Raw genomic sequence first — 114,004 nt, forward strand, 5'->3', positions numbered from 1 at the left:
GGGTTGGCCCGCAGGTTGCCGGCCGCGTCACGCTGCGGGTCGAACCAGCAGTCGTCGACCACCACGTACCGGTAGCCGGCGTCCCGCATGCCGGACGACACCATCGCGTCGGCGGCCTGGCGGACCTGCGCCTCGGTGATCCCGCACCCGAAGCTGTTCCAGCTGTTCCAGCCCAGGGGCGGAGTGAGCGCGGGGCTGCCGGGAGCGGCCGTGGCGGTGGAGTGGGCAGAGGCCGTGACGGACGCGGCGACCGCCAGTGCGGTGGCTGCGACGACACGGAGCAGTCGTCTGCCGAGAGGGAGGGGCACCGTGGGGCTCCTTTCGGGGAGGGCGCCTTGGACTGCGCGGACGGCGCAGGCGAGCGGCTCGGCGCATGGGTGATGCGTCGGCGGGCCGTGGACAGACAGCGGATGACGTTTGCCCGGAGCCGGTCTGTGCCGTCGGTGCGGCACGAACCGGCAGTTCGAAATTTCGGTCCACTTTCGGATCGCGGCCTTCCACGGATGCTAGAGGGAGTCCTGAGCATGTCAACACCGCCCGGACCTGCGCCCCGCACCCCTCGAACCGCTCCGTCGCCGAAACATTTCGATGTGAAAAGCGAATCCTGCGAGGGGCATTGACGGGATGTGTGAGCCTCCTATCATCCTGGATGCTCGACACGTCAGTCAGTGTTCGCAGTCTCGAACGAGCAGGACCCCCACCCGCTGCCGCACAGAGAGACCGACACGTGGATATGTCATGGCCTCGACAACCGCTGGACCGCCGCCAGGCGCTGACCGCCGCCGGCGGCCTGGTCACCGGCATCTTCCTGGCTCTGACGGGCGCCGGCGCCGCTTCCGCCGCCGCCCGGGGGCCGGCCGCCGCCTCGTACACGAACCCGGTGATCTGGCAGGACTTCGCGGACATCGACGTCATCCGCGTCGGCGGCACCTACTACGCCTCCGCCTCGACCATGCACTACTCGCCGGGCGCGCCCGTGCTGCGCTCGTACGACCTGGTGAACTGGGAGATCGCCGGTCACTCGGTGCCCGTCCTGGACTTCGGCGCCAAGTACGACCTGAACGGGGGCCGGGGCTATGTCCGGGGGATCTGGGCGTCGTCGCTGGCCTACCGTCCGAGCAACAGGACGTTCTACTGGCTCGGCCAGATCGACTTCGCCCGGACGTACGTCTACACCGCCACCGCCGTCGAGGGGCCGTGGAGCAGGCTGACGACGATCGGCACGCCCTACTACGACGCCGGACTGCTGGTGGACAGCGACGACACCCTGTACGTGGCGTACGGGAACACCACCATCAGCGTGGCCCAGCTCTCGCCCGACGGGCGCAGCCAGGTCCGCACACAGCAGGTGTTCAGCACCCCGCCGAGTATCGGCACCCTCGAGGGCTCCCGCTTCTACAAGATCAACGGGAAGTACTACATCTTCCTGACCCGCCCCGCCAACGGCCAGTACATCCTGAAGTCGTCGGGCGGCCCCTTCGGTCCGTACACGCTGCGGCAGGTCCTGCTCGACCTGCGCGGGCCGATCCCCGGCGGCGGCGTCCCGCACCAGGGCGGACTGGTGCAGACGCAGGACGGCGCCTGGTACTACATGGCCTTCGTGGACGCGTATCCCGGCGGCCGGATGCCCGTCCTCGCGCCCGTCACCTGGACCTCGGACGGCTGGCCCGTCGTCCAGCTGGTGAACGGCGCCTGGGGCACCTCGTACCCCAGCCCGGCCGTGCCCCCTCCGCCCCGCCAGGTCACCCCCCTGATCGGCGTGGACACCTTCGCGGGCCCGGCCCTCAGCCCGCGGTGGGAGTGGAACCACAACCCGGACAACACCAGGTGGTCGGCGGGCAACGGCCTGACCCTGCGGACCGCGACCGTCACCAACGACCTGTACAACGCCCGCAACACCCTGACCCACCGCATCCAGGGACCCACCTCCACCGCCACGGCACAGTTCGACTTCTCGGCGATGCGGGACGGCGACCGGGCTGGACTCGCGCTGCTGCGCGACTCCTCCGCCTGGATCGGCGTCAAGCGCGACGGCGGTGCGACGCGGGTGGTGATGGTCAACGGGCTGACCATGGACGGCAACTGGAACACCACCGGCACCGGCACCGAGGCCGCGAGCGCGCCCGTCTCCGGCGGCCGGATCTGGCTGCGCGCGAGCGCGGACATCCGCCCCGGCGCGGCCCGTACCGCCACCTTCTCCTACAGCACCGACGGGACCACCTTCACCCGCCTCGGTCCCGTCTTCCCGCTGGGCAACGACTGGCGGTTCTTCATGGGCTACCGGTTCGCCCTCTTCAACCACGCCACGCAGGCGCTCGGCGGCGCGGTCCGCGTCCTGCGGTTCGAGCTGTCGACGCCCTGATCCCGTCCGACCGATCGCACAGCGCAACCCCCCACACCACCGTACGAGGAGAACCATGAACCCGCTGAAGCGGCTCGGCCGTCGCCGAGCCTCGGTGTTATCGCTGCTGGCGGCGACCGCCCTCGTGACACCCGTCGCGGCGACCGCCGCGAACGCCGCACCCGACGCCGTCCGCGCCTCCACGCTGGGTGCCCAGGCGGCCCAGTCCGGGCGGTACTTCGGGGCCGCCGTGGCCGCCGGACGGCTCGGCGACGGCACGTACACCTCGATCCTGGACCGGGAGTTCAACTCGGTCACGCCCGAGAACGAGATGAAGTGGGACGCGACCGAGCGGTCCCGCGGCTCGTTCACCTTCGGCGCCGGCGACCAGATCGCGAACCGGGCCGCGGCGCGCGGGCAGCGTCTGCGCGGCCACACCCTGGTCTGGCACCAGCAACTGCCCGACTGGGTCAAGTCCATCAGGGACGCCAACACGCTGCGCGGCGTGATGAACAACCACATCACCCAGGTGATGAACCACTACAAGGGCAAGGTCTTCGCCTGGGACGTGGTCAACGAGGCCTTCGCCGACGGCGGCAGCGGCCAGATGCGCGGCTCCGTCTTCCGGGACGTGCTGGGCACCGGCTTCGTCGAGCAGGCGTTCCGCACCGCGCGGTCGGCCGACCCGTCGGCCAAGCTCTGCTACAACGACTACAACATCGAGAACTGGAGCGACGCCAAGACCCAGGGCGTCTACCGCATGGTGCGCGACTTCAAGGCGCGCGGCGTGCCCATCGACTGCGTCGGCTTCCAGGCCCACTTCGGGGCGGGCGGACCACCGTCCAGCTTCCAGACGACGCTGTCGAACTTCGCCGCCCTCGGCGTGGACGTGCAGATCACCGAGCTGGACATCGCGCAGGCGCCGCCGACCGCGTACGCGAACACGGTACGGGCCTGTATGAACGTGGCGCGCTGCACCGGCATCACCGTCTGGGGCATCCGCGACAGCGACTCCTGGCGCAGCGGGGAGAACCCGCTGCTGTTCGACCGGGGCGGCAACAAGAAGCCCGCCTACCAGGCAGCGCTCACCGCGTTGGGCGGCAGGGCCGCGGCACAGCGCACGGACGCCCGCTCGGCCCGGTCCGCCGCCGCGCTCCCCTCCTCCTTCCGCTGGAGCTCCAGCGGGCCACTGATCTCCCCCAAGCCGGACGCGACCCACAGGATCGCCGGGATCAAGGACCCGTCGGTCGTCTACTACAACGGCAAGTACCACGTGTTCGCGAGCACCGCCAGCTCCTCCGGGTACAACCTGGTGTACCTGAGCTTCAGTGACTGGTCGCAGGCCGGGTCGGCCACCCACCACTACCTCGACCGCACCGCCATCGGGCAGGGGTACCGGGCCGCGCCGCAGGTGTTCTACTACGCGCCGCAGCGCCTGTGGTACCTCGTCTACCAGACCGGCAACGCGTCGTACTCCACCAACCCCGACATCAGCAACCCCAACGGGTGGAGCGCCCCGCGCAACTTCTACTCGTCGATGCCGGACATCATCCGGCGGAACATCGGCAACGGCTTCTGGGTCGACATGTGGGTGATCTGCGACAGCGCCAACTGCTACCTGTTCTCCTCCGACGACAACGGCCACCTGTACCGCTCCCAGACGACCGTCGGCCAGTTCCCCAACGGCTTCACCAACACGGTCATCGCGGCCCAGGACTCCAACAAGTACGCCCTGTTCGAAGCGAGCAACGTCTACAAGGTGCAGGGCAGCAACCAGTACCTGCTGCTCGTCGAGGCCATCGGCTCGGACGGCCGGCGCTATTTCCGCTCCTGGACGTCGAGCAGCCTGGCCGGCTCGTGGTCGCCGCTGGCCGCGTCCGAGAGCAATCCGTTCGCCAAGTCGAGCAACGTGACGTTCCCCTCCGGTACCTGGAGCCGGGACATCAGTCACGGCGAGATGATCCGCGCGGGCTACGACCAGACGCTCACCATCCCGGCCTGCCGGCTGCAGTACCTGTACCAGGGCAAGGACCCCAACGCCGGCGGTGACTACGACAGCCTGCCGTGGCGGCTGGGCCTGCTGACCCAGACCAACTCCACCTGCTGAACCGGTGGGCCCCGCCGCTCGGGCGGGGCCCACGCACGTCCTGTGCGACTTCGCCGGCAACCTTTGTGTCTCCTGCGGCAACTCAGGGGTGCACCATCGGCCCGATTCCGCGAACGGACAGGACATGAACACACCTAGGCAGGCCGCACGGCAGCGCAGGCACAGGCGCAGGCTTCTGCTGGGCGCCACGGCCCTGATCACCGCGGGCGTGCTCGCCTGCCTGGTCATGGCGTTGCTCCCCGGTCACCCCGCCGATCCACAGCCTGCCGCGGCGACGCCCCTCGCCACCCCCCACGCGCGAGCCACCGCCGCGAGCCGGACGAGCAGCCCGGCCGCGACCGCGAGCCCGACCGGCTCCCCCACCCCGACGAGCGCCGCGACCACCGCCGCGGCACGACCGTCCCCCACCGGCACCCCGCGGCCCCGGCCCGAGCCCGCCACGACCCCGCGGGCCGGGCGGCTCCAGCCGCACACCACCTACCAGGGCGTCGCCACCGCCTACGACGCCGGGGACGGAAACGGCGCCTGCCTGTTCGGCCCGAGCCCCGACCTCATGATCGCGGCCATGAACACCACCGACTACGAGACGTCCAGGGCGTGCGGCGCGTACGTGCTCGTCCGCGCGGCCAACGGCAAGTCCGTCACGGTGCGGATCACCAACGAGTGCCCGCTGCCCTGCGCACCGGGACAACTCGACCTCAGCCGGCAGGCGTTCGCCGAACTCGCCGACCTGAAGGTGGGCCGGATCCCCATCACCTGGAGCCTGGTGAGCCCCAGCACCTCCGACACGATCTCCATCCGGTACAAGACCGGCTCCAGCTCCCACTGGTGCGCCCTGCAGGCGATCGGCCACCGCAACCCGGTCGCCGAACTGGAGGTCCGTACCGCGGCCGGCTGGCGGCAGCTGCCCCGCACCTCCTACAACTACTTCGTCTCCGCCGACGGCAGCGGGTGCGGCAGCGCGATCAGACTCACCGACATCTACGGGGAGCGGCTGACGATCGACGGCATGGCGGTGCGGCCGGACGTCGTGCAGCCCACCCGGCTCCAGTTCGCCCGACACTGACGCCGCCGCGCAGTGGGGTTGGTGCGGCCGGGGCCGACGAGTCACCCGGTCTCCGCGGCGGAGGGGGGCGTGAGTCCGCGCTCCGCCGCTGCCTGCGTGCCGGCGACCGTCATCCGCAGCAGCGGCAGCGAGGCGACGAAGGTGCCCAGCGCCAGGGCCAGGCCGAGGATGTCCGCCCCGGCGGCGTCCAGGACGGCACCGACGGCCGGCGGTCCGGTGCCGGTGCCCAGGGCGGCCGCGCCGCTGAGGGAGGCGACCAGGCGTCCGGTCGGGTCGATGAGCGCCGCGGCGGCCAGCATCTGTACCAGGACGGCGAGTTGGCAGGTCTGCCAGAGCACGGCCGCGACGGTGAAGAACACGGGGTCGTGGGTGAGGACCAGGGCCGCCATCGCGAGGGCCTGCGCGGTGACGAAGACGGCCATCGACCGCATCCGCCCGAAGCGCCGCGCCGCCACGGGGCCCGCCACCGCTCCGGCGAGCGCCACGACGCTGGAGACCGCGAGGACGGCCGACACGGCTGACGGGGACATCCCGGTGTGCCGGCGTCCCAGGACCGAGGCGTACGACCACGCGCCCTGGGTGACGGCCCACAGGAGCGCGGCCCCCAGGAGCAGGACCACCGACGGCCTGGCCGCGGTCCTCTTCGTTCTGCCGGCGGGGCCCGCCTCCGGTGCCGAGGGGACGGCGGGGCCGTCGGGGAGCCGGCGTGTCAGCGGCCAGGCGAGGAGGCAGCACAGCGCCATGAGCAGGAAGCCGGTGCCCGGACCGAGGCCGTGGTCGGCTGCGGGCACCCCCATGATCAGCAGTGCCGTCACAGCGACCGTGCCGGTGATGGTGACGGCGGACGCCTTGTCGGCGTCGTCGGTGGCGGCGAGCGCCGCGGTGCCCGCCGCGTAGACCGCGCCGAGTCCCGCGCCGAGGACCAGGTTGGCCAGGACCAGGGTCACCGGGCTGCTCGCCGCTGTTGCTCCCAGGAATCCGGCTCCCGAGAGGGCCAGCCCGAAGCGGGTCATCCGCACCCGCCCCGGCCGTGCGGCCCGTTCGGCCAGCAGCAGCGTCACCACCGCCGTCGCCAGCAGCTGGCTCGCGGCCACCAGCCCGGCGCCGGATTCCGACAGCCCGAAGCGGGACGCGAAGTCGTCGACGAACACGGGCATCACGTTCGCCCCGCCGTTGCCGAGGGTGATGCCGGCGATGAGCGCCACGGCCACGCCGAAGGACCGGGCGGAGCCGCCGCGCACGGTCACCGGCCGCTCCTCGGCGAGGAGTTGGGGTCTACCGGACTGCCTGGACGGTGCGCCGAGCGTGCAACAAGCATGAGAGCCTCACGAGTCAGGGGGCATGAGCCGTGTTACGGGTAAGGGGCCACAGGTGTCGGACGCCGGCGGCCCGTCGATCGGGGATGTGCGGTGCGGTGGACGTCCGCCACCGCGACGGGGGGCGGTCAGCCGGCCCAGACGTCCTCGACGTAGTGACCCGACTCGATCAGCGCGGCCAGCCAGGCGGTGGCCTCCTCGTCGTCCGCGCCCGTGTGCCTGCGGTAGATCGCCATGAACGCCTCCCGCACCGCCGGAGCCATGCGACGGCCGTCCCCGCAGACGTAGACACGTCCGCCGGCCTCCAGCACCGCCCAGACCTCGTCGCTCTCCTTCGCGATGCGGTCCTGGACGAAGCGGGCCCCGTCCACGGGGGCGCGGGAGAAGGCGGGCCGCATGCTGACGGCTCCGGCCGCCTCGGCCGCCTCGAGTTCCGCTCGGTGGAGGTAGTCGACGTCGGGATGGTCGCAGCCGAAGTAGCACAGCAGCGTTCCGGTGGACCGGGTGTGGTGGCGGTCGAGGACCGCGCCGCGGAAGGGCGCCAGACCGGTGCCCGCGCTGACCAGGATCACCGGCACCGACGCGTCCCGCGGCAGGCGGAAGGCCTCACTGCAGGGCAGCACCCTGGCCTGGACGGTGTCGCCCGCGTGCACCGTCTGGAGGTAGTGCGAGGCGATGCCGCGGAAGAGGCCCTCGCCGCCACGGTGGGGCGCGGCGAGCAGCGACACCATCAGGTCCACCTCCCCGGGGGCAGCTTCTGCGGACGAGGAGATCGAGTAGTGGCGCGGGCGCAGGACGGGCAGCATCTCCAGGAAGCTCTCGAAGGGCAGCTCGCAGGCGCGGTAGCGCTCCAGCAGGTCCAGGACGCTGCGTCCGGCGGCGGTCACCTGCGCGTCGAAGGCCTCCGGGGCAGCCGCCGCGAGTGCGGTCAGGGGCCGCTTCTCGGGCGGGCAGGCGGTGTGCTCGGCGAGCACGGCGACCTGCTCCCGGGTGGCGGCGTCCTGCAGTTCCACGAAGTCGGTCAGCAGGCGGCGCAGGGTCAGCGGCCGGTCGACGGGCAGGGCGCCCCGGCTGCGGCGGCGGGTCCGCAGCCGGACCGTACGGTCCAGGTCGAGCCCGAAGCGGTCGGCCACCCGCTGCACGAGGCCGTCGGGATTGCGAGGGAGGACCGCCAGGTGGTCGCCGGTGCGGTAGGTGACGCCGTCGGGCAGCCGCAGCCGCAGGAATCGCTTGGAGCGGCCCAGCCCGTGGCGCATGTCGACCAGTTCGTACGCGTCGAGCACCTCCATCGGCTGCACGCCGTGCCGTGCGGCGAGCCCCCCGGTCACGGAGTCGGTCGCGTCCTCGAGTTCGTACAGTCCCCCCTCCTGCTCGGCGGGCGAGTCGGCTTCCCGTTCCTCTCCGACGGTTCCGTACCGCTCCAGCAGGGTGCTCCACAGGTCGCCGGTCCAGCGGTCGACGGTGCCGGCGAAGTCGCCGGAGGCGTCCGCTGCGCCGCGTTCGAGCAGTGACGTGGCGCCCGCGGCGGTGAGCTTGTCGTCGATGAGGGTGGGGACGCGCTGGTAGGTGGCGGCCCAGTTGCGGTCACCGACGCCGAGCACGGCGTACTTCAGGCCGTCGAGCGCGCCGGGCTCCAGGCCCTCCAGCCACGCGACGAAGTCCGCGGCGTCGTCGGTGGGCCTGCCGTTGTAGGAGGCGCACACGATGACCACCGGTCCGTCGCCCGCGGCGAGTTTGCCCACGGCGTCGTCGAGGGGAGCGACGGACGGGGCGAAGCCGCGCTCGTCGGCGTCCGCCGCCAGGTCGTGTGCGATGCCGGCGCAGGTGCCCAGGTTGGAGCCGTGCAGGAGGGTCAGCGTGGTGCCGGTGGCGCGGCGGACGGCGGGCCGGTCGCGGCCGGCGGGAGCGCTGCGCGCGGCGCCGGCCGCGGCGGTGGGCAGGCGGCGCTCCGCGCTGGTGCGCCGGGCCAGGTGCAGGGTGAACCCGTCGGGCTTGAGGGTGAGCGACTGCTTGATCTTCAGCTGGTAGTCGGTGTGGTCGATCAGGCGGTAGCGGTGGACCACCAGAGCGAGCACCAGCGTCGCCTCGTGCAGCGCGAACTGACGGCCGATACAGGCGCGTTCACCGTTGCCGAACGGCTTGAACAGGTGGACCGGGCGCTCCTCCTCCCGCTCGGGCAGGAACCGGTCGGGGTCGAACAGCTCGACGTTCTCGCCCCAGGCGGGGTCCCGGTGCAGCTGCGGGATGAGCACCTGGATCGACTCGCCCTTGCGCACGGCATACTTCCCGCCGATGACGGTGTCCTCCAGCGGCTCCACGGCATACGCGGGGGCCGTGGGCCACAGGCGCAGGCTCTCGTTGAGCACCTGGCGGATGTACGTCAGCCTGCCGATGTCCCCGTAGTCCGGCTCGGGGGCGTCCGTGTCGCCCCACAGGGCGTCGACCTCGGCCTGGGCGCGGGCGAGCACCTCCGGGTGCTTGGTCAGGTAGTACAGCGCGAACGACAGGGCGCCGCTGGTGGTCTCGTGGCCGGCGATGAGGAAGGTGATCGCCTGGTAGCGGATGTTGACGTCGTCCAGTGGCTCGCCCGTGACGGGGTCGGGGGTGTGCAGCATCCTCCCGAGCAGGTCACCGGTGCTCTGGTCCCCGCGGGCCCGGCGCTCCCGGATCACGTCGTCGACCAGGTCCTTCATCAGCTGGACGTCGGCGCGGAACCGCTCGGCCTGCCGCCATCTGAACAGCTCCGTGCCGGGGACGGCCTCCCCCTTGGCCTGGGCGAAGGCGAGCGCGCGCGACAGGGCGGTGACGAAGGGGTGCGGCTCCGCGCGGCTGAACGACTCGAAGTCGTAGCCGAAACCGCACAGGCCGATCGTGTCGAACGTCAGCCGTGTCATGTCGTCGGCGACGTCCACGGGCTCCGTGCCGGCGGCCCGGTCCCACTTGCCGAGCAGCGCGTGGGCGACCCTGAGCATCGTCGCGTGGTAGCCGCGCATCGCGCCGAGGGAGAACGCCGGCATCAGGACGTCGTGCGCCTTGCGCCAGTTGGGCTCGTCGTTGTACGCGGTGAAGAGCCCGTCGCCCCCGATCTCCCGGAGGATCACCAGGTCGGGGTGCACGTTCTTGCGGAACCGGCTCTCGTCCGCCAGCTCGGTGACCAGGTCGAGACCTGAGGCGAAGTTGATCTCGTTGCCGAAGACGCGGAGCTTGAACAGCGGCCCCAGCTCCCTGGCCTCCTTCATCACATAGAGCAGACCGTCGGCGCCGGCGGGGATGTCGAAGGCGTGTCCGACCAGGGGGAGGCCGGGACGCTGGGGGATCGGCTCGGTTCCGCGCAGGGTCTCGTGGGTCACGGGCTTGCCTTTCGTTCGGCGCAGGCTTTCCTGGCCAGAACCATACGGACGACTTTGTCACCCGACAATGTCGCCTGACTGTGTTGGTTGACACAGTCGAGTGACGGAACTATCCGGGGCCGGGAGACGTCCGGGGCGGGCGCCGGGGCACAGGAGAGCTCGGGGCGGCGCCCCTGCGTGAACGCGATCTGGTCGAGTGACCTGTTCACCAGACTGAGTCGCATAGGATGCCGCCATGGCTCACGTATCCGCGGCGGAGCGCCGCCCCCAACTGATCAAGGCGGCCATCGACCTGATGAGCCGGGAGGGCGTCGCCGCCGGCAGCACCCGCGCCATCGCCGCAGAGCTCGGGGTGGCGCAGGCGACCGTGCACTACACGTTCGGCACGAAGGAAGACCTCTACCGGGCCGTCATGGAGCAGCTCACCGAGGACCTGGTCGCCCAGGTGGAGCAGGCCGCGCCCACGGACGCGAGCTTCGAGGAGACCATCGTCACGCTCGCCGAGGCCCTGTGGCACACCGTTCTGGAGCAGCCCGCGTCGTACCAGCTCCTCACCGAGCTGACCATGTTCGCGCTGCGTACGCCCCGTCTGAGGGAGGCACTGCACAGCCACTACAGCGGCATCTCGGCGGTGACGGCGAAGCTGATCAGTGAGGCCGCCGCGCGCACCGGCCATCAATTGGCCCAGCCCGCCGAGACGATCGCGAGGTTCTTCCTCGCGGGCTTCGACGGACTGACGCTGCAACACCTCTCACTGCCGGACGAGGAGGCCGAGGCGGTCTGTCTGCGGGCGTTGATCTCGGCCGTCCTGGCCATGGCCTGAGGTCCGGGCAGATCATCCGGGCAGCGGCTGTTCCGCCCAGATCGTCTTGCCCGCGGAGGTCTGGCGGCTGCCCCAGCGCTCGGCGACCTGGGCGACGAGCAGCAGTCCGCGCCCGCCCTCGTCGTAGACCCGGGCCCGCCGCAGATGCGGGGCGGTGTTGCTGCCGTCGGAGACCTCGCAGATGAGGGCGTCGGCACGGATGAGCCGCAGTTGGATGGGGGGATCGCCGTAGCGGATGGCGTTGGTGACCAGTTCGCTGACGATCAGTTCGGTGGCGAAGTCGAGCTCGGCCAGCCCCCAGGCGGCCAGTTGTTCGACCGCCATCCGGCGGACCCCGGCGACGGCCGCGGGATCGACGGGCAGGTCCCAGGTGCGTACCCGGTCGGCGCCGAGGGTGGAGGTGCGGGCCAGGAGCAGGACGATGTCGTCGGCGGCGGGGTCGGGCCGTACCTTGCGCAGCACTTCGTCGCAGGTTTCCTCCAGGTCGGCGGCCGGGCGGCGCAGTGCTTCGGTCAGCAGGTCGAGTCCGACGTCGATGTCGCGTTCGAGGGCCGCGATCAGGCCGTCGGTGTAGAGGGCGAGCAGGCTGCCCTCGGCCACGTCGACGCGGGCGGCCTCGAAGGGCAGCCCGCCCAGGCCGAGTGGGGGTCCGGCCGGCAGGTCCAGGATCTGCGGGATGCCGTCGGGGGTGACCAGGACGGGCGGGGGATGCCCGGCCCGGGCGAGGTCGCATCGGCCGGCAACCGGGTCGTAGACGGCGTAGAGGCAGGTGGCCCCGACCTCGCCCGAGGCGCCCTCCGCCTGCCCTCGCGCCTCCGGGCCGTCCTCCCGGTCGAGACGGATGACCAGGTCGTCCAGCCGGGTGAGCAGTTCGTCCGGTGTGAAATCGGCGTCGGCGAGGGTCCGTACGGCGGTGCGCAGGCGGCCCATCGTGGCCGAGGCGTGCACGCCGTGGCCCACGACGTCACCCACCACCAGCGCGACCCGTCCCCCCGACAGGGCGATGACGTCGAACCAGTCTCCGCCGATCTCGTCCCCCGAACCGGCGGGGAGGTAGCGGTAGGCGAGGTCCACCGCCTCCGATTCCGGCAGCCGCGCGGGCAGCAGGCTGCGCTGGAGGGTGAGCGCGGTGCGGTGCTCGCGGGTGTAGCGGCGGGCGTTGTCGATGCTCACCGCCGCCCTGGCGGCGATCTCCTCGGCGAGCACCAGGTCGTCCTGGACGAAGGGATCCGCGGTGCGGTGCCGCAGCAGGTGCATCACGCCCAGCGTGACGCCCCGGGCGCGCAGCGGCACCATCATCACCGAGTGGATCTTGAATCGTCTGATGCTCTCGGCACGGGCCGGGGAGGCCGTCGCCCACGCGCGCAGCGGCGGGTCGCCCACCCGGTAGGAGGCGGCCCGGCCGGTGATCAGTGCCTGGGCCGGTGGGGAGCCGGGCGGGTAGACGTCGGTGCCGCCCGCCGGGACCACGGGTTCGGGGCACCCCGGGAGCACCGACCGTTGCGCGGTACGGCGGCAGACGACCGTGGTGTCTGGGGGCACCGGTTGCGGCTCGTGCCCCTGGACGACCGACTCCAGCAGATCGACGGTGACGAGGTCGGCGAACCCCGCCACCGCCACCTCGGCCAGTTCCTCGGCCGTCCGGGTCACGTCCAGGGTGCTGCCGAAGCGCACGCTCGCGTCGTTCAGCACCGCCAGGCGACGCCGGGCCCAGTACTGCTCGGTGATGTCGATCACCAGCGCGGACAGCCCCAGCACCGCGCCCGCCTGGTCCTTCAGCGGGGAGAGGAAGAGCGACCACGCGTGATCGCGCACCTCACCCGAGGCCCGGAAAGGCTGCTCCTCCCGGAAGATCATCTCGCCGGTGCGCACGACCTGGTGCTGGAGGCGGTCGATCTCGTCCAGGGGCGGGGCGGGGTAGATCTCCCACAGCGTCCGGCCCCTCATCTCCTCCGCCGTCAGCCCCATGGCCCGGCTCATCACCTGGTTGCAGGTCACGAACCGTGCCTCGCTGTCGTAGACCGCCACCGGCAACGGGAGCTGCGCGAGCGCGAGGTCCCACAGCTCCGCCGACGCGGCGTCGGTCGGCCCGGAGAGGTACGTCACCGCCGCCGGGGTGACGACCCAGTGGGCCCGGCCGTCGGCGACCGCCACAGGCGTGCCCCTCAGCTGCACGGTGACCCGGTCGCCGTGCCGGTTCCGCAGCGCCAGATCGCTCGTCCACGGCTCCCCGGCGGCCAGGTGGTGCCGCAGTGCGTAGGGCAGCCTCGCGGCGAGGAGGCCGGCGGCGGGACGGCCGACCACCTCCTGGGACTCGTACCCGAGCAGTCGCCCCGCTCCGGCGCTCCACGCCATCACGGTTCCGCCGGCGTCGATGACGACGGCGAAGTCCTCGGGCGCTTCCGCGCCCCTCGCTCCCGCGGCGGTGTCGGGTTCGTTGTCCATGGAGTGTGTCCCGACGTCGTTCCTGTCGCGCCGCGCACGGCGCTGCCTCCAGCATCCCGCCACGGCACACCCGGCTCAACCGACGGTCCGGCGTCGAACGCCGTCTCGCCGTCTCGGCCCCGGTCCACGCGACGGGGCCGGGGCGTGGGCGTCCGAGCGGCTTTGGTCACGGACGCCCGGGACCGGCCGCTCAGTGCCCGGAGCGCAGATGCTCCCTGAGCCACTGCTCGGTGGTGTTCACGTGCAGCAGCGCGGCGGCCTGGCTCAGGGCGGGGTCGCGGGTGGACAGGGCGTTGAAGATCGCCTCGTGCTCGGCGAGGGTGCGGCCCGCGGCCTTGTCGTCGACCAGGCCGCGCCAGATGCGGGCGCGCAGGGTGCGGCCGGAGATGCCTTCCAGGAGCGTGAGGAGGCTCTCGTTGCCGGTGGCCGAGACGACCGCGCGGTGGAAGGCCGCGTCGTGGGCGTTGAGCTGTTCCACGTCGTCGCGCGCCTCACGCATGGCGTCCAGGTGCCGCCTCACTTCGGCGAGTTGCTCGTCGGTCATCCGGGTGGCGGCCAGGGCCGTGGCGGCCGGTTCGAGGAGCCGCCGTACCTCCATCAGGTCCTGCAGCGCGACCGCGTCGCCCTGGAGCAGCTCCACCGCACCGCCGAGTCCCTCCAGGAGCAGGCTCGGCTGGAGGCTGGTCACGTAGGTGCCGTCGCCCCGCCGGACCTCCAGGACCCTGGCGACGGCCAGGGCCTTGACCGCTTCGCGCGCGAGGTTGCGGGACAGTCCCAGCTGGGCGGCCAGATCCGGCTCGGGTGGCAGCTTCGAGCCCGGAGGCAGCGCGCCCGTCCGGATCAGCTTACGGATCTGCTCGATGGCCTTGTCCGTCAGAGACACCGCGCTTTCCTCCCCACCCTGAGCCTCCCCACCCCGAGCCAGGGGATCGCCCCGCAGGCCGACCGGGACGCGCTGATCACAGGCGTTCCCCGTTTCCTCGGCCTGGTCCGCCCTCCGCGTGGGCGAGGGCGACGTCGATGATAGTTGACCAGCTGGGGGCGCAGGGCCGGAGCGTGCGGGCGAGGGGAACTCGCCGGGCGGCCGACGCCAGGACACCCGTCCGGTGCGGGACGCGGCGGCCGGGGCGCCGTGGCGCGGGAGCGGATCTAGTCTGGAAGCTGCCGCCGGGTATCCCCCTGACGGGCGCATCCACCGGGATGGAGGTGTCGCGTGTGGACATGGCCGGTAAGCGCGATGCCCCCATCGCCACCGCCGTGGTGGACCCGGACGGTGTGGTGAGCGGCTGGAGCGAAGGGGGCCGGCTGCTGCTGGGCTGGACGGCGGAGGAGACGGTCGGGCGCCCCGTGACCGATCTGCTGGCCGGTCCTGCGCCACCGGGCTTCCCGGACGGCGAGGGCGGCGCCCCGGACCACGCGGTCCCCGTGCGCCATCGCAACGGCTACACGGTGGACGCCGTGGTGACGAGTCAGCCGCTGTCCGGCCCGGACGGCCGGGCGCTGGGCCGCGTGGTGACCCTCCAGCGCTGGGGCCGCCGCCCGGTGATCGCCGACCGGGCCTTCGAGCAGTGCCCCTTCGCTCTCGGCGTCTACGACCCTGACCTGCGGTTCCTGTGGGTCAACGCCGCCGCGTGCCGGGTGATGGCGCACTCGGAGGAGCAGGTGCTCGGTGAGAAGTACCGCGAGATGTTCCCCGATCTGGACGACAAGACGTACACCGACAAGCTCTCCGAGGTGGCGAGGACGGGTGAGCCCGCGCGTCTGATCACCGTCTTCCGCCCGCTCGGCAGCGACTACGCCAACGCCTGGGCCACCAGCGTGTGGCCCGTCCGGGACGCCCAGGGCACGGTCCGCGCGGTCGCCAACTGGGGCTTCGACATGAGCGCCGAGTACTGGGCCCGGCAGCGCCTGCTCATCCTGAACGAGGCCGGCGGCGGCATCGGCCGGACCCTCGACGTGATCGGCACGGCCCGGGAACTGGCCCGGACCCCGGTGCCGGCGTTCGCCGACCTCGTCACCGTGGACCTCTTCGACGAGGTGCTGCGCGGAGAGGAACCGCCCTTGCCACCGGCGTTCCGTCCTGGCGAGACCATCGTGCTCAGCCGGGCCGCCCAGCACCGTGCGCAGGACGACCCCGACGGTGCTCCCGGGCACCCCGTGCCGGTCGGTCACGCTCCCGGTACCGTCGCCGCCCGCTGTATGACCACGGGCCGGTCCACGGTTCAGCTCGCCGCCGAACCCGGCCCCGGCGGCGAATGGGCCTTCGGGCCCGGGCTCGCCGCCGACCCGGCGCACTGGCCGCCGGGCAACCCGGTGATCGACGCGTCCATCGCCGCGCAGGGGCTGAGCTGCCGGATCACCGTGCCGCTCCGGGCGCGCGGCGCGCTGCTGGGTGTCGTCGCGTTCTCCCGCAGGGAGCGGCCCGAGGCCTTCACCGCGGACGACCTGATCCTCGCCGAGGAACTGACCGCCAAGGCGGCCATCGCGATCGACAACGCCCGGCGGTACTCGCGTGAACGCGCGACCGCGCTGACCCTGCAGCGCAGCCTCCTGCCGCAGCAGCTGGCCAGCCCGGAGGCGCTCGAGGTGGCCTCGCGCTACCTGCCGGCCGGGACCGGTGCGGAGGTGGGGGGCGACTGGTTCGACGTCATCCCGCTGTCCGGCACCCGGGTCGCCCTGGTCGTCGGCGATGTCGTCGGTCACGGCCTGCACGCCTCGGCCAGCATGGGCCGGCTGCGTACGGCGGTCCGCACCCTGGCCGATGTGGACCTGCCGCCGGACGAGCTGCTGACCCACCTGGACGACCTGGTCATCCACCTGTCCAGCGACCTGCGGCCCACCAGCGGCTTCCAGCCCACGGGCGAGTTCGGGGCGACCTGTCTGTACACCGTCTACGACCCGGTCTCCCGCCGCTTCGCGCTGGCGAGCGCGGGCCATCCGCTGCCCCTGGTCATCTCCCCGGACGGGACCAGGACCCCGGTGTCCGTGCAGCCGGGGCCGCCGCTCGGCATCGGTGGGCTGCCCTTCGAGGCCACCGAGCTCGACCTGCCCGAGGGCAGCCTGCTCGCCCTCTACACCGACGGACTGGTCGAGAACCGCGAGCGCGACGTCGACCAGGGGGCCGCCGACCTGCAGCAGGTCCTGAACCGTTCGGCCACCTCCCTGGAGGCGCTCTGCGACACGGTGATGGACACCATGCTGGTGGAACACCGCACCGACGACGCCGCCCTGCTGCTGGCTCGCACCCACGCGCTGGATCCCCAGCACGTCGCCGACTGGGACGTCGAGCCCGACCCCGCGCAGGTGCCGCGCGCCAGGAAGTTCGCCCTCGACCAGCTGGACGCCTGGGGCCTGGAGGAGGCCTCGTTCGTCACCGAACTGGTCGTCAGTGAACTGGTCACCAACGCGATCAGATACGGCGAGGCCCCGATCCGGCTGCGGTTGATCCGCGACACCTCCCTGATCTGCGAGGTCTCCGACGCCAGCAGCACCGCCCCGCATCTGCGCCGGGCGCGCGCCTTCGACGAGGGCGGCCGTGGCCTGCTGCTGGTCGCCCAGCTCACCGAGGGGTGGGGCACCCGGCACAGCACCGAGGGCAAGACGATCTGGTGCGCCCAGCCCCTCGCCCCGCCCGAGCCCCGATGAGACCGGGTCCGCCCGGCCTCCGGTCAGCACCACCGACATAGGGGCGCCGCGTATACCTCACCCTTGAACTATGTAGTCCCACCACATGTGCCGCTGACGTGCGCGTTCCTACCGTGTGCGAACACATACCCGTCCCCACCGCACACGAGGAAGTGGCGCACATGGCCTCCGGAACCACCGCTCCCCCACCCCCCGCGAACCTCAGGCGCATCGTCGCCGCCAGCCTCATCGGCACCACCATCGAGTGGTACGACTTCTTCCTGTACGGCTCCGCGGCCGCCCTCGTGTTCAACAAGCTGTTCTTCCCGGACTCCGACCCCCTGGTCGGCACCCTGCTGTCGTTCCTGACGTACGCCGTGGGTTTCGCGGCCCGGCCGCTGGGGGCCCTGGTCTTCGGGCACTACGGTGACCGGCTCGGGCGCAAGAAGCTGCTGGTGCTGAGTCTGCTGCTGATGGGCGGGGCGACCTTCGCCATCGGGCTGCTGCCCACGCACGCCACCATCGGGACCGCCGCGCCGGTGCTGCTGACCGTGCTGCGGCTGGTCCAGGGGTTCGCGCTCGGCGGCGAGTGGGGCGGCGCGGTGCTGCTGGTGTCCGAGCACGGGGACGCCCGGCGGCGCGGGTTCTGGGCGTCCTGGCCGCAGACCGGCGCCCCGGCGGGGCAGTTGCTGGCGACCGGCGTGCTGTCGCTGCTGACCGCCGTGCTGTCGGACGACGCCTTCGGCGCCTGGGGGTGGCGCGTTCCGTTCCTGCTGTCCGGGGTGCTGGTGATCGTGGGTCTGTGGATCCGGCTGTCCGTCGACGAGTCACCGGTGTTCAAGGAGGCGCTGGCACGGGCGGAGGCCCGCAGGGCGGCCCGGACCGCGGAGGTGGAGCGGCTGCCGCTGGTGTCCGTGCTGCGCCACCACTGGCGGGACGTGCTCGTCGCGATGGGCGCGCGCATGGCGGAGAACATCAGCTACTACGTGATCACCGCGTTCATCCTGGTCTACGCCACCACGTCGGCCGGTGTCTCCAAGCAGACCGCGCTCAACGCGGTGCTGATCGCCTCGGCCGTGCACTTCGCGGTGATTCCCGCGTGGGGCGCGCTGTCCGACCGGATCGGCCGGCGTCCCGTGTACCTGCTGGGCGCGGCCGGGGTGGGGCTGTGGATGTTCCCGTTCTTCTCGCTCATCGACACCGGCGGCTTCGGCGCTCTGCTCCTCGCGGTGACCGTGGGTCTGGTGCTGCACGGCGCGATGTACGCGCCGCAGGCGGCCTTCTTCTCCGAGATGTTCGCGACGCGGATGCGCTACTCCGGTGCCTCCATCGGCGCCCAGTTCGCCTCGGTGGCGGCCGGCGCGCCCGCGCCGCTGATCGCCACCGCCCTGCTGTCCGACTACGGCAGCGCCACGCCGATCGCGCTGTACGTCATCGCGGCGGCCCTGGTGACGATCGTCGCTGTGGCGGCGGCCAAGGAGACCCGGCACCGGGATCTCGCGGAGGTCACCCCGGGCGACGACGCTCAGCCGGCGACCAACCGGGCGGCGGACGCCCACTCGGTCTGAGCGCCCCCCGGCCCCCGCACGCCGGCGCGCGTGCGGGGGTCAGCGCTGTGCCGATCCCGACAACCGGTGCAGACGCAGCGCCAGTTGGATCTCCAGGGCACGGGACGGGCTCTGCCAGTCGTCACCGAGAAGCCGGCCGACGCGTTCCAGGCGCTGGGCGACCGTGTTGACGTGCACGTGCAGCCGGTCCTTGGTGCGGGCGGGGCTCATACCGCAGGCGAAGTACGCGTCGAGGGTGCGCAGCAGTTCGGTGCCGCGCCGTGCGTCGTAGGCGACGACCGGGCCGATCGTACGGTCGACGAAGCCCGTGATGTCCCGGTCCCCGGCGAGCAGCAGGCCCAGGAAGCCGAAGTCCTCGGCGGCCGCGCCGTCCCCGCAGCGGCCCAGCAGGCGCAGGGCGTCGAGGCAGCGGCGGGCCTCCGCGTACGCCGTGGCCACCGGCTCGGGTCGGTGGGCGAGGTGCTCCACGGGGGCGGAGGCGCCGACGGTGACCGGCTCGTGGACGGCCGTGCCCAGCTGCCGGGCGGTGCGGCGGGCCACGTCGGTGGCGGTGTCGCCCGGGGGGAGCGGCAGCAGCAGGACGGTGCCGCCGTCACGTGCGGCGGCGAGCCCGTGCCGGGTGGCCGCGAGGTGCGAGGCCGCCGCCCACAGGCGTCTGCGGGCGTCCGCCTCCTGGTCGGCGTCGGCGGCGGCGCCCTCCAGGCGGGCGGCGAGGACGACATGGGTGGCGTCGAGGTCGGCGTGCAGCCGCGCGGCGCGGTCGCGCAGCAGGCGGGGGTCGCGGTCGCGGGCGTCGAGGAGGTCGTCCAGCAGCTCGCCGCGGACGCGCTGTTCGGCCTCGGCTGCGGAGCGGCGGGCGAGCAGCAGCAGCGAGGTGACCATGGCGGCGCGTTCGAGGGTGCGCTGGTCGACGGGGTCGAGCCCGGGGTGCCCGCGCAGCACGAGCGCGCCGAGCAGTTCGCCGCCGGCGGTGACGGCGGCGATCCAGTCGTCCTGGTGGCGTACGGCGTGGCCCTCCGCGCGGGAGGCCTCCAGGGCGTCCGGGGGCGCGGCGGGCGCCTCGGTGAACTCGACGGCACCGCCGAGCACATGGGAGACCGCGGCGGCCACGTCGTGCACTCCGCCGCCGCGCAGGACGAGTTCGGCGAGCCGGTCGTGGACGTCGGAGGCGCGTTCGATGACCGCGCTGCGGTCGCGGATGATCTCGTTGGCCCGCTCCAGGCCGGCCAGCGCGGAGCGGGTCTCGGTGAGCAGGTTCGCGGTGTCGATGGCGGCCGCGGCGAGGGCGGCGAAGGAACCGAGCAGGGCGATCTGTTCGCGTTCGAAGACGCGGGCGCGCCGGTCGGCCGCGAACAGCACGCCGATGACGTGGTGCCCGAGCATCAGGGGCACGCCGAGGATCGCCACCAGGCCCTCGTCCCGCACGCCGGCGTCGATGGCGAGGGTGTGCTGGAAGCGGTCGTCGCGGAAGTAGTCCTCGGTGACGTAGGGGCGGGCGGTCTGGGCGACCAGGCCGCCGAGCCCCTCCCCCATGCCGAGCCGCAGCTGCTGGAAGCGGGCCGACACGGACCCCTCCGTGACCCGCATGTAGGTGTCGCCCCTCACCGGGTCGTTCAGGCTGAGGTAGGCGACGTCCGTGCCGAGCAGCGAGCGGGCCCGCTGCACGATGGCCCGCAGCACGGCGTCCAGGTCACGCAGTCCGGCCAGGTCGTGGGCGGTTTCGAACAGCGCGGACAGCTCGGCCTCGCGGCGGCGCCGTCCCTCCAGCTCGGCGCGGACGCGCAGGGCGAGCAGCTTGGCCCGTTCCAGCGCGGCGATCCGCTCGGCCGGCTGCCCTTCGGCACGGGCGAGCAACACCGGCTGCTCGTAGGCGTCGACGGACGCGCCCCGGGCCAGCAGCTCCAGGAACGGCGTCTCGGCGCCCGGCCCGGCACCGGTCGCGGAACGCTCGGCGGACTGCACGTGATCGCTGGACATGGTCACAGGATTCCGCATGGCACGGCCGTCCCGTCAGGCCTGTGGACAACTCCACCGTTGGCGAACAGGTGCACGATCAGTGTGCGGTCCAGCCGCCGTCGAGGACGAGCGAGGTCCCGGTGAGGAAGGACGCCTGCGGGCCGCACAGGTACGCCACGGCCTCGGCGACCTCCTCCGGCTCGATGAGCCGCTTCACGGCGCTGTCCTTCAGCAGGACCTCGGACAGCACTTCCTCCTCGGGAATGCCGTGCGCCCGGGCCTGGTCGGCGATCTGCTTCTCGACCAGGGGGGTGCGCACATAGGCGGGGTTCACACAGTTCGAGGTGACTCCGTGGGGTGCGCCTTCCAGGGCGGCGGTCTTGGACAGTCCCTCCAGCCCGTGTTTGGCGGCCACATAGGCCGACTTGTACGCCGAGGCGCGCAGACCGTGGACGGACGACACATTGACGATGCGGCCCCACCCCTGCCCGTACATGTGGGGCAGCGCGCCGCGGATGAGCCGGAACGGGGCCTCCAGCATCACGGTGAGCACCGTGTGGAAGACGTCGGGCGGGAAATCCTCCAGGGGCCGCACCAGTTGCAGCCCGGCGTTGTTGACCAGGACGTCGGTCCCGGCGGCGGCCAGTTCGGCGGCGTCCAGGTCGGTGAGGTCGAGCCGGTGCGGTTCCACGGTGCCGGGCAGGTCCCGGGCCTGTCCGGCGAGTGCCTCCAGGCCCTCGGCGTCCCGGTCGACCGCTCTGACCTTGGCCCCGGCCGCGGCGAGCCGCAGCACGCAGGCGCGACCGATGCCGCCGGCGGCGCCGGTGACGAGTGCGGTACGGCCCTGGAGATCGAGCCGGGAGGTGTGAGGGGCCGGAAGGGCGGGGGGCGCGGTCATGCCTCGACCCTAGGCAGGACCCCTCCCCCGCCCCATGTGGTCACGCACCATAGTTCAGTCGGCACCCGTGGGGTCGAACCATGTGGGGGCGTCCGACAGCGCCTGCTTGATCCGCAGGAGTCCGAACTCGTGCATCGGAGGCAGGGCGTCCACGGCGAACCAGCCGACCTCCAGCGACTCGTCGTCGTTGACCCGGGCCTCGCCGCCGACGGCCCGGCAGCGGAAGGTGATGTCCATGTACTGGCAGGTGTCGCCGTTGGCGTACGTCACTGGGTCCAGCGCCTGGACGAGGACGACGCGTTCGGCGACGCACCGTACCCCCGTCTCCTCCTCGACCTCCCGCACGGCGCACGCGGCGGGCTGTTCCCCCCGGTCCGGGATACCGCCGATCACCGACCACCTGCCGGTGTCCGACCGGCGGTTCAGCAGCACTCTGTCCTCGTCGTCGAAGACGAGGGCGGTGACCCCGGGGAGCCACAGCAGCTGATGACCGGCGGACGCGCGGAGGGTGCGGATGAAGTCGGGAGTGGCCATGGCGTAGACCCTAACGGGCCCCTCCGGCCGCCCCGGTGCGGTTCGGCCGATGTGCGACCGGCGTACGGTTACGCGTCACCCGCCCGCCGCGCGCGCAGCCCGGCTCCGACCGCCCAGCCCAGTCCGCCGGCGGCCACCAGCACCAAGGCGATCTCCGGGAGGATGCCCAGCTGCGTGGCGGGCGTCCGGGAGGAGCGCAGCGGCACCTTCTGCACCAGCGAGTCCGCCACGAACATGCCGGTCTTCTGGGTGATCCTGCCGTCCGGCATGATGATCGCGCTGACGCCGCTGGTCACCGGCACGGTCACGGTCCGGCTGTGCTCGACGGCGCGGACCCGGGACATGGCGAGCTGCTGGTAGGTCATCTCGCTGCGGTCGAAGGTCGCGTTGTTGCTCGGTACGGAGATCAGCTGTGCGCCGTCCTGCACCTCGGAGCGCACGGTCCAGTCGAACGCGGCCTCGTAGCAGGTGACGAGGCCGACCTTGGCACCGTCCATGGTGAACACACCTGGCTCGGTGCCCCGGCTGAAGTCCTGCCGGACCATGCTCGTCCAGTTGCTGTTGATCGCCCCGATCAGCGAGCGCAGCGGCAGGTACTCGCCGAAGGGCTGGATCTGCCGCTTGTCGTAGGTGTCGACGGGGCCCTTGACGGGGTCCCACAGGATCTGCTCGTTGAACAGCTTGCCGTCGCGTTCGACGACCCCGCCGACCGAGATGGGGGCGCCGATCGCCTTGGCGGCCGTGTCGATGACGGCGCGCGCGTCGGGGTTGGCGAAGGGATCGATGTCGGAGGAGTTCTCCGGCCACAGCACGAAGTCGGGTTTGGCGACCTTGCCGGCCTTGACCTCGGCGGCCAGGCGCTCCGTCTCACGCGCGTGGTAATCGAGCACGGCCCGCCGCTGGGAGTTGAAGTCGAGGCCCAGGCGGGGCACGTTGCCCTGGATGACCGCGACGGTCGCGGTGCCGTCCTCCGCCTTGTCGCTGACCAGCGGGCGCGCGGCCACGGCGCCCACGACCGGGACGGCGACGCCGAGCAGGCCGACGGCCGCCGCGGCCCGTCGTACGGTGCCGGTGCGCCGCCTGTCCACGGCCAGCCGCACGATCTCGTACAGCCCGAAGCCGCACAGGACGACCGCGAAGCCGAGGACCGGGGTGCCGCCCACCGCGGCGAGCGGCAGGAACACGCCGTCCGCCTGGCCGAACGCGATCTTGCCCCAGGGGAAGCCGTGGAAGGGCACACGCGCGCGTGCCGCCTCGCCGGCGATCCACACGGCCGCCGCCCACACCGGCCAGCCCGGCAGCCTGGAGACGGCGGCGACGCCCGCGCCGACCAGTGCCACGAAGAGCGCCTCGATCGCGACGAGGGCGAGCCACGGTCCGGGGCCGACCTCGACGCCCGTCCACACCAGCAGCGGCAGCAGGAATCCCAGACCGAAGAGGTAACCGAGACCGAGGCCCGCCTTCCAGCCGCGTCCGCGCAGCACCCAGCCGAAGCCGGCGAAGGCGGGCAGTGCCAGCCACCACAGGGTGCGCGGCGGGAAACTCACGTAGAGGAGCAGCCCGGACAGCCCGGCTGCGGCGGCCGGAACGAGGCGCAGCAGCCTCCGGCCCCGGGCCGCGGGCGCGGCCTGCGGCGGAAGCTGGCCCTGCGCGCCGGCGGATGTTGCGGTGACGGTCACGCAGGGAGTGTACGGCCCGTGACCTTGACGCGGACAGCGTGGTCCACAGGGCGGGACCCGGGCCACCCACACGAGCCGTACCGTTTCTGCACAGCTGGTTCACGACACATCCCCAAACCGCCCACCAGCCGTTACGGTGTCCCGGTGCCTGTGTCGTGCGGCCGGTGACCGGCCCGGGACGGGGCCCGTCACTGGTCGGGGGCGACGGGATGCGGGGGGGCGGGGTGGGTCTCATCGGAATGGTGTCCGCGGCCGGTGCGCAGGCCGAGGACGACAGACGCGACGGTGTCGGCGCGGCGGGCGTCGTGGTGCTCGGGGCCTGTGCGGGCTGGTCGCTGATCACCGCGGCTGTGCGGGACGGCCGGCCCGAGGGCATGCTGCTCGCGGTACTGGCCGTGACCGCCGGTTATGCCGCCGGGCGGATCGCAGGGGCGCTGCTGCCGGTCGCCGCGCCCTCGGCCGGGGCGCTGGCCGGCATCGGCCTGACCGTGGCGGTTCCTCAGCCGGCTCCGGGGCCGCGGATCGACGCGCCCCTGGGCCACGCCGGAGCCACGGCGGCCGTGCTCACGCTGGCGGCCGGTGCCGCGTGCTGCGCGGCCTGGGCCAGCGGTGTCCCGGCCGTGCGGATCGTGCTGCGCCTGTCGGCCGCCGCGACGGCGGTCACGGCGGCCGCGCTCGGCTCGGTCACGACAACCGCCGCCTGCGCGGCGGTGCTGCTGTGCTCCCTGGCCGCCGGCCGGGTCCGCCGCCGCGGCCCGGCCCTCGTCGCACTGGCCGCCGTGACCGCCGTGGTGACCGGCCTGACCTGGGCGATGGCCGCGCGGGCGGTCCCGGACGGACTCGCGGCGTCGCTGGAGGGTCGGCTCACCCCCCACCGTGTCGGGCTGTGGGGCGACGCCCTGCGCATGGTGCGCCAGAACGCCGGTCTGGGCGTGGGACCGGGGCGGTTCGGGGAGCTGAGTGCGACGGCGGCCCAGTCGCCGCTGTCCGACGGCAAGGCCCACTCGGCGCCCCTGCAGCAGGCGGCCGAGCAGGGCGTCGTGGGCGTGGTGCTGCTGGCGGCGGTCTTCGGCTGGGTGGTGTACGCGCTGTGGCGCTCCCCGCGGCCCACCCCTGTGGTGCTCACCGCGGGCGCGGCCCTGACGGCACTCGCCGTCGTCGCCTCGGTCGGCAACGCGCTGAGCTTCACGGCGGTGTCGGTGGGCGCGGGCGTACTGGCGGGAATCGCCACGGCCCGCCCCCTCGCCGCCGCCCCGGAACCGGATGCTGCGGTCACGCCCGCAGCGTGGTGACCGGCGGCACCGGTGACCCGAATCCGGGCCCGTCTTGTGCTGCGCCCACGGCGCGGCGACGCCTCAGTGCGCGGCGGCGCCCGGCGCCGGAGGCCGCAGCCGCTCCTTGATGACCCGTACGGCCGCCTCCGCGTTGTCCACGGTGATCGTGAAGGTGTGCCCGTCCCACAGCCGCAGGACGACGCCCTCACCGCGCCGGACGACGACGGCGGTGCCCTTCTCGGGCCGCCAGCGATATCCCCAGCCGCCCCAGTGCCGCGGGGTGACGTGGGAGGCGTACTCGGCGCCCGCGACCTGGGAGAGCGGGATGCGGCGGCGCGGCACGCCGATGTGGCCGCAGCGCACCTCCAGCCACTCCTTGTCGACCCGCAGGGCGACGTGCACGAACGCCAGCGTGCCGAAGAGGACCAGCAGCCCGGCGGCGATGCATCCGACGACGGCCATGACCAGCGGGGCGGTGCCGGACGTCCAGGGGGATTCGACGGCCAGCTGGATGCCGAGCGCCATGCACGCGGCTCCGGCGAGCGCCAGCACCCACTGGAACCGGTTGGTGGCGTGGCCGGTCCAGACGTCGGGGTGCGGGGCGTGTTCGCCGTGGCGGTGGTCCCTCATGGCTACGAGGTTACTCAGGTTTCGCTGCGCGGGTACCCCGTCGCGCAGCGTGACCGTGCCGGCCGGGCGTACGGCTCGTCGGTCACCGGGCGGGGGCCGCCGTCGTCAGCAGGCGGCCTTCCTCGTAGGCGAGGGCGGCGGCGGGCAGCGTGCCCTCGCGTCCGCTCAGCAGCACGGTCAGCGTGCCCTCGGCCGGGGCCTGCGGGGCCGGCTGGGCGCCGAGGCGGCGCAACGCCTGGGCGGCCACGGCCCCCGCCGAGCCGTGCAGGACGAGCGGCGGGCGGTCGGGCCGCTGTACGGCGGCCCGGATGCGCTCGGCGACGAGTTCGTAGTGCGTGCAGCCCAGGACGACGGTCGTCACGTCCTCGGGGGTGAGCGCGGCCGCGGCGGCGACGGCCGCGTCGATCGCGGCCTCGTCCGCCCGCTCCACGGCTTCGGCCAGGCCCCAGCAGGGCACTTCCGTCACGGGCACGCCGTCGGCGAAGTCGCGGATCAGGTTGCGCTGATACGGGCTGCCGGTGGTGGCCGGGGTCGCCCAGATGGCGAGGGGCCCGCCACCGGCCGCGGCCGGTTTGATCGCCGGGACGGTGCCGATGACCGGCAGCCCGGGTTCGTGGCGGGCCCGCAGGGCGGTGAGCGCGTGCACGGTGGCGGTGTTGCAGCCGACGATCAGGGCGTCGGGCCGGTGCCGGGCCGCCGCGTCCGCCACGGCCAGGGCCCGCTCGGTCAGGTCCTCGGGGGTCCTCGGTCCCCACGGCATGCCGTCGGGGTCGAGGGAGAGGATGAGATCGGCGTCGGGGCGGAGACGCCGTACCGCGGCGGTGGCCGCGAGCAGACCGATTCCGGAGTCCATGAGCGCGATCTTCACCCGGCCACGATAGACGATGAGCGTCTCGCGGCCTCGCCCGTGGGGCAGACTGCGCGCGTGAGCGCCGTTTCGTGGATCGCCGCCCTGTCCCTCGCCGCCTGGCTGTGGCTGCTGCTCGGCCAGGGCTTCTTCTGGCGGACGGACGTCCGGCTGCCGCCCCGCGAGCTGCCAGGGGCGTGGCCGGACGTGTGCGTCGTCGTACCGGCCCGGGACGAGGCGGCGGTGCTGCCCGCGAGTCTGCCGTCCCTGCTCGCCCAGGACTACCCGGGGCGGGCCGAGGTGTTCCTCGTCGACGACGGCAGCAGCGACGGCACCGGGGACCTGGCGCGCGCGCTGGCGCGCCGGCACGGCGGGCTGCCGCTGACGGTGTCCTCGCCGGGTGAGCCGCCCGCGGGCTGGACGGGCAAGCTGTGGGCGGTGCGGCACGGCGTCGGCCTGGCACGCGCGCGTGCGCCGGAGTACCTGCTGCTCACCGACGCCGACATCGCGCACGCGCCGGACAGTCTGCGGCAGCTGGTCGCGGCGGCGCACACCGGCGGCTTGGACGTCGTCTCCCAGATGGCCCGGCTCCGGGTGGCAAGCGCGTGGGAGCGGCTGGTGGTGCCGGCCTTCGTCTACTTCTTCGCGCAGCTCTACCCCTTCCGGTGGATCGGGCGGAGCGGGACGCGGACGGCGGCCGCCGCGGGCGGCTGTGTGCTGCTGCGCACCGAGGCCGCCGAGCGGGCGCGGATCCCGGACGCCATCCGGCACGCCGTCATCGACGACGTGGCCCTGGCCCGGGCGGTCAAGCGGGGCGGGGGCCGCGTGTGGCTGGGGCTGGCGGACCGGGTGGACAGCGTGCGCCCGTATCCGCGGCTGCACGACCTGTGGCGGATGGTCGCGCGCAGCGCGTACGCGCAGCTGCGGCACAACCCGCTGGTGCTGGCCGGTACGGTCGCCGGGCTGACGCTGGTGTACCTGGTGCCGCCACTGGCGGTCGTCGTGGGCCCGGCCGCGGGGAGCCCGGCGGCAGCCGGCTTCGGCGCGGCGGCGTGGCTCATGATGGCGGGGACGTACGTTCCGATGCTGCGGTACTACCGGCAGCCCCTGTGGCTCGCTCCCCTGCTGCCGTTCACCGCGTTCCTCTACCTGCTGATGACGGTCGACTCGGCGGTGCAGCACTACCGGGGACGGGGTGCGGCCTGGAAGGGCCGCACCTACGCGCGTCCGGACGCCGTCCCCGACGAGGGCTGAACTCCCGCGCGCGGCGGGTCACTTCCTGCCGGGCGTCCAGTTCATGCCCCATCCGTAGGCGTAGTCGACGGTCCGCTGCGGGCTCACCCCGCGCTCGGGCACCAGGTAGCGCGCCTCGCGCTGGACGACGAGGTCGCCGCCGGTGTTGGTGATCAGGGCGAGCGCGCACACCGGGGAGGGGACGGTGCACTCGTCGAGCGAGAAGTCGATCGGGGCGCCGTGCTGCGGGGTGAGGGTGACGGTGGCGTGCAGGTCGGCGAAGGAGCGCGCGCCCTCGTAGATGGTGACGAACACCAGGATGCGCCGGAAGACGTGTTTGTGGTCGAGGTTGACGGTGAGGTTCTCACCGGTCTCCACGGCGCCCGTGCGGTCGTCGCCGTCGAGGTGGATGTAGGGCGGCTGGTGCAGCGCTCCGAAGGCGTTGCCGAGGGCCTGCACCACGCCCTTGCTGCCGTCGGTGAGTTCGTACAGCGCGCACAGGTCGAGGTCGAGGTCCGCGTGCATCGCGGCCGGGCGGCCGAACTTGCTGCCCCATCCGGAGAACTGCTTGCGCACCTGCCAGTTGAGGTTCACGCGCAGCGCGCCGGAGGTGCCGCCCTGTTTGGTCAGCGACACCGAGGGGGCCGCCTTGGTGAGCGTCACCTTGGTCAGGCGGACCGGCGGCGCGGCCGCGGGCGGCGGGGCGCTCGGCTGCGTGGCGTACGGGGAGGGGGCCGGGACGGCGGGCTGCGTCGCGTACGGGGAGGGCGCCGGGACGGCGGGCTGCCTCACGTACGGGGACGGCGCCGGCGGCGGGGTGGCCGTCGACGGCGCCGCGGGAGCGGCGTGCTGCGGTTCGTCGACGGTGATGCCGTAGTCGGTGGCCAGACCCTCCAGTCCGCTGCTGTAACCCTGGCCTACGGCGCGGAACTTCCAGGCGCCCTGACGGCGGTAGAACTCACCGAGCACGAAGGCGGTCTCGGTGGTGGCGCCGGTGCTGTCGAAGCGGGCCACGACGGTGCCCTGGGCGGCGTCGCGGACCTCGACGTACAGGCCGGGGACCTGCCCGAACGTGCCGCCGTCGGCGGAGGCGGCGATGATGACGGTCTCGATCGATGGCTCCACGCGCGCGAGATCGGCCAGCAGCGTGTCGGTCACCCGGCCGCCGGCGTCCCGCTTGCCCTCGTGCCGGATCGCGCCCGAGGCGTGCGCCGGCTGGTTGTAGAAGACGAAGTCGGCGTCGGAACGGACCTTTCCGCCGACCAGGAGCAGCGCCGAGGCGTCCGCGTCGGGCACGCCCGCGCCGGACCGCCAGCCCACTTCCACGCGCAACGCCGTGGTCGGCACCGCGGTATTTGAACCTTTCAGCATTGACATGCCCGCCCCCATCACGTGTCACCGCGCCAGGCCACAGCCGGCGGTCCATCGGGTTCCGTGCGCACAACCTATTCCCCCGGACACCGAACTCCCATGAGAAGCACGGAAACACCGGCGGCCGACCCTCGGTAACCCCTCCGGAACTCGCCCTTTACATGATCCGAACCCTGCTCAGCGCCCCTTTTTGGCCATGTTCGCTCGCATTGGCGATCCGGCGTCACCGGGGACGCGGAAAACAACCCTCTTATCGGTCTCCCCAACCAGCACATCGTGGGCTTAACTTATGTGCCATGACCTCCCCCGGCTCCACCTATGGTGGCGGCTACTACTCCGCCTCTTTCCCGGACACCCCGATCTACGACTCGCTCGTCAAGGAGCGGGGCACCCCGCAGATCGCCCCGATCCGGGTGCCCGCCCCGTACGACACACCGAGCAGCCACCTGCCCGCGCTGCCGTCGGCGCTGCCCGCCCTCCCGTCGGCCCCGGCGCAGCCCGCCTACGGCTATCCGCAGGCGCCCCAACCGGCCCCGCTGCAGCAGGCCCCCGCGGCGTACATCCCGCAGCAGGCCACGGCGCCGCGCGGCTACCCGGGACCGCAGGCCCAGCCGCCCCGCCCCGCACCGGCCGCCGCGGGCTACGAGGCGATGCGCCCCGCCGCTCCGCGGCCCGCTCCCTACCAGGACCCGTACAACAACCAGCAGTACCGCGGTTACTGACCGGGCCCCGGGTCGTCGGTGCCGCCTGGCACGATGACCCCATGGCGCACGCGTATCTGCACTCGATCCACGTCCATCCGGTCAAGGCCTTCCGGTCCCTGTCGCCCCGGGAGGCCGTCGTGGAGCCCTGGGGGCTGGCCGGAGACCGGCGCTGGGTGCTGATCGACGACGGGGGAAAGGTCGTCACGCAACGCCGGCAGCCACGTCTCGCCCTGGCCGCCGCCGAGCTCCTGCCCGGCGGCGGCCTACGGCTGTCCGCGCCCGGCATGGAGCCGCTGACCGTGCGGGTGCCGCAGCCGGCGGACACGGTCGTGGCCGATGTCTTCGGCGACAAGGTCGAGGCGGTCCCCGCCGAGGACGCGGCCGCGCACGCCTGGTGCAGCGCCTATCTCGGCGCGGCCGTGCGCCTGGTGCACATGGACGATCCCGCCGTGCGCCGGCCCGTCGACCCTGAGTACGCCCTGCCGGGCGAGACCGTCTCCTTCGCCGACGGCTACCCGCTGCTGGTGACGACCACGGCCTCGCTGGACGCCCTCAACGCCCTGATCGCCCAGGGCGAGCACGCCCAGGAGGGCCCGCTGCCCATGAACCGCTTCCGGCCGAACGTGGTGGTGGCGGGCACCGCCGCGTGGGCCGAGGACGACTGGTCGCGCATCGCCGTCGGCGAGGTGTCCTTCCGGGTGGCCAAGGCCTGCGGGCGCTGCGTGGTGACCACGACCGACCAGACCACGGCCGAACGCGGCCGGGAGCCCCTGCACACGCTGGGACGGCACCGCCGCCTGGGCGGCAGACTCCTCTTCGGGCAGAACCTGGTGCCCCTGTCCCGCGGCACGATCCGGGTCGGTGATCCGGTGCGGATCCTCGAGTGACGCGCACACGACAGATCTTCGAGTGATGCGGACAGGAGAGCCGTCGATCACATGTGGGAACCGCGCCCGGGCCCCGCGCGTTGGCCTTTCGTGAGAAGTTCATGAGAGGTCCCGGCGCGAGACGAGGCTCCCCGGGCCCTCGCGTGGACGGCTCCGCCGCGGGCCGTCACGGAGCGGGAAGGGGGTGCGGACGTGCGGGCGATCAGCGGACTCTGGCGCTGGCGGCACAATCCGCTGTGCCGCGCGACCGATCTGGCCGAGGCCTGGCTGGCCCTGGTGGCGCTGCTCCTGGTCCTCCTCGCCGCGCCGGTCATCGGCTCGCTGGTCGGCGACGCCGCCCAGGACGCCCTCCAGCGCTCCGTCCACACCCAGCACCAGAACCGGCACCTGGTCACGGCCACCGTGGTGCGCGCGCTGGACGACTCCCCCCTCGACGCGGACCCGGAGACCTCCACCGGACGGGACCTGCGCAACCGCGTCCTCGCCGTGTGGACGGCGCCGGACGGCACCGACCACCGCGGCACGGTCGTCGCGAGCCTGAGAACCGCTCACCAGGGCGACCACTTCCGGATATGGACCGACCGGCACGGCGGGCTGGTGGCCCGCCCGCTCGACTCGGCGACCGCGACCACGCACGCGGTCCTCGCCGGGCTCGGCGCGGCCCTGGCGACCGCGGGCCTCGTCGAGGGCGGCAGACGGCTGATCGTCTGGCGCATGATCCGCCGCCGGTACGCTCGTTGGGACCAGGCCTGGGACAGGGCAGGCCCGGACTGGGGCAGGACCGGCACGGGCAGCTGACCGGCGCCGACGCTTCTGCGACTCTGGTCAACCCACCCCGCGCGCGCACGCTACGGTTGACCGGCCGAACCCATCGGCAACAACCGCGCGTGAGCAAGCCGTAGGGGCGGCGCCCCGTAGGCGAAGAGCCATCAGTTACGACGAGGTGGGGGCACAGCTACACCATGGCACAGGGCACGGTCCAGGTGACGCACACCGGCACGTCGCGGTGGCGGCGCCGCACGGGTGAGTACGCATCGCTCGCCGCCGCCCTGGAGGCCGCGGCCGACGGTGACGTCCTCACCGTCGCTCCCGGCACCTACCGGGAGAACCTCGTCGTGCAGCGGGCGGTCACCCTGCGCGGCCCCGAGGGCTCCCCCGGCTCGGTGCGGATCGCGCCCGTGGACGGAGTGCCGCTGACCGTGCGTGCCTCCGCGGTCGTCCAGGACCTGCACGTGGAGGGCCAGGACGCGGCCGCCCCGGCGGTGCTGGTCGAGGAGGGCACGCCGGAGCTGAGGGACGTGCGGGTCGTGACCCGGTCCGCGACCGGGATCGAGGTGCGCGGCAGCGCCCGGCCGACGGTGCGCCGGTGCACGGTCGACAACCCGGCCGGCATCGGCATCGCCGTCCTCGACGGCGGGGGCGGGGTGTTCGAGGAGTGCGAGGTCGTCGCGGCCGGGCAGGCGGGCGTCGCGGTGCGCGGCGGCGCCCACCCGCGTCTGGACCGCTGCCGGATCCACCACGTCTCCGGCTCGGGCCTGTCGGCGACCGGCGAGAACTCCGCGCTGGAGGCGGTGGGTTGCGAGGTGTACGAGGTGCGCGGCAGCGGCATCCAGGTCACCGGCCGGGCCACCGCCCACCTCACCGACTGCGATGTGCACCGCACGACCGCCGACGGTGTCACGCTCGACACGGACGCGGTGCTCACCCTCGCCGACTGCCGTATCCACGACATCCCCGAGAACGCCATCGACCTGCGCTCCCGCTCGGTGCTCACCCTGACACGCAGCACCGTGCGGCAGTTCGGCCGCAACGGCCTGTCGGTGTGGGACCCGGGCACGCGCGTGGACGCCCACCAGTGCGAGATCTTCGACAGCACCGGCGACTACCCGGCGGTGTGGGTCAGCGACGGCGCCACGGCGGTGCTCGACTCGTGCCGGGTGCACGATGTGCCGGACGCGCTGTTCGTCCTCGACCGGGGCTCGCGCGCGGACGTCGTCGACAGTGACCTGTCCCAAGTGCGCAACACGGCCGTGTCGGTGAGCGACGGCGCCACCGCCCAGCTCGACGACTGCCGGATCCGGGACGCGGTGACGGGCGCCTGGTTCCGCGACCACGGCAGCGGCGGCACCCTCAGCAACTGCACCCTCGACGGCACCCAGACCGGCGTGATCGTCACCAAGGGCGCCGACCCCACCGTCGAGCGCTGCACGGTCGACTCCCCGGCGGAGGCCGGGGTCTACGTCTCGGCCGGCGGCCGCGGCAGCTTCCTCAACTGCCGGGTGACCGGCAGCGGCGGCTACGGCTTCCATGTGATCGACGGCAGCCGTACCACCTTGCGCAAGTGCCGCACGGAGCGGTGCGCGCGGGGCGGGTACGAGTTCGCCGACGGCGGCGCGGACGGGGCGGCCGGCTCGGGTCCCGTCGTCGAGGACTGCACGAGCGACGAGAGCGGGGGCGTCAGGACGCCGCCGGTGGCGCGGGAGGCGGCCGTGCAGACGTCCGGCCACTCCCTGGGCCTGCTGGGCGCGGTGCCCGCGCCGCGCGCCGAGCAGGAGCCGCCCGCCGCGGCCCCGGAGCCCGGCCCCGGCCGGCCGGTGCGCACCTCCAAGGACGTGCTCGGCGAACTCGACGCGCTGGTGGGCCTGGAGAGCGTCAAGCGCGAGGTGCGCGCGCTCACCGACATGATCGAGGTGGGCCGGCGCCGGCAGCAGGCGGGCCTGAAGGCGGCCTCCGTCAAGCGGCACCTGGTCTTCACCGGCTCCCCCGGCACCGGCAAGACCACGGTCGCCCGCCTGTACGGCGAGATCCTCGCCTCCCTCGGGGTGCTGGAGAAGGGCCACCTGGTCGAGGTGTCCCGGGTCGACCTGGTCGGCGAGCACATCGGCTCCACCGCGATCCGCACCCAGGAGGCCTTCGAGAAGGCGCGCGGCGGCGTGCTGTTCATCGACGAGGCGTACGCGCTCTCCCCCGAGGACGCCGGTCGCGACTTCGGCAAGGAGGCCATCGACACGCTGGTGAAGCTGATGGAGGACCACCGGGACGCGGTGGTGGTGATCGTGGCGGGCTACACGGCCGAGATGGAACGCTTCCTGTCGGTCAACCCCGGTGTCGCCTCCCGTTTCTCACGGACCATCACCTTCGGCGACTATGGCCCCGAGGAGCTGCTGCGGATCGTGGAGCAGCAGGCCGAGGAGCACGAGTACCGGCTGGCGCCGGGCGCGGCGGAGGCCCTGCTGAAGTACTTCACCGAGATCCCCAAGGGCCCGGCGTTCGGCAACGGCCGTACCGCGCGGCAGACGTTCGAGGCGATGGTGGAGCGGCACGCGAGCCGGGTCGCCCAGCTGGACGACCCGAGCACGGACGACCTGAGCCTGCTCTACGCGGAGGACCTGCCCGAGCTGCCCTGAGGCTCCCCGTCCCCGGACCCGGTGTGCCGGGGCGCCGGTACGCCGGGCCGCAGCCGGGCCAGCAGACGCCGCCGTTCCTCGGCGAAAGCAGGGTCCGCCTGGTAGCCGGAGTGGCCGAGGATCGGCGAGGGCAGCGGATGCAGCTCGGTGCGGCCGTAGGCGAGGGGGTCCTTGAGGGGCGCGTGGTCCACCTCGGGGCCGCAGCCGCCGGACAGCCGCACCGGGCCGCCGATGGGGTCGGTGAGCCGGTACAGGTTGCGCCAGCAGTCGACGTCCTGGTGCAGCGAGGCGAGCGCGGCCGGGCCGAAGTGGGCCGGGAACCAGCGGCCGTACAGCCGCTCCAGCGGGGAGCCGTACGTCAGCAGCGCGACCCGGCGGCGGGTGGACGGGGTGAGCTGCCAGGCGGCGGCCGCGGCGAGCACGCTGCCCTGCGAGTGCCCGGAGATGACCAGCCGCCCGCCGGTGACCCGGGTCCAGGTCGCCACCCGCCAGGTCAGGTCGGGTACGGCCCGCTCGGCGTAGCAGGGCGGGGCGAAGGGGTGGGCGGCGCGCGGCCAGAAGGTGCCCACATCCCACAGGATGCCGATGGTGCGCCGCGCGGAGGCGTCCTTGTAGGCGCGCCGGCCCCAGGTGACGAACAGCAGGAAGCCGAGCCCGATCAGCCAGGAGCCGAGTGCCTCGGCGGTCTCGGCGGCGCCGTGCACCAGGGCGGGCGCGTGCTCCGTGGCCTGGCCCGGGGTCTTGTCGGTGAGGGCGCCGAGCAGGGCCGCGGCGCCCAGCAGCAGGGTCGCCGCTGAGGTGACGCCGACGAGCAGGGGCGTCCGGTCGGTGAGCGTGGCCATGGCCCGGGCCGAGGCGATACGGCGGGTGCGGCCGGGGTCCCCGGCCTCGTCGGGGTAGTCGCGTTCGACGGCGGCGCGCTCGGCCCGGGCGAGCCGCCAGGCGCGCCGGACCAGCCGGCCGCACAGCACGAGCAGGACGAGCAGCAGCAGCGGGATCACCGAGGCCTGCCAGGTCAGCAGGACCGGCGGACCGGCGAAGGCGGGGCCGGTGCCGTCCGGCAGGCCGGTGCCGTCCAGCCAGTCGGACACCCGCTGGGCCACTCCGCCGGACATCACCCCGCCCAGCGCGCAGGCCAGCATCGCCACCGCGGGCCCGCCCAGGCCCCGCAGCACGGCACGCGGGTCGGGCCGTGTCCGGTACAGCAGGTGGGCGACCACGGCCAGGACGACGACGAGCAGCCCCTGGGCCAGGGCGATACCGCCGAAGGCCGCGTCCCCCGGCAGCCGGCCGGACGACTCCCACCCCGGGCGGTCCCAGCCGGCGTACACCAGGGTGAGGGCGAGCAGGGCGAGGGCGGCGAGCGGCAGGAGACGGACGAGGTGCTTGTCCAGTTCCCTGTCCAGGCGGTTCTCGGTGCGGCCCCGGCGGCAGACCACCCAGACCACGGCGAGCGCGCCGGCCACGAGCGCCGTCTCCAGGAGCAGCCCGAGGATCTCCAGGACGACGGGACCGCCGGGCTCTTGGTCGTGCCGGGCGGCGGCGGTGCCGACGGCCGCGGCGACCGTCAGCAGGCCGGCGGCGGTGTGCGCGGCGCGCAGGCGGGCCACCAGGCGGCGGCCGTACCAGAAGCCGGGGCGGCTCAGGGCGGTGCGGCCGGTGTCCTCGTCGGGCTCCGGCACGCGGGCCATGGGCTGCTGGGACTCGTAGGCGCTCCAGGTGCGCAGGGACAGGTACCACAGCAGCCCGGTCAGCGCGGCCGGCACCAGGGCCGCCAGGGCGAGCCGGCGCCCGGGGTGGCTCCACCAGCCGTCGGAGACCGTGGGTGACAGGAAGCCGAGCCAGGAGTGCCGGTCGGCGCACGCGCGCGTGCCCGCGCACTGCCAGGCGACCAGGTCGAGGGCGACCTCGCAGGCCGCCGCCACGAGCAGCACCGTCAGGGTCAGGGCGGTCAGGCGCACCAGCAGCCCGTACAGGCGGATGGTGCGTCTGCGGCCGCCGGAGGCGGGACGCATCCAGTGGGCGAGGTTGACCACCATGAACGGCAGCAGCAACAGCCACAGGGCGCGGGTGCCGTTTCCGGAGGTGAGGTTGCACCAGACGTAGGCCTCGGGCACCGGTCCGTCGCGCCGGCGCTCGGGCCGGCTCTCGGCGTCGACGTCGTCGGCACGCCGGAAGACGGCCGCGATGTCGTCACCGGTGATCCGCTCGGTCCGCGGATCGTTCAGCATCTCCTGCGGCGTGGTGCCACCGACTCCGTGGACCAGCAGCTCCAAGGCCGCTCCGGTCCCGGGACGGTCGGTCCCGGGACGGTCGGTCCCGCCGGTCGAGGCACGTTCCTGCGCACGTTCCACTGTTCGCACTACCCCCGTGACGCGCCGTCGGCTGTGTCGGTGCGGCGTCGAGGATCTCCGCCGCGGAGGCGGCGCACACCTCCCGTAACGGAATCTCCCCGCTTCGGGTGACGGACGGGTAACGAAACCGCCACGACTGGCATGCACGCGACGACCAGGTGGTGGCACGGTCGGTGAGGCGACGTGCGAGGATGGGGCGTCCGCGCACCGGGGCCGAGGAGAATGGCCTTGTCGACGGGGTCCCGCGGTTCGAGCGGAGCCGCGGTCCCGGGGGGAGGTGCGCCGGGCGTGTCGGACGGCAGTGAGGCGAAAGGACCGGAGCGTACGTGAGCGAGAATCAGAACCTCCTCGCGGAGCAGCGGCGCGCCCTGATCCTGGACGAGGTGCGGCGCCGGGGCGGGGTCCGCGTCAACGAGCTGACCCGCAAGCTCGGCGTGTCGGACATGACGGTCCGCCGCGACCTCGACGCGCTCGCCCGTCAGGGCGTGCTGGAGAAGGTGCACGGCGGCGCGGTCCCGGTGGTCGAGGCGAGCACGCACGAGCCGGGCTTCGAGGCCAAGTCGGGGCTGGAGCTCAGCGCCAAGGAGGACATCGCGCGGGCCGCGGCCAAGCTGGTCGCGCCGGGCGCGGCGATCGCGCTGTCGGGCGGTACGACGACGTACGCGCTGGCGCACCAGCTGCTGGACGTGCCCGATCTGACGGTGGTCACCAACTCGGTGCGGGTGGCCGACGTCTTCCACGCGGCGCAGCGCAGCTCGGGCCCCCGGCAGGGCGCCGCGACGGTGGTGCTGACGGGCGGGGTGCGCACTCCGTCCGACTCGCTGGTCGGGCCGGTGGCCGACCAGGCGATCGCGGCGCTCCACTTCGACCTGCTCTTCCTCGGTGTGCACGGGATATCGCTGGAGGCGGGCCTGTCGACGCCGAACCTGGCGGAAGCCGAGACCAACCGGCGGCTGGTGCAGTCGGCCCGGCGGGTCGTGGTGGTGGCCGACCACACCAAGTGGGGTGTGGTGGGTCTGAGCTCGTTCGCGCGGCTGGAGCAGATCGACACGCTGGTGACCGACGCGGGCCTGGACGAGGGGGCGCGCGCGGAGGTCTCGGAGCATCTGCGGCTGATCGTGGCGGGCGAGCCGGAGAACGGCGACTGAGTCAGCCGCTCCGGAAGAGGTGACCTCCCCGCCGACCTGGCGACGGCGGGGCGGGCGCGAGGCCCTGGTCCCGGCCCTCAGTCGGGCCAGACGCCCGTGAGCAGCAGGGACTCGATCGCCGCGCTGTACGGCTCGATGTCCAGGCCCTGTTCGGCCAGCCAGGCGTCGGAGTAGTACTTGTCCAGATACCGGTCCCCCGGGTCGCACAGCAGCGTCACGACGCTGCCCTGCCGTCCCTCGGCCACCATCTCGGCGACGATCTTCAGCGCGCTCCACAGGCCGGTGCCGGTCGAGCCGCCCGCCTTGCGGCCGATGACCCGCTCCAGGGCGCGTACGGCCGCGACGCTGGCCGCGTCGGGCACCTTCATCATCCGGTCGACGGCCCCCGGGACGAAGCTGGGTTCCATCCTGGGACGCCCGATGCCCTCGATGCGGGAGCCGCAGTCACAGGTGACGTCCGGATCGCCGGTGGTCCAGCCCTCGAAGAAACAGGAGTTCTCCGGGTCGGCGACGCAGATGCGGGTGTCGTACTGCATGTAGTGGACGTAGCGCGCGATGGTCGCCGAGGTGCCGCCGGTGCCGGCCGTGGCGACGATCCACGCCGGCTCGGGAAACCGCTCCATCCTCAGCTGCCGGAAGACGGATTCGGCGATGTTGTTGTTGCCGCGCCAGTCCGTGGCCCGTTCGGCGTAGGTGAACTGGTCCATGTAGTGGCCGCCGGTCTCGGCCGCCAGTCGGGCCGACTCTGCGTACATCGTGCGGGGGTCGTCCACGAAGTGGCACTGGCCGCCGTGGAACTCGATCAGGCGGATCTTCTCGGCGCTCGTCGTGCGCGGCATGACGGCGATGAACGGCACGCCGATCAGCTTGGCGAAGTACGCCTCGGAGACCGCCGTCGAGCCGCTGGACGCCTCGATCACCGGGCGGCCCGGCCGGATCCAGCCATTGCACAGGCCGTAGAGGAACAGGGAGCGGGCGAGGCGGTGCTTGAGGCTGCCGGTCGGGTGCGTCGACTCGTCCTTCAGGTACAGGTCGATGCCCCACCGCTCGGGCAGCGGGAAGCGGAGCAGGTGCGTGTCGGCCGAGCGGTTGGCGTCGGCCTGGACTCTGCGGACGGCTTCTTTCAGCCACGCTCGGTAGGCGGCATCGGTGCGATCGACATCGAGGGTGACGCCGGTGCGGGTCTGCTGGGGAGTGGTCACGAGGGGCTCCTTACGCTGCGCGCCGACGGCGCGTCGCGCGGCCGACACACCGATGATAAACACCCGGCGCACGCTTCTCACCTGCATAAACGTGCCTTTGAGCCCCCCAAAGCGCCCCCTGGGGCAGGGGGCGGTGCACGGGGGCGCGCGGACCCGGGGCGTACTCGGGGGCGTGCTCCGGGCGCTCCGGACCGGATCGTCACCCGGGGTGGTGTTCGGCGGCGGCTGGGGGCAGACTGCGTCGGGTCGGGCCGAGGTCCCGCCGGGGCACACTGGGCCACGACAGTAGCCGGTGCCGGGCCGGCGGGACGGACGTACGGTCCGGCACACCGACGCGCACAAGGGGGCGGGTGACATGGCGGAGCCGGAGTTCACGGCCAGGGGCGTGCGGATCGGGAAGCGGCTCCGTTCGCTCACCCGGGCCGGGCAGGTCCGGATCAGCGACGGCAGACTCCAGCTGCTGACCAGCTACGGCAGTGAGATCGACAGTGCGCCGGTGCAGGCGGTACGGGCGTCCAAGCCGTGGTTCGTCCCCGAGGACCGGGCGCTGGCCGACCTCAACGGCCAGCGGTACCTGCTCACGCTCGGGGAGCAGGACCCCGCGCCGGGCGAGCCCGGGCCGCCGGCGGCGCGCCGGTTCATCGAGGCCGTGCGCCGTGCGGCGGGGCGCGACCGCTGAGATGTCCGCGAGTTGCGCTCCCTCACCCCCTGCGTCACGCTGGTCTCACGTCACTCTGGGTTTACCGGCGATAACGCTGCGAACCAGCCCGCCGGCCACGACAGCGGGCGGCAGTGTCACGCAGGCGCCCTGCTGGATCCGTCTTCCGTGTTCTTCCGGACGTCCTTCGGGACCTCACGTCGGGGAGTCGCAGCCGTGATCAGTCACCCAAGCAGGCACTGCACGGTGGAGCTCCAAGCCCTGCCGTCGCGGATCGGCCAGGTCCGCAGAATCGTATCTGCGCAGTTGCGCTACTGGCATCTGGACTCCCTGATCGACCGGGCCTCGCTCGGTGTGACGGAGCTGTTGTCCAACGTCCACCGGCACGCCCAGCCGGACAAGACGTGCACCGTGGAGATAGAGCTGGACCTCGGCCGGCTCAAGGTCTCGGTGCGCGACCACGATCCCCGTCTGCCGGTGGTGGACGACGCCGAGCCGCTGGCGACCTGCGGGCGCGGGCTCGCGATGGTGGCCGCGGTGAGCGAGAGTTGGGGCGCGCGGCCGGACGGCGAGTCCGGCAAGGTCGTGTGGTTCACGCTGCCCACGGCCTCCCCCGCAGTCGCGCCGCCGGCGCGCCCGCTGCGGCGTGCGGTGCAGGACGCTGCCGCTCGGCGGTTCGCGGAGGTGGCTCCCGCCACGGAAGCCCTCCGGCCCGACCACGCTCCCGCCCGGTCCGCCGTAGCAGGCTGACCGGGCGGTGACCTTGCCACCGGCGGGGCGGGGGCTGCGGCTCTCGCCCGGGCGGGCGGGTGGTGCGGCTTTTCGCGGACCGGCTGGGGCTGACGGCCGCGGGTTGGGTGGAGGCTGCGGGCTGACGGGCCGTAGGTTGGGCTGGAAGCGGCGGGCTGACGCCGCGGGCCGGGAAGGAAGCCGCAGCGCGACAGGCCGTAGGGCGGGATGAAAGTCGCGGGATCGTCAACCATGCCCCCCAACGCGCGGGCGGGCCACCGGCGTCCTCCGGTCGGGGCAGCAAGCCGGACCCCGGCCGAAGCGCGCGTGATCGCGGATCAGCCGTAGTCGCCGCGTTGGGCCCGGCGCAGGATGTCGCGTTCCCGGCCGCTCTGGGTGCCGAGTGAGTCCTCGTGGTCGATGACGAGGGTGTCGTCGGCCGGCTGGGCCCGTACCCGCGCCCCGTAGTCGTCTGTTGCCTTCACCAGGGCAGCGTCCTCATGAACAGCGGGCCAGCTCTGGATCAGATACGCCTCCACGACTTCATCCACCAGCGTCAAGTCGACGGCCCTGTCCCTGCCCCGCGCGTGGACGCGCAGCCGGTAGGAGCCGGGACCCTGGGACGCCAGCGAGGGCAGCTCCGCCGGGTCGTCCATGAAAGGGGTCACGAGCAGTTCCCCGGAGGGTGAGTGACATGAGATCTCAGCGATCTCTTCCCAGTCCCGAGCCGGGTCGGGCCGCTGGGGGTGCGGCTCGACGGTGACGTGGACGTCTCCGGTGTGGATTCCGGTCGTCACTTCGATGGCTCCGCCAGTGGCGGACACCAGGCCGGTGCGGTTTGCGTCCAGGTCGTCGGCCACAGGCCCTTGCGGGTCCGTGATCTGGAAGACGTGGTACTCAACGCCCACCAGGGCTGTACGCGTGCGGGCTGGATCGTTCACGGTGGCCTCCTCCGATGTCATCCGGCTCGTAGCACAGGCGGTCGGCCCGGGGGGAACGACCAAGCCAGGTGGGCTTCGCCGAGTGCCGCCCCTGCACCGCCTCAGGTCGTGCCGTCCCTCGCCGCGCGGCCGAACTCCTCGTTCAGTACGGACAGGCGGCGCCAGTACTCGTCCTCGTCGATCTCGCCGGAGGCGAAGCGGTGGCCGAGGACGGCGATGGGTGAGTTCTCCTCGACGCGCGGCCGCCAGGGCCCACGGCGGCCGCGCCCGGCCGTGCGGCGCAGCAGGGCGATGCCGCCGCCGATGACCAGGGCCCAGATGAGCGGGAAGAACAGGAGCCACGGGCCGGGCCCGCCGTCGCCGAAGTGTGCCAGGGTCTGCATGGTGTCCAACTCCTCGGGATGCGCTTGTCTGCGTCACCTCCGAGGGTCGTCCCGCAGGGGGTGCCCGGTCGTCGTACGGGCGGCGGCAGTGTGTGTACCTCCTGGGGAGTAAGACGACTGTAACTACTAGTATGTACACTGCTGTCATGAGCACCTCCGAGCGACTGATCGAGTCCACCCGCGAGCTGCTGTGGGAGCGCGGCTACGTGGGCACCAGCCCCAAGGCGATCCTGGAGCGCGCGGGCGCGGGCCAGGGGAGCATGTACCACCACTTCAAGGGCAAGCCGGACCTCGCCCTGGCCGCGATCCGGCGCACCGCCGAGGAGATGCGGGCTGCCGCCGAGAAAGTGCTCGGCGGCAGCGGAACGCCGTACGAGCGCATCGAGGCGTATCTGCGGCGCGAGCGGGACGTGCTGCGCGGTTGTCCGGTCGGCCGGCTGACGATGGATCCGGACGTGATCGCCAGCGACGAGCTGCGCGCCCCGGTCGACGAGACGCTGGACTGGCTGCGGGAGCGGATCGCCGGGATCGTCGAGGAGGGCAAGGAACAGGGCCAGTTCGCTTCCGGCCTGGACGGCCGGGAGGTCGCCGCGGCCGTCGTCGCCACCGTCCAGGGCGGCTACGTCCTGGCCCGCGCCTCCGGTTCGCCCGCCGCGTTCGACGCGGGCGTGCGGGGGCTGCTGTCGCTGCTCCATCCCCGTACCGCCTAGAGACCTACTGCTGAGGAGGCACCCGCGTTGCACGCGATGCAGTACGAGATCACCCTGCCCGCGGACTACGACATGGGCATCATCCGGGACCGCGTCGCCCGCCTCGGGCACGCGCTCGACGACTGGGAGGGGCTCGGGATCAAGGCGTACCTGATGCGCGAGCGCGGCAGGGACGGCTCGCCGGTCAACCAGTACGCCCCGTTCTACCTGTGGAACACGGTGGAGGGCATGAACTCCTTCCTGTGGGGCGGCGGTTTCCAGCGGCTCAGTGACGACTTCGGGCGGCCGCGGGTGCGGCAGTGGACGGGGCTGGCCTACGAGGAGGGCGGTGGCTCGTCCGCCGCTCACGCGGTGCGCAGGCGTCAACCGGTGCCGGAGGGTGTGCCGTTGGCCGACGTCGTGGCGGACGCGGTGGGCGAGGTACGGCGGTTGGCGGATCAGGACGGCGCGGTGCTGGCGTCGGCCGCCGTGGACACCGGCCGCTGGGAGCTGGTGGTGTTCTCGCTGTGGGCGCACGAGGAGCCGAAGGCGGACGGGGAGGTGTTCCAGGTGCTGCACCTCTCGGCGCCCGGCCGGGACCGGCTGCCCCGAGGGCGACAGTGGTGAGCGCGGTGCGCACGGTGCTCGGGGACGTACCCGGCGAGCGGCTCGGCGTGTGCGACGCGCACGACCACCTCTTCTTCGGCAGCCCTCGACTGCCCGGCCAGGAACTGCGGGACGTGGCCGCGGCACGGGGCGAGCTGGCCGCGTTCCGGGCGCTGGGCGGCGGCGCGGTGGTGCAGTGGACGCCGTACGGCATGGGGCGGCGGGCCGCCGATCTGCCGGCGCTGTCCCGGGAGAGCGGGGTGCACGTGGTGGCCGCGACCGGACTGCACCAGGCCGCGCACTACGACGAGCAGACGCTGACCGGGGTGCGCGGGCGGCTCGCCGAGCTCTTCGTCGCCGAACTGAACGACGGCATCGGGACGTCGGGCGTCCGGGCCGGACTGATCAAGGTCGCGGGCGGGTTCCACGGGCTGGACGCGCACGCCCGCTGGACGATGACGGCGGCGGCCGAGGCCCACCACGCCACCGGCGCGCCGATCGCCGTGCACCTGGAGCTGGGCACCGCCGCACTGGACGTACTGGACCTGCTGTGCGGGGAGTTGGAGGTGCCGCCGCACCGGGTGGTGCTCGGGCATCTGAACCGCTGCCCCGACCCCGTCGTGCACCGGCAGGCCGCCCGGTCCGGCTGCTACCTGGCCTTCGACGGGCCGTCCCGCGCGCACCACGCCACCGACTGGCGGATGCCCGAGGCCGTGCGGGCCCTGGCCGAGGCCGGTTTCGGCGACCGGGTGCTGCTGGGCGGCGACACCACGACGGCCGCCGCCCGCTCGGTGAACGGCGGCCCGGGCATGCCGTATCTGCTGCGCCGGATCGGCCCGCGGCTCGCCGTGGAGCTGGGCGAGGACGCGGTGCGGCGCATCCTCACCCGGAACCCGGGCCGGGCGTTCGCCGCCGACTGGCGCTGACGACGGGTCAGCTGCCCTTGACCGCGCCCCAGCCGTGCCAGCGGTCGACCTCGATGCGGGCGCTGACCCGGCCCCGGTCGCGGACCGGGTACGGCTTGCCCATGTAGTGCTGGGACAGACGGTCGATGTCGGCCAGGTCCTCGTCGTCGTAGAGCTCGACGACCCGGCCGATGAGGGTGACGTGGGTGTACCAGTCGTCGGCGGCGAGGACGGTCAGCGTCACGCGCGGGTCGCGGCGCAGGTGCTTGAGCCGGACGCGGCCCTCGTCCATGTTGACGAGCGCCCGCCCGTCCGCCCACTCGTACCAGGTGGCGGCCGAGACGGGGGTGCCGTCGGAGCGCAGGGTGGCGATGACGCACGGGTTGGGGCGGCGCAGCAGCGCGTCGGCCTCGGGCGGGAGCGGGGGCTTGGCCATGAGGGGTCCTCCGTTTCGTCGGGGGGTCAGTGCGTGTTCGTCGGGGGTGATCAGTGCGTGGGCTGGTCGTCGAAGCTGGCGAAGTAGGCGGCCGCCATGTCCTCGTCCCCGTGGCCCTGGGCGGCGGCGCGCTCCAGCCGCGCGGCGCCGGCGGCGGCGAGGTCGAGGCGCACGCCGTGGGCGGTGCCGGCCCGCACGATCAGGCGGGCGTCCTTGGCGGCGGTGTCCACCGCGAACTGGGCCGGGGTCAGCCGGCCGTCCAGGATCAACTGGGCCTTGGCGCGCAGGTAGCCCATGTCGAGCGGGCCGCCCGCGATGAGGTCGAGGAAGCTGTGCGGGTCGACGCCGAGGGCCTGGGCCAAGGCCAGGGTCTCGCCGGTGGCGGCGGAGGCGGCCAGCACCCAGCTGTTGGCCACCAGCTTCAGCCGGGTCGCGGTGCCCGCCGCCCCGTCCTCGCCGGTCCACACGGTGCGGACACCGACGGCGTCGAAGACCGGTGTCACCTTCTGCCGGCCCTCGACCGGGCCGGCGGCCAGTACGACGAGCTCACCGGCCTCGGCGGGCCGGCGGGTGCCGAGCACGGGGGCATCGTAGAAGACCAGGCCGTGGTCGCGGGCGAAGGCGGCCAGCTCGGCGACGCCCTCCAGACCCGCGGTGGTGGACTGCGCCCAGACGGTGCCGGACCGCAGGGCGGGCGCGGCCCGGCGCATCACGTCCAGGGTGGCGGGGCCGTCGTGGAGCATGGTCAGGACGACATCGGCGTCCTCGACCGCCGCCGCAGGGCTGTCGGCGATGTGCGCGCCGTCGGCGGCGAGCGGCTCGGCCTTGGCGCGGGTGCGGTTCCAGGCACGCACGCGGTGTCCGGCGCGGGCCAGGTTGCGGGCCATCGCCGCGCCCATGATGCCGGTGCCCAGGACGCTCACGGTGAGCTGGTCGGTCATGACGTCGGCTCTCTGTTCTGCTGCGTGGTTGCTGTCTGCGGGCCAGCCTGCCCGATCCCCCCGCGCTGACCTCGCAGGCCACACCGCTCCTGCCCCGCATCGGCCGCGTCACGCCACCACGCACCGGGGAACGGGCCGAGGCCGGCGGGTCAGGTGAGGGCCCCCAGGGGGTCGTCGAGGACCGGCTGCCAGGCCAGTTCGGCGGCGCCCACCAGGCTGTTGTGGTCCAGGGTGCAGGCGAGGATCGGGACGCCCCCGCTCTGGCCCCACAGGCTGCGGTCGGCGACGACCGCGCGCAGCCGCTCCGGGTCGGCGTCCAGCAGGGTGCGGTGCAGGCCACCGAGGATGATCCGGTCGGGGTTGAGGATGTTCACCAGGCCCGCGAGGCCGAGGCCGAGGCGGTCGATGAGGGACTCGGTGGCGGTGCGCACGGCAGGGTCGTCGTAGTGGTCGCGGATCAGGTCGTTCGCCTGTTGCAGCAGGGACACCTCCGGGCCGGGGTCGCGTCCGGCAGCCGTGAGGAAAGCCAGCGGGTCGGCCTCCACGTCGAGGCAGCCGCGGCTGCCGCAGTGGCAGGGGCGGCCCTCCGGGTTGACGGTGAGGTGGCCGACCTCCAGCGCCAGTCCCGCACTGCCGGTGTGCAGACGGCCGTCGAGGACCAGCGCGCCGCCGACGCCCCGGTGGCCGGTGGCGACGCAGAGCAGGTCGCGGGCGCCGCGGCCGGCGCCGTGCCGGTGCTCGGCGAGCGCGGCGAGGTTGACGTCGTTGGCGGTGAAGGCGGGCCCGTCGAGGCCGGCCGCGCGGACCTGCTCGGCGAAGATCTCCCGGACGGGCGCGCCCGCGGGCCAGGCCAGGTGCAGCGGGTTCAGCGCGAGCCCGTCCGGCTCGGCGACCGCCGACGGCACGGCGAGTCCGGCACCCACACAGCGCCGCCCGGTCTGCCGCAGCAGCTCGGCGCCGGCTTCGACGACGGAGGCGAGCACCTTCGCCGGGTCGGCGTCGACGACCTCGCAGCCCGGCGCGGTGGCCACGATCCGGCCGCCGAGCCCGACCAGGGCCGCCCGGAAGCCGTCGGCGTGCACCTGCGCGGCGAGCGCGACCGGCCCGTCCTCGGCGACCGCGAGCCGGTGCGAGGGCCTGCCCTGGGAGCCGGCCGCCGCGCCGGGGCGTGCGTCGACCCGGATCAGCCCGAGCGCCTCCAGCTCGGCGGCGACCGCACCGGCCGTGGCCCGGGTCACCCCCAGTTCGGCGGTGAGCACGGCACGGGTCGGGGCGCGTCCGGTGTGCACGAGCTCCAGCGCGGGCCCGAGCGCGCCGCGCCCCCTGTCCAGCCGCGTCCTCGAGGTGGTCCCATCCCCCGCCGGCCGGGGGTCCGCCTTCCCGCTCATGAGGGCGAGTCTCCCATGATCCGGTCACAAGCCACTGACGCGGAGCGTGATGTTGAGCCGCCCGGTCAGGCCCAACTCGGCTGGCGCGGTGCCCGGATGCACCCGCGGCACGCCGTGGTAGGCCAGCCGGGACGGGCCGCCGAAGACGAACAGGTCGCCGCTGCGCAGCTCGATGTCCGTCCAGGGCCGGGTGCGGGTCTGCGTGGTGCCGAAGCGGAAGACGCACGTGTCGCCGAGGCTCAGCGACACCACGGGCGCGCCGGACTTCTCGTCGCTGTCGCGGTGCATGCCCATCCGGGCGTCCGCGTCGTAGAAGTTGATCAGGGCGATGTCGTACGCGGCCGTCGTCGCCTCGCTGGGGCCGAGGGCCTCGGTGACGGCGCGGCGGGCGAGGTCGCCGAGCCAGCCGGGGAACGGCTTCACCGGGGCGCCGTCGCCGTCGACGGCCGTGCGGGCGTAGCCGTACGGGTACCAGTGCCGGCCCAGGCAGACCTGCCGGGCGGTCATCGTGCCGCCGCCGGGGGTGCGGACCGTGCGCAGTCCGGCCGGCGGGCGGGCCCACTCCCGGCAGGCCGCCAGCAGCGCGCGCTGGGCCTTCGCGTCCAGCCAGTCCGGTACGTGCACCGCGCCGGGCGCGACCCGCGTACGGGTTCTGGGGAACAGCTCGGCGTCCATGGGTCCCATCCTGCCCGACCGGGGCTGAGCTGCGGCTCGGCTAGCCTGGACGCACGATGACCGACCGTATGACGACGCCGTGGGGCGAGCTCGCGCTGGCCCGTTTCCCCGAGGACCCGCGTGACCGGCTGCGTGCCTGGGACGCCTCCGACGCCTACCTGCTGGGGCATCTCGCCGAGCGGGCCGTCCCGCTGTCCGGGACGGTCGTGGTGCTCGGCGACCGCTGGGGAGCGCTGGTCACGGCCCTCGCGGCGCACCGGCCCGTGCAGATCACCGACTCCTGGCTCGCGCAGGAGGCGACCCGCGCCAACCTGGCCCGCAACGGGGCCGAGCCGGGTGCGGTGCGGCTGCTGACCACGCAGGACCCGCCGCCGGACCGCGTCGACGTCCTGCTCGTGCGGGTGCCGAAGAGCCTGGCGCTGCTGGAGGACCAGCTGCTGCGGCTGGCGCCCGCGGTGCACGAGGGCACGGTCGTCGTCGGCACCGGCATGGTGAAGGAGATCCACACCTCGACGCTGCGGCTGTTCGAGCGGATCCTCGGCCCGACCCGGACCTCGCTCGCCGAGAAGAAGGCCCGGCTGATCTTCTGCACGCCGGACCCCGCGCGGGAGCGGCCCGCCAGCCCGTGGCCGTACGAGTACCGGCTGCCCGACGGGATCGGCCCGGTGTCCGGGCGTACGGTCGTCAACCACGCGGGGGTCTTCTGCGCGGACCGGCTCGACATCGGCACCCGGTTCTTCCTCGAGCACCTGCCGGACACGCGCGGCGCGCGGCGGGTGGCGGACCTGGGGTGCGGCAACGGCGTGGTCGGTACGGCGGTGGCGCTGGCGAACCCCGAGGCCGAGGTGCTGTTCGTGGACGAGTCGTTCCAGGCGGTGGCCTCGGCGGAGGCGACGTACAAGGCGAACGGGGTGCCCGGGCCCGCGGAGTTCCGGGTCGGAGACGGGCTGGCCGGGGTCGCGTCGAGCAGTGTGGACCTGGTGCTGAACAATCCGCCGTTCCACTCCCACCAGGCGACCACGGACGCGACGGCGTGGCGGATGTTCACAGGGGCGCGGCGGGTGCTGCGGCCGGGCGGCGAGCTGTGGGTGGTCGGCAACCGGCACCTGGGGTACCACGTGAAGCTGCGGCGGGTGTTCGGCAACTGCCGGCTGGTCGCGTCCGACCCGAAGTTCGTGGTGCTGAAGGCCGTCAGGAGGGCGTGAGGCACCGGGCCCCGCCGACCCCGGCTCGGCCTCGGTCAACAGCCCTTGGGCGTACGCCCGGTCGATCCCCCGGTGGCGGCAGCGTCCCGGCGCAGGCCGTCTCTCACGCGGTCCGCACCCGGCCGGCCCGGTACCGGCGCCCGTGCCGCCGAGGTGGCGTGGGCGCCGGTTTTCCTTAGGCTGGGGCGGAGGAGGCTGTGATGGGCGTCACGTCAGCGGAGCAGCGGCGCTACGTACCGGTCGCCGAGCACGGTCTGATCGGCGACCTGCGCACGGTGGCCCTGGTGGGGAGCGACGGCACGATCGACTGGTACTGCTGCCCGGCCTTCGACGCGCCGAGCGTGTTCGCCTCGATCCTGGACACGGAGCGCGGCGGCTGTTTCGAGCTGTCGGCGGCGGTGCCGGCGCGGACCAAGCAGTTCTACTTCCCCGACACCAATGTGCTGATCACCCGCTTCTTCACCGGCGACGGGGTCGGCGAGGTGCAGGACTTCATGCCGGTCACCGGGGAGGGGTTCGAGACCGAGCGGCACCGGCTGATCCGCCGGGTGGTGTGCGTGCGCGGTTCGCTGCCGTTCCGTACGCGGGTGGCTCCCCGGTTCGACTACGGCGCCCGGCCGCACACGGTCCGGCTGACCGGCGACGTGGCCGTGTTCGACTCCGGCGAGCTGGCGCTGGCGCTGACCGCGACGGTGCCGCTGGAGCCCGACGGGCCGGATGTGCGGGCGGAGTTCAAGCTGGCCGAGGGCGAGTCGGCGGTGTTCGCCCTGGACCAGGTGGGCGGCCCGGTCTCCCCGCGCGGGTGCGCGCGGACGGAGGCGCAGAGGCAGTTCGCGGCGACGGTGGCGTACTGGCGGCGCTGGCTGGCGGCGTCGCGGTACCGCGGCCGCTGGCGGGAGATGGTGCACCGTTCGGCGCTCACGCTGAAACTGCTCACCTACGCGCCCACCGGGGCGATCGTGGCCGCGCCGACCACGAGCCTGCCCGAGCAGCTCGGCGGGGAACGCAACTGGGACTACCGCTATGTGTGGGTGCGCGACGCGGCGTTCTGTGTGTACGCGCTGCTGCGGCTGGGCTTCACGGGCGAGGCGAAGGCGTTCATGGGGTTCGTGACCCGGCACATCAGCCCGGGCGACGGCCGGGCGTCGGGCCCCTTGCAGATCATGTACGGCATCGACGGCCGCACCGACCTGCACGAGCGCACCCTCGACCATCTGGAGGGGCACCAGGGCTCGGCGCCGGTCCGGGTCGGCAACGCCGCCGCCTCCCAGCTCCAGCTCGACATCTACGGCGCTCTCATCGACTCCATCTACCTCTCCGACAAGTGGGCCGAGCCGGTCTCCAGCGACCAGTGGAACGACGTGTGCGCGCTGGTCGACTGGGTGTGCGCGCACTGGGACCAGCCCGACGAGGGCATCTGGGAGACCCGGGGCGGCCGGAAGAACTTCCTGTACTCGCGGCTGATGTGCTGGGTGGCGATCGAGCGGGGCATCCGGATGGCCAACCGGCGCGGCCTTCCCGCCGACCTGCTCCGCTGGCGGGAGTGCCGCGACACGATCTACCGGCGGATCATGGAGCGCGGCTGGTCCGCGCGGCGCCGCGCCTTCGTCCAGTACGAGGACGGCGACGTGCTGGACGCGGCGGTGCTGATGATGCCGCTGTGCAAGTTCATCGCCCCGACCGACCCCAAGTGGCTGGCCACGCTGGACGCGCTGACCGAGGAGCTGGTCTCCGACTCGCTGGTCTACCGGTACGACCCGCAGGCCAGCCCCGACGGGCTGCGCGGCGACGAGGGCACGTTCTCCATCTGCTCGTTCTGGTACGTCGAGGCCCTCACCCGCGCCGGCCGGCTGGACGAGGCGCGGCTGGCGTTCGAGAAGATGCTGACGTACGCCAACCATCTCGGGCTGTACGCCGAGGAGATCAGCCACACCGGGGAGCAGCAGGGCAACTTCCCGCAGGCGTTCACGCACCTGGCGCTGATCAGCGCGGCGGTCAACCTGGACCGGGCGCTGGGCTGACGCCCCGGCGGGCGTTTCAGTGTCCGTGGCCGTCGGAGGGGTGCTCCTGCTGAGGGGCGCGGGTGGTGGCTTCCCCGGCCCGGACGGTGAAGGCCGCCGTGTGGACCTTCCCGTCGTGCTTGAAGTCCAGGAACAGGCGGTAGCTGCCGCTGCTGGGGGCCGTCGCCGTGAACGAGATGTCCGGGCCGGGCCTGGTGGTGCCGTCGCCGGGTTCGCCGTTCGGGTGGACGTGCAGGTAGGCCAGGTCGCCGGAGCGCAGGGCGACCAGGTGGCCGTACGCGCCGAGGTAGGGCTGGAGGTCGGTGACGGGCCTGCCGGCGCGGGAGACCTTGAGGGTGAGTTCGCTCGCCTTGCCCGGGTGCAGGGCCCCGGCCAGCTCGACCTGGTAACCGCCGGTCCGCGCCGTGCTGCTGGGGGCGGGGAGCTCCTTGGGGTCGTACGGCCCCGCGACGGCGAGGTCCGCTCCGAGGGTGAGGTTTCCGATGCCCCGCTGCGCCGGGGTGAAGTCGGCGAAGACCCGGTAGCCGCCCGCCCGGGGCAGGTCGACGGGGGTGCTCCAGGTGCCGTCGGCGGCGCGGGTGGGGTGCAGATGGCGGTAGGTGGTCAGGTCGCGTGAGGCGACGATGAGGTGGAGTTCCTTGTCGTGCTCGCGCTCGTAGGCAGTGACGGCGCGGCCGTTGCCGTCGCGGACGGTGAAGCGCAGGTCGGCGCGGTGCCCGGCGGTCACACGCGGCGTCCGCAGGTCGAGGGTGTAGCCCTGCTGGGAGATCTGGAGGCCGCCGGCCGGGGGTGTCTCGTGTCCGGCGTGGCCAGGGTGCCCCGGGTGCCCGCCGCCGCGCTCGGCGCTGGGTGCGGGTCCGGTGTGTGCGTCCTCGTGCTTCGGCGCGCTCTCGGTGACCACGGGGTCGAGGCTCTGGCCGACGCCGTAGGCCGTGCCGAAGGTGGCCGCCACTGCGGCGGCGAACGCGGTGATCTTCAGTCCGGTGTTCATGGCCGTCATTTCCTCGGGGATCGGGGTCGCGGGCTCGGAATGAGGCCGCCATGCAGCTCACAATACCCCTGGGGGGTACCAAGTCAAGCGGTGGCGACGCTTGCGTCATATACCGGTGGGGGGTATACAGGACGCCGTGCGGCGATACCCCCGCCCCGTATCTGACCATGATCTTCGAGGAGGCACCCATGTCCGTCACCGCCTACGCCGTCTCCGGCACGTCCCGCGGTCGCCGCGAGGCGACGCTCACGACCGGACGGGTGTGACCATGACGACCTCCACGACCCCCGCCGGCACCGAGGTGGAACTCGTCATCGGCGGCATGACCTGCGCCTCGTGCGCGGCGCGCATCGAGAAGAAGCTCAACCGGATGGACGGCGTCACCGCCACCGTCAACTACGCCACCGAGAAGGCCCGCATCAGCTACGGCGGGGACCTCACCGTCGAGGACCTGATCGCCACCGTCGAGGCGACCGGATACACCGCGCGGGAGCCGGCCCCGCCCGCCGGCCCGACCGCCGGACCGCTCGAGGAGCCCGACGAACTCCGGCCGCTGCGGCAGCGGTTGGTGACCGCCGTGGCGCTCGCGGTGCCCGTCGTCGCGATGGCCATGGTGCCGGCGTGGCAGTTCACGTACTGGCAGTGGCTGTCGCTGACGCTCGCCGCGCCCGTGGTGACGTACGCGGCGTGGCCCTTCCACCGGGCCGCCTTCACCAACGCGCGGCACGGCGCGGCCACCATGGACACGCTGATCTCCGTCGGCACCTCGGCCGCGTTCCTGTGGTCGCTGTGGGCGCTGTTCTTCGGCAGCGCGGGCACGCCGGGGATGACGCACCCGTTCGAGCTGACCATCGCCCGCACGGACGGCGCCGGGAACATCTACCTGGAGGCCGCGGCGGGTGTCACCGCCTTCATCCTGGCCGGGCGGTACTTCGAGGCGCGTGCCAGGCGCCGGGCCGGCGCGGCGCTGCGGGCGCTGCTGGAGCTGGGCGCCAAGGACGTCACCGTGCTGGGCGCGGACGGCCGCGAACACACCGTTCCGGTGGAAGAGCTGAAGGTCGGCGACCGCTTCCTCGTGCGGCCCGGCGAGAAGATCGCGACGGACGGGACCGTGGCCGAGGGGTCCTCGGCCGTGGACGCATCGATGCTCACCGGCGAATCCGTACCCGTGGAGGTGGCGGCCGGGGACCCGGTCACCGGGGCCACGCTCAACGTGGGCGGGCGGCTCGTGGTCGAGGCCACCCGGGTCGGTGCCGACACAGAGCTGGCGCGGATGGCCCGGATGGTGCAGGACGCGCAGAACGGCAAGGCCGCCGCGCAGCGGCTCGCGGACCGCATCTCGGCGGTGTTCGTCCCGGTCGTGATCGCCCTGGCGCTGGGCGCGCTGGGCTTCTGGCTCGGCAACGGAGCCGGGCTGACGGCCGCGTTCACCGCCGCCGTGGCCGTGCTGATCATCGCCTGCCCGTGTGCGCTGGGCCTGGCCACGCCGACCGCGCTGATGGTCGGCACCGGGCGCGGCGCCCAGCTCGGCATCCTCATCAAGGGCCCGGAGGTCCTGGAGTCCACCCGGCGCGTCGACACCGTCGTGCTGGACAAGACCGGCACCGTCACCACCGGCCGTATGACGCTGCTGGCCGTGCACACCGCCGAGGGCACCGACGAGGCGGAGGTGCTGCGGCTGGCGGGGGCGCTGGAGCACTCCTCCGAGCACCCGATCGCCCGGGCCGTCGCCGACGGGGCGCTGCAGAAGCTGGGCTCTGTGCCGACGCCCGAGGACTTCGCGAACGTGCCCGGGCTCGGCGTGCAGGGCGTGGTGGACGGCCACGCCGTGCTGGTGGGCCGGGAGCGGCTGCTCGCCGACTGGGCGCTTCAGCTGCCGCAGGACCTGGCACGGGCCAGGGCGGCGGCCGAGGACGCCGGGCGCACCGCCGTCACGGTCGCCTGGGACGGCGAGGCGCGGGCGGTGCTGGAGGTCGCCGACGCGGTGAAGGACACCAGCGCGGAGGCCGTCCGGCGGCTGCGGGCGCTCGGGCTGCGGCCGATCCTGCTGACCGGCGACAACGCGGCGGTGGCCCGGTCCGTCGCCCGCGACGTCGGCATCGCGGCGGAGGACGTCGTCGCCGAGGTGCTGCCCCAGGACAAGGTCGAGGTCGTCCGGCGGCTCCAGTCCGAGGGACGCACGGTCGCGATGGTCGGGGACGGCGTCAACGACGCCGCCGCCCTCGCCCAGGCCGACCTCGGGCTGGCGATGGGCACCGGCACGGACGCCGCGATCGAGGCCGGCGACCTGACCCTCGTCCGTGGTGACCTGCGGGCCGCGGCCGACGCCATCCGGCTGGCGCGGCGGACCCTGCGCACCATCCGCTCGAACCTGTTCTGGGCCTTCGCCTACAACGTGGCCGCCCTGCCGCTCGCGGCGGCGGGCCTGCTCAACCCGATGATCGCCGGTGCGGCGATGGCCTTCTCGTCGGTCTTCGTCGTGGGCAACTCCCTGCGGCTGCGCACCTTCCGGGCCGCCGTCTGACGGCGGCCCGGGCTACGTCGCGGGCGGGAGCGGAGCACCTCGCCGCTACCGTTCGGGGCGCTGCGCGAGACGGGAACGCGTGGCCGGCCACCGCCGGTCCCGGCCCCGCCCGGCCCCCGGAAGGACCTGAGACCGCCGGCACCCGAACGGACGTGGTGGCCCCAGGGGCGCGCGGGGTGGAACGATCACGCCCCGGGAACTCGTTCAGTTACCGCCGGCCGCGGGCACGTCCGCCGGCCGGTCCGACGCCGCAACGCCACCGCAGGAGAAGCGCATGACCGACCCGACCACGGACGAGGCCACCACCCGTTCGCCGCAGGAGGCCGCGGAGGCCGCCGCCGGACGGGGCCGTGCCCTGGCCGCCGTACTCCATGATCTGCGGACCGTGGACGGTGCCCTCTACGCGGCGGTGGCCGCCACCCCCACGCCCACCCTCGACCGGGCCCTGCGCCGGCTGTCCCACGCGGCCGACCACTCGAAGATCTCGTTCGCCATCGCCGCCGCCCTCGCCCTCGGCGGGAAGCGGCCGCGCAGGGCCGCGCTCGCCGGGGTCGGGGCGATCGCCGTGGCCTCCGCCTCCGCCAACCTGCTCGGCAAGCGCCTGGTCCGCCGGGCGCGGCCGGACCGGGAGGCGGCCCGGGTCACGGTGGACCGGCACGTGCCGATGCCGACCTCGGCGTCGTTCCCGTCCGGGCACACCGCCTCGGCCGTCGCGTTCGCCACCGCCGTCGGCGTGGTGCTGCCCCCGGCGGCGGTCCCGCTCGGGGCGCTGGCGGGCGCCGTCGGCTACTCCCGCGTCCACACGGGGGTGCACTACCCGGGCGACGTGGCCGCGGGCGCGGTCCTCGGCATCGCGAGCGCCACCGTCGCCCTGGCCGTGGCGGCGGCACCGCACACGGCCACGCCGCGGGAGTGGACGCGGCTGTTGCGGCGCGCCGTGTGACGGGGAAAGGAGGCTTCGCACCGAGGACGCCCAGGGGCCGATGTCGTTGTGGTGTCCCTGCCGGCCGCCCCCTCACCCACGTCGGCGGGCCGGGTGCGCCACGCGGGACTCACCCGGGGCGCGGCGCGCCGCTCGCTTGGAACCGGGCGGGCGCGGGAACTCGCCGTAGTGCCCCGCCGTCCTCCGCCCGTGCGGGAGGCGATCATGGTCGAGCCGCCCAGCCCGGTGCCACCGCACCCCACGCCCTCCCCTCCGGCTCCCGGCCGCCCCGACCCGGAGCCCGGGCCTCCCCCGCCGCACCCCGCGCCGGAGCCGCCGCGTCCGGCGCCCCGGCCGAATCCCCTGCCCCGGCCCGTCCCACCCCGGCGCACGCCGGACACCGCCGGGCTATCCGGCCGGCACCAGGGCGACGGGGCAGTGCGCATGGTGCAGGACGGCGTGCACCACCGTGCCCAGCCGCAGCCCGAACCGGCCGCCGGGCGCGTGGCGGGGCAGGACCACCAGGCCCGCCTGCTCCGACGCGGCCACGAGCGCGGCCGAGGGTGAGCCGAGGACCAGGTCCGTGTGGGCGTGGACGTGCGGGAACTCGGCGAGGGGACGGGCGGCCCGGTCGAGGAGCCGGGCGTGCAGGCGCTGTTCGTGGTCCACCTGGCTCACCTGGGGCACCACCACGCCGACGGCGGCGAGCGGTGTCCAGGCGTGCAGCAGCCGGGCGGGGACCTGGCGCAGCTCCGCCTCGGCGAGGGCGAACCGTACGGCGTCCTCGTCGCGTTCGTCGCGCACCCCGACCACGACACCACCGCTCGCCGCCCGCTCCGTGTGTCCCCGGGCCACGACCACCGGGCGGTCGGCGTGCGCGGCCACCTTCAGGCTCACCGAGCCCAGCAGCAGCCCGGTGAAGCCGCCGCGTCCGCGGGTGCCGACCACTACCAGGGCGGTGTCCCGGGAGGCGTCGAGGAGGGCCTCGGCGGGGTGGTCGCGGGCGAGGACGGTGTCGACGCGCAGACCGGGGTGGGATGCGGTGAGGCGGGCCCGGGCGTCCTCCAGGAGGCCTGCGGCCACGTCGAGGAGCCGCCGGTCCGTCTCCTCCTCCTCGGCGCGGGGGCCGACGGCGTGCAGGACGCGCAGCACGGCGCCGCGCAGCCGGGCCTCGGTGGCCGCCCAGTCCGCGGCCGACCAGGTGTGCGGTGTGTCGTCGACGCCGACGAGGACGGTGCCGTGGCGTCCGTGGCCCAGCCTCACCTCGGGCCTCCCTCCCGCCCCTTGCGCAGGAACCGCCGCAGCCGCGCCAGGGGCCAGGTGTTGATGACGTCGTCCTTGGTGAGCCAGCCGCGCTGGGCGGTGCCCACGCCGTAACGCAGGTTGGCCAGGTGGAGGGTGGCGTGGGCGTCGCTGTCGACGGCGAACCGCACCCCGTGCCGCCGGGCCCGCAGGATGTCCTCGTCGCGCAGGTCGAGCCGGTCGGGGTGGGCGTTGATCTCCAGCGCGGTGCCGGTGCGGGCGCAGGCGGCGAAGACCGCGTCCAGGTCGGCGTCCAGGCCCGGCCGCTTGCCGATGATGCGGGTGGTGGGGTGGCCGATGATGTTCACGTACGGGTTCTCGCAGGCCCGCACCAGGCGCCGGGTGAGCGTCTCGCGCCCCTGGTTGAAGTGCGAGTGCACCGACGCCACGCACAGGTCGAACCCGGCCAGGAACTCCGCCGGCCAGTCGACCTCGCCGTCGGGGCCGATGTTCAGCTCCACGCCGTGCAGCAGCCGCATGCCGCCGCGCCGGCCGGCCTTGCCGTGGGCCCCGTCCAGGTGCCGTACGGCCGTACGCTGGGCCAGCATCCGCTCGTCGGTCATGCGCTGCATGTACAGGTTGGGCCCGTGGTCGGTCACCGCATAGTAGGCGTAGCCGCGCCCGGCGGCCGCCGCGACCATCTCCTCCAGCGGGGCGAGCCCGTCGGTGAGGTCGGTGTGGGTGTGCAGGTCGCCCCGGATGTCGCTCTCCTGGACCAGGTCGGGCAGTGCGCCGCGCAGCCCGGCCTCGATCTCGCCGCGGTCCTCGCGCAGCGTCGGCGGGATCCAGGGCAGGCCGAGCCGGGCGTACACCTCCTCCTCGGTCTCGGAGACGATCTTCTCGCCGGTCTCGGTGGCGAACAGGCCGTACTCGGAGAGCTTCAGTTTGTGGTGCACGGCCCGTTCGCGGGTGCGGATGTTGTGTGCCTTGGAGCCGGTGAAGTACTGCAGCGCCGCTCCCCAGGAGTCCAGCGGTACGACACGCAGGTCGACGGAGAGGCCCCTGGTGGTGCGGACCGACGTCTTCTTCTCGCCGCGCACGACGATCTCGGAGACGTACGGCAGCTCCGTGAACGCCCGCATCAGCGCGGCCGGGTGCGCGCCGGCGGCGAGGATGTCGAGGTCCCCGACGGTCTCGCGCAGGCGGCGCAGCGACCCGGCGTAGGTGCAGCGGCGGCAGCCGGCGACCTGTGACAGGGCGGCGACGACGTCCTCGGCGAGGTCCGTGGCGGCGTCGAGCAGGACGCGGCCGCCGGAGGACTTCAGCAGTTCGATGCCGTGCAGGATGTTCTGCTCGGTCTTCGGCCCGAAGCCCTTCAGGTCGCGCAGCCGCTCGGCGTGCAGGGCGTCGGCGAGTTCCTCGACCGAGGCGATGCCCAGCTCCTCGTACAGGACGCTGGCCTTCTTCGGGCCGAGCGTGGGGATCGCGGTCAGCCGGCGGACACCGGCGGGGATCTTCGCCCGGAGTTCCTCCACCGCGCTGACGCGGCCGTCGCGGAGGTACTCGAGGATCTTCTCGGCGATGGACCTGCCGACGTTGGGGATCTCCTGGAGACCCTTGAGGCCGAGGGTGGACACGTCGGCGTGGTAGCCGCCGACGGAGCGCGCGGCCTTCTCGTAGACACGTGCCCTGTACGCGTCTCCTCCGGTGATCGAGATCAGGTCCGCGTACTCCTGGAAGAGCGCGGCGACCTCGTCGTTGGACCGAGCCACACTCTCAGGGTAGGCGGGGACCGGGCGCTCGTGCCTGTGCGCGGCGTGGTACGGGCGCGGCCGCGCGGGTACCCGGGAGGCGCACGACCACCTGGGGAGATGACTCGGATGCTGATCCTCGGACTGCTCCTTGTGGCCGGCTCGGCCGCCTTCACCGTGCTGCTGATCGCCGGCAACCTCTCCGGCGGCCCCGAGTACACCGTGTCGGTCCTGGGCAACGACCTCGTCACCCTGAACACGCTCGCGGTCTTCTGCTCGGGTCTGGCGCTGGCCCTGGTGTTCTGTCTCGGCCTGGCCATGATGACGACGGCCGCGGCACGCCGTCGCCACCGCCACCGGGGCCCCCGGCGACGCGGCCGCGAGGACACCGTCCCCCTGGACGAGATGATGGGCCCGGACAACCGCGCCTGACGGGGCGCGGGCAGCGCACCCACGCTGCTCGGCGTCCCACCGGCACGTCCTGTCGCCGGAGGCCGGCTGAGGCCCGCCTCTCCTGGGTGCGGCTGCTACTCGCCCTGGTACGGCAGCGTGGTGCCCGGCAGCGCGTACTCGTCCCGGCGCCCGCACATGCCGAAGCCGCCGAGCCGGGTGGGGGCCGCCTGGTACGCGGTCGCCTCACCGAGGTACGACGGCTCCCCCGCCTGCAGCGCGTCGAGCTGCGCTCCGGTGCGCTCGGCGGCGGCCAGGGCACCGGCCCGCCACAGCTCACGCCAGGCCGGCACCCTGGCGCGCACCAGCCGGGCGGCGGCCCGCTGGAACTCCAGGTACGGGCCGCTGTCTCCGGCGACCAGGGCCTCGCGCAGGGCGAGGTATCCCTGCACGGCGAGGTCGCGGCGGCGCCTCGCGGCTGCCTCCGTCTGCGGGCCGGTGCCGGGCGGCAGCGTGGCCGCGGCGGCGTACCGGTCGGGGTCGGCCAGCACCTCGGGCGGGAAGGTGAACACCGCGTCCCCGGCTTCCGGCAGGCCGCTGTTCTGCATCAGCACGGTGATGCGCAGGTCGCCGCCCTGCACCATGCGGTGCACGGTGCCCGGGGTGAACCAGGCGACCGAGCCCGGCTCCAGGGGGATGTCGCGGTAGCCGTCGGGGCTCAGGGTCTGCACGGCGCCACGGCCGCCGGTGACGACGTACGCCTCGGTGCACACCAGGTGCAGGTGCGGGCTGCCGCCGCACACGCCGTCGGCGGCCGGCCAGGGGTAGGCGCTCAGGTGGGACAGGCCGACGGCGCCGGGCAGCGGATGCGGCAGGACGGGCTCGGCGCCCTCCACCGGTCGGCTCACCACGGCAGGCCCTCCAGGTACGCGGCGACCCGGTCGCGGTCCCAGGCGCCGTCGGCGACGACGACCCGGTAGCGGTAGGCGAAGGACTCACCCGGCGGCAGCGCGAACTCCTCGAAGAACGCCCAGGAGAAGGCGACCGTCGGGAACGGCTCGGAGCGCACGAACCAGTGCGACTCGTGGATCGCGGACCGTTCGTCCAGGTTCTCCGGCGCATGGGCGAAGACGACCGTGGAGTGCGCGTCGACCTCGTCGTGCTCGGTGGTGAACGCCAGCCACGGGCTCTGGCTGCCCATGAGCTTGCCCGCGTCCGCGTCGGTGCCGGGGGCGAGGACCGTGCCGCCGGTGAAGTCGCGCGGGCCGCGCCACTGGAGCCCGGTGTAGCCGGCCATCTCGCGTCCGGCGGTGGTCGGGGAGCCGAAGGCCAGCGGCGTGTCGCGGACGTTGGTGAGGCGGATCGCCCAGTCCAGGGCCCAGGCGCCGGCTTCCTCGTCCACCGAGTGGACCACGATGTCCCGGACCTCCCGGGCCCACTCCTGCCCGCCGTTCTCCACCCAGGTGAGGTCCTCCGTGAAGGCGAGGCGGCCCTCCTCGGCCGTGAAGGCGGAGAACCCGTCGTGCCGCATCGAGCCGACCCGGTCGGGCAGGGCGAGGTACCCCTGGCCGTGCACGTAGCAGTTGCCGCCCCAGAAGTTCTGCCCGGACAGGTGACTGGCCGTCATCTGCAGGCCCTTGTGCCAGCGGTGGTCGTTCGGGCGGTAGCCGGTCACCGTCCGGCCGGCCAGGGTGCGCACCGGGTGGGCGTACGGCTTGGGCGCCTCGAACGCCTCGGGGTCGGGGCGGTAGACGTAGCGCAGGATCTCGGTGCCGTTCGCCGCCGTGACCGCGATGTCCTCGCCGTGGGTGTGGCTGACTCGGATGCTCATGCGCGCTCCTTGGGGGCCCAGTCGGGGTGGTCCCCGTGCATGGCCGCGTAGAAGGGGTCGCCCGGGCCGATCTCACCGGCGCGTACGGGGCTGCCGGTGAACGCCGCCTTGTACAGCGCGGCGGCGAACTCCAGCGTGGCGCGGGCGTCCCGGCCGCTGCCCGGGGGTCTGGTGCCGCTGTCGTAGGCGTCGAGGAGGGTGCCGAGCTGGGCGGTGTGCGAACTGGGCACGTCGTGCGGCGGGGTGCGCCAGGCGGAGACGCGCTCGGAGGGGACGTGCGGGGCCGGGGTGTAGACCCAGTTGTCGTTGCCGTGCCCGTACAGGTGGGTCAGCTCGACCGTGGCGTCGGCGCAGTCGATGCGGATGCGGCTGACCTCGTCCGGGGAGAGCACGCTGTTGACGACGGTGGCCAGGGCGCCGCCGCGAAAGCGCACCAGGGCGGTGGAGACGTCCTCGCTCTCGGTGTCGTGCACCAGTCGGGCGGCCATGGCCCGGATCTCCTCCCACGGGCCGAGCAGGTGCAGCAGCAGGTCGTACTGGTGGATGCCGTGGCCCATGGTCGGGCCGCCGCCCTCGGTGGCCCAGCGTCCGCGCCACGGCACGGCGTAGTAGGCGGCGTCGCGGTGCCAGGTGGTCTGGCAGTGCGCGACCAGCGGGGTGCCCAGCTCACCGCTGGTGATCAGCCGGCGGGCATGCTCGGCGCCGGAGCCGTAGCGGTGCTGGAAGACGACGGCAGCGTACGCCCCCGAGGCCTCCTCGGCCGCCGCGATGTCGTCGTACTCGGCGAGCGACAGGCACAGCGGCTTCTCGCACAGCACCCAGGCGCCCGCCTTGAGCGCGGCCACCGTCTGCTCCCGGTGCAGGGCCGGGGGCGTGCCGATGAGGACGAGGTCGGGGCGTACGGCGTCCAGCATGTCGCCCATCGACGTGTACCCGGCGACGTCCTCGCCCGCCAGCTCCCGGAAGGCGTCCAGCCGGCCCTGGTCCACGTCGACGGCGGCGACCAGGTCCACGCGGTCGGCGTGGGCTCTGAGCGCGGGCAGATGGCTGCCGCTGACGATGGCTCCGGTGCCGACGACGGCGGCGCGTCGGCGGGCGGAGGACGGTCGGGACACGGACATGCGGCGCTCCTCGGACAGCCGGTGGACACGCGCTCGGAAAGCGCTTGCACTCGACACGCGACCCTAGGCGCGCGAGATTGTCAGGACAACCCCCCGTGCGGTGATCTTGGCCAAGGGCGCACCTGTCGAGGCAGGCCGAGCGCGGACCGTGGGGCGCCCCGGCCGAGCGGTTCCGCGCGAGCGCGGCGACGGGCCCGTCCCGCCGGGGGCCGCCTGCCGCGGGTCCTGAAGAGCCGGGCCCGCGGACGTGAGGCCGATGAGTTTGCGGTGGTGGTGCGGTCTACCCCCTCGACGAAAGGAGCGCACCATGCGCAAGATCATCGTTTGCACGTTCCTGACGCTGGACGGCGTCATGCAGGCGCCGGGCGGTCCGGACGAGGACCCCGAGAGCGGCTTCCCGCACGGCGGCTGGCAGAAGCCGGTGTCGGACGAGGAGGTCGGCGCGGCGATCGCCGGCTGGTACCAGGACTCCGACGCGATGCTGCTCGGCCGCAAGACGTACGAGATCTTCGCGTCGTACTGGCCGACCGCCGATCCGGAGAACCCGTTCACCGAGCGGATGAACAGCATGCACAAGTACGTGGCGTCCAGGACCCTGACGTCCGTCGAGTGGCAGAACTCCACGCTGCTGGAGGGCGACACCGTCGAGGCGGTACGCGAGCTGAAGGCGTCCGACGGCGGCGCCGTCAACGTCGTCGGCAGCGGCGACCTCGCCCAGACCCTGATGCGGCACGACCTGGTCGACGAGTACCGGCTGACCATCCATCCGGTGATCATCGGCACCGGCAAGCGGCTGTTCGCCGAGGGTGCGATCCCCACCGCCCTGGAGCCGGTCAGCGTCTCGGCGACGAAGGGCGGCACCGTCGTCGGTGTCTACCGGCCGAGCGGCAAGCCCGCCTACGACAGCTACTAGGGTCTGTCGTTCGGGTCAGTCCGGCGTCGCGGGCTCTGGCACGCACATCCGCGGCGTTGTCGTCGGTTGCCGACGCTCCGCGTCGCCGCCCCGGGCCTCCCCGCCGGCCGGGGTACGGGTGGCCGGGGCGCGGAAGCGGTAGCGGCGTTCCGGGCGGCCCGCCACGCCGTAGCGCAGGGACACCTCCGCGCTGCCGACGGTGTGGAAGTACTCCAGGTAGCGGCGGGCGCTGACGCGGGAGACGCCGGTCAGACGCGCGCACTCGGTGGCGGACAGCGTGCCGTCGGCCTCGCGCAGGGTGCGTTCGATCAGCTCGGCGGTCTCCACGCTCATGCCCTTGGGCAGGGCGGGAACGGATGCCGCCGCTCCGGCCAGCACGCGGTCCACGTCGGCCTGGCTGCGCACGACCGTGCCGAGCAGCCGGCCGCGCCGGTCGGCGTACCGCTCCAGGCGGGCGCGCAGGTCCTCGAACGCGAACGGCTTGAGGAGGTAGTCGACGACGCCCTGCCGGACGGCGCCGCGCACCGTGTCGGCCTCCCGGGCGGCGCTGATCACCATGACGTCGCAGTCGTGGCCGGCCGTGCGCAGCCGGGGGATGACGTCGAGGCCGAACAGGTCCGGCAGGTACAGGTCGAGCAGGACGAGGTCGGGGCGGAGTTCGTCGACGGCCGTGACGGCCTGCTCGCCGGTGCCGGCGACGCCGACGACCCGGAACGGCTCGACGCGCTCCACGAAGGCGCGGTGCACCCGGGCCACCATGAAGTCGTCGTCGACGACGAGGACGTCGATCACGTCGGCCGCCGCGGGCGCCCTGCTCATCGGTTCGCTCCTTCCGCCACCGCGCCGGTGGGGTGGCTGACGGTCGTGCGGGGGCGTGAACACCGCCCCGTCGGGTGTGGGTCACCCAGCTTCCACCGCCGTGACGTTCGCAGACCAGCCGGGTGAGCGCCAGACCCGCGTCGCTGCGAGGACGGCAGGTGGGCGACGAGCTCGCGGCTGCCTGCCAGGGGCACAGCCACGAGGGGAACACAGGCGCACGCGCCGCCCGCGACCACAAAGAACAGAACCTCCGTTGGTTGCGGAAGGAGGACACCCGGCCGGGGTGCGGGCACCATGTGGCCCACGTCACCCGCTCCCCCACCGGATCACCCGTCCGCATCGACCGACAGGTGGTGGCACACGTGCGCCTGCGCACCCCCCTCGCCCTGCTCGGGGCCGCCGTGCTCGTCCTCGTGGGTCCGCCGCTGCTGGCCACCGGCAGCGGCACCGGGACCGGCACGCAGATCCCGGGCCTGCGCTTCATGGTCCCCAACACGCCCGGCGGCGGTTACGACATCACGGCGCGTACGGCCGCGAAGAACGCCGAGGACGCCGGACTCACCCCCACCGTCGAGGTGTTCAACCTGCCCGGCGCGGGCGGCACGGTGGGTCTGAGCCGCCTGGTGAGCGAGCACGGCAACGGCAGGCTCGCCATGACGATGGGGCTCGGTGTGGTGGGCGCGGTCCGCTCCAACCACGCCCCGAAGACCCTCGCGGACACCACTCCGATCGCCCGGCTCACCGAGGAGCAGGACGTCGTCGTGGTCGCCAGGGACTCCCCGTACGAGACGATCGACGAACTCATCGGCGCCTGGCGGAAGAGCCCGGGCAAGCTGCCGGTGGGCGGCGGCTCGTCGCCCGGCGGGCCGGACCACCTGGCGCCGATGCTGATGGCGAAGGCGGCCGGGATCGCGCCCCGGCGGGTCAACTACATCCCCTTCGACGGCGGCGGCGAGCTGCTCGCCTCGATCCTCGGCGGCAAGGTCGCCTTCGGGGTGTCCGGCGTCGGCGAGTACCTGGACCAGATCAAGGCCGGTGAGCTGCGGGTCCTGGCCGTCACCGGCCCCGAGCGGGTCGACGAGTTGAAGGACGCGCCGACGCTGAAGGAGTCCGGCTACGACGTGGAGTTCACCAACTGGCGCGGCATCGTCGCCCCGCCCGGCCTGAGCGACGCCGAGCGCGGCAAGCTCGTCCGCCTCGTCGAGGAGCTGCACGCGTCGGACGAGTGGCAGAAGTCCCTGAAGCAGAACGGCTGGGACGACGCCTTCCTCACCGGGGAGAAGTTCGGCGCCTTCCTGGAGGCGCAGGACCAGCGCGTGGTGGCGGTGCTGAAGGAGCTGGGACTGTGATGAGCACGCGGACGGACACACCCCCGGCCGGGACGGGAGCCGAGCGCCGTTCCTGGCTGCGCGACCACTCCGAACTCGGCGTGTGCGCGCTGCTGCTGACGCTCGGTGTGCTGGTCCTGACCGACGCCCTGACCATGGACGTCGACCTCACCCAGCGCGGCCCGGTCGGCCCGAGGACCGTCCCGGTCGTCGTCGGCGCCGGCCTGCTGGTGATCGCCGCCCTGCTCGCCGTCGACGTGCTGCGCGGCGGCCGGGGCCAGGCCGAGACCGGCGAGGACGTCGACCTGTCGGAACCCGCCGACTGGCGCACGGTGCTGCTGCTGGCGGGGGTGTTCCTCGGCGCGGCCGTCCTCATCGAACCGCTCGGCTTCCCCGTCGCCGGGGCGCTGCTGTTCTGGGGCGCCGCCTACGCCCTCGGCAGCCGCAGCACCGACCGCGATCCGCTCATCGCGGCGGCCCTGTCCCTGGTCACCTACGCCGTCTTCACCCACCTGCTCGGAGTGCCGCTGCCCGGCGGTCCGCTGATGGGAGTGCTGTGACATGAACGCCCTCACCTCCCTCTGGGACGGCTTCGGTACGGCCCTGACCCCGGTCAACCTGCTGTGGGCCGCGGTCGGTGTGCTGCTCGGCACGGCGATCGGGGTGCTGCCCGGCATCGGCCCGGCGATGGCGGTGGCGCTGCTGCTGCCGGTGACGTACGGGCTCGAACCCACCGGCGCGTTCATCATGTTCGCGGGCATCTACTACGGCGCCATGTTCGGCGGCTCGACCACCTCGATCCTGCTGAACACGCCCGGCGAGAGCGCGGCCGTCGTCGCGGCTCTGGAGGGCAACCCGATGGCCAAGTCCGGCCGGGGCGCGCAGGCGCTCGCGGCCGCCGCCATCGGGCACTTCGCGGGCGGCATGGTGGGCACGCTGCTGCTGGTGGCGCTCGCCCCGACGGTCGCCGACCTGGCGGTGGACATCGGCGCGCCGGACTACTTCGCCATCATGGTGCTGGCGTTCATCGCGGTGACGTCGGTGCTGGGCTCCTCCCGCGTGCGGGGCCTGGCGTCCCTGCTGATCGGCCTCACGCTCGGTCTGGTGGGCCTGGACCAGATGACCGGCCAGCAGCACCTGACATTCGGCTCCCTGCAGCTGGCCGACGGGATCGACGTGGTCATCGTCGCGGTCGGGCTGTTCGCGATCGGCGAGGCGCTGTGGGTCGCCGCGCACCTGCGGCGCAGGCCGCCCGAGCCGATCCCGGTGGGCCGGCCGTGGCTGGGCCGCAACGATGTGCGGCGGACCTGGAAGGCGTGGGCGCGCGGCCCGTTCATCGGCTTCCCGTTCGGCGCGGTCCCCGCCGGTGGCGCGGAGATCCCCACCTTCCTCTCCTACGTCACGGAGAAGCGCCTGTCCAAGCACCAGGACGAGTGGGGCAAGGGCGCCATCGAGGGCGTCGCCGGGCCGGAGGCGGCGGCTTCCGCCTCGGCGGCGGGGACGCTGGTGTCGATGCTGACCCTCGGCCTGCCGACCACGGCGGTCGCGGCGGTGATGCTGGCCGCGTTCCAGCAGTACGGCATCCAGCCCGGCCCGCTGCTCTTCGCACGCGAACCCGACCTGGTGTGGGGCCTGATCGCGTCCCTGTTCGTCGGCATGGTGCTGCTGCTCGCGCTGAACCTGCCGCTGGCGCCGCTGTGGGCGAGACTGCTGCGCATCCCACGGCCGTACCTGTACGCCGGGATCCTGTTCTTCGCGGCGCTCGGCGCGTACGCGGTCGGCGGCGAGGTGATCGACCTGGTGACCTTGCTGGTCATCGGCCTGATCGGGTTCGGGATGCGGCGTTACGGCCTGCCGGTCCTGCCCGCCGTGATCGGTGTCATCCTCGGCCCGAACGCCGAACAGCAGCTGCGCCGCGCCCTGCAGATCAGCGACGGCAGCGTCACGGGCCTGGTCGACACGCCGTTCGCGGTGACCGTGTACGCGGTGATCGCGGTGCTGCTGGCCTGGCCGCTGCTGAAGCGGCTCGTGACCCGCGAGCGGGCCCGGGCCTGACGGCCGGCGGCCCGCCCCACTCCCCTGGGGGCGGGCCGGCGGTCCGCGGTGGAGCTACAGCGTGCGTTCCAGCCGGTCCGCCACCAGCTTGACGAACCGGGCCGGTTCCTTCGGCTGACCGCCCTCGGCGAGCACCGCCAGGGCGTGCAGCAGCTCGGCGGTCTCGGCGAGCTCCGCCTTGTCGGCGTGCTCCTTGTACGCCTGGTTCAGGCCCTTGACCAGCATGTGGTCCGGGTTGAGCTCGAGGATGCGCCGGGTGCGCGGCACCTCCTGGCCCATCGCGCGGTACATGTTCTCCAGCGCCGGGGTGAGGTCGTGCGCGTCGGAGACGAGGCAGGCCGGGGACGTCGTCAGACGGGAGGACAGGCGGACCTCCTTTACGTCCTCCGCCAGCCGCTCCTTCATCCAGCCGAGCAGACCGCCGTACTCCTCGGCCTGCTTCTCCTTCTCGTCCTCGGTCTTCTCCTCGTCCTTCGCGTCGAGGTCGATCTCGCCCTTGGCGACGGACCGCAGCTTCCTGCCCTCGAACTCGCCGACGGCGTCGACCCACACCTCGTCGACCGGGTCGGTGAGCAGCAGCACCTCGATGCCCTTGGCGCGGAAGGCCTCCATGTGCGGGGAGTTCTCGATGCTCTGCCGGGAGGCGCCGGTGAGGTAGTAGATGTCCTCCTGCCCGTCCTTCATCCGCTCCACGTAGGCCTTGAGCGTGGTCGGGTCGTCGTCGCCGTGGGTGGTGGCGAAGGAGGCGACGGCGAGGATCGCGTCCCGGTTCTCGGCGTCGGTGATCAGGCCCTCCTTGAGGACCGCGCCGAACTCCCGCCAGAAGGTGGCGTACTTGTCCGGGTCCTTGGCCTTCATGTCCTTGACCGTGGACAGGACCTTCTTGGTGAGCCGGCGCTGCATCATCCGGATGTGCCGGTCCTGCTGGAGGATCTCGCGGGAGACGTTGAGCGACAGGTCCGCCGCGTCCACGACGCCCTTGACGAAGCGCAGGTAGGGCGGGAGCAGGGCCTCGCAGTCGTCCATGATGAAGACGCGCTTGACGTACAGCTGCAGGCCGCGCTGGTAGCCCTGGGTGAACAGGTCGTGCGGGGCGTGCCCGGGGATGAACAGCAGCGCCTGGTACTCGAAGGTGCCCTCGGCCTGGAGCCGGACGGTCTCCAGCGGGTCGCGCCAGTCGTGGCTGATGTGCTTGTACAGCTCGTGGTACTCGTCGTCGGACACCTCCTCCCGCGAGCGGGCCCACAGGGCCTTCTGGGAGTTCAGCGTCTCGGGCTCGGGGGCCTGGTCGCCGTCGTCGCCGTCCGTCTTCTCCGTCTTCTCCGTCTTCTCGGGGACGAGGCGGATCGGCCAGGTGATGAAGTCCGAGTACCGCTTGACGATCTCCCGGATCTTCCAGGTGACGGTGTAGTCGTGCAGCTGGTTCTCGGGGTCCGCGGGCTTGAGGTGCAGCGTGACGGCGGTGCCCTGCGGGGCGTCCTCGACGCTCTCCAGCGTGTAGGTGCCCTCACCCCGGGACGACCAGCGGGTGCCCTGCCGCTCGCCGGCGCGCCGGGTCACCAGGGTCACCTCGTCCGCCACCATGAAGGCGGAGTAGAAACCGACACCGAACTGGCCGATCAGCTGGTCGGCGCCCGCCGCGTCCTTGGCCTCCTTCAGTTCCTTCAGGAACGTGGCCGTGCCCGAGTTGGCGATGGTGCCGATGAGCTGCCCGACCTCGTCGTACGACATCCCGATGCCGTTGTCCCGCACGGTGAGGGTACGGGCGTCCTTGTCGATCTCGATCTCGATGTGCAGGTCGGAGACGTCGGCGTCGAGGGTGTCGTCCCGCAGCTTCTCCAGGCGCAGCTTGTCGAGCGCGTCGGAGGCGTTGGAGACGAGCTCGCGCAGGAACACGTCCTTGTTCGAGTAGACCGAGTGGATCATCAGCTGGAGCAGCTGACGCGCCTCCACCTGGAACTCGAAGGTTTCGGTCGGCATGGTTCGCGATTACCTCACGGGTCCGTAAGTCGCCGGAACTGGTGGTAATCACTGTAAAACAGCATGTCAGTCCGGGTGGTGCCGTTGCCGGAGCTGGTGTGGCACGACGGCGCTCACCCCCGGAACCGCTCCCCGCACGGCGGATGCTCCGGCAGGTGCTTCTCGGCCCACTCCCCGAGCTCCTGCAGCGCGGACCGCAGGGCGGCCCCGGCCTCGGTGAGCCGGTAGCGGACCCGCAGCGGCGGACCCTCCTCGACCTCGCGCAGCACGAGTCCCGCCGCGCCGAGTTCGGTGAGCCGGTCGGAGAGCATGCGCTCGCTGATGCCGGGGATCGCCCTGCGCAGGTCGGTGAAGTGGGCGGGCTGATCCAGCAGCACGGCGACGATCGGGCCGGTCCAGCGCTTGCCGAGCAGCTGGAAGACGCGGGAGATGCCCTTGTCCACCCGCTTGCACGCGCCCACGTCGTGGTCCGGCTCGATCGTCATGCGGTCAGGATACTGCGACCCCGTAGGGGGATGAAAAAAAGTAAGCCCCTGTGTTATTCATAGTCGAGTACGAAGTCTCACCGCCTTACTGGGAGTTCCGCATGGCCACGCTGCTGCACATCGACTCGTCCGTGTTCCCCGCCTCCGCGTCCGCGTCCCGGGCCGTGACGCGGGCGTTCCGCACCACCTGGGAGGAACAGCACCCGGAGGGCACGGTGATCTACCGCGACCTCTCCGTGGACCCGGTGCCACACATCACCGCCGACGCCCACACGGCCGGGTTCGCCGATCCGGCGACGCACACCCCCGAGCAGGCCGCCGCCTTCGCCGAGCGCGTCAAGCTGATCGAGGAGCTCGAGCGGGCCGACGCGGTGCTGATCGGTGCCCCGATGTACAACCTCACGGTGCCCTCGACGCTGAAGGCCTGGCTGGACAACGTCGTCCTGTTCGGCCGTACCGCGGGCGAGGCACAGTCGGCCAAGGGCACCCCGGTGACCGTCGTCGCCAGCCGCGGCGGCGCCTACGGCCCGGGCACGCCGCGCGAGCCGTACGAGTACGTGCAGAACTACCTGTCGGCCCTGCTGGTCGACTTCCTCGGCATGGAGCTCGACTTCATCGTCCCGGAGCTGACCATGGCCCCGCAGAACCCGGCGATGGCCGAGTTGGTCCCCCTCTACGAGGCCTCCCGTGAGCGCGCCCTGCAGGAGGCCGCGGCCAAGGCCAAGAGCCTCGCCCAGCGCCTCGCCGCGTAACCGCCCTGCCAAGGCCCTGTTCCTTCTGACGCGCCGCGGGCGGTCCGCTTGCCTCGCCTGCTCATCTTCAACGGGCGCTCGCACCGGCCGGATCGCCCCCGGCCGCGCCGCCGGACAGGGCGCACGACCGCGGGCCGCGGCCGGTCATCGCACCGGCCGCGGCCCGTCTGCCGTGGGGCGCTCAGCCCTCCTGACGGTTCAGTTGGTCCTCCCGCAGCGCGTCGAGAGGCGGTCGGGGTCCTCGGGCGTGTGCCGCGACGGCCCGCCGGCAGGCCGTGCCCGCCGTGGTGGCCGGCCCGGCCTCGACGTCCGGCACGCCGGGCTGTCCCCTCCCCCAGCAGAAGCCGGGTGCCTGGCCGGCCGTCGATCCCTGCGGCCGAGCGGCTCGGACGGCGCCGGCGCGCCGTGGGCCGCACCGGTGTACGCGGGGGTGTTCGGCGGGCGTGGGTCATGTGGACGTCCCACAGCGCCGCAGACCAGCTCATCATCTCGTCAGGCGGACCAACGCCGCTCCGGTGACTGCGGCCACCGTGCCCGCCATGAGCATCCCGGCCAGGGCGCCTATACCCGCGATCACGACGGGAGACTGGCCCGGATGCCACAACGGCATGGCGGCCGAGCAGAAGACGACCAGCCCCGCGAGCCAGGCGACCGCGGTGGCCCAGATCCATGTCCCGGCGCCCAGGACATGCCGCCGCAGCACCCACCACTGCGCGATGCCCAGGCTCAGCAGCAGAAGCAGGCCGTCGACGACCGCCAGGCCGGCCGCCACAGGCCAACCCCCGACATGCGGAACCACCGCTGAGGGCAGCAGTCCCAGCAGCCAGGCACAGCCCGCCGCCACCGCGGTGGCGGTCACCCAGTGGCGCCGCCGCAGATCGGGCAGCACCTGATGCAGCACGTGGGCCTGCGCCCCACCCAGCAGGGCCCCCTCCGCCATCCCCGCCCCGACCAGCACCGGCCACGTCCCGGCCAGACTCGGATCACCCTCCGGCCCGGCGACCCGCCCGATGCGGGCCTGCGCCGGCCGACGCGGCACGCCGCGCAGGCCGGGGCTCCACGGCCCCGGGCGTCGCCCCGCCGTGCCGCTTCAGCGTCGGCTCCGAGCGCCGCCCGCACGCCCGGCGCGGCCGAGCAGCGGACGGGTCAGTCGTGCGGGACGACGGCGACGGGTGCGGTGGCGTGGTGCACAACGGCGTGGGTGACGGGGCCGATGTGGATGCCGAACGGGCTGCGGCGAACGCGACGGCCCGACGCCGGGTCGGCGGACACCCCGTAGGCGTAGTACGTCGGCGGGTTCCAGCCATGGACGACCCGCAGGGGCGTGGCCCGCCGGGCCGCCGCGTCGAACGCGAACTCGATCAGCGCCTCGTCCGGGCTGCCGGTGTCCAGGCCGAGCACCACGGGACGGTAGGCGGCCGCGGTCGACGGGATACCGACCGGGTCCTTCTCGTGCTCGTCGGCCGCCTGTTCTCCCCCGCGGACCAGGACCACGGGCCGTTCGGCGTGCGCCAGGACCGCCAGGCCGACGGATCCGACCAGGAAGCCACCGATCCCGCTCATGCCACGCGATCCCAGGGCCAGCAACTCGGCATCCTTCAGGGCCGAGCACAGTGCCTCGGCCGGGTTGCCGGAGAGTTGCTGGGTGCTCACCTCGACGCCGGGGTGCCGCAGCCGCAGCCCCTCGGCGGCTTCGCGCGGGATCCGCTCGGTCCAGTGCTGGTGGGTTTCGGCGCCGAGAAGCGGCGCCTGGGCAAGGGGCTCCGGCACCGGCTGCCATACGTGGACGAGCTTGAGCGGCAGCCCACGCAGCTTTGCCTCCCTGGCCGCCCATTCGGCGGCGGCTCGGCTCTCCAGGGAACCGTCGAGACCTACGGTGATGGTGCGGGACATGTTCTCAACCTCCGGAAGTAGGGGCCCGATTCGATCCTTGCGGGCAGGCCCCGGCGACCGTAGGGGCCACTGGTCCCGGACCGGCTCCCGACCGTCCCTGGCACAGGCGGGACGGTGGGTCCGGGACCGGCGCCCTCGCGCCTTCCACGCTCAGCGCGCCGGCCGTCGCGCCACCAGACGGACGCCCTCCGGCCGTGCGGCCGCGCGGCGCGGCCGCGTCAGGGAGTGAACACCTCGTCCAGACGGTCGATCGCCCCGTCGGCACCCAGGTGGTACGTGAACACCAGTCCGCTGTTCGGGTGGGCTTCCAGCCAGTCGAGGAACTCCTGGACACCGATGTGCTGGTTCTCGGTGCTCTCCACGATGGGGTTGGTGACGGTGACGTACGCCGCCTGGTCCATGGGGATGTACGTCTCCTTGCCCACCGTCTCGAAGGGTGCGCCGTCGGAGTCCGCGGGGCCGCAGCCCCAGTTCCCGTGCTTGACGATCAGGCTGAGGGAGCCCCCTTCGGGGGTGTAGCGGTAGACCGCCACCTCGTCGGGTGAGATGGGCATCTTGTGGTCGCAGCCGTCGTCCGAGCCGCCGGAGGCGGCCGGCTCGGCCTGCGCCGGGGCCGAGGCGGCAGGCTGGGGTGCTGCGGAACCCGACGATCCGCCGCTGCCCGTGCCCGTCGTGGGCTTGCCCGCGGGCTTGGCGCCGGCCGTCGGGGTACCGGATCCGGTCCCCGGACCGCTGCCGCCCGGCTTCGCCGTCGCGGTCTTCCCGCCCGCGGGGGCTGCCGTCGAGGGTCCGTCTCCGTTGCAGGCCGTGAGCACCACCGCAAGGACGGCGGCAAAGGCGCTGATCACGGTCGTACGGAGAACGGTGCCCGGTCTGTGTCGGTCGGACTTAATGAAGGCGGCCATGGTGATCCTGTCTGCGAGTGGTGATGGCGGTGACTGTCGCAGGCACAAACGATTTTCGGCCAATCGGCGGTTGCCGCCGTCACCAGGTCGTGGCCGGGTCGTGACACAGCACACGCCGCCGGACGGAGGCCGAAGGGGCGGCCACGTGCACCCGTCTGCGGTGTGGCCCGATCTGCCCGATTCGCCGGTCCGAGATGGTGGAACTGTCGTCGGGGCCGTCCCCACCGAGCAGAAAGGCCGAGCGCGTATGTCGGTGCAGCACGATGACCGCCATGAGAGCCGCGACCTGCAGATCAACCCGGTCTTCAGCCGCGAACCCGTCCATGTGCCCCGGTACGCGATGCCCGAGGGGGAGATGGAACCGGACACCGCCTACCAGGTGGTGCACGACGAGCTGATGCTCGACGGCAATGCCCGGCAGAACCTGGCGACGTTCGTCTCCACCTGGGCCGAACCCCAGGCCCGGCGCCTGATGGCCGAGTGCGCCGAGAAGAACATGATCGACAAGGACGAGTATCCGCAGACCGCGGAACTGGAGAGCCGGTGCGTGCACATGCTCGCCAGGCTCTGGAACGCCCCCGATCCCCGCCAGGCGATGGGCTGCTCGACCACCGGATCCAGCGAGGCGGCCATGCTGGGCGGGCTGGCGCTCAAGCGGCGCTGGCAGCACCGGCGCCGCGCCGAGGGCAAGCCCACCGACCGGCCCAACCTGGTGATGGGCGTCAACGTGCAGATCTGCTGGGAGAAGTTCGCCGACTACTTCGAGGTGGAACCCCGCTACGTGCCGATGGAGGGCGACCGCTATCACCTCACACCCGATACAGCGGTCGAACTGTGCGATGAGAACACCATCGGCGTGGTGGCCGTGCTCGGCTCCACCTTCGACGGCAGCTACGAGCCGGTGGCCGACATCGCCGCGGCCCTGGACGACCTGCAGTCCCGCACCGGGCTGGACATCCCTGTCCACGTCGACGGCGCGTCCGGGGCGTTGATCGCTCCGTTCCTCGACCCGGATCTGGTGTGGGACTTCCGGTTGCCGCGCGTGGCGTCCATCAACACCTCCGGCCACAAGTACGGCCTCGTCATGCCGGGCGTCGGCTGGGCCCTGTGGCGTGCCAAGGACGCCCTCCCCGACGACCTGGTCTTCCACGTCAACTACCTCGGCGGCGACATGCCGACCTTCGCGCTCAACTTCTCACGCCCGGGCGCGCAGGTGGTCGCCCAGTACTACAACTTCCTGCGCCTGGGCTTCGACGGTTACCGGCGCGTCCAGCAGACCTGCCGCGACGTCGCCACCCGGCTGGCCCGGGAGATCGCGGAGCTCGGCCCGTTCGAACTGATCACCGACGGCAGCGACATCCCGGTCTTCGCCTTCCGGATGCGGGAGGGCATCGACCACTTCAGTGTCTTCGACGTGTCCGCCGCCCTGCGCGAGCGCGGCTGGCTGGTGCCCGCCTACACCTTCCCCGAGAACCGCACCGACCTCGCCGCCCTGCGCGTCGTGGTCCGCAACGGCTTCAGCCACGACCTGGCCGACCTCCTCCTGGAGGACCTGCGTCACGTCCTGCCCCGGCTCGACAAGCAGGGTGAACCCCACCGCGACGCCGCGGACACCGGCGCGTTCGCCCACGGCGCGCAGGGCAAGAAGTCCCGCCGCCGGAACCCCCGCTGACCCGGGTCAGCGGCTCCCGACCCGCACGCCGACCACCGACGCACCTGCGGCGGACCGCCCGGCCGCCGCTCGGAGGAGGAACCATGTGCCGCCTTTTCGGTCTCAGCTGCGCACCGCGGCGCGCGCACGCCACCTTCTGGTTGCTGGACGCCCCCGACAGCCTCAGCCGGCAGAGCCACAAGGATCCGGACGGCACCGGCCTGGGGTACTACGCCGCCGACGGCACCCCGCGCGTCGACAAGGCACCCATCGCGGCCTACCAGGACCGGGCCTTCGCACGGGAGGCCCGGCAGGAGGAGTCGGCGACCTTCCTCGCCCATGTGCGCTACGCCTCCACCGGCAGTCTCGACGCGCGCAACACCCACCCCTTCGAGCAGGAGGGCCGGCTCTTCGCGCACAACGGGGTCATCGAGGGGCTCGACCAGCTCGACGACCACCTCGGCGGGGACCGCTCGCTGGTCCAGGGCGACACCGATTCCGAGAGGTTCTTCGCCCTGATCACCCGCCGGACCCGCGAGCACGGCGGGGACGTCTCCGCCGGGATCGAGCAGGCCGCCCGCTGGATCGCCGGGAACCTGCCCGTCTACGCCCTCAACCTGATCCTCATCACCCGCGACGAGCTGTGGGCGCTGCGCTACCCGGAGACCCACGCCCTGTACGTCCTTGAGCGGCGGGCGGGCGGGCAGCACGGCAGCCGGCATCTCGACCACAGCGGCAGTCACGGCCGTATGCGTGTCCATTCAGCGCCCCTGGCCGATCACCCTTCCGTCGTCGTCGCCAGTGAACGCATGGACGACAACCCCCACTGGCGCGAGATGCAGCCCGGCGAACTGCTCCACGTCGGCGCCGACCTGCGCACCACCCGCCAGTTGGTCCTTCCCGACCCCCCGGCACACCAGCTCGCCCTCGACGACCTGCGCCCGGACGCCGCAGCCTCCCAGAAAGCCGCCTAGATCAGGTGGGCGAAGACGACGAGGTTCTCGGTGTAGTCCCTGGCCTGGCGGTCGTAGGCGCCCGCGCAGGTGATCAGGCGGACCTCGGCGCGGTCGGCGTCGGCGTACACGCGGTCGTCGGGGAAGCGGTCCTTGGCGAAGGACTCCGTGTGGTACACCCGGAACGTCGCCTTCTTCCCGTCGGCGCGCAGCACATGGAACGTGTCGCCCTTCTTCAGTTCGACGAGCCGGACGAACACGGCCGCCGACGTCATCGTGTCGACGTGGCCGGCGATGATCGAGGTGCCCCGCTCGCCGGGGGAGGCGCCCTCGGCGTACCAGCCGACGAGGTTGGTGTCGTGGGCCGGCGGGGGCTCGAGCTGGCCGGTGCGGTTGAGGGCGAGGTCGGTGAAGGGCGCGTCGACGGCGATCTTCGGGATGACCAGCCGGGTGGGCCTCGAGCGCGGCAGCTGCTTGCCGGTGGCGGTCTCGTCCGTGCGGCGGAACGGTTCGGCCTGGCGGGAGTCGTCCGCCCCGCGGGAGGCGTCCGTGCGAGGCAGCGGCTCCGTCACCGCGGCGGGCGGCGCGTACGGCGCGGAGTCGGACTCCGGCGACCCGTCACGGCCGCCGAGCAGGTGCACCGCCAGCACCAGGGCGACCGCGCCCCAGAACAGCGCCGCTACGCCCCGGCGGGGTCTGCGCGGCGTGGGCTGCGGGTCGTCGTCGGGAGCGGCGGGAGGGTTGGCTGCCATCGGGACACCACCTCATTCGGGCACGGCAGCGGACACGACACTCGGGAGGGCGGGCCGGGCCGCCGCGACACGGGGTGAGCGTGTGGCGGCGGCCGCGGCGGCTATGACGCCGGGCATCGATCAGGCCACGCCTTGCGCCGTCTTCTTGCGGCGCAGTGCGTACAGACCGGTGCCGACGACGGCCAGGGCGGCGAGTCCGCCCGTGGTGACACCCGTCGAGGCGAGCGCGCCGCCGCCGGTGTGCACGCCGCCGTGCGGCTTCCCACCCTTCCAGGACCCGCCGTTGTGGCTCCAGGAGCCCTCGCCGCTGCTCTTGCCCTTGTAGGTCTCCGGGTCGTACTTCTCGTCCTTGCCGCCGTCCCAGTCGTTGACCGCGGCCAGCGCGCCGCCACCGGTGTGGACACCGCCGTGCGGCTTGTGGTGGCCGCCCTTGACCCAGCCCCCGGACTCCTCCTTGCCGGACTCCTTGCCGGCGCCCCAGTCGTCCCCGGTCACCGAGGCGAGCGCGCCGCCACCGGTGTGCACGCCACCGTGCGGCTTGTGGTGGCCGCCCTTGACCCAGCCCCCGGACTCCTCCTTGCCGGACTCCTCCTTGCCGGACTCCTCCTTGCCGGACTCCTCCTTGCCGGACTCCTCCTTGCCGGACTCCTCGGGCGCCGACTCCTTGCCGGTGCCCCAGTCGTCCCCACTCACCGAGGCGAGCGCTCCGCCACCCGTGTGCGTCCCGCCATGGGGCTTGTGGTGCTTGCCGTGTGAGTCGTGCTCCTTGCCGTAGGAACTGTCTTCGTGGTCCCACCAGACCGTCGCGGAAGCGGTGGGCGCGGCGATCGCCAGCGCGGCCGTGGCCGTCGCGGTGGCGAGCAGCATGCGGGCAGAGCGCATCTGAAAGTCCTTCCGTCGCAGCCGCGGAGCTGACACTTCATCAGCTGACACATCGCGGTCTCGACGTGAACCACCGTCAGTGATCCCACGCGGGCGCACCATCCGAGGCGCTCACATGGGCTACCAGGGGCGCTCACTCGGGCTACTGCACCACTCCTCCGGAGCACCCGCCCTCCCACCCCGACGGACCGGCCCCAGCCCGTCGACGCCCCTCGCACGCGCAGGGGTACACCCCAGGCAGCGGCAATCTGCCCAGGTCAGCCGCGTGGAGAGACCCTCGCGCGACCGGGGCGTGCTCACACGTCGCACCATGCGGTGGCGCTGACCGTGGGCGTACGCCCGCCTCCCAGGCGCCGGCACGTCAGCCACCCACCGACCTGACCACCGCCCCCAACCGGGCACCGCCCGACTCCGCACAGGCCGCCAGGGGCACCGGGCGGAACGGGCCAGGTGGGAGCCCAAGCGGGAGCCCGGGCGGCAGGGTCGGGCAGACGCCCAGGCCGGAGGCCACACGGGAGCGCCGGGCAGAAGACCGCAAGGGAAGGCCGGCGGGAGGGTAGGGCAGGAGAGCCGGGCGGGAGCCCGAGCAGGAGGCCACAGGCGGCAGGGCCGGGCAGGCGGGAACCCGGGCGGCAGGGCCGGGCAGGTGCCTACCCGGCAGGGCAGCAACCCGAGCAGGAGGGCGCACGGCAGGGCCGGGCAGGAGGCCCGCCCACCAGGGGTTGCTGCCGGCTCGCGTCCGGCGCTTCCGCCGTGGCGCTGCCGCGGGCCGAGTTCCGGCTGGTCGCCGCCACGCCCTGCCGCAGCCGCCATACCCTGAAGGGCGGCCTCCTGCTGTCCCTCGTATGCGTCGACGCGCCGGGCGCGGCGGGGCACGCACAGCCCGGCGCGTCAGGCCGCTCGTGGTGCTGCGCGATCACGCCGCGCCACGGTCCGCCCCCGCCCCTGCCGCTCCGGCCATCCCGGTGGCCGCCCCCCCAGGCCCTGACCGGACACACGCTGGTACTGGCGTTGCCCACCTCGACGTGCCGGGCCCGGCGATCGCCCGGACGTGGTCACCGCCGATCCCCGTGCCACCCCGGCACCAGCGACACATTCCGGACAATCAACCCCACACCACCCCACGCATCACCCGGAAACCCGTGCGGTTAGCATATGAGCGCCGCTTAGCTCGAAAGAGCCGCCTAGCTCGAAAGATAAGCCTGTGACTGTCAACGACGACTCGTTCACCAACTGGAAGAACCGCGAGGAGATCGCGGAGTCGATGATCCCGATCATCGGGAGGCTGCACCGGGAGCGGGACGTCACCGTCCTGCTGCACAGCCGCTCCCTGGTGAACAAGTCGGTGGTCAGCATCCTCAAGACCCACCGATTCGCCCGGCAGATCGCCGGTGAGGAGCTCTCGGTCACCGAGACGATGCCGTTTCTGCAGGCCCTCACCGCGCTCGACCTGGGCCCGTCCCAGATCGACATCGGCATGCTGGCCGCGACGTACCGGAGCGACGACCGCGGCCTGACGGTGCACGAGTTCACCGCCGAGGCCGTCGCCGGAGCGACCGGCGCCAACAAGATCGAGCGCCGCGAGCCGCGCGACGTCGTCCTGTACGGCTTCGGCCGCATCGGCCGGCTCGTGGCCCGCCTGCTCATCGAGAAGGCCGGCTCGGGCAACGGGCTGCGGCTGCGCGCCATCGTGGTGCGGGGGGGTGGTGAGCAGGACATCGTCAAGCGGGCCTCGCTGCTGCGCCGCGACTCCATCCACGGCCAGTTCCAGGGCACCATCACCGTCGACGAGGCGAACAGCACGATCCTCGCCAACGGCAACGAGATCAAGGTGATCTACGCGAACGACCCCTCCGAGGTCGACTACACCGCGTACGGCATCAAGGACGCCATCCTCATCGACAACACCGGCAAGTGGCGCGACCGCGAGGGCCTGTCCCAGCACCTGCGTCCCGGCGTCGACAAGGTGGTGCTGACCGCGCCGGGCAAGGGCGACGTCCCGAACATCGTGCACGGCGTCAACCACGACACCATCAAGCCGGACGAGCGGATCCTGTCCTGCGCGTCCTGCACCACCAACGCGATCGTCCCGCCGCTGAAGGCGATGGACGACGAGTTCGGGGTGCTGCGCGGGCACGTGGAGACGGTCCACTCGTTCACCAACGACCAGAACCTGCTGGACAACTACCACAAGTCCGAGCGCCGCGGCCGCAGCGCGCCGCTCAACATGGTCATCACCGAGACGGGCGCCGCCTCCGCCGTGGCCAAGGCGCTGCCCGACCTCAAGGCGAAGATCACCGGCAGCTCGATCCGCGTCCCGGTGCCGGACGTCTCGATCGCGATCCTCAACCTCCAGCTCGCCCGCGAGACCACCCGTCAGGAGGTCCTCGACTACCTGCGCAACGTCTCGCTGACGTCGCCGCTGAAGCGCCAGATCGACTTCATCAGCGCCCCCGACGCGGTCTCCAGCGACTTCATCGGCTCCCGGCACGCCTCGATCGTCGACGCCGGCGCCACCAAGGTGGACGGCGACAACGCGATCCTCTACCTGTGGTACGACAACGAGTTCGGCTACTCCTGCCAGGTCATCCGCGTCGTCCAGTACGTCTCGGGCGTGGAGTACCCGACGTACCCGGCCCCGGCGGCCTGACCCGCCGGCCGCCGTTCCCCGGTCAGCGGCGCCGCGCCCGGTACAGGTCGCGGAGCAGGGCGATCTCGGCACCGTGGTGGAGCACCTCCTGGTTGACCCACCAGACGATGTCGAGGAACGGCTCCTCGGCGTCGCTGCCGTGGGGATAGGTGCAGTACCCCACGGTGTCGAGCGCGGCGTCGCCGGCGCCCAGCAGGGCCGTGCGCCAGGCCCCGGCCGCGGCGTCGAACGCGGCGACCGCGGCGGTGGCACCCCCGGCGACCTCGTGGTCGTCCCGGGTCAGGGCGCGGCGGCCGGCCGTGTGGTCGGCGCGCAGGGCCAGCATCTCGGTGAGATGGCTCAGACGCCACGCGAGGGTGGTGAAGGGCGGCGGCCAGGGGTGCGGGTAGGGCGCGGCGTCGCGTCCCCAGTCGCCCTTGCCGGCGAGGTGGGTGGCCCGTGCGCCCGGCCCGTCGGCGCGCCGCCGTACCGACCAGCACTCCGGCACCGGCTCCCAGAGGTACTCCTCGTCGCTCAGCGGCCCGACCTCGGTGTCCGTGCCGTCGCCGCTGTCCATGACGGGTCCGGCCAGACGGGCGGTGAGGCGTTCGCGGGCGAAGTCGAACTGGTCCAGCAGCGGGGCCAGACGGGGTGGGATCACGGGGTGCTCCTGTGGCGGGCCGGCCGTCGCTCCGGGCCGGTCTTCGGCGCGGAGGGTCGTTCGTGCGGCCCGCCAGCCTGTCACGGCCGGCCCGGAGGCCGCCCGTGGATTTCGCCTCCGGACGCCCTGGCGACCTATCGTTTCCAGCCATCCTTCGGCCGCCTGTGACGGAAGTGACGGAAATCCTGAAGGCACGCCCCGGCTGAGCTAGCCTCATCTTCCCTTGAGGGGAACTGACGTACGGGGAACATCACTTCGGGGGATGCGTGACACAACAGCGGCCGACGCCGTCGGACCCGGCGGCGGGCGGGGCTGCCGCGCTGCGGCGGACCGGTGCCTCACCCCTGCGCTCCGCCGACCCGCGCCGTATCGGTCCCTACCTGCCGCTGGCGCTGCTCGGCAGCGGCGGCATGGGGCGGGTGTACCTCGCCCGTCCCGCGGACGGCGGGGCCGGCCTGGTCGCCGTGAAGGTGATCAGACCGGAGTACGCGGACGACCCCGGCTTCCGGCGCCGTTTCCAGCGTGAGGCGTCGGTGCACGCCCGGGTCCGCACCCCGCACACCCCGAGGCTGTGCGGCACCGGCTTCGAGGACGAGCTGCTGTGGATGGCCACCGAGTACGTGCCGGGCCTCGATCTGGCCGAGGCCGTACGGGACGGCGGGGCGCTGCCCACCGCCGCGCTGTGGCGGCTGGTGGCGGAACTGGGCCGGGCGCTCGCCGGCCTGGCCACCGCGGAGATCGTGCACCGGGATCTGAAGCCCTCCAACGTGCTGCTGGCGCCCCGGGGCGCCTACGTGATCGACTTCGGCCTGTCGAAGGCCGTGGACGCGAGCGCGCTGACCGGCACGGGCAACCGGGTGGGCACACCGGCCTTCATGGCGCCGGAGCACCTCAGGGAGGGCCGGACCGACACGGCCTCCGACGTGTTCTCGATGGCCGGGACCCTGGTCTACGCGGCGACCGGACACGCCCCGTTCGGCGACGGCACGGGCGTCGACGTGATGCACCGCGTGGCGTACGAGGCACCCAACCCGGAGTTGCTCGGTGAGATCTCGGCGACGGACCCGGCGCTCGCCGGCCTGCTGTCCGCCTGCCTGGCCAAGGACCCCGGGCAACGGCCCACGCCCGAGGAGCTCATCGACGCGGCCGCGCCCCGTCTCGCCACGGCCGTCTGGCCCGAGCCGCTGGCCGGCGCGGTGCTGGCCCGGCAGCGGGCGTACGAGGAGGTGTGCGGCCTGCCCGCCGAGGAACGGGACGTCCCGGCTTCCCCCGAGAGCTGGCCCGACGCGGGGGACCTCCCGGCTCTCCCCGAGAGCTGGCCCGACGCGGGGGACCTCCCGCCTCCCCCCGAGAGGGACCTCCCGGCTCCCACCGAGAACCGGCCCGAGTCGCTGTCGCCGGCCCGGGCCGAACGGGCCGCCGTACCCGGTGCGGGCGACGCCGGGCCGGGCCGCGCCCGGGTGCGCAGGAAACCGCTGCTGGTCGCCGCCGCGGGCGCCGCCCTCTGTGCGGTGGCCGCGGGCGCCTTCGTCCTCACACGCCCGGACGGCACGACCGGCGCCCGCTCCCCCGGAGCCGAGATCACAGCCGGCGGCACCCTGTCCGGCCCCGGGGCGTCCGCACCGGGGCCCGGTGGCACGGCCGGGGCCCCGGCGTCCGGCAAGAGCGCCGACGGCGCGTCCCGCCCCGACGCCGAGGTCTCCTCTCCGGGGACCTCCCCGCCCCGGAACCCGGACCGGCGCAGCACCCCTCCGTCCGCGTCCGGGGCTCCGGGCGCCGAGCCCCCCAGCGCGGCGCCGACCGAAGCGGCCCCGCCGTCGAGCGCCCCGCCCACGGAACCGGCGGATCCGCCCTGGCTCACCGACTGCGCCTACTACTCCGGCAACGGCCGCACCCGCCAGGGCGACAGCGGCCGGCGGGTGCAGCAGGTGCAGTGCATGCTGACCAAGCGCGGGTACTCGGCGGCCGGCACCGACGGCGACGGCGACTTCGGCCCCGGCACGGACTCCGCGGTGCGCAGCTTCCAGAGCGACCAGGGGCTGGACGCCGACGGCGTCGTGGACCACGCGACCTGGACGGCGCTGCGCGGCGCCGGCTGATGCCCCCTCACGTCCCGCTCGCCGGAGGGCGATGCGGGACCTGCCGCTAGAGTGAGCGGTCCATGCGGAACGGTCCCGACCGGTAGGTACCGTCCGGCCGGCCCCGGTGGAGGAGATGCGGTGACCCTGCGCGAGAACGATCCACGGTCCGTCGGCGGCTACCGGATCGAATCGCGCATCGGGACCGGCGGCATGGGCGTCGTCTACCTCGGCAGATCCCCTTCGGGACGGGCCGTGGCCGTCAAGGTGGTGCATGCGAGGTACGCGGGCGACGCCGAGTTCCGGGCCAGGTTCCGCCAGGAGATCGCCGCCGCGCGCCGGGTCAGCGGGGCGTTCACCGCGCCGGTAGTGGACGCCGACCCGAACGCGGCACGGCCGTGGATGGCCACCGTCTTCGTCCCCGGCCGTACGCTCGCCGAGCGGGTCGCCGAGTCGGGTCCCCTGCAGTGGCCCGCGCTGCGCCGTCTGGGCACCGAACTGGCCGAGGCGCTGCGGGAGATCCACCGCGTGGGGGTCGTGCACCGGGACCTCAAGCCGAGCAACGTACTGCTGCTGGAAGACGGCGGCGAGGACGGCGCGGTCCGCGTCATCGACTTCGGCATCTCCCGCGCGGCCAGCAGTGATGTCCGTACGCAGACCGGCATGGTGATGGGCTCTCCGCCGTTCATGGCGCCCGAGCAGTTCAGCCGTCCCCGCGAGGTCGGGCCCGCCGTGGACGTCTTCTCGCTGGCCGCGGTGCTGGTCTACGCGGCGACCGGGCGCAGCCCCTTCGAGGCGGAGAACGCCTACCTCGCCGCGTACAACACCGTGCACAACGACCCGGTTCTCGGCGAACTGCCGCAGCCGCTGCGCCCGTTGGTGTCGGCGTGCCTGGCCAAGGAGCCGGCGGACCGGCCGACGTCGGGTGAGGTGCTGGAGGCGCTCGCCGGGCTGCCGGACGACGTGCCTGACGGCGTCCCCCAGGGGGTGGCCGGCGAGGAGCCGTCCCGGGTGCCGGTGACCGTGCTGTCGGGGACGACGGCGTCACCGCCGGCGGGCACCGTCCCGGCCGGACGCGGGCGGCGCGGCAGGAGGCTGTGGGCCGTTCTCGTCGCGGCGGCCGTGCTCGGCACGGCGGGCGCGGGGTCGGCCGCCCTGCTGGCCGGCACGTCGACACGTACGGCCGACGAGGTGGAACGGACCGGTCCGCCGGCGGCGGCCGGTGCTCCGGTACCGGCGGGCTGGAAGCCGTGGCGGGTATCGCTGGAGCCCGACGAGAAGGATCCGTTCGGCATGGGTTCCGCGTGCACCCTGGACGCCCTCGGCGTCTTCTGCTCCTCCGCCCAGGCCGCCTTGACGCGGCTGAACCCCGCGACGGGCCGGGTGGACTGGAGCAGACCCATGAGCGAGAAGCACGTGGACAGCCTGTCGGTGCGCGAGCCCGTCGTCCACGACGGCGTGGTGTACGTCAGCAGCGCCGAACGCTCCCAAGGCGTGGACGCCTACGACGGCCGCACCGGCGAGCGGCTGTGGCATCGGGGCGGCCCGCTGGGCGAGTTCGCGTACCTCAGCGGCGTCCTGCTCGTCCGGCTGGACCCGCTCGGTGCCTCCGACACCGCGCGCTACGCGGCGTACGAGCCGCGCACGGGTGAGGAGTTGTGGCGGCGCACGCTGACGGCCACCTCACCGAGCCCCTTCCACGCCGGGCCCGAGGGGACGCTGTACGCCGATCTGCGCGGTGGTTCCGGCGAGATAGCCCGGCTCGACGCGCGCACCGGCCGGAGGCTGGGCGGCGTCGAGGCGCCCAAGGGCGACCTGTGGCTGGCCACGGTCCACGACGACACGGCGTACTACGCGCGCTGGCAGGACGACACCGGGGTCTCCGCCGCCTTCTTCATCCAGGACCTCCACAGCGGGAAGACCCGCCGCATCGACTTCCCCTGGAGCGTGGAGCCGGAGGCGCCGCCGCTGGTGCGCGGCGACACCATGTACCTCTTCGACTACGGCAACGAGACCCTGCTCGCCCTCGACCTGAAACACGGCAAGCCGCTGTGGTCCAGCTCGCGGGACCTGCGCATCTTCAGCGAACCCTCGCTCCACGACGGCCGGTTGTACGTGGTCATGCCCGACACCAGCGTCCTCGCCCTGGACCCGCGCACCGGCCGGGAGATCGGCCGCACGGCTCCCTCCTTCGACACCCGGGGGCGGTCCTTCGAGGAGCTGCGGCCCGGTTCGACACCGCCGCTGCGGGTGGGCGGGGTGCTGTACGGGATCGCGGGGCCGGGGGCCTTCTCGGTGGCCGACGTGTCCTGAGGCGGGCCGCTCACGGGGCCGTCGGCCCGTCGGCGGGACCGGCCGCCCACGCCGCCGCCTGGGGGGCGAACCGGTGCGCGGCCGCGTGGGCCGCCATGCGGGCGTCACGCGCCCGGGCCTCCGGCCCGTCCGGCAGGTGGAAGTCCTCGCCGGCCCGTGCGGAGTCGGCCTGCACGCGCGTGGCGGTCGCCAGCCTCCGCCGCACGTACCCCTCGAGCGCGCCGGGCACCTCGTCCGGCGTGACATCCGTCAGGGCGTCGCCGAGCACGGCCGCGTCCACGATCGCCTGCGCCGCGCCCTGGGCCTGGAACGGCACCATCGCGTGGGCGCTGTCGCCCAGCAGCGTCACCCGCCCGAGGTGCCACCGGGCGAGCGGGGCGCGGGTGTGGATGCCGTAGCGGAAGACCTGCCCGGCGCGTTCCAGGACGGTGACGACCCGGGCGTCCCACCCGGCGAACTCGCGCACCGGCTCGCCCGGCTCGGCCCGGGCCGTCCAGGACTCCCGGCCGGACCGCGTGCGGAACACGGCCACGACGTTGAGCAGGTCGCCGCGCCGTACCCGGTAGTGGACGAGGTGCCGGTCCGGTCCGAGCCAGACGGCGTACTCCGGCAGGCCGAGACCGGCGACCTCGCCGGCCGGGAGCAGGGCCCGGTAGGCGGCGGTCCCGGAGAAGACCGCCTCGTCGGCGCCGAAGAGCCACCGGCGGGACGCGGACCGCACCCCGTCCGCGGCCACGACCAGGTCCGCCTCCAGCCGCTCGCCGCTCGCCGTCGTCACATGGGCCGACGTGTCGTCCTGCCCGATGCCGACGACCGTGGTGTCCAGACGCACCGACCGGGACGGCACCGCGGCGGCCAGCGCCCGGTGGAGATCGGCCCGGTGGAGCTGGAGGTAGGGCGCCCCGAACGCTTCCTCGGCCTCGGCTCCGAGGGCGTAGCGGCAGATCTCCGCCCCGTCGGACCAGGTGCAGAAACTCAGCCCGGCGGGACGGGTGGCCAGCGCGGCGACCGCGTCGAGCAGGCCCATCCGGCGCAGCACGCGCGTGGCGTTGGGCGCGAGCTGGATTCCGGCGCCGACCTCGGTGAACCGTCGCGTCCGCTCGACGAGCAGCACCTCCCAGCCGGCCCGGCGCAGGCTCACCGTGGCGGCCAGTCCCCCGATGCCCGCGCCCATGACGATGGCTCTCATGGCGCCGAGTGTCCCAGCCGGGCCGTCGGCCGGACACCCTTGTCCTGTTTGCAGCATGCACCTAGCCTGATTTTGTGCCGCAAATAAACAAAACCCGATCGCACAACGCCGTGCCGGGTCACCGCAGCGACCTCACCCGACTCCGCATCGCCCTGACCGTCTTCTTCGCCCTCGACGGCTTCCTCTTCGCCGGCTGGGTCGTACGCATCCCCGCCATCAAGGAACAGACCCACGCCTCGGCCGGCGCCCTCGGCCTCGCCCTCCTCGGTGTCTCCGCCGGGGCGGTCGTCACCATGATGCTCACCGGCCGCCTGTGCCGCCGCTACGGCAACCACCAGGTCACCGTCGCCTGCGCGGTGCTGCTCTGCCTCGGCGTCACCCTGCCGCCCCTCACCCACTCGGCGCTCACGCTCGGAGGCGTCCTGCTCCTGTTCGGCGCCGCGTACGGCGGTATCAACGTCGCCTTCAACAGCGCGGCCGTCGAGCTGGTCGCCGCGCTGCGGCGGCCGGTCATGCCGAGCTTCCACGCCGCCTTCAGCCTCGGCGGCATGGTCGGCGCGGGACTGGGCGGGCTCGTCGCGGGCGCGCTCTCCCCGGCCCGGCATCTGCTCGGCCTCGCCGTCGCCGGACTGCTGGTGACCGCCGTCGCCGGGCGGGCGCTGCTGCGCCAGGAGCCGCCCGCGCCGCCGGAGCGGCTGCGGCCCACCGCGACCGGTGACCGGCCCCGCCCGGACCGCCGTACCCGCCCCCTGGTGATCGTCTTCGGGCTGATCGCCCTGTGCACGGCCTACGGTGAAGGCGCCCTGGCCGACTGGGGCGCCCTCCACCTCGAGCAGGACCTCGGGGCCTCGCCCGGGGCCGCCGCCCTCGGCTACTCCTGCTTCGCGCTGGCGATGACGGTGGGGCGGCTGACCGGCACGGCCCTGCTGGAGCGGCTCGGCCGCACCCGGACGGTGGTGGCGGGCGGGACCACCGCCGCCCTGGGGATGCTCCTCGGGTCGCTGGCCCCCTCCCTGTGGGCGGCCCTGCTCGGGTACGCCGTCACGGGGCTCGGCCTCGCCAACCTCTTCCCCGTGGCCGTCGAACGCGCCGGGACGCTCGCCGGTCCGAGCGGGGTCGCCGTCGCCTCCACGCTCGGCTACGGCGGCATGCTGCTCGGGCCGCCGGCGATCGGTTTCATGGCCGACTGGTTCACCCTGCCGGCCGCGCTGACCAGCGTGGCGGTACTCGCGGCGCTGGCGGCGGCGGTCGGGGTGGTGACGCGCCGCGCGCCCTGACGGTCCGCGGGAAGACAGGTGCCCGCCCGCGGAACCGCTTAGGGGGGCGCCAGCACGGCCGTTTGTCCGGCGCGACCACGGCTCGGGCGCGAGCACCTTCGGGGCGGCAGCGCGTTCCGGACGGGAGCGCACGCGTTGCGCCGGACGAGCGCACCGGCACATGTCGGCTGATCGACAACGCGACTCCTGGGGTACTCGGCCCCACGCCCTCGAGCACCGGTGACCCACCGGTCGCCCCCCACGGACAAGGAGGCAGACGTGACCGAGCAGCAGAACCCCACCGAACAGCACCCGACCCCCGAGTTCCCCTCCCAGGACCAGCCGCACCCGGGCTGGACCGGCCCCATGGACCCGCCGCCGGACCACGGTGAGGAGTCGTACCGGGGCAGCGGCCGGCTGACGGACCGCAAGGCCGTGATCACCGGCGGAGACTCCGGCATCGGGCGCGCGGTCGCGCTGGCGTTCGCCCGTGAGGGGGCCGACGTGCTCTTCACCTACCTGGAGGACGAGAAGGACGACGCCGCCGAGACCGCCCGGCTGGTCGAGGAGGCCGGACGGCGTGCCGTGCCCGTCTCGTGCGACGTGCGCGAGGAGGGCAACTGCCGGGCGCTGATCGACCGGGCCGTCGAGGAGTTCGGCCGGATCGACGTCCTGGTGAACAACGCCGCGTACCAGATGTCGCAGCCGGACGGCATCGAGGCGATCTCCACCGAGCAGTTCGACCGGGTGATGCGCACCAACCTGTACGGCATGTTCTGGCTGTGCAAGTTCGCCCTGCCGCACATCCCGGAGGGCGGCAGCATCATCAACTCCACGTCGGTGCAGGCGTACAAGCCCAGTCCGCACCTGCTGGACTACGCGACGACGAAGGGCGCGATCGTCACCTTCACGCAGGGGCTGGCGCAGATGGTGATCGACCGGGGCGTGCGGGTCAACGCGGTGGCGCCGGGCCCGGTGTGGACACCGCTGATCCCGGCGACCATGCCGGACACGCAGAGCTTCGGCAAGCAGGCGCCGATCGGGCGGCCCGCCCAGCCGGCCGAGATGGCTCCCGCGTACGTCTTCCTCGCCTCCCAGGAGGCGTCCTACATCACCGCCGAGATCGTCAACGCGACGGGCGGGACCCCGCTGCCGTAGGGCCGCCGTGCCCGGCCGCCCTGGAGCGCGCTCCATGCGGCAGACTCGGCGCCATGGACACCGACCGGCTACTGGACGTGCTGGACAAGGAAGGGCAGCTGCTGGCCTCGGCCGCCGAGGAGGCCGGGGCCGGCGCCGAGGTGCCGACGTGCCCCGGCTGGCGGGTGCGCGATCTGCTGCGGCACACCGGAGCGGTGCACCGCTGGGCCGCCGCCTACGTCACGGACGGGCACACCGAGCGCCGTCCGCTGCCCGAGCCGCCCGAGCTCGACGGGACGGATCTCGTGGCCTGGTACCGGGACAGCCACCGCCACCTCGTGGACACGCTGACCGGCGCGCCGCCCGACGTCGCGTGCTTCACCTTCCTGCCCGCGCCGTCACCACTGGCCTTCTGGACCCGGCGCCAGGCGCACGAGACGGCGGTGCACCGGTGCGACGCGGAGGCGGCACGCGACGGCCGCGCGCGCACCCCGTCCGCCCCGGACATCGCCCCGGATGTCGCCGTCGACGGCATCGACGAACTGCTGCGCGGCTTCCACGCCCGTCCCAGGAGCCGTGTCCGCACCAGCGAGCCCCGCGTCCTGCGGGTGCGCGCCGAGGACGCGGACGCGGTGTGGACCGTACGGCTGTCCCAGGAGCCGCCCGTGGCCGTACGGGGCGCTTCCGGGGACGCGGACTGTGAACTGGCCGGCCCGGCCGGGCAGTTGTACCTCGCCCTGTGGAACCGCCTGCCGGTGCCGACCGTGACCGGCGACCCCGCGCTGGCCGGCCTGTGGCGGACGGCGGGCGGAATCTGACACCCGCCTCCGCAGGCCCGCGCAGCACAGGGCGGCCGGAGAACTGCCGGGGGGCGGGCGGTCAGCCGTCGGCCAGCATCCGCGTCAGCACCGCGCGCTGCACGGGCCGCACCTCGCCGTGCAGCGCGCGCCCCTTGCCGGTGAGGGTGACGCGTACGCCCCGCCGGTCCTCCGGGCACACGCAGCGCCGGACGAGCCCGTCCTTCTCCAGACGGGCGATCAGCCGCGACAGCGCGCTCTGACTGAGGTGCACGCGCTCGGAGATCTCCTGGACGCGGTAGGACGGCACACCGTCCGCCGCGGAGCACTCGGCCAGGACGTCCAGCACCTCGAAGTCGCTGGCGCACAGGCCGTGGCCGCTCAGCGCGCGGTCCAGTTCGCACTGGGTGCGCGCGTGCAGCGCCAGGATGTCCCGCCACTGTGCCACGAGGGCTCGCTCGCCCTGCTCCGCCGCCATGGCCGCACCGTAGCAGAGCGGAGCTTTTATTGCACGTGAATTAAATGCGCTTGCATCTCATGCGGGTGCATGCAATTCTCTCGGCCATGACCTCTCCGCTCACCACCTCCGCGTCCGCGTCCGGCGGACGCTGGACTCCCCGGCTGTGGGGCACCCTGCTGGTGCTCTGCGCCGCGATGTTCCTGGACGCCCTGGACGTGTCGATGGTCGGCGTGGCCCTGCCGTCGATCGGCGCCGACCTGGGCCTGTCCACCTCGACCCTGCAATGGATCGTCAGCGGCTACATCCTGGGCTACGGCGGCCTGCTGCTGCTCGGCGGACGCGCCGCCGACCTGCTGGGCCGACGTCAGGTCTTCCTGGTGGCGCTGGGAGTCTTCGCGGTCGCCTCCCTGCTCGGCGGGCTCGTGGACTCGGGCCCGCTGCTGATCGCCAGCCGCTTCATCAAGGGCCTGGCCGCGGCCTTCACCGCACCGGCCGGCCTGTCGATCATCACCACGACGTTCCCCGAGGGCCCGCTGCGCAACCGCGCCCTGTCCATCTACACCACCTGCGGCGCCACGGGCTACTCGATGGGCCTGGTCTTCTCCGGCCTGCTGACGGAGGCGAGCTGGCGGTTCACGATGCTGCTGCCCGCGCCCATCGCCCTGGTCGCGCTGCTCTTCGGCCTGAAGCTGCTGCCGCGCACCGCACGCGAACGCACCGGCGGCGGCTACGACATCCCCGGCGCCGTCCTCGGCACCGCCTCGATGCTCCTGCTCGTCTTCACCGTCGTCCAGGCACCCGAGACCGGCTGGGGCTCGGCCCGTACGATCCTGTCGTTCGCCGCCGTCGGCGTGCTGCTGGCCGCCTTCGTGGCCGTCGAACTGCGCAGCGCCAGCCCGCTGGTCCGGCTCGGGGTGCTGCGGTCCGGCCCGCAGCTGCGGGCCCAGGTGGGGGCGCTGACGTTCGTCGGCAGCTACATCGGCTTCCAGTTTTTGGTGACCTTGTACATGCAGCAGCTGCTCGGCTGGTCCGCGCTGCACACGGCGCTGGCCTTCCTGCCGGCGGGCGCGCTGGTGGCCCTGTCCGCGACCAAGGTGGGCGCCGTCATCGACCGGTTCGGCACGGCACGGCTGATCGTGCTCGGCTTCGCCCTCATGGTCACCGGCTACGTGCTGTTCCTGCGCACCGACCTCGACCCGGTGTACGCGGCGGTGATCCTGCCGACCATGCTGCTGGTCGGCGCCGGCTTCGCGCTGACCTTCCCGTCCCTCAACGTGCAGGCCACCAACGGGGTGGAGGAGCACGAGCAGGGCATGGTCTCCGGTCTGCTGAACACCTCGGTCCAGGTGGGCGGTGCGATCTTCCTGGCCGTGGTGACGGCGGTGGTGACCGCGCACGCCCCCGACAAGGCCACCCCGCAGGCCGTCCTCGACAGCTACCGGCCCGGGCTGGTGGTCGTGGCGCTCATCGCCGTCGCCGGCCTGCTGCTCAGCCTCACCGGACTGCGGACCCGCCGGCCGCGGCCGTCCGTGATCGTCGCCAAGTCCACTGCGCCGGAGGTGGAAGCGGAACGGGTACCGGTCCGCGACTAGGGGGACCACCTCCTGATGGTGCGCCCGGCGGGGCCGTTTGCCCCGCCGGGCGCATGCCTGCTTGACGTGCTGCCGATGTCTTCGCGCGGGTCGTCAGCGTGCTGGTACGTCCCGGGGACGGCCTCACGCGGGGCGGCCGGCAGCCGGGGTCAGCCCAGCCAGCCTGGCCGTACCAGCCCCGACTCGTAGGCGAGGACGACCAGTTGGGCCCGGTCCCGGGCGCCCAGCTTCACCATGGTGCGGCTGACGTGGGTCTTCGCCGTGAGCGGGCTGACGACCAGGCGGCGGGCGATCTCCTCGTTGGACAGGCCCATGCCGACCAGCGCCATCACCTCCCGCTCCCGCTCGGTGAGCCCGGCGAGGGCGTCGGCGGCCGCGGGTTCCTTGGAGCGGGCCGCGAACTCGGCGATCAGCCTGCGGGTCACCCCGGGCGAGAGCAGCGCGTCCCCGGCCACCACCGCCCGTACGGCACGCAGCAGTTCCTCCGGCTCGGTGTCCTTGACCAGGAAGCCCGAGGCGCCGGAGCGGATCGCCTCGAAGACGTACGCGTCGAGCTCGAACGTGGTGAGCATGACCACCTTCACGTCCGCCAGCGACGGGTCCTCGGTGATACGGCGGGTCGCGGCCAGGCCGTCCAGCCGGGGCATGCGGATGTCCATCAGCACGACGTCGGGCCGCAGTTCCCGGACCCGGCGCAGCGCCTCCTCGCCGTCGCTCGCCTCCCCGGCGACCTCGAGGTCAGGCTGCGCGTCGAGCAGCGCCCGGAACCCGGCCCGGACCAGCGACTGGTCGTCGGCGAGCAGTACACGGATCACCGGTCGTCCTCCCTGGTGGTCAGCGGCAGTGTGGCGAGCACCCGGAAGCCGCCGTCGGGGCGCGGGCCCGCCTCGACGGTGCCACCCAGCGCGGCGGCCCGCTCCCGCATCCCGGCCAGCCCGTTGCCGCTGCCGCCCGCGTCGGCGCCGGTGGCGGGCCCGTCGTCGTCGATGCGCAGCCGCAGCGCGCGGTCGTCGTGGTCGAGGTGCACGCGCGCGTGCCGTGATCCCGAGTGGCGTACGACGTTGGTGAGGGCCTCCTGGACGATACGGAACGCCGCGAGGTCCGTGCCCGGGGCCAGCCGGGGCGGCTGCCCCCGGACCTCCACCGTGAGGCCCGCGCTCGCCGCCTGCTCCACGAGTTCCGGCAACCGGTCCAGCCCGGGCGCCGGAGCGCGCGGCGCGTCCCCGGGCGCGCGGAGCGTGTCGAGCACCTGCCGCACCTCGCCGAGCGCCTCCTTGCTCTTGGCCTTGATGGTGGTGAGCGCGGTACGCGCCTGCTCGGGGTCGCTGTCGAGCAGCGCGAGACCCACCCCGGCCTGCACGTTGATCACGGAGATGCTGTGCGCGAGGACGTCGTGCAGCTCCCGGGCGATGCGCAGCCGCTCCTCGTCGGCCCGCCGCCGCGCCGCCCGGGCACGCTCGGCGCGCTCCCGGGCCCACTGTTCGCGGCGCACCCGGGCCAGCTCGGCCACCGCCGTGATCGCCACGACCCAGGTAGCCACCACGATCTCCTGCGTCCAGGGCGCGGGCGCGTCCCCGGACGGCGGCAGCCAGCGGTACAGCCAGTGCGCCACCAGTACGTGCCCGGCCCACAGGGTGCCCATGGCCGCCCAGGCCGCGGTGCGGTGCCCCGCCACGACGGCGCTGAAGCAGGCCAGGGCCACGGTCAGGAACACCGGCCCGTACGGGTATCCGGCGCCCAGGTAGAGCATGACGGCGCCCGCCGTGCCGAACGCGACCAGCACCGGGTACCGGTTCCGCCACAGCAGCAGAACCCCGGCCACGAGCACCAGCACCCGCGCGAAGGGGTCCAGCGCGGCCCGCTCCCCCTGCTGCCCGTGCGCGGCGAAGGTGGACCCGGCGAGCACGAACGCCGTCACCACCACGGTGGACCGCACGGGCCACCGCCGGCCGCCCTCCCCCTCCCCCCGGCCCCACCACGCGGGCCCGTGCCGCCCCCGCCCCACCGGCCCGGCCCCGCGTACGCCCTGCTCCTCCATGACGGCCACGCTAGACGCCGGGGGCCCCGGGCGGCGTCACCCGCACGGGGTGATCACGCGTACTCCCGCGGAAGTACGTCCTCGGCCGGGGCGTTCCTGCAGCGGCCCGGGTCTTCGTGACTCGTGATCGTCCCGGGCGCCGGGCCGGAGCGCGCCCAGCGAACCTCGCCCGTACAGCCCCCGCATCGGTCAGGAGCGTCCCTTCTGCGGGTACACCAGCCCCACCGTGTGGGCGAGTTGGGCCACCGCGTGCCGGAAGAACGCCGCACGGTCCTCCACGATGCGGTGGAACTGGCCGAACAGTTCGAAGCCGACCAGGCCGTACAGCTGGGCCCAGGCCGCGACGAGCGCCGCCACGGTCTCGGGAGGAAGGTCGGGCGCGAGGTCGGCGGCCATCCGCTCGGCCTCCGGGCGCAGACCGGCGGGCAGCGGGGGCCTGGCCACACCGAGCCCCCGGTAGGCGTCGCGGACGATGCCGATCAGGAGGAGCCCGACCCGGGCGGCGGACGGGACCGTGGAGTCGGGGGCGGTGTAGCCGGGGACGGGAGAACCGTAGATCAGCGCGTACTCGTGCGGATGCGCGAGTGCCCAGGCGCGTACGGCCTCGCAGACCGTGGTCCAGCGCTGCACGGGGCCTGCCTCGGCGACGGTGTCGTGTGCCGCCTCCGCCGCCTCGCCGAGGGAGTCGTACGCGTCGATGATGAGGGCCGTCAACAGGTCGTCGCGGCTCGGGAAGTAGCGGTACAGCGCGGACGACGCCATGCCGAGCTCGCGGGCCACGGCGCGCAGCGACAGCTTGGCCGCTCCGTCCGCCGCGAGTTGTCTGCGGGCCGCGTCCTTGATGGCCGCGGTCACTTCGATCCGCGCCCGGGCGCGGGCGCCGTGTGCGATGGTCATGCGGGGAAGTGTCCCATGCGCGAGAGCGGTGCACGCAGTGCAGAGCGCTGCGCGCAGTCCAGAGCGGTGCGCACACTCCAGAGCATCGCTCCCTCACGAGATCAGTGCACAGAAACGAGAGCACCGCTCTTGCTGACATCGCCACGCTGGTGCAGACTGGGAACCACACAAGCGAGAGCACTGCTCACAAAAGAGAGCATCGCTCTCCCACACACCTGGGGGCCCCATGTCCACGCACGTCCAGAAGCCCGGCTGGTTCACCGTCCACGTCTTCAACCGGTTCGTCGCCTGGCTGACCCGGCGGGGCGTCAGCGTCTGGGGCTCCCGGGTGCTGGCCGTCCGCGGCCGCAAGAGCGGCCAGTGGCGTACCACCCCCGTCAACCTGTTGACCATGGACGGCAGGCAGTACCTCGTCGCCCCACGCGGCCACGTGCAGTGGACGCACAACATGCGCGCGGCCGGCGGCGGCGAACTGCACCTGGGCAAGCGCGTCGACGTGTTCACCGCGACCGAGGTGTCCGACGACGACAAGCCGCCGCTCCTGCGCGCCTACCTCAAGCGCTGGAAGGCCGAGGTCGGGGTCTTCTTCAACGGCGTCGGCCCCGACTCCCCCGAGGCCGAGCTGCGCCGTATCGCCCCCGATCACCCGGTCTTCGAGATCACCGTGACGAGCTGACCTCGCCCGGGGCCTCACTGAGGGCCTCACCGCCCGCCACCGGCCGGCGGTCCAGCGCGGTCAGGGCGCGCTGGGCCATCGGATGGCTGCGCACGAGCTCACCCAGCGACGTCGCGCCCCGCGTGATGTCGCGGAAGGCGTTCCACGCCGGGCGGAAGCCGGTCAGGGCCGCGTGGAACAGCCCGGGGCGGCGTTCGAACACCGCCAGCATCCGCTTGCCGACGGCCATCTCGACGCCCAGGCCCGCCTTGACGGCGAACGCGTAGTTCAGGGCCTGCCGGCGGGTGTCGACGGCGTCGTGCGCCTCGGCGATCCGCACCGCCCACTCCCCCGCGAGCCGCCCCGACCGCAGCGCGTACGAGATGCCCTCGCGTGTCCACGGTTCGAGCAGCCCGGCCGCGTCCCCGCACACCAGCACCCGCCCGCGCGACAGCGGCGAGTCGTCGGCCCGGCAGCGGGTCAGGTGCCCGGAGGAGATGGCCGGCTCGAAGCCGGCGAGCCCGAGCCGCCCGATGAACTCCTCCAGGTACCGCTTGGTCGCGGCGCCCTCGCCCCGCGCGGAGATGACGCCCACCGTCAGCGTGTCTCCCTTGGGGAAGACCCAGCCGTAACTGCCGGGCATCGGGCCCCAGTCGATGAGCACCCGCCCCTTCCAGTCCTCGGCGACCGTCTCCGGCACCGGGATCTCCGCCTCCAGGCCCAGATCCACCTGGTCGACCTTGACCCCGACGTGCGCTCCTATCCGGCTGGCGCTGCCGTCCGCGCCGACGACGGCCCGGGCGAGCAGCACCTCGCCGCCCTGCAGGACGACGGCGACCGTCCGCCGGTCGGGCACGGCGGAGCCGTGCTGCTCGACCCGCTGCACGGTGACGCCCGTACGCAGCTCGGCGCCCGCCTTCTGCGCGTGCTCGACGAGCTGCTGGTCGAACTCGGGCCGGTTGATCAGCCCGAACAGCATCTGCTTGGAGCGGCGGGTGCGCGTGAAGCGGCCGTTGTTCGAGAACGTCACCGCGTGCACCCGGTCCTTCAGCGGCAGTTCGAAGCCGGGCGGGAGCGCGTCGCGCGAGGGGCCGATGATGCCGCCGCCGCACGTCTTGTAGCGGGGCAGTTCCGCCTTCTCCAGCAACAGCACGCGCCGCCCCGTGACCGCCGCCGCGTAGGCGGCCGAGGCCCCCGCGGGTCCCGCGCCCACCACGACGACGTCCCACACCTGCCGCACGTCGTCCGCCGAAGAGTTCTCGCTGCTCACGATGGTCCGCTGCTCCCGATCACGCCGCCTGCCTGTGCTGTCTCCCGCATCCTACGGCGGCGATCCGCGCAGGCCACTGTGGGAGGATCGGCAGCGTGGGTGCCCCCTACGCCGGGTCGCGCCCGCGCCGCACGATCACCGCGTACACAGAAGTACGCACCCGTACAACGTCGCACCCACGAGGAGCGTGCCCATGTCGTCGAATCCGGTCGCCGCGACCGTCGCCTCCCTGATGCCGAGGGCGAAGGCGGAGCTCGCCGAACTGGTGGCCTTCCGGTCGGTGGCGGACTTCGACCAGTTCCCGCGCGGCGAGAGCGAGGGCGCCGCCCGCTGGATCATGGACGCGCTCACCGCCGAGGGCTTCGAGGACGTGGCCCTGCTCGACACCCCCGACGGCACCCAGTCGGTCTACGGCTACCTGCCCGGCCCTGCGGGCGCCAGGACGGTCCTGCTGTACGCCCACTACGACGTGCAGCCGCCGCTGGACGAGGCCGCCTGGACGACTCCGCCGTTCGAGCTGACCGAGCGCGACGGCCGCTGGTACGGGCGCGGCGCCGCCGACTGCAAGGGCGGCGTGATCATGCACCTGCTGGCGCTGCGCGCCCTGAAGGCGAACGGCGGCGTGCCGGTCCACGTCAAGGTGATCGTGGAGGGCTCGGAGGAGCAGGGCACGGGCGGCCTGGAGCGGTACGCGGAGGAGCACCCGGAGCTGCTGGAGGCCGACGCGATCGTCATCGGCGACGCGGGCAACTTCCGGGCCGGCCTGCCGACGGTCACCTCGACCCTGCGCGGGATGACCCTGGTCCGCGTCCGGATCGACACCCTCGCCGGGAACCTGCACTCGGGCCAGTTCGGCGGCGCCGCTCCCGATGCGCTGGCCGCGCTCATCCGTGTCCTGGACTCCCTGCGCGCGGAGGACGGCTCGACCACCGTGGACGGGCTGACCGCCGACTCCGCGTGGGACGGCCTCGCGTACGACGAGGAGCAGTTCCGCCAGGACGCCAAGGTGCTCGACGGTGTGGAGCTGATCGGCTCGGGCACGGTCGCCGACCGGATCTGGGCGCGCCCGGCCGTCACGGTGATCGGCATCGACTGCCCGCCGGTCGTGGGCGCCACGCCGTCCGTGCAGGCCAGTGCCCGCGCGCTGATCAGCCTGCGGGTGCCGCCGGGGGTGGACGCGGCCGAGGCGACCAAGCTGCTCCAGGCCCACCTGGAGGCGCACACGCCGTGGGGCGCGCGGGTCAGCACCGAGCAGATCGGCCAGGGCCAGGCCTTCCGCGCGGACACCACCAGCCCGGCGTACCGGGCGATGGCCGACGCGATGGCGGTGGCGTACCCGGGCCAGGAGATGCAGTACGCCGGCCAGGGCGGCTCCATCCCGCTGTGCAACACCCTGGCGGCACTCTACCCGCGGGCGGAGATCCTGCTGATCGGCCTCAGCGAGCCGGAGGCGCAGATCCACGCGGTGAACGAGAGCGTGTCCCCCGAGGAGCTGGAGCGGCTGTCGGTGGCGGAGGCGCTGTTCCTGCGCACCTACGCGGCGAGCTGAGCACTCGCGAAGGCCGCCCTGTTCCGCTGACGGCCGAGGACCCCTGCCCGCGGGCGGGGGTCTTTCCACGGTCGTGCCATGCCTATGCGGCCCCGCACGGCACTGGGGTGAGCGCCGGTCAGGAGCCGGAGTCCTTGAGCGCCGGGTCGAGGATGATGTCCTCCTCGCGTGCCTCGACGGTCGGCGCCTCCGGGAAGTGACAGGCCGTCAGGTGCCCTGCGGGGCTGCCGTCGAGGCGCACCAGCGGCGGCTCCTCGGCCGCGCACTTGTCCTGGGCCTTCCAGCACCGGGTACGGAAGCGGCAGCCCGACGGGGGGTCGATCGGCGAGGGCACGTCACCGGCCAGCCGGATCCGCTCCCGCCGCTCCGTGGCCTCCGGGTCGGCCTCCGGCACCGCGGACAGCAGCGCGTGGGTGTAGGGGTGGCGGGGACGGGTGTAGAGGGTCTCGCGGTCGGCGACCTCGACGATCTTGCCCAGGTACATCACCGCGACCCGCTGCGAGAAATGCCGTACGACGGCCAGGTCGTGGGCGATGAAGACGAACGCGATGCCGAACTCCCGCTGCAGGTCCTGGAGCAGGTTGACGACCTGCGCCTGGATGGAGACGTCCAGAGCGGAGACCGGTTCGTCGGCCACGATGAGCTTGGGGCGCAGGGCCAGGGCGCGGGCGATGCCGATGCGCTGGCGCTGGCCGCCGGAGAACTCGTTGGGGTAGCGGTTGTAGTGCTCGGGGTTGAGGCCGACGGTCTCCAGCAGCTCCTGGGCGCGTTTCTTGTGTCCCTGCGGCGGGTTGATGCCGTTGAGCTTCATCGGTGTCTCGATGATCGTGCCGACGGTGTGCCTCGGGTTCAGCGAGGAGTACGGGTCCTGGAAGATCATCTGGAGGTTGCGGCGGGCCTGCCGCATCCGTGCCGGGGACTGGTGGGTGATGTCCTCGCCGTCGAAGACGATGCTGCCGGCCGTCGGCTCCAGCAGGCGGGTCACCAGGCGGCCCGTGGTCGACTTGCCGCAGCCGGACTCGCCGACCAGGCCGAGCGACTGCCCGGCGCCGACCGAGAAGTCGATGCCGTCGACGGCGTGCACGGCGCCGATCTGCCGCTGGAAGACGATGCCCTGCCGGATGGGGAAGTGCTTGCGCAGGCCGCGGACTTCGAGGAGGTCCTGCGCGGGCCGGACGTCGTCGCCGGTCTGCTCGGTGCTGGTCTGGGTGGTGCTCACGGCATGCTCCTGTTCGTCCGCCGCCGTCACCGCGCGGCCCGGGCGGTTCCCCCGCCGTGGATCTCTTGCTTGGCCTCCTCGGTGAGGTGGCAGGCGGCGATGTGCCGGTCGGTGCCGGGCACCGACCGCAGTTCCGGCCGCTCCACGGTGCAACGCCCCTCCGGCACCCACCCCTTGTAGGCGCAGCGGGGGTGGAAGGCGCAGCCGGCCGGGAGGTTGATCAGGCTCGGCGGGGAGCCGGGGATCGGGTTCAGCCGCTCGCCGACGTCGCCGGTCAGGTGCGGCATCGACTGCAACAGGCCCCAGGTGTAGGGGTGTTCGGGCGTCTTGAGGACGTCGTGCTTGCTGCCGTACTCGATGCGCCGGCCGCCGTACATCACCAGGATGTCGTCGGCGACGTCGGCCACCACGCCGAGGTCGTGCGTGATGATGACGACCGCCGAGCCGAACTCCTCCTGCAGGTCGCGGATCAGGTCCAGGATCTGCGCCTGGACGGTGACGTCGAGGGCGGTGGTGGGTTCGTCGGCGATGAGCAGCGCGGGGTCGCACACCAGGGACATGGCGATCATGGCGCGCTGCCGCATGCCGCCGGAGAACTGGTGCGGGTAGTCCTTCACCCGGCGCTCGGGCTGCGGGATGCCCACGCGTTTGAGCATCTCCACCGCGCGGTCCCTGGCCTCCCGCTGGGAGACCTTGTGGTGCACCCGGTAGGCCTCGGCGATCTGGGCGCCGACGGTGAAGAACGGGTGCAGGGCGGACAGCGGGTCCTGGAAGATCATCGAGACGGTCCGGCCGCGCAGGGCACGCATCTCGTGCTCGGGCAGGGCGACGAGTTCCCTTCCCTCCAGCCAGATCTCGCCGGAGACCTGCGCGCGGGTGCCCTTGTGCAGCCCGAGCAGCGCGAGTGAGGTCACCGACTTGCCGGAGCCGGACTCGCCGACGATGCCGAGGGTCTGCCCCTTCTCCAGGGTGAACGACACGCCGTCCACGGACTTGACGAGGCCGTCCTCGGTCGGGAAGTGCACCCGCAGGTCCCGTACGTCGAGGAAGGCGGAGGACGCGGGCGCGAGGTCCGCGGGCTGCGGTGAGGTCTGCACAGACACGGGTGTTCCTAGGGACGAGGGAGGGCTCAGGCGAGGCGGACGCGCGGGTCGACGAGGCCGTACACCAGGTCCACCACGACGTTGGCGAGGACGACGAAGGTCGCGGCGAACAGCGTGGTGCCGAGGATGACCGGCAGGTCGGAGTTCTGGACCGAGTCGACCGCGAGCTTGCCGATGCCGTTGACGCCGAAGACGGACTCGGTGATGACCGCGGAGCCGCCGATCAGGGAGCCGACGTCCATGCCGAAGATGGTGATGATCGGGGTGATCGCGGCCCGCAGCCCGTGCTTGAGGACGACCGAGCGGGAGCTGAGCCCCTTGGCCCGGGCGGTGCGCATGTAGTCCTCGGCGAGGACCTCCAGCATGGAGGAGCGGGTGAGCCGGGTGTACATCGCGAGGTAGACGATGACCAGGGTCGCCCAGGGCAGGAGCAGCCCCTTGAACCAGGCGGCCGGGTCCTGGGTGATCGGGGTGTAGCCCGAGGCGGGCAGGATCTGCCACTTGTCGACGAACAGGTACAGCAGGAGCAGGCCGACGAAGTAGATCTGCACGGAGACACCGAGCAGCGCCAGTCCGACCGCCGCCTTGTCGGCCGCCCGGCCACGGCGGACGGCGGCCACCGTCCCGAGGCCGACGCCCAGGACCAGGAAGGCCACCGCGGCGCCCAGGCCGAGGGAGAGGTCGGCCGGGAAGTCGTCGAGCAGGGTGGTCAGGACGGGCGTGTCGGTCTGGAAGGAGATGCCCAGGCAGGGCGCGCCGCAGTGGATGCGCACGCTCTGGTCGCCGTAGTCGCGGCCGACGAAGAGGCCCTTGAAGAACTCCCAGAACTGCGTCACATAGCTCTGGTCGAGGCCCAGTGAGTGCCTGATCTCCGCCAGCCGGGACGGGGAGCAGGTCTTGCCGCAGGCCAGGAGTGCGGGGTTGGACGGCAGCGCGAAGAAGATGAAGAAGGTGACGGTGGTGATCACCAGCATGATCAGGGCGGCTGCCAGCAGGCGCCGGATGAGATAACGAAGCATGTCGCGCGGGGACCTGACGTGAGTGCGGAGACCTGACGTGGACGCGGTGCCCGCCGGCCGGAGCGGCCGGCGGGCCCCAGGAGGGCTGCGTCAGTGCTTGATGTAGACGTGCACCAGGCTGGGTTCGGCCAGGATGGGGTCGGGGATGACACCGCCGACCTTGGAGCCGGCCATGTCGCTGAACTTCATGTACATCAGCGGGACGACGGCGGCGTCCTTCATGATCTGCTGGTCCATGGCGCCGTAGGCGGCGTTGCGCTGGTCGATGTCCGTCATCTTCGCGGCCTTGTCAATGGCCGCGTTGACCGCCGGGTCGTTCAGGTACGACAGGTCCTGGTTGGACTGCGGCAGCTTCTTGATCTGGCGTCCGTCGAAGAGGACGGGCAGCACCGTGGAGGCGTTCGGCCAGTCGGCGATCCAGTCGCCCCAGGTCAGGTCGTACTGGTTCTTGACGTTGTCGACCGTGCTGAAGTAGTTCGCCGCGTCGATGGGGCTGATGTTGACGGTGATGCCGATCTTGGCGAGCGCGGTCTTGACGGCCTCGCCGAAGTGCTCGTGGGTGGGCGTGTTCTCCACCGCGAGCGACATGGTGAGCTTGGGGTTGCCGGCCTGCTTCATCAGCGCCTTGGCCTTGGGCAGGTCTCCGGCCGGGTTGCTGCTGTACAGGTTGAACTTCTTGAAGCCGCCCATGCCCGGGTTCAGCATGGTGGTGGCGTAGTCGCCGTAGGCCGAGCCGCCGAAGGCGCCGCGGATGGTGGTCTTGTCGAGGCCGTACTCGATCGCCTGACGGACCCGGACGTCCTTGACCCGGCTGGTGTTGATGGCCAGGTAGTTGATGCCCGGGGCGGGGATCTTGTAGTAGCGGGACTTCAGCGCCGGGTCGCCGGCGAGCTGCGACAGGTCGGAGCCGGCGATCGGCCACTGCTGGATCGCGGTCTGGGCCACGCCGCTGTCGGACTTGATCTGCTGGTCGATGGCCGCCTCGTCCTGGCCGAACTTGACGTCCATCTCGTCGACGTTCTGCTGCCGGATCGGGTCGGTCGACTGGGACCAGTACTTGTTCCTGACGAGGACCAGTTCCTTGTTCTTGGTGTACGACTTGATCATGTACGGTCCGTCGGACCACAGGTGCGTGTCGTACGTCGAGCCGGTGTCGTGGCCCTTGGGCACTGCCGACCAGCCCGGCATGGCGGTCGTCTCGTTGAAGTCGGCCACCGGCTGGTCGAGGTGGAAGACGATCGTGTACTTGTCCGGCGTCTGGATCGAGTCGAGCTCCTTGCCCTTGAAGGGGCCCTTGTAGCCGGAGCCGCCGACGAGCCACTGCGAGGCGTAGGGCGGGCCGCCGTTGATGTCGGGCGAGAAGAAGCGCTCCACGCCGTACTTGACGTCCTGGGCGGTCACCTCGGCGCCGTCCTGGTACTTCACTCCGTGCCGCAGGTGGAAGGTCCACACCGTGGCGCCCTTGCTGGGCGTGCCGGTGTCGGTGGCGAGGTCGCCCACCAGCTTCGGCTTCGAGCCGCTCTCGTCCCAGCCGGTGAGGGTGCGCACCAGCTCCTCGTCCATGCTCGTGCCCTCGGTCGTGTAGACGCGCTGCGGGTCGAGGTGGTCGAAGTCCGCCTTGTTCAGGATGGTGAGCGTGCCGCCCTTGGTGGGGGCGCCGCCGGCGGAGCTGCTGCCGGTGGACCCTCCGCATGCGGTGGCCCCCAGGGCGATCGCCACGGCGGACGCCGTGAGAGCGAGTCTGCGCGTTCTGCGCGTCATTGAGGAAACTCCGTTCTGATTACGGGCCCGGTGGCCGTTCGTGGGACCGCCGGGCCGACACTCGGGGAAGGGGTGCGGATCAGCCGCGGCGGGCGCGGGGATCGAGGGCGTCCCGTACGCCGTCCCCGAGGAGGTTGAGCGCCAGGACCAGGACGAGGAGCAGGACACCGGGGACGAACAGGTACATCGGGTCCTGGAGGAAGTACTGGGAGGCGTCGGAGAGCAGGGCGCCCCAGTCCGGGTTCGGTGGGATGACGCCGACCCCCAGGTACGACAGGGCCGCTTCCGTGGTGATGTTCTGCGGCACGGCGAGCGCGAAGGAGATCAGCACCGGCGCCCACAGGTTGGGCAGCAGCTGGCGGAAGAGGATGTGCCGGCGTCCGGCGCTCATCAGCCGGGCCGCGTCGACGAACTCCCGCTCGCGCAGCGACAGCACCTGCCCGCGCACCAGGCGGGCGGTGTAGGCCCAGGCGAACACCGCGATGTTGAGGACCAGGACGAGCAGCCGCAGGTTCTCGTCGGTGCCGCCGTGGCGGTTGGTCTGGAGGGCGTTCTGGATCACCGGGGTGAGCGCGATGATGAACAGCAGCTGCGGGAACGCCAGCATCACGTCCATCACCCGGGACAGCAGCGAGTCGACCCAGCCGCCGAAGTAGCCCGCCGCGAGCCCCGCCACGACCCCGACCACCGTGGACAGCACCGCGGAGGCGAATCCGACGAAGAGCGAGGTGCGCAGCCCGTAGACGATCCGGCCGAAGAGGTCGTAACCGGTGCCCGGCTCCACGCCCAGCAGGTGGGTGAGGCTGACGCCGCCGAGGGAGCCGTAGGGGAAGTTGCCCGTGTCCGGGTTGATCGCCTTGTTGTCGGGGGTGATCGGCCCCCAGCCGGTCAGGGCGGTGAGCACCGGAGCCAGCAGCGCGATCACGACGAACAGGACGGTGGTCACCAGCGCGGCCAGGGTGATCCTGTCCCGCCGGACGCGCTGCCAGGCCATCCGGGCCGGTGATCGGCCGGCGACGACCGTGCCGCCGGCGCCGGGGTCCTGCGTCGGCGCCTCGGCCACGAGCATCGTGCCGCTGCCGGTCGCGACCGGTTCGTGTTGCGTGGTCATCGTACGGACATCCCGTATCTGCCCCTGAGAAAGGAAATTGGGTGGCGGCCGTCGTGGCCGCCGTGAGACTCTGCGGACTTTCGCAATGCCGTGCGAGTCCGGTCAAGCCGAGTCAGGGGCAGAAAAGGGATTGTTTGCGCTCGTGGGAGAGTGTTGACGAGAACGGGGTGTGTGATTAGCCGGCGTGTGAATGACCGCGGGAGATCCCTTGGGTCGGGATTGGCGTTGACCAGCGATGACGCCCTGCGGTGTGCGACTGTTTCCCGGTGATGTCGGGACGGCGACGGTTCGCTCTCGTTCTTCTCTCGGAATCCCCCGCGCCGGGCAAAGCAAAGCGCGACCGAAGGTAAAAAAGCGAAAGCGGGCCACCTCTCGCGGGGTGTCAGCCGACCGGTGTTCCCGCCTCCAGATAAAAAGCTGCCCCGCGCTCGCGTGCCCGCAGGGCCCAGCGCAGCCGCTCGTAGCGCACCGGCGGGAGCAGGCCGGCGGCCTCCTCCTCGGTGACGAAACGCCACCCGCGCAGCTCGGGCCCGGGCAGCAGCAGCCGCCCGGCCTCGGCGGCATCGAGCCGGCCGCCGTCGAAGAGCAGCCGCAGACCGCCGTATCCGGGCGGTACGGGCGGTTCCCAGTCCACGACGAGCAGCCGCGGTACGTCGTCGAGGTGGATCCCGGTCTCCTCGGCGACCTCGCGCATCCCCGCCCGGGCGGGTGCCTCACCGGGCTCGACGACACCGCCGGGGAACTCCCAGCCGGCCTTGTAGGTGGGGTCGACGAGCAGGACGCGGTCCCGCTCGTCGAAGAGCAGCACACCGGCGGCGAGCGTCTCGGCGGTCGGCTCGGGCGTCTGCACGATGTCGCAGACCGGCACGGAGCCGTTGCCGACCGCCTCGGCGATCCGGGCGGCGGCCTCGTACGGGGTCAGCGCGCTGGTGTCGACCAGGTGGGCGTCGGTGGTGAGCCAGGAGGCGAGGGCCGCGCGGTAGGGCTCGATGTGGTCGTAGGACCACTGCCGTATGCGTATCTCGCCGTCGGGCAGGTCCTGCGGCACCTCCCGGCCCGCTATGCGCGCACGCAGGATCGTTTCGGCCGGGGCGAGCAGGATGTGCCGGACGGGGATGCGGCGCGCGGCGAGCCCGCCGAAGATCTCGTCCCGGTACTCCTGGCGGAGCAGGGTCATCGGGATCACCAGGGTCCCGCCCAGCTCGGCGAGCATGGCGGCCGCCGTGTCGATCACGAGTCGTCGCCAGATCGGCAGGTCCTGGTAGTCACCGGCCTCGGCGAGGTGTTTGGCCGGCAGCAGGTACTGCAGCGCTCCGCCGATGACCTCGGGGTCGAAGAGCGTGCTGTTCGGGATCAGTTCGACCAGTTCCCGTGCGGTGGTGGTCTTCCCCGCACCGAACGCACCGTTGATCCAGACGACGGTCACAGGTCCCCCTCTTCTGTTGGCCCCCTGTGGCTTGCCCGCTCCACCCTGCCACGGAAACCAGCTCCAGTTGAGGGCGCACGAAACGGCGCCGGCGCCCCTTCGTACGGGGGCGCCGGCGCCGTGCGGTCCGGCGCGGTTCCGTCAGCCGTTCTTGCCCCGCTTGGCGGGCTTGCTGTCGCTCTTGCCCGGCTTGGCGTGCTTGCCGCCCTTGCCCGGCTTGGCGCCGTCCAGGGCCAGAGCGTCCTTGACGACGGTCTTGTCGAGGGTGCCGATGGCGTCGCCGACGTTGAGGGAGCCGAGCCCGTCACCGCCGAGGGCGTGGGACGGGGTGACCGCCGCGACGACGAAACCGGTGGCGAGAGAGGCGATGGCGAGCATGCTGCGCTTCTTCATGCCTGACACAACTGCGGGGGGCGGTCCGGGGTCACGCACCACTCACACGGCAGGACCACCCGTCCCGGAGCCGGTGCACCTCACGCCGGTGACGGCCCGGCGTCATCGCCGCGGCACACGCGTGAGCGGGCAGGAGGTCCGAGTGAACGTTCCTGCTGTTGTTCGGCGCCCCTCATACCCCCGCGGCGGCCGCGTCGGGGCGTCGGGACAGGGCGGCCGCCGCGGCGCCCACCAGGCCCGCGTCGGTCCCCATCTGAGCCGGCGTCACCGTCAGGCCCCGCACGAAGGACAGGGTGGCGTAGTCGGCGAGGGCCCTGCGCAGCGGTGCGAACAGGACGTCGCCCGCCTTGCCCACTCCCCCGCCGATCACCGCGATGTCGATCTCGACGAGGGTCGCGGTGGCCGCGATGCCGGCGGCCAGGGCCTGGGCGGCGCGTGCGAAGGCGGCCACGGCGACCGGGTCGCCGGCCCGTGCGGCGGCGGCCACCGCGGCGGCGGAGGTGTCGCCGTCGGGCCCGGGCCGCCAGCCGTCGTCCAGGGCGCGCCGGGCGATGTTGGGGCCGCTCGCGATGCGCTCGACGCAGCCGCGCGCACCGCACGGGCAGGGATCGCCGTCCAGGTCCACGCTGATGTGGCCGATGTGGCCCGCGTTCCCGGTCGGGCCGGGGTGCAGCCGGCCGTTGAGGACCAGACCGCCGCCGACGCCCGTGGAGACGACCATGCACAGCGCGTTGTCGTGGCCGCGTGCGGCGCCCTGCCAGTGCTCGGCCGCCGTGATCGCCACACCGTCGCCGATCAGCTCGACGGGCAGGTCCCCGGCGGCGGCGCGGACGCGCGCGACGAGCGGGTAGTCACGCCAGCCGGGCACGTTGACGGGGGACACCGTGCCGGCGGAGGCGTCCACGGGACCCGCGCTGCCGATCCCGACGGCGGTGGCGCTTCCCCACAGCGGCGAGGCGGTGAGCTCGCCGAGCACCTCCTCGACAGCCCGCATCACCCTCTCGCCGTCCTCCTGCGCGGGCGTCGGACGCTGGGCGCGGACCAGGATCCGGCCCCGGCCGTCCACCAGGGCCCCGGCGATCTTGGTGCCGCCGATGTCGAGCGCGGCCACGAGGTCGGTGTGCATCAGTGTCGGATCTCCCCGTCATCCTCGAGAAAAGGGCTGGCCGGTCCAGCGGTGGGGGACGTGGGCCGGAGATGTGCGGACAGTCTCTCTCGCGGGTGACAACGTTGTCCAGGGCCTATGCTCGACGCCACATCCTCATACAAGACCACGGACCGCCGCATCCCCGCGGACGACGACAGGACAGGACACCGCACCGTGCCCGAGACCGCGCGCAGCGCAGACCGCCTCCCCGGAACTCGTTACGGCAACCGCCCCACCATGAAGGATGTCGCCGCCCGGGCCGGTGTCGGGCTGAAGACCGTCTCCCGCGTGGTCAACGGGGAGCCCGGGGTCACCCCGGAGACGGAGCGGCGGGTCCAGGAGGCCATCGAGGCGCTCGGTTTCCGCCGCAACGACAGCGCGCGGGTGCTGCGCAAGGGCCGTACGGCAAGCATCGGGCTGGTCCTGGAGGACCTCGCCGACCCGTTCTACGGGCCGCTGAGCCGCGCGGTGGAGGACGTGGCCCGGGCCCACGGCTCGCTGCTCATCAACGGCTCCAGCGCCGAGGACCCGGACCGGGAGCAGGAGCTGGTCCTGGCGCTGTGCGCGCGGCGCGTGGACGGGCTGGTGGTGATCCCGGCCGGGGACGACCACCGGTATCTGGAGCCCGAGCTCAAGGCGGGGGTCGCCACGGTGTTCGTGGACCGGCCGGCCGGGAGGATCGACGCGGACGTGGTCCTGTCGGACAACTACGGCGGCGCGCGCGACGGCGTGGCCCACCTGATCGCGCACGGGCACCGGCGGATCGGGTTCATCGGCGACATGCCCCGCATCCACACGGCCGCGGAGCGGCTGCGCGGCTACCGGGCGGCCATGGAGGACGCGGGCATACCCGTGGCCGAGTCCTGGATGTCCCTGGGCGTCACCGACCCCGAGCGGGTGCGCCGGGCCGCCGAGGAGATGCTCTCCGGCCCGCAGCCGGTCACCGCGATCTTCGCCGGCAACAACCGGGTGACCGTCACCGTCGTCCGGGTGCTGGCCGAACAGAGCCGCCGGGTCGCCCTGGTCGGCTTCGACGACATCGAGCTCGCCGACCTGCTCCAGCCGGGCGTCACGGTCGTCGCGCAGGACGCGGCGGCCCTCGGGCGCACCGCCGCCGAGCGGCTGTTCCGCCAGCTGGACGGTGACCTGATCACCCCGGAGCGCATCGAGCTGCCGACCCGGCTGATCACCCGCGGCTCGGGCGAACTGCCGCCGGCGGACTGAGCGGGGCGCCGGGCTGCCCGGCGGACCCGGAGACCGGGAGACCAGGAGGCGGGCGTTGTCGTCCGGCCTGGATGCAGACGCCGTTGAGCGAAGACGCCCGGGCTGCACCTGGAGGCCGCCTGGCCCGAGGAGCGAGTCCCGATCCCGGAGGCCTCGTCACCAGGGGCGCCGAAGCCCCGCACCCGCGGTATTCGGAAACAGCGGCTGCCCGAGACACACCGACACCCGAAACCACGCCACTCCAGGCACCACAGCCAGCCCCCCCCCGCTGGCGTGAGCCAGCGCCCGGAACCCGGCTCCTCATCCGCCCGTGCGTCCGTGCCCGGATCCTTGCCGTCCCCGGCCGGGCCCGTCAGCCGGCGTCGTCAGGTGTCTCGGCGCGGTGCCGCAAAGCGCTCCAGGTCGGCGCGGGTCATCCCGGTGAGGCGGGCGACCTCGGCGGTGTCGAGGGCGCCGCAGTCCAGGCCGCGCAGGAGGTAGCCGCTGAGGGCCTTGGCGGTGGCCGGCTCGTCCATGACGTCGCCGCCGGTGCGGTGGGCGTACCGGGTGAGGCGGGCGGCGGCCTCCTCGAAACCCTCGCGGTAGAAGGCGAAGACGGCCGCGTAGCGGGGCGGGAGGTGGCCGGGGTGCATGTCCCAGCCCTGGTAGTAGGCGCGGGCCAGGGCCCGGCGGGTGAGGCCGTGGTGCAGACGCCAGGCGGCGTGCACCTTCTCGGTGGGGCCGACCGGCAGGACGTTGGTGGAGCCGTCCGAGACACGGACTCCGGTGCCCGCCGCCGCGACCTGCATGACCGCCTTGGCGTGGTCGGCGGCCGGGTGGTCGCTCGCCTGGTACGCGGCGGAGACACCGAGGCCGGCGCTGTAGTCGAAGGTGCCGTAGTGCAGTCCGGTGGCGCGGCCCTCGGCGGCCTGGATCATGCGGGCGACGGTCGCCGTGCCGTCGGCGGCCAGGATGGCCTGGCTGGTCTCGATCTGGATCTCGAAGCCGATCCGGCCGGGCTCCAGCCCGTGCGCCTTCTCGAAGGCTTCCAGCAGCCGGACGAAGGCGCTGACCTGCTCGGCGTAGGTCACCTTGGGCAGGGTGAGCACGAGTCCGCCGGGCAGGCCGCCGGCCGCCATCAGGCCGGTGAGGAAGATGTCGAGGGTGCGGATGCCCCGGTCGCGTACCGGCGCTTCCAGGCACTTCATGCGGATGCCCATGGAGGGGGCGGCCGTGCCGTCGGCGTACGCCTCGGCGACCAGCCGGGCCGCGCGGGCCGCCGCCTCGTCCTCCTCCGCGTCCGGGCGGTTGCCGTAGCCGTCCTCGAAGTCGACGCGCAGGTCCTCGACCGGTTCACGCTCCAGCTTGGCCCGCACGCGCGCGTACACGGGCTCCGCGAGATCGTCGGGCAGGCCGAGGACGGCGGCGAAGGAGGCCGCGTCCGGGGCGTGCGCGTCGAGCAGGGCGAGCGCCTGGTCGCCCCAGGAGCGGATCGTGCCGGCGGTAAAGGTGTCGCCGGGGACGTAGACGGTGTGGACGGGCTGGCGGGTGCCGGGGTCTCCCGGGTAGCGGCGCGCGAGTTCGGCGTCGACCGGCGCGAGGGAGGCGCCGATCTCCTCGCTGACGGCGCCCGTGAGGCTGGTCGCCACGGTCTCCTGCCGGCCCTGCCCCATCGTTGCGCCCTCCTGTATTCCGCTCCACGGAATCAGCAATCCGTGAAGCGAAGCTATCGGGGCGTCTTCCCGCTGGTCAACACCCTCTTGCGTCCCGATCCACTCCCCCATCTCGGCATGTTCACGTCCATCTGGCACCGTTTCCCGCAGAAGCCCGCGACATCCGTACGACTGGTCAGGAAACCCGCCACAGCGACACGTGCCACAGAAGGAGCTCCTGTGCCGATCCACAGCCGAGTCACGCGCCGCCTGGGCCTGAAGACCGCGTTGGCGGCCGCGGCCGCCGTCCCGCTCTCCAGTACCGCCCTCTCCCCCGCGCCCGCCTCGGCCGACGAACACCCCGGCGACCGGCTGCTGGAGGTCATGTCGTTCAACCTGCGCTACGCGAGCCCCGCCGAGCCCCACAGCTGGGCGGCCCGCCGACCGGTGATGCGCGAGCTGCTGCGCCGCGAGCGCCCGCACGTGATCGGCACTCAGGAGGGCCTCTACCAGCAACTGCGCGACATCCAGGCCGACCTCGCGACGCCCTACGACTGGATCGGCACGGGGCGCGCGGGCGGCAGCCGCGACGAGTTCACGGCGGTCTTCTACGACACCCGCCGGCTCGTCCCGCTGGAGTACGACCACTTCTGGCTCTCCGACCTGCCGAACATGGTCGGCTCCAACACCTGGAGCGGCGGCTCCATCCGCATGGTCACCTGGGTCCGTTTCCGCGATCTGCGCGCCGGCGGGCGGGAGTTGTACGTCCTCAACACCCATCTGGACAACGCCAGCCAGTACGCACGCGCGCGTGCCGCCTCGCTCATCGCCCACCGGATCGCCGGGCTGGACCGGACGCTGCCGCTGATCGTGACCGGCGACTTCAACGTCGCGGCGCACCGGAGCCCCGTCTACGACACCCTGCTGGGGGCCGGCCTCGTCGACACCTGGGACGCGGCGGCCGAGCGCAGCGAGCCCTACGGGACGTTCCACGGCTACATGCCGCTGGTGCCCGGCGGGGCCCGGATCGACTGGATCCTCGCCACGCCGGATGTCACGGTGCGCCGGGCGGCGATCAACACGTTCGCGGTGAACGGGCAGTTCCCGAGCGACCATCTGCCGGTGCAGGCCTCCCTGAGCCTGTGACAGCGCGAAGGCCCCCGTGACCGGTGCGCGGTCACGGGGGCCTCGGACGGCTTGGGGCCGATCAGCCCTTACGGGCCTTGATCTCCTCGGTGAGCTGCGGGACGACGTCGAACAGGTCGCCGACGACGCCGTAGTCGACCAGGTCGAAGATCGGGGCCTCGGGGTCCTTGTTGATGGCCACGATGGTCTTCGAGGTCTGCATACCGGCCCGGTGCTGGATCGCGCCGGAGATGCCGGAGGCGATGTACAGCTGCGGCGAGACCGACTTGCCGGTCTGGCCGACCTGGTTGGTGTGCGGGTACCAGCCGGCGTCGACCGCGGCACGCGAGGCACCGACGGCCGCGCCGAGGGAGTCGGCGAGCGCCTCGATGATCGCGAAGTTCTCCGCGCCGTTGACACCACGGCCACCGGAGACCACGATCGCGGCCTCGGTCAGCTCCGGACGGCCCGTCGACTCACGCGGCGTCCGGCCCGTGATCTTCGTGCCGGTCGCCTTCTCGGAGAAGGACACGTTCAGGGCCTCGACGGTGCCGGCGGCCGGGGCGGCCTCGACGGCGGCCGAGTTCGGCTTGACCGTGATGACCGGGGTGCCCTTGGAGACGCGGGACTTGGTGGTGTAGGACGCGGCGAACACCGACTGGGTGGCCACCGGACCCTCGTCGCCGGCCTCCAGGTCCACGGCGTCGGTGATGATGCCGGAACCGATGCGCAGCGCCAGACGCGCGGCGATCTCCTTGCCCTCGGCGGAGGACGGAACGAGGACGGCGGCCGGGGACACCTGCTCACAGGCGGCCTGCAGGGCGTCGACCTTCGGCACGACCAGGTAGTCGGCGTACTCGGACGCCTCGTGGGTGAGGACCTTGACGGCGCCGTGCTCGGCGAGCGTGGCGGCGGTGCCGGCGGCGCCGTTGCCCAGCGCGACGGCGACCGGCTCGCCGATGCGGCGGGCCAGGGTCAGCAGCTCCAGGGTGGGCTTGCGGACGGCACCGTCCACGTGGTCGACGTAGACGAGAACTTCAGCCATGGGATTGCACTCCTGCGGATTGCGAAGTCTGAGGGGCGGTGAAGGTGGTGAGCCTTAGATGAACTTCTGGCTCGCGAGGAACTCAGCGAGCTGCTTGCCGCCCTCGCCCTCGTCCTTGACGATCGTGCCGGCCGTGCGGGCCGGGCGTTCGGCCGCGGCGTCGACCTTGGTGTAGGCGCCCTCGAGACCGACCTCTTCGGCGTCGATCTCCAGGTCGGACAGGTCCCAGGACTCCACGGGCTTCTTCTTGGCCGCCATGATGCCCTTGAAGGACGGGTAACGGGCCTCGCCCGACTGGTCGGTGACGGACACGACCGCCGGCAGGGAGGCCTCGAGCTGCTCGGAGGCGGCGTCGCCGTCGCGGCGGCCCTTGACCGTGCCGTCCTCGACGGAGACCTCGGAGAGCAGGGTCACCTGCGGGACGCCGAGCCGCTCGGCGAGCAGCGCCGGTACGACGCCCATGGTGCCGTCGGTGGAGGCCATGCCGGAGATGACCAGGTCGTAGCCGGCCTTCTCGATGGCCTTGGCCAGGACCAGGGAGGTGCCGATGGCGTCGGTGCCGTGCAGGTCGTCGTCCTCGACGTGGATGGCCTTGTCGGCGCCCATGGACAGCGCCTTGCGCAGCGCGTCCTTGGCGTCCTCGGGGCCCACCGTCAGGACGGTGATCTCCACGTCGTCGTCGGAGTTCTCGGAGATCTGGAGCGCCTGCTCGACCGCGTACTCGTCCAGCTCGGAGAGCAGACCGTCCACGTCGTCCCGGTCGACGGTCAGGTCATCGGCGAAGTGCCGGTCGCCAGTGGCGTCGGGCACGTACTTCACAGTGACAACGATCCTCAAGCTCACGCCGGCTCTCCTACTGCATCGTCATTTCTCGGCTGCCTGCCTCGAGGCAGCATAGGCGCCTCAAGCGGCCCATCCCGGTCGGGGCGACCCGCGCTCCGAGCGAAATATTACTCGTCAGTACATACAGTCCGTGCCCGCTAAGCAAGCGCTTTGAACTGTGACCTTCGCAACGCAGCGTAACCGGAACTCGACGGCCGCGCAGCAGGAGGGCGGGACGGATCAGTCGCGCAGCCCGTTGAAGCGGCCCTGGTGGTACAGCAGGGGCCGGCCGGTGCCGCTGGGGTCGCCGAGCAGGACCTCGGCGAGCACGAGGCGGTGGTCCCCGGCGGGCACGCGCGCGACCACCCGGCACACCAGCCAGGCGAGGACGTCGTCCAGCACGGGCACGCCCTCGGGGCCCTCGCGCCAGGAGGTGGCCGGGCCGAAGCGGTCCGCGCCGCTGCGCGCGAAGGTGGCGGCCAGCTCCTGCTGGTGTTCGCCGAGGATGTGCACGCCGACGTGCTCGGTGGCCGCGATCGCCGGCCAGCTGGAGCCGCCCGTTCCGACGCCGAACGAGAGCATCGGGGGCTCGGCGGAGACGGAGGTGAGGGAGGTGGCGGTGAAGCCGACCGGGCCCCGCTCGCCGCGGGCGGTGATCACCGCGACGCCCGCCGCGTGGCGGCGGAAGACGGAGCGCAGCAGCTCGGGCGTGGCGAGCCGGGCGGCGGTCAGGCCGGTCGGGGCCGTCATGGAACTGTCCTTCCGCAGGAGGTGACGATCGGGTACGCGGCTGGTCACCGGCCCGGACAGCGCACGCGCGCGGTACGGACGGGGGCCACGGCCCGACGGGTGCCCCGCCCGGGCGGAAGAAGATCCGAAGGCATGACGTCAGGCTGACGATAGATGGCAGGCACAGTCAAGCCGGTTCCGTGATGTGGGAGATGGCTCACGGCCCACAAGCCCGGGGTCCCGTCGCTCACACCGCCTCCCCCAGGGCGGCGATCACATCGGCCTTGCGGGGCTGTCCGGTGGCGCGGCGTACGACGCGGCCGTCGGCGTCCAGGACCAGCACCGTGGGCGTCTTGAGGATGTCCAGGCGCCGTACGAGGTCCAGGTGGGCCTCGGCGTCGATCTCGACGTGGGTGACGCCCGGGACCACGGCGGCGACCTCGCCGAGGATCCGCCGGGTGGCCCGGCAGGGTGCGCAGAACGCGCTGGAGAACTGCACGAGGGTGGCGCGCTCGCCGAGGTCGGTGCCGAGGTCGGCCGCACCGAGCCGCTTGCCGTCGTCCCGCCCGCGCACCCGCACTCTCCCGTTCCGCCGCCGTTGCAGCACTCCGCAGGCGCTCGCCGCCGCGAGCACCAGCACGCACACCATCAGTCCGGTCATCACCTCCTGCAAGCGTTCACGAGACCGCAAAGATTCCCGCCTCCCCGAAGCCGCGCCGCTGCGGAATCCTTGCTCCATGGACATCGATGTGAGGGGGCCGCGGTTCGGGGCGGCCGTGACGACCGTGGTCCTGGCGCTGGTGCTGATCACGGGCAGCGCGTGGCTGCTGGCGTGGCAGACCCTGGTGTTCGCGCTGGGCGCGGCGGGCGGGGTGAGCCGCTCGCCGTACGGCTGGCTGTTCCGGACGGCCGTACGGCCCCGGCTCGGGCCGCCCGTCGCGTTCGAGGCGCCCGAAGCGCCGCGGTTCGCGCAGGCGGTGGGCCTCGTCTTCGCCGGCCTGGGGCTGGCCGGCTACACGCTGGGCCCCAGGTGGCTGGGGCTCGCCGCGACCGGGGCCGCGCTCGCGGCGGCCTTCCTCAACGCGGTGTTCGGGTACTGCCTGGGGTGCGAAATGTACGTGCTGGTACGGCGGGTGACGGTGCGGGCGGAGTAACGGCGGGGCAAAACCCCGAGGTCGGTCAGCGGTTCGACGTGACGAGAATCTCGCCGCGTGCGGGCACCAGGGCTGGCTACCCGGGCGTTCTTG

At 73.0% G+C, this 114,004-nt stretch carries 95 protein-coding genes and 1 pseudogene; 42 read left to right on the forward strand and 54 right to left on the reverse strand.

The window, feature by feature from the left end; genetic code table 11:
* Positions 1-308, reverse strand: a pseudogene (locus AB0K80_RS15750) (alpha-galactosidase); the annotation flags it as partial.
* 425 nt (positions 309-733) lie between these two features.
* Here AB0K80_RS15750 and AB0K80_RS15755 point away from each other — a divergent pair.
* From AB0K80_RS15755 to AB0K80_RS15765, 3 genes are all read left to right on the forward strand, one after another.
* Positions 734-2,362: a glycoside hydrolase 43 family protein gene (locus tag AB0K80_RS15755; RefSeq protein WP_365670279.1), complete on the forward strand. Its 1,629-nt coding sequence runs from the start codon at positions 734-736 to the stop codon at positions 2,360-2,362.
* Between the two features lie 55 nt (positions 2,363-2,417).
* A complete protein-coding gene (locus AB0K80_RS15760) occupies positions 2,418-4,448 on the forward strand; it encodes a non-reducing end alpha-L-arabinofuranosidase family hydrolase (RefSeq protein ID WP_365669735.1) in 2,031 nt (676 codons plus the stop codon).
* A gap of 124 nt (positions 4,449-4,572) precedes the next feature.
* Complete coding sequence (locus AB0K80_RS15765) at positions 4,573-5,514, forward strand: expansin EXLX1 family cellulose-binding protein (RefSeq protein WP_365669737.1); 942 nt, start codon at positions 4,573-4,575, stop codon at positions 5,512-5,514.
* 41 nt (positions 5,515-5,555) lie between these two features.
* On the opposite strand, the gene AB0K80_RS15770 is transcribed toward AB0K80_RS15765, so the two are convergent.
* Both AB0K80_RS15770 and AB0K80_RS15775 read right to left on the reverse strand, forming a co-directional pair.
* Positions 5,556-6,761 (reverse strand): MFS transporter, encoded by a 1,206-nt coding sequence (locus AB0K80_RS15770; protein ID WP_365669739.1) that lies wholly within the window; start codon positions 6,759-6,761, stop codon positions 5,556-5,558.
* A 197-nt stretch (positions 6,762-6,958) separates the two neighbouring features.
* Positions 6,959-10,180 carry a cytochrome P450 gene (locus tag AB0K80_RS15775; protein WP_365669741.1) on the reverse strand — a complete coding sequence of 1,074 codons (3,222 nt, stop codon included), beginning with the start codon at positions 10,178-10,180 and terminating at the stop codon, positions 6,959-6,961.
* 235 nt (positions 10,181-10,415) lie between these two features.
* On the opposite strand from AB0K80_RS15775, the gene AB0K80_RS15780 reads away from it, so the two are divergent.
* Complete coding sequence (locus AB0K80_RS15780) at positions 10,416-11,003, forward strand: TetR/AcrR family transcriptional regulator (RefSeq protein ID WP_365669742.1); 588 nt, start codon at positions 10,416-10,418, stop codon at positions 11,001-11,003.
* Between the two features lie 12 nt (positions 11,004-11,015).
* On the opposite strand, the gene AB0K80_RS15785 is transcribed toward AB0K80_RS15780, so the two are convergent.
* Complete coding sequence (locus tag AB0K80_RS15785; RefSeq protein ID WP_365669743.1) at positions 11,016-13,448, reverse strand: SpoIIE family protein phosphatase; 2,433 nt, start codon at positions 13,446-13,448, stop codon at positions 11,016-11,018.
* 190 nt (positions 13,449-13,638) lie between these two features.
* Positions 13,639-14,331, reverse strand: coding sequence for a FadR/GntR family transcriptional regulator (locus tag AB0K80_RS15790; protein WP_365669745.1), 693 nt, complete (start codon positions 14,329-14,331; stop codon positions 13,639-13,641).
* A gap of 338 nt (positions 14,332-14,669) precedes the next feature.
* Between AB0K80_RS15790 and AB0K80_RS15795 the strand changes: the two genes are divergently transcribed.
* Complete coding sequence (locus AB0K80_RS15795; RefSeq protein ID WP_365669747.1) at positions 14,670-17,093, forward strand: SpoIIE family protein phosphatase; 2,424 nt, start codon at positions 14,670-14,672, stop codon at positions 17,091-17,093.
* A gap of 161 nt (positions 17,094-17,254) precedes the next feature.
* Positions 17,255-18,640 carry an MFS transporter gene (locus AB0K80_RS15800; protein WP_365669749.1) on the forward strand — a complete coding sequence of 462 codons (1,386 nt, stop codon included), beginning with the start codon at positions 17,255-17,257 and terminating at the stop codon, positions 18,638-18,640.
* A 39-nt stretch (positions 18,641-18,679) separates the two neighbouring features.
* Here AB0K80_RS15800 and AB0K80_RS15805 read toward each other — a convergent pair whose 3' ends face one another.
* From AB0K80_RS15805 to lnt, 4 genes are all read right to left on the reverse strand, one after another.
* Positions 18,680-20,617: a GAF domain-containing protein gene (locus tag AB0K80_RS15805; RefSeq protein ID WP_365669751.1), complete on the reverse strand. Its 1,938-nt coding sequence runs from the start codon at positions 20,615-20,617 to the stop codon at positions 18,680-18,682.
* 76 nt (positions 20,618-20,693) lie between these two features.
* Positions 20,694-21,494 carry a 3-hydroxybutyrate dehydrogenase gene (locus AB0K80_RS15810; RefSeq protein ID WP_365669753.1) on the reverse strand — a complete coding sequence of 267 codons (801 nt, stop codon included), beginning with the start codon at positions 21,492-21,494 and terminating at the stop codon, positions 20,694-20,696.
* 54 nt (positions 21,495-21,548) lie between these two features.
* Positions 21,549-22,028, reverse strand: coding sequence for an NUDIX domain-containing protein (locus AB0K80_RS15815; RefSeq protein WP_365669755.1), 480 nt, complete (start codon positions 22,026-22,028; stop codon positions 21,549-21,551).
* A 68-nt stretch (positions 22,029-22,096) separates the two neighbouring features.
* Positions 22,097-23,707 (reverse strand): apolipoprotein N-acyltransferase, encoded by a 1,611-nt coding sequence (gene lnt, locus AB0K80_RS15820; protein WP_365669757.1) that lies wholly within the window; start codon positions 23,705-23,707, stop codon positions 22,097-22,099.
* Between the two features lie 239 nt (positions 23,708-23,946).
* Between lnt and AB0K80_RS15825 the strand changes: the two genes are divergently transcribed.
* Complete coding sequence (locus tag AB0K80_RS15825; protein ID WP_365670281.1) at positions 23,947-24,999, forward strand: O-antigen ligase family protein; 1,053 nt, start codon at positions 23,947-23,949, stop codon at positions 24,997-24,999.
* 63 nt (positions 25,000-25,062) lie between these two features.
* On the opposite strand, the gene AB0K80_RS15830 is transcribed toward AB0K80_RS15825, so the two are convergent.
* Positions 25,063-25,611: a hypothetical protein gene (locus tag AB0K80_RS15830; protein ID WP_365669759.1), complete on the reverse strand. Its 549-nt coding sequence runs from the start codon at positions 25,609-25,611 to the stop codon at positions 25,063-25,065.
* An 82-nt stretch (positions 25,612-25,693) separates the two neighbouring features.
* A complete protein-coding gene (locus tag AB0K80_RS15835; protein WP_365669761.1) occupies positions 25,694-26,479 on the reverse strand; it encodes an aspartate/glutamate racemase family protein in 786 nt (261 codons plus the stop codon).
* 39 nt (positions 26,480-26,518) lie between these two features.
* Here AB0K80_RS15835 and AB0K80_RS15840 point away from each other — a divergent pair, with 39 nt between their 5' ends.
* Entirely contained in the window at positions 26,519-27,712 is a 1,194-nt protein-coding gene (locus tag AB0K80_RS15840) for a glycosyltransferase (protein ID WP_365669763.1), read from the forward strand.
* Between the two features lie 18 nt (positions 27,713-27,730).
* Here AB0K80_RS15840 and AB0K80_RS15845 read toward each other — a convergent pair whose 3' ends face one another.
* The gene (locus tag AB0K80_RS15845; protein ID WP_365669765.1) at positions 27,731-29,062 is read right to left on the reverse strand and encodes a TerD family protein; all 1,332 of its coding nucleotides are present in this window, start codon (positions 29,060-29,062) and stop codon (positions 27,731-27,733) included.
* Between the two features lie 296 nt (positions 29,063-29,358).
* Between AB0K80_RS15845 and AB0K80_RS15850 the strand changes: the two genes are divergently transcribed.
* From AB0K80_RS15850 to AB0K80_RS15865, 4 genes are all read left to right on the forward strand, one after another.
* A complete protein-coding gene (locus AB0K80_RS15850; RefSeq protein WP_365669767.1) occupies positions 29,359-29,784 on the forward strand; it encodes a DUF6643 family protein in 426 nt (141 codons plus the stop codon).
* 41 nt (positions 29,785-29,825) lie between these two features.
* The gene (locus AB0K80_RS15855) at positions 29,826-30,653 is read left to right on the forward strand and encodes an MOSC N-terminal beta barrel domain-containing protein (protein WP_365669769.1); all 828 of its coding nucleotides are present in this window, start codon (positions 29,826-29,828) and stop codon (positions 30,651-30,653) included.
* Positions 30,654-30,845: 192 nt separating this feature from the next.
* Positions 30,846-31,451, forward strand: a complete 606-nt coding sequence (locus AB0K80_RS15860) for a hypothetical protein (RefSeq protein ID WP_365669771.1) — start codon at positions 30,846-30,848, stop codon at positions 31,449-31,451.
* A 164-nt stretch (positions 31,452-31,615) separates the two neighbouring features.
* A complete protein-coding gene (locus tag AB0K80_RS15865; RefSeq protein ID WP_365669773.1) occupies positions 31,616-34,060 on the forward strand; it encodes a right-handed parallel beta-helix repeat-containing protein in 2,445 nt (814 codons plus the stop codon).
* Here the strand turns inward: AB0K80_RS15865 and AB0K80_RS15870 are convergent.
* Entirely contained in the window at positions 34,030-36,414 is a 2,385-nt protein-coding gene (locus AB0K80_RS15870) for a hypothetical protein (RefSeq protein WP_365669775.1), read from the reverse strand. The genes AB0K80_RS15865 and AB0K80_RS15870 overlap by 31 nt on opposite strands.
* A 326-nt stretch (positions 36,415-36,740) precedes the next feature.
* Here AB0K80_RS15870 and AB0K80_RS15875 point away from each other — a divergent pair, with 326 nt between their 5' ends.
* Positions 36,741-37,562, forward strand: a complete 822-nt coding sequence (locus tag AB0K80_RS15875) for a DeoR/GlpR family DNA-binding transcription regulator (protein WP_365669777.1) — start codon at positions 36,741-36,743, stop codon at positions 37,560-37,562.
* Positions 37,563-37,639: 77 nt separating this feature from the next.
* Here AB0K80_RS15875 and AB0K80_RS15880 read toward each other — a convergent pair whose 3' ends face one another.
* Complete coding sequence (locus AB0K80_RS15880) at positions 37,640-38,764, reverse strand: PLP-dependent cysteine synthase family protein (protein WP_365669779.1); 1,125 nt, start codon at positions 38,762-38,764, stop codon at positions 37,640-37,642.
* 355 nt (positions 38,765-39,119) lie between these two features.
* Between AB0K80_RS15880 and AB0K80_RS15885 the strand changes: the two genes are divergently transcribed.
* Together AB0K80_RS15885 and AB0K80_RS15890 are read left to right on the forward strand one after the other, a co-directional pair.
* Positions 39,120-39,443 (forward strand): hypothetical protein, encoded by a 324-nt coding sequence (locus AB0K80_RS15885; protein ID WP_365669781.1) that lies wholly within the window; start codon positions 39,120-39,122, stop codon positions 39,441-39,443.
* 195 nt (positions 39,444-39,638) lie between these two features.
* Complete coding sequence (locus AB0K80_RS15890) at positions 39,639-40,172, forward strand: ATP-binding protein (RefSeq protein WP_365669783.1); 534 nt, start codon at positions 39,639-39,641, stop codon at positions 40,170-40,172.
* Between the two features lie 317 nt (positions 40,173-40,489).
* Here the strand turns inward: AB0K80_RS15890 and AB0K80_RS15895 are convergent, their stop codons facing one another.
* Both AB0K80_RS15895 and AB0K80_RS15900 read right to left on the reverse strand, forming a co-directional pair.
* Positions 40,490-41,092 (reverse strand): hypothetical protein, encoded by a 603-nt coding sequence (locus AB0K80_RS15895; protein WP_365669785.1) that lies wholly within the window; start codon positions 41,090-41,092, stop codon positions 40,490-40,492.
* A 101-nt stretch (positions 41,093-41,193) separates the two neighbouring features.
* Positions 41,194-41,475 carry an SHOCT domain-containing protein gene (locus tag AB0K80_RS15900; RefSeq protein ID WP_365669787.1) on the reverse strand — a complete coding sequence of 94 codons (282 nt, stop codon included), beginning with the start codon at positions 41,473-41,475 and terminating at the stop codon, positions 41,194-41,196.
* Positions 41,476-41,606: 131 nt separating this feature from the next.
* Between AB0K80_RS15900 and AB0K80_RS15905 the strand changes: the two genes are divergently transcribed.
* The 3 genes from AB0K80_RS15905 to AB0K80_RS15915 are packed head-to-tail and all read left to right on the forward strand — an operon-like array spanning position 41,607 to position 43,696.
* Positions 41,607-42,185, forward strand: a complete 579-nt coding sequence (locus AB0K80_RS15905) for a TetR/AcrR family transcriptional regulator (protein WP_365669789.1) — start codon at positions 41,607-41,609, stop codon at positions 42,183-42,185.
* A gap of 27 nt (positions 42,186-42,212) precedes the next feature.
* Complete coding sequence (locus tag AB0K80_RS15910; RefSeq protein WP_365669791.1) at positions 42,213-42,791, forward strand: DUF4865 family protein; 579 nt, start codon at positions 42,213-42,215, stop codon at positions 42,789-42,791.
* A complete protein-coding gene (locus AB0K80_RS15915) occupies positions 42,788-43,696 on the forward strand; it encodes a phosphotriesterase (RefSeq protein ID WP_365669793.1) in 909 nt (302 codons plus the stop codon). The genes AB0K80_RS15910 and AB0K80_RS15915 overlap by 4 nt, the downstream gene beginning before the upstream one ends.
* A 7-nt stretch (positions 43,697-43,703) precedes the next feature.
* On the opposite strand, the gene AB0K80_RS15920 is transcribed toward AB0K80_RS15915, so the two are convergent.
* The 4 genes from AB0K80_RS15920 to AB0K80_RS15935 all read right to left on the reverse strand — a co-directional run bounded on the left by AB0K80_RS15920 (position 43,704) and on the right by AB0K80_RS15935 (position 47,115).
* Positions 43,704-44,111, reverse strand: coding sequence for a PPOX class F420-dependent oxidoreductase (locus tag AB0K80_RS15920; RefSeq protein WP_365669795.1), 408 nt, complete (start codon positions 44,109-44,111; stop codon positions 43,704-43,706).
* Between the two features lie 50 nt (positions 44,112-44,161).
* Positions 44,162-45,052 (reverse strand): NAD(P)-dependent oxidoreductase, encoded by an 891-nt coding sequence (locus AB0K80_RS15925; protein WP_365669797.1) that lies wholly within the window; start codon positions 45,050-45,052, stop codon positions 44,162-44,164.
* 149 nt (positions 45,053-45,201) lie between these two features.
* A complete protein-coding gene (locus tag AB0K80_RS15930; RefSeq protein WP_365669799.1) occupies positions 45,202-46,440 on the reverse strand; it encodes an ROK family protein in 1,239 nt (412 codons plus the stop codon).
* Positions 46,441-46,464: 24 nt separating this feature from the next.
* A complete protein-coding gene (locus AB0K80_RS15935; RefSeq protein ID WP_365669801.1) occupies positions 46,465-47,115 on the reverse strand; it encodes an alpha-ketoglutarate-dependent dioxygenase AlkB in 651 nt (216 codons plus the stop codon).
* A 68-nt stretch (positions 47,116-47,183) separates the two neighbouring features.
* Here AB0K80_RS15935 and AB0K80_RS15940 point away from each other — a divergent pair, with 68 nt between their 5' ends.
* Together AB0K80_RS15940 and AB0K80_RS15945 are read left to right on the forward strand one after the other, a co-directional pair.
* A complete protein-coding gene (locus AB0K80_RS15940) occupies positions 47,184-48,320 on the forward strand; it encodes a methyltransferase (protein ID WP_365670283.1) in 1,137 nt (378 codons plus the stop codon).
* A gap of 200 nt (positions 48,321-48,520) precedes the next feature.
* Entirely contained in the window at positions 48,521-50,341 is a 1,821-nt protein-coding gene (locus AB0K80_RS15945; RefSeq protein WP_365669803.1) for a glycoside hydrolase family 15 protein, read from the forward strand.
* A gap of 16 nt (positions 50,342-50,357) precedes the next feature.
* On the opposite strand, the gene AB0K80_RS15950 is transcribed toward AB0K80_RS15945, so the two are convergent.
* Positions 50,358-51,332: a hypothetical protein gene (locus tag AB0K80_RS15950; protein WP_365669805.1), complete on the reverse strand. Its 975-nt coding sequence runs from the start codon at positions 51,330-51,332 to the stop codon at positions 50,358-50,360.
* A gap of 268 nt (positions 51,333-51,600) precedes the next feature.
* Between AB0K80_RS15950 and AB0K80_RS15955 the strand changes: the two genes are divergently transcribed.
* Positions 51,601-53,856 (forward strand): heavy metal translocating P-type ATPase, encoded by a 2,256-nt coding sequence (locus tag AB0K80_RS15955; RefSeq protein ID WP_365669807.1) that lies wholly within the window; start codon positions 51,601-51,603, stop codon positions 53,854-53,856.
* Positions 53,857-54,130: 274 nt separating this feature from the next.
* Entirely contained in the window at positions 54,131-54,799 is a 669-nt protein-coding gene (locus AB0K80_RS15960) for a phosphatase PAP2 family protein (RefSeq protein WP_365669809.1), read from the forward strand.
* Between the two features lie 387 nt (positions 54,800-55,186).
* Here the strand turns inward: AB0K80_RS15960 and AB0K80_RS15965 are convergent, their stop codons facing one another.
* Positions 55,187-56,041 carry a universal stress protein gene (locus tag AB0K80_RS15965; RefSeq protein ID WP_365669811.1) on the reverse strand — a complete coding sequence of 285 codons (855 nt, stop codon included), beginning with the start codon at positions 56,039-56,041 and terminating at the stop codon, positions 55,187-55,189.
* A complete protein-coding gene (gene polX / locus AB0K80_RS15970; RefSeq protein ID WP_365669814.1) occupies positions 56,038-57,792 on the reverse strand; it encodes a DNA polymerase/3'-5' exonuclease PolX in 1,755 nt (584 codons plus the stop codon). The genes AB0K80_RS15965 and polX overlap by 4 nt, the downstream gene beginning before the upstream one ends.
* A 108-nt stretch (positions 57,793-57,900) precedes the next feature.
* Here polX and AB0K80_RS15975 point away from each other — a divergent pair, with 108 nt between their 5' ends.
* Complete coding sequence (locus AB0K80_RS15975; RefSeq protein ID WP_365669817.1) at positions 57,901-58,203, forward strand: hypothetical protein; 303 nt, start codon at positions 57,901-57,903, stop codon at positions 58,201-58,203.
* 95 nt (positions 58,204-58,298) lie between these two features.
* Here the strand turns inward: AB0K80_RS15975 and AB0K80_RS15980 are convergent, their stop codons facing one another.
* The 3 genes from AB0K80_RS15980 to AB0K80_RS15990 are packed head-to-tail and all read right to left on the reverse strand — an operon-like array spanning position 58,299 to position 61,113.
* Complete coding sequence (locus AB0K80_RS15980; protein WP_365669819.1) at positions 58,299-59,072, reverse strand: cupin; 774 nt, start codon at positions 59,070-59,072, stop codon at positions 58,299-58,301.
* Complete coding sequence (locus AB0K80_RS15985) at positions 59,066-59,992, reverse strand: PmoA family protein (RefSeq protein ID WP_365669821.1); 927 nt, start codon at positions 59,990-59,992, stop codon at positions 59,066-59,068. Before AB0K80_RS15985 ends, AB0K80_RS15980 begins: the two co-directional genes overlap by 7 nt.
* Complete coding sequence (locus tag AB0K80_RS15990) at positions 59,989-61,113, reverse strand: Gfo/Idh/MocA family oxidoreductase (RefSeq protein ID WP_365669823.1); 1,125 nt, start codon at positions 61,111-61,113, stop codon at positions 59,989-59,991. The genes AB0K80_RS15985 and AB0K80_RS15990 overlap by 4 nt, the downstream gene beginning before the upstream one ends.
* 307 nt (positions 61,114-61,420) lie before the next feature.
* On the opposite strand from AB0K80_RS15990, the gene AB0K80_RS15995 reads away from it, so the two are divergent.
* On the forward strand, positions 61,421-62,026 hold the full coding sequence (locus AB0K80_RS15995) for a dihydrofolate reductase family protein (protein ID WP_365669825.1): 606 nt from the start codon (positions 61,421-61,423) through the stop codon (positions 62,024-62,026).
* Positions 62,027-62,041: 15 nt separating this feature from the next.
* On the opposite strand, the gene AB0K80_RS16000 is transcribed toward AB0K80_RS15995, so the two are convergent.
* On the reverse strand, positions 62,042-62,845 hold the full coding sequence (locus AB0K80_RS16000; protein WP_365669827.1) for a response regulator: 804 nt from the start codon (positions 62,843-62,845) through the stop codon (positions 62,042-62,044).
* A 362-nt stretch (positions 62,846-63,207) separates the two neighbouring features.
* Here AB0K80_RS16000 and AB0K80_RS16005 point away from each other — a divergent pair, with 362 nt between their 5' ends.
* From AB0K80_RS16005 to AB0K80_RS16015, 3 genes are read left to right on the forward strand one after another with little or no spacing between them, the layout of a single operon-like run.
* The gene (locus AB0K80_RS16005) at positions 63,208-64,194 is read left to right on the forward strand and encodes a tripartite tricarboxylate transporter substrate binding protein (RefSeq protein WP_365670285.1); all 987 of its coding nucleotides are present in this window, start codon (positions 63,208-63,210) and stop codon (positions 64,192-64,194) included.
* The gene (locus AB0K80_RS16010; RefSeq protein ID WP_365669829.1) at positions 64,194-64,733 is read left to right on the forward strand and encodes a tripartite tricarboxylate transporter TctB family protein; all 540 of its coding nucleotides are present in this window, start codon (positions 64,194-64,196) and stop codon (positions 64,731-64,733) included. The genes AB0K80_RS16005 and AB0K80_RS16010 overlap by 1 nt, the downstream gene beginning before the upstream one ends.
* A gap of 1 nt (position 64,734) precedes the next feature.
* Entirely contained in the window at positions 64,735-66,228 is a 1,494-nt protein-coding gene (locus AB0K80_RS16015; protein ID WP_365669831.1) for a tripartite tricarboxylate transporter permease, read from the forward strand.
* Positions 66,229-66,282: 54 nt separating this feature from the next.
* Here AB0K80_RS16015 and htpG read toward each other — a convergent pair whose 3' ends face one another.
* Both htpG and AB0K80_RS16025 read right to left on the reverse strand, forming a co-directional pair.
* On the reverse strand, positions 66,283-68,208 hold the full coding sequence (gene htpG / locus AB0K80_RS16020; protein WP_365669833.1) for a molecular chaperone HtpG: 1,926 nt from the start codon (positions 68,206-68,208) through the stop codon (positions 66,283-66,285).
* Positions 68,209-68,321: 113 nt separating this feature from the next.
* Positions 68,322-68,693: a helix-turn-helix domain-containing protein gene (locus AB0K80_RS16025; protein ID WP_365669835.1), complete on the reverse strand. Its 372-nt coding sequence runs from the start codon at positions 68,691-68,693 to the stop codon at positions 68,322-68,324.
* A 101-nt stretch (positions 68,694-68,794) separates the two neighbouring features.
* Between AB0K80_RS16025 and AB0K80_RS16030 the strand changes: the two genes are divergently transcribed.
* Positions 68,795-69,445: an NAD(P)H-dependent oxidoreductase gene (locus tag AB0K80_RS16030; RefSeq protein WP_365669837.1), complete on the forward strand. Its 651-nt coding sequence runs from the start codon at positions 68,795-68,797 to the stop codon at positions 69,443-69,445.
* A gap of 484 nt (positions 69,446-69,929) precedes the next feature.
* On the opposite strand, the gene AB0K80_RS16035 is transcribed toward AB0K80_RS16030, so the two are convergent.
* The 3 genes from AB0K80_RS16035 to AB0K80_RS16045 form a co-directional block, all read right to left on the reverse strand.
* Entirely contained in the window at positions 69,930-70,484 is a 555-nt protein-coding gene (locus tag AB0K80_RS16035) for a hypothetical protein (RefSeq protein WP_365669839.1), read from the reverse strand.
* Positions 70,485-70,591: 107 nt separating this feature from the next.
* Positions 70,592-71,338 carry a universal stress protein gene (locus AB0K80_RS16040; protein WP_365669841.1) on the reverse strand — a complete coding sequence of 249 codons (747 nt, stop codon included), beginning with the start codon at positions 71,336-71,338 and terminating at the stop codon, positions 70,592-70,594.
* Positions 71,339-71,556: 218 nt separating this feature from the next.
* Positions 71,557-72,186 (reverse strand): hypothetical protein, encoded by a 630-nt coding sequence (locus AB0K80_RS16045; protein WP_365669843.1) that lies wholly within the window; start codon positions 72,184-72,186, stop codon positions 71,557-71,559.
* Between the two features lie 304 nt (positions 72,187-72,490).
* Between AB0K80_RS16045 and AB0K80_RS16050 the strand changes: the two genes are divergently transcribed.
* Together AB0K80_RS16050 and AB0K80_RS16055 are read left to right on the forward strand one after the other, a co-directional pair.
* Positions 72,491-73,915, forward strand: a complete 1,425-nt coding sequence (locus AB0K80_RS16050) for a glutamate decarboxylase (protein WP_365669845.1) — start codon at positions 72,491-72,493, stop codon at positions 73,913-73,915.
* Between the two features lie 83 nt (positions 73,916-73,998).
* Positions 73,999-74,868 (forward strand): class II glutamine amidotransferase, encoded by an 870-nt coding sequence (locus AB0K80_RS16055; RefSeq protein WP_365669847.1) that lies wholly within the window; start codon positions 73,999-74,001, stop codon positions 74,866-74,868.
* Here AB0K80_RS16055 and AB0K80_RS16060 read toward each other — a convergent pair.
* Positions 74,865-75,599, reverse strand: coding sequence for a class F sortase (locus AB0K80_RS16060; RefSeq protein WP_365669849.1), 735 nt, complete (start codon positions 75,597-75,599; stop codon positions 74,865-74,867). The genes AB0K80_RS16055 and AB0K80_RS16060 overlap by 4 nt on opposite strands.
* Before the next feature lie 120 nt (positions 75,600-75,719).
* Positions 75,720-76,481, reverse strand: a complete 762-nt coding sequence (locus AB0K80_RS16065) for a hypothetical protein (protein WP_365669851.1) — start codon at positions 76,479-76,481, stop codon at positions 75,720-75,722.
* A gap of 1,204 nt (positions 76,482-77,685) precedes the next feature.
* Between AB0K80_RS16065 and AB0K80_RS16070 the strand changes: the two genes are divergently transcribed.
* The gene (locus tag AB0K80_RS16070; RefSeq protein WP_365669853.1) at positions 77,686-79,131 is read left to right on the forward strand and encodes a glyceraldehyde-3-phosphate dehydrogenase; all 1,446 of its coding nucleotides are present in this window, start codon (positions 77,686-77,688) and stop codon (positions 79,129-79,131) included.
* 22 nt (positions 79,132-79,153) lie between these two features.
* Here AB0K80_RS16070 and AB0K80_RS16075 read toward each other — a convergent pair whose 3' ends face one another.
* Positions 79,154-79,771: a DinB family protein gene (locus AB0K80_RS16075; protein ID WP_365669855.1), complete on the reverse strand. Its 618-nt coding sequence runs from the start codon at positions 79,769-79,771 to the stop codon at positions 79,154-79,156.
* Positions 79,772-80,037: 266 nt separating this feature from the next.
* On the opposite strand from AB0K80_RS16075, the gene AB0K80_RS16080 reads away from it, so the two are divergent.
* Together AB0K80_RS16080 and AB0K80_RS16085 are read left to right on the forward strand one after the other, a co-directional pair.
* Positions 80,038-81,870, forward strand: a complete 1,833-nt coding sequence (locus tag AB0K80_RS16080) for a protein kinase (protein ID WP_365669857.1) — start codon at positions 80,038-80,040, stop codon at positions 81,868-81,870.
* Between the two features lie 120 nt (positions 81,871-81,990).
* The gene (locus tag AB0K80_RS16085) at positions 81,991-84,162 is read left to right on the forward strand and encodes a PQQ-binding-like beta-propeller repeat protein (RefSeq protein WP_365669860.1); all 2,172 of its coding nucleotides are present in this window, start codon (positions 81,991-81,993) and stop codon (positions 84,160-84,162) included.
* A 10-nt stretch (positions 84,163-84,172) separates the two neighbouring features.
* On the opposite strand, the gene AB0K80_RS16090 is transcribed toward AB0K80_RS16085, so the two are convergent.
* Positions 84,173-85,351 carry an FAD-dependent monooxygenase gene (locus AB0K80_RS16090; RefSeq protein WP_365669862.1) on the reverse strand — a complete coding sequence of 393 codons (1,179 nt, stop codon included), beginning with the start codon at positions 85,349-85,351 and terminating at the stop codon, positions 84,173-84,175.
* Positions 85,352-85,461: 110 nt separating this feature from the next.
* On the opposite strand from AB0K80_RS16090, the gene AB0K80_RS16095 reads away from it, so the two are divergent.
* The 3 genes from AB0K80_RS16095 to AB0K80_RS16105 all read left to right on the forward strand — a co-directional run bounded on the left by AB0K80_RS16095 (position 85,462) and on the right by AB0K80_RS16105 (position 88,562).
* Complete coding sequence (locus AB0K80_RS16095) at positions 85,462-86,628, forward strand: MFS transporter (protein ID WP_365669864.1); 1,167 nt, start codon at positions 85,462-85,464, stop codon at positions 86,626-86,628.
* A 258-nt stretch (positions 86,629-86,886) separates the two neighbouring features.
* On the forward strand, positions 86,887-87,765 hold the full coding sequence (locus tag AB0K80_RS16100; RefSeq protein WP_365669866.1) for an SDR family oxidoreductase: 879 nt from the start codon (positions 86,887-86,889) through the stop codon (positions 87,763-87,765).
* Positions 87,766-87,818: 53 nt separating this feature from the next.
* A complete protein-coding gene (locus tag AB0K80_RS16105; protein ID WP_365669868.1) occupies positions 87,819-88,562 on the forward strand; it encodes a maleylpyruvate isomerase family mycothiol-dependent enzyme in 744 nt (247 codons plus the stop codon).
* A 61-nt stretch (positions 88,563-88,623) separates the two neighbouring features.
* Here the strand turns inward: AB0K80_RS16105 and AB0K80_RS16110 are convergent, their stop codons facing one another.
* Positions 88,624-89,019: a MarR family transcriptional regulator gene (locus tag AB0K80_RS16110; protein WP_365669869.1), complete on the reverse strand. Its 396-nt coding sequence runs from the start codon at positions 89,017-89,019 to the stop codon at positions 88,624-88,626.
* A gap of 86 nt (positions 89,020-89,105) precedes the next feature.
* Between AB0K80_RS16110 and AB0K80_RS16115 the strand changes: the two genes are divergently transcribed.
* A complete protein-coding gene (locus tag AB0K80_RS16115) occupies positions 89,106-90,593 on the forward strand; it encodes an MFS transporter (RefSeq protein ID WP_365669871.1) in 1,488 nt (495 codons plus the stop codon).
* Positions 90,594-90,742: 149 nt separating this feature from the next.
* On the opposite strand, the gene AB0K80_RS16120 is transcribed toward AB0K80_RS16115, so the two are convergent.
* The 3 genes from AB0K80_RS16120 to AB0K80_RS16130 all read right to left on the reverse strand — a co-directional run bounded on the left by AB0K80_RS16120 (position 90,743) and on the right by AB0K80_RS16130 (position 93,528).
* Entirely contained in the window at positions 90,743-91,408 is a 666-nt protein-coding gene (locus AB0K80_RS16120) for a response regulator transcription factor (RefSeq protein ID WP_365669873.1), read from the reverse strand.
* Positions 91,405-92,631, reverse strand: coding sequence for a sensor histidine kinase (locus AB0K80_RS16125; RefSeq protein ID WP_365669875.1), 1,227 nt, complete (start codon positions 92,629-92,631; stop codon positions 91,405-91,407). The genes AB0K80_RS16120 and AB0K80_RS16125 overlap by 4 nt, the downstream gene beginning before the upstream one ends.
* Before the next feature lie 189 nt (positions 92,632-92,820).
* Positions 92,821-93,528, reverse strand: coding sequence for a TetR/AcrR family transcriptional regulator (locus AB0K80_RS16130; protein WP_365669876.1), 708 nt, complete (start codon positions 93,526-93,528; stop codon positions 92,821-92,823).
* Positions 93,529-93,754: 226 nt separating this feature from the next.
* Between AB0K80_RS16130 and AB0K80_RS16135 the strand changes: the two genes are divergently transcribed.
* Positions 93,755-94,204, forward strand: a complete 450-nt coding sequence (locus AB0K80_RS16135) for a nitroreductase family deazaflavin-dependent oxidoreductase (RefSeq protein WP_365669878.1) — start codon at positions 93,755-93,757, stop codon at positions 94,202-94,204.
* Here the strand turns inward: AB0K80_RS16135 and AB0K80_RS16140 are convergent.
* Entirely contained in the window at positions 94,188-95,453 is a 1,266-nt protein-coding gene (locus tag AB0K80_RS16140) for a geranylgeranyl reductase family protein (protein WP_365669880.1), read from the reverse strand. The two genes, AB0K80_RS16135 and AB0K80_RS16140, sit on opposite strands and share 17 nt — an antisense overlap.
* A gap of 193 nt (positions 95,454-95,646) precedes the next feature.
* On the opposite strand from AB0K80_RS16140, the gene AB0K80_RS16145 reads away from it, so the two are divergent.
* A complete protein-coding gene (locus tag AB0K80_RS16145) occupies positions 95,647-97,002 on the forward strand; it encodes a dipeptidase (RefSeq protein ID WP_365669882.1) in 1,356 nt (451 codons plus the stop codon).
* 118 nt (positions 97,003-97,120) lie between these two features.
* Here AB0K80_RS16145 and AB0K80_RS16150 read toward each other — a convergent pair whose 3' ends face one another.
* From AB0K80_RS16150 to AB0K80_RS16185, 8 genes are all read right to left on the reverse strand, one after another.
* On the reverse strand, positions 97,121-98,221 hold the full coding sequence (locus AB0K80_RS16150) for a dipeptide ABC transporter ATP-binding protein (RefSeq protein WP_365669884.1): 1,101 nt from the start codon (positions 98,219-98,221) through the stop codon (positions 97,121-97,123).
* Between the two features lie 26 nt (positions 98,222-98,247).
* Positions 98,248-99,324: an ABC transporter ATP-binding protein gene (locus AB0K80_RS16155; RefSeq protein WP_365669886.1), complete on the reverse strand. Its 1,077-nt coding sequence runs from the start codon at positions 99,322-99,324 to the stop codon at positions 98,248-98,250.
* Between the two features lie 26 nt (positions 99,325-99,350).
* The gene (locus AB0K80_RS16160) at positions 99,351-100,343 is read right to left on the reverse strand and encodes an ABC transporter permease (protein WP_365669888.1); all 993 of its coding nucleotides are present in this window, start codon (positions 100,341-100,343) and stop codon (positions 99,351-99,353) included.
* A gap of 90 nt (positions 100,344-100,433) precedes the next feature.
* Entirely contained in the window at positions 100,434-102,104 is a 1,671-nt protein-coding gene (locus AB0K80_RS16165) for an ABC transporter substrate-binding protein (RefSeq protein WP_365669890.1), read from the reverse strand.
* Positions 102,105-102,183: 79 nt separating this feature from the next.
* Entirely contained in the window at positions 102,184-103,215 is a 1,032-nt protein-coding gene (locus tag AB0K80_RS16170; RefSeq protein ID WP_365669891.1) for an ABC transporter permease, read from the reverse strand.
* A gap of 382 nt (positions 103,216-103,597) precedes the next feature.
* Positions 103,598-104,641, reverse strand: a complete 1,044-nt coding sequence (locus tag AB0K80_RS16175) for an NUDIX domain-containing protein (protein WP_365669893.1) — start codon at positions 104,639-104,641, stop codon at positions 103,598-103,600.
* A 141-nt stretch (positions 104,642-104,782) separates the two neighbouring features.
* Positions 104,783-105,034, reverse strand: coding sequence for a hypothetical protein (locus tag AB0K80_RS16180; RefSeq protein ID WP_365669895.1), 252 nt, complete (start codon positions 105,032-105,034; stop codon positions 104,783-104,785).
* A 172-nt stretch (positions 105,035-105,206) separates the two neighbouring features.
* The gene (locus tag AB0K80_RS16185; RefSeq protein ID WP_365669897.1) at positions 105,207-106,160 is read right to left on the reverse strand and encodes an ROK family protein; all 954 of its coding nucleotides are present in this window, start codon (positions 106,158-106,160) and stop codon (positions 105,207-105,209) included.
* Between the two features lie 117 nt (positions 106,161-106,277).
* Here AB0K80_RS16185 and AB0K80_RS16190 point away from each other — a divergent pair, with 117 nt between their 5' ends.
* Positions 106,278-107,405 carry a LacI family DNA-binding transcriptional regulator gene (locus AB0K80_RS16190; protein WP_365669899.1) on the forward strand — a complete coding sequence of 376 codons (1,128 nt, stop codon included), beginning with the start codon at positions 106,278-106,280 and terminating at the stop codon, positions 107,403-107,405.
* 365 nt (positions 107,406-107,770) lie between these two features.
* Here the strand turns inward: AB0K80_RS16190 and AB0K80_RS16195 are convergent, their stop codons facing one another.
* Positions 107,771-109,057 carry an aldolase/citrate lyase family protein gene (locus tag AB0K80_RS16195; RefSeq protein ID WP_365669901.1) on the reverse strand — a complete coding sequence of 429 codons (1,287 nt, stop codon included), beginning with the start codon at positions 109,055-109,057 and terminating at the stop codon, positions 107,771-107,773.
* Positions 109,058-109,276: 219 nt separating this feature from the next.
* On the opposite strand from AB0K80_RS16195, the gene AB0K80_RS16200 reads away from it, so the two are divergent.
* Positions 109,277-110,182 carry an endonuclease/exonuclease/phosphatase family protein gene (locus tag AB0K80_RS16200; protein WP_365669903.1) on the forward strand — a complete coding sequence of 302 codons (906 nt, stop codon included), beginning with the start codon at positions 109,277-109,279 and terminating at the stop codon, positions 110,180-110,182.
* A gap of 61 nt (positions 110,183-110,243) precedes the next feature.
* On the opposite strand, the gene AB0K80_RS16205 is transcribed toward AB0K80_RS16200, so the two are convergent.
* From AB0K80_RS16205 to AB0K80_RS16220, 4 genes are all read right to left on the reverse strand, one after another.
* On the reverse strand, positions 110,244-111,206 hold the full coding sequence (locus AB0K80_RS16205) for an electron transfer flavoprotein subunit alpha/FixB family protein (protein ID WP_365669905.1): 963 nt from the start codon (positions 111,204-111,206) through the stop codon (positions 110,244-110,246).
* Positions 111,207-111,260: 54 nt separating this feature from the next.
* Complete coding sequence (locus AB0K80_RS16210) at positions 111,261-112,049, reverse strand: electron transfer flavoprotein subunit beta/FixA family protein (RefSeq protein ID WP_365669906.1); 789 nt, start codon at positions 112,047-112,049, stop codon at positions 111,261-111,263.
* 219 nt (positions 112,050-112,268) lie between these two features.
* Positions 112,269-112,778 carry a flavin reductase family protein gene (locus tag AB0K80_RS16215; protein WP_365669908.1) on the reverse strand — a complete coding sequence of 170 codons (510 nt, stop codon included), beginning with the start codon at positions 112,776-112,778 and terminating at the stop codon, positions 112,269-112,271.
* 226 nt (positions 112,779-113,004) lie between these two features.
* On the reverse strand, positions 113,005-113,418 hold the full coding sequence (locus tag AB0K80_RS16220; protein WP_365669909.1) for a thioredoxin family protein: 414 nt from the start codon (positions 113,416-113,418) through the stop codon (positions 113,005-113,007).
* A 76-nt stretch (positions 113,419-113,494) separates the two neighbouring features.
* On the opposite strand from AB0K80_RS16220, the gene AB0K80_RS16225 reads away from it, so the two are divergent.
* The gene (locus tag AB0K80_RS16225; protein WP_365669911.1) at positions 113,495-113,911 is read left to right on the forward strand and encodes a DUF4395 domain-containing protein; all 417 of its coding nucleotides are present in this window, start codon (positions 113,495-113,497) and stop codon (positions 113,909-113,911) included.
* Positions 113,912-114,004: the final 93 nt, after the last annotated feature.

This window comes from Streptomyces sp. NPDC052682, assembly GCF_040678435.1.
Classification (GTDB): Bacteria; Actinomycetota; Actinomycetes; order Streptomycetales; family Streptomycetaceae; genus Streptomyces.

Coding starts and splice junctions, on each gene's coding strand:
- AB0K80_RS15755 (WP_365670279.1), top strand. CDS start 734: ATGTCATGGCCTCGACAACCGCTGGACCGCCGCCAGGCGCTGACCGCC.
- AB0K80_RS15760 (WP_365669735.1), top strand. CDS start 2,418: ATGAACCCGCTGAAGCGGCTCGGCCGTCGCCGAGCCTCGGTGTTATCG.
- AB0K80_RS15765 (WP_365669737.1), top strand. CDS start 4,573: ATGAACACACCTAGGCAGGCCGCACGGCAGCGCAGGCACAGGCGCAGG.
- AB0K80_RS15780 (WP_365669742.1), top strand. CDS start 10,416: ATGGCTCACGTATCCGCGGCGGAGCGCCGCCCCCAACTGATCAAGGCG.
- AB0K80_RS15785 (WP_365669743.1), bottom strand. CDS start 13,448: ATGGACAACGAACCCGACACCGCCGCGGGAGCGAGGGGCGCGGAAGCG.
- AB0K80_RS15795 (WP_365669747.1), top strand. CDS start 14,670: ATGGCCGGTAAGCGCGATGCCCCCATCGCCACCGCCGTGGTGGACCCG.
- AB0K80_RS15800 (WP_365669749.1), top strand. CDS start 17,255: ATGGCCTCCGGAACCACCGCTCCCCCACCCCCCGCGAACCTCAGGCGC.
- AB0K80_RS15805 (WP_365669751.1), bottom strand. CDS start 20,617: ATGTCCAGCGATCACGTGCAGTCCGCCGAGCGTTCCGCGACCGGTGCC.
- AB0K80_RS15810 (WP_365669753.1), bottom strand. CDS start 21,494: ATGACCGCGCCCCCCGCCCTTCCGGCCCCTCACACCTCCCGGCTCGAT.
- AB0K80_RS15815 (WP_365669755.1), bottom strand. CDS start 22,028: ATGGCCACTCCCGACTTCATCCGCACCCTCCGCGCGTCCGCCGGTCAT.
- AB0K80_RS15825 (WP_365670281.1), top strand. CDS start 23,947: ATGGTGTCCGCGGCCGGTGCGCAGGCCGAGGACGACAGACGCGACGGT.
- AB0K80_RS15830 (WP_365669759.1), bottom strand. CDS start 25,611: ATGAGGGACCACCGCCACGGCGAACACGCCCCGCACCCCGACGTCTGG.
- AB0K80_RS15845 (WP_365669765.1), bottom strand. CDS start 29,062: ATGCTGAAAGGTTCAAATACCGCGGTGCCGACCACGGCGTTGCGCGTG.
- AB0K80_RS15850 (WP_365669767.1), top strand. CDS start 29,359: ATGACCTCCCCCGGCTCCACCTATGGTGGCGGCTACTACTCCGCCTCT.
- AB0K80_RS15855 (WP_365669769.1), top strand. CDS start 29,826: ATGGCGCACGCGTATCTGCACTCGATCCACGTCCATCCGGTCAAGGCC.
- AB0K80_RS15865 (WP_365669773.1), top strand. CDS start 31,616: ATGGCACAGGGCACGGTCCAGGTGACGCACACCGGCACGTCGCGGTGG.
- AB0K80_RS15885 (WP_365669781.1), top strand. CDS start 39,120: ATGGCGGAGCCGGAGTTCACGGCCAGGGGCGTGCGGATCGGGAAGCGG.
- AB0K80_RS15900 (WP_365669787.1), bottom strand. CDS start 41,475: ATGCAGACCCTGGCACACTTCGGCGACGGCGGGCCCGGCCCGTGGCTC.
- AB0K80_RS15905 (WP_365669789.1), top strand. CDS start 41,607: ATGTACACTGCTGTCATGAGCACCTCCGAGCGACTGATCGAGTCCACC.
- AB0K80_RS15920 (WP_365669795.1), bottom strand. CDS start 44,111: ATGGCCAAGCCCCCGCTCCCGCCCGAGGCCGACGCGCTGCTGCGCCGC.
- AB0K80_RS15925 (WP_365669797.1), bottom strand. CDS start 45,052: ATGACCGACCAGCTCACCGTGAGCGTCCTGGGCACCGGCATCATGGGC.
- AB0K80_RS15930 (WP_365669799.1), bottom strand. CDS start 46,440: ATGAGCGGGAAGGCGGACCCCCGGCCGGCGGGGGATGGGACCACCTCG.
- AB0K80_RS15935 (WP_365669801.1), bottom strand. CDS start 47,115: ATGGACGCCGAGCTGTTCCCCAGAACCCGTACGCGGGTCGCGCCCGGC.
- AB0K80_RS15940 (WP_365670283.1), top strand. CDS start 47,184: ATGACGACGCCGTGGGGCGAGCTCGCGCTGGCCCGTTTCCCCGAGGAC.
- AB0K80_RS15945 (WP_365669803.1), top strand. CDS start 48,521: ATGGGCGTCACGTCAGCGGAGCAGCGGCGCTACGTACCGGTCGCCGAG.
- AB0K80_RS15950 (WP_365669805.1), bottom strand. CDS start 51,332: ATGAACACCGGACTGAAGATCACCGCGTTCGCCGCCGCAGTGGCGGCC.
- AB0K80_RS15955 (WP_365669807.1), top strand. CDS start 51,601: ATGACGACCTCCACGACCCCCGCCGGCACCGAGGTGGAACTCGTCATC.
- AB0K80_RS15960 (WP_365669809.1), top strand. CDS start 54,131: ATGACCGACCCGACCACGGACGAGGCCACCACCCGTTCGCCGCAGGAG.
- AB0K80_RS15975 (WP_365669817.1), top strand. CDS start 57,901: ATGCTGATCCTCGGACTGCTCCTTGTGGCCGGCTCGGCCGCCTTCACC.
- AB0K80_RS15985 (WP_365669821.1), bottom strand. CDS start 59,992: ATGAGCATCCGAGTCAGCCACACCCACGGCGAGGACATCGCGGTCACG.
- AB0K80_RS15990 (WP_365669823.1), bottom strand. CDS start 61,113: ATGTCCGTGTCCCGACCGTCCTCCGCCCGCCGACGCGCCGCCGTCGTC.
- AB0K80_RS15995 (WP_365669825.1), top strand. CDS start 61,421: ATGCGCAAGATCATCGTTTGCACGTTCCTGACGCTGGACGGCGTCATG.
- AB0K80_RS16000 (WP_365669827.1), bottom strand. CDS start 62,845: ATGAGCAGGGCGCCCGCGGCGGCCGACGTGATCGACGTCCTCGTCGTC.
- AB0K80_RS16010 (WP_365669829.1), top strand. CDS start 64,194: ATGAGCACGCGGACGGACACACCCCCGGCCGGGACGGGAGCCGAGCGC.
- AB0K80_RS16015 (WP_365669831.1), top strand. CDS start 64,735: ATGAACGCCCTCACCTCCCTCTGGGACGGCTTCGGTACGGCCCTGACC.
- htpG (WP_365669833.1), bottom strand. CDS start 68,208: ATGCCGACCGAAACCTTCGAGTTCCAGGTGGAGGCGCGTCAGCTGCTC.
- AB0K80_RS16025 (WP_365669835.1), bottom strand. CDS start 68,693: ATGACGATCGAGCCGGACCACGACGTGGGCGCGTGCAAGCGGGTGGAC.
- AB0K80_RS16030 (WP_365669837.1), top strand. CDS start 68,795: ATGGCCACGCTGCTGCACATCGACTCGTCCGTGTTCCCCGCCTCCGCG.
- AB0K80_RS16040 (WP_365669841.1), bottom strand. CDS start 71,338: ATGTCCCGCACCATCACCGTAGGTCTCGACGGTTCCCTGGAGAGCCGA.
- AB0K80_RS16050 (WP_365669845.1), top strand. CDS start 72,491: ATGTCGGTGCAGCACGATGACCGCCATGAGAGCCGCGACCTGCAGATC.
- AB0K80_RS16055 (WP_365669847.1), top strand. CDS start 73,999: ATGTGCCGCCTTTTCGGTCTCAGCTGCGCACCGCGGCGCGCGCACGCC.
- AB0K80_RS16060 (WP_365669849.1), bottom strand. CDS start 75,599: ATGGCAGCCAACCCTCCCGCCGCTCCCGACGACGACCCGCAGCCCACG.
- AB0K80_RS16065 (WP_365669851.1), bottom strand. CDS start 76,481: ATGCGCTCTGCCCGCATGCTGCTCGCCACCGCGACGGCCACGGCCGCG.
- AB0K80_RS16090 (WP_365669862.1), bottom strand. CDS start 85,351: ATGAGAGCCATCGTCATGGGCGCGGGCATCGGGGGACTGGCCGCCACG.
- AB0K80_RS16105 (WP_365669868.1), top strand. CDS start 87,819: ATGGACACCGACCGGCTACTGGACGTGCTGGACAAGGAAGGGCAGCTG.
- AB0K80_RS16110 (WP_365669869.1), bottom strand. CDS start 89,019: ATGGCGGCGGAGCAGGGCGAGCGAGCCCTCGTGGCACAGTGGCGGGAC.
- AB0K80_RS16115 (WP_365669871.1), top strand. CDS start 89,106: ATGACCTCTCCGCTCACCACCTCCGCGTCCGCGTCCGGCGGACGCTGG.
- AB0K80_RS16125 (WP_365669875.1), bottom strand. CDS start 92,631: ATGGAGGAGCAGGGCGTACGCGGGGCCGGGCCGGTGGGGCGGGGGCGG.
- AB0K80_RS16130 (WP_365669876.1), bottom strand. CDS start 93,528: ATGACCATCGCACACGGCGCCCGCGCCCGGGCGCGGATCGAAGTGACC.
- AB0K80_RS16135 (WP_365669878.1), top strand. CDS start 93,755: ATGTCCACGCACGTCCAGAAGCCCGGCTGGTTCACCGTCCACGTCTTC.
- AB0K80_RS16145 (WP_365669882.1), top strand. CDS start 95,647: ATGTCGTCGAATCCGGTCGCCGCGACCGTCGCCTCCCTGATGCCGAGG.
- AB0K80_RS16160 (WP_365669888.1), bottom strand. CDS start 100,343: ATGCTTCGTTATCTCATCCGGCGCCTGCTGGCAGCCGCCCTGATCATG.
- AB0K80_RS16165 (WP_365669890.1), bottom strand. CDS start 102,104: ATGACGCGCAGAACGCGCAGACTCGCTCTCACGGCGTCCGCCGTGGCG.
- AB0K80_RS16170 (WP_365669891.1), bottom strand. CDS start 103,215: ATGACCACGCAACACGAACCGGTCGCGACCGGCAGCGGCACGATGCTC.
- AB0K80_RS16180 (WP_365669895.1), bottom strand. CDS start 105,034: ATGAAGAAGCGCAGCATGCTCGCCATCGCCTCTCTCGCCACCGGTTTC.
- AB0K80_RS16185 (WP_365669897.1), bottom strand. CDS start 106,160: ATGCACACCGACCTCGTGGCCGCGCTCGACATCGGCGGCACCAAGATC.
- AB0K80_RS16190 (WP_365669899.1), top strand. CDS start 106,278: ATGCTCGACGCCACATCCTCATACAAGACCACGGACCGCCGCATCCCC.
- AB0K80_RS16195 (WP_365669901.1), bottom strand. CDS start 109,057: ATGGGGCAGGGCCGGCAGGAGACCGTGGCGACCAGCCTCACGGGCGCC.
- AB0K80_RS16205 (WP_365669905.1), bottom strand. CDS start 111,206: ATGGCTGAAGTTCTCGTCTACGTCGACCACGTGGACGGTGCCGTCCGC.
- AB0K80_RS16215 (WP_365669908.1), bottom strand. CDS start 112,778: ATGACGGCCCCGACCGGCCTGACCGCCGCCCGGCTCGCCACGCCCGAG.
- AB0K80_RS16220 (WP_365669909.1), bottom strand. CDS start 113,418: ATGACCGGACTGATGGTGTGCGTGCTGGTGCTCGCGGCGGCGAGCGCC.
- AB0K80_RS16225 (WP_365669911.1), top strand. CDS start 113,495: ATGGACATCGATGTGAGGGGGCCGCGGTTCGGGGCGGCCGTGACGACC.